The organism is Bradyrhizobium sp. SZCCHNS1022 (genome assembly GCF_032484835.1).
Taxonomy (GTDB): Bacteria; Pseudomonadota; Alphaproteobacteria; order Rhizobiales; family Xanthobacteraceae; genus Bradyrhizobium.
In genome coordinates this window covers 972,334-1,086,255 of record NZ_JAUETT010000002.1, presented here as the reverse complement: position 1 = coordinate 1,086,255, position 113,922 = coordinate 972,334, and the positions used below count along the sequence as shown (strand labels likewise).

Here is a 113,922-nt window from a genome sequence, read left to right as displayed (position 1 = left end):
GTGACTGGGAGCGCTGAGACCGCTCGCACCAAAAAAGACGGCGGCTGTCATGAGCCGCCGAACCGTCTTCAAACTCGAAAAACGCGTGTTACAGCCGCGACGCCTGCCAGCGTCCGCTGCACGGAATGCCCGCTGAAGCGCCATTCCACTTACCCGAACCGGAATTGCCATTGAGCTGACCATTTGCGTATGCCCCGTTGATCGAGACCTTAACCAGGCCTTCCCGCCCAATCGAACCAGAGACGTTGGCACCCGGCGCCGAAATTCTACCGTCAGCGACGGTCAGGGTCGAGCTTGCGGAGGGCTCACAGCTGCCGCTATTGGTCACAATTGTAACCTGCCATTGTCCATCATAGGGGGATTGGGCAAAAGCAGGGGCCGCAGCACTGCCGGCCAAGATGGTCGCCACCAAAGCCATTCCGATGCGATCAAGACGCATGAATCAGTTCCTCAAATGTGAGTGATGGCTTCAGCTTATTTGGAAAAATTGTGACGAAAGTTTGCCGCAGTGCGGCGGTAAAAATTTCACGAATAATATCAATATGATAAAGGTTAATCGTCTTATCGGGCCAGCGGCATCCGAGCCAAGCTCAGGGCCGCAATTGGCGCGTCCCTACTTGAATACCGCGCTGGGCTTTGCGTGGGAAGCCAGATTCCGGGCGGACGCATGCGCAAACTGCGCGTGCGCCAATCGCCTTCGACGTGCTGCCTTCAAGACGGCGTGAGGCTCGGGGCCTTGGTGGCGAACTGCTCATCCTGCGGCTTGGCGGGGATGGAGCCATGCGCCTTGGCGTAATCGATGACTTGGCCGAGCAGCTTCAATCCGAGCGGGGCAAGCGCGCGCTCCCACAATTCGCGGGCCGTCTCGCCCTTCTTGACGAAGCACCAGTCCTGGGCGGCAATGGCGCCTGCATCCATGCGCTCGGCGAGGTGATAGATCGTTCCGCCCGCGACCGGGTCGCCCTCCTTGATCGTCCATTCGACCGCGGCCTTGCCGCGGTGACGGGGGAGGAGCGAGGGATGGTAGCCGATGCCGCCGAGCTTGGCAGCGGCCACGGCCGCTTGCGCGACGCGGGCATGGCTATGCGCCGTGACGATCAACTCGGTCCCCGGCGCGATTTCTTCCGGAGTGACGAGGTGCGGATCGGCCTGGACGACGACTTCGATGCCGGCGGCGCGGGCTGCGGCGGCCAAGCGGTCCTCGCCATCATGCACGACCACGCGCGCGATCTCGACGTCCTTGTCCCGCAACATGTTCAGTGTGGCCACACCGAAATGGCGGGAGCCGACGAGGGTGATACGCATGATGGATTTGTCTTCCGAGGTTGAATTTCGACGGGGCAGGCCAAGGACGGATGACGGCGGGGCTAGAGGAGTGGATCGGACCTCGCGCCCTGCCGGCGCAATATCCAGGCCCGTACCAAATCCAAAGCCCCACGACCGTCAACGAGATAGCTCGCTCGGTCAAATCAATCCTGGACCCGCTCGTCAAGCAGCTCGTGCTTTTTCATCACAGGTCCGCGCTGCCGGTTGCAGGCCGAAGCAAATCGAACGGCCGAGAAGGCGGCGCGAGCGGAAATGGCTCACCGGAGCAGGTGCGGGCGGCCGGCAGATCGCGGAGACGTGGAGAATTGGGATGCGCAGCTTGGGCGTCGAATCGTCCAGTCGCTTTCCTGATTTCTTAGAACAATTCGTTAAATTATTGAGGGTAGTATCAAATCGCCGCGACCGCCGCGCGGCCAAATAGCCGGGTGCCGCCCTGTCACCTGTTCCCTGGGGCCTGCGCGCCCGGTTATTTGCCGCTCGCCAATCCTACTATTTCAGCGCGGTCTGCCGCCCGGTCTATAGACCGAGCGCCTCGCGCAGCGGCCCAAGGAACTTCTCGTATCGCTTCCAGCTTCCAACCGAGCGGCGGTAGAGCGGCTCACGCACCTGCATCAGGCTCGCGGTGCGCACCGCGCGCTGGGTGCTGTGGAAATCGCGGCAGGCGTCTTCCCATTCCAGGCCGCAATGGGTCAGCACGCCGCGCGACGTGACCTCGAGATCGTCGACCAGGTCCTCATATTGGACGTCCATCAAGACGCCGGGCGGAAGCACCTTGTGCCAATGCGCCATCACGGCCTCGTAACCCCGGTAGTAACGGCCGAGCTCGGTCAGATCGTAAGCGAAGGGCTGGCTGCCGGTGAACAGCAGCGAGTAGCAGGAGACGCAGGTGTCGAGCGGATCGCGCCTGACATGGATGATCTTGGCGTTCGGAAGCGCGGCATGGATCAGGCCGACGAACATGAAATTGAGCGGCATCTTGTCGACGATGCGCTCGGCTTCCGGCGCGAGCGCCCGTACCCGCGCGGTGTACTGCTGCCCGAGCTCCGTCATCTGCTCCGGGGCGAGCAGAGTGATGAGTTCGGGATAGGCCGGGAGGACGCGCTGGCGCTTGGCGCATTCGCCGATCAGGTCCTTGAAGGTCTCGAGTTCGCCGGCCCCGAACACCTTGGAATGGCTGGCCAGCACCTGTTCCATCAGCGTGGTGCCGGAGCGCGGCATGCCGACGATGAAGATCGGCGACCAGGAGGCGTCGCCGTGCCCTGCGGTCGACCGGAAGAATTCCGGCGTGAACTTGGTGGCGATATTGGCCATCGCCGCCAGCCGCTGGCCTTCATCATAGTCGAAGGTTTTTCGCTTCAGCGCATTGCCCTTCTGGAGATGGGCGAATGCGGCGTCATGGTCCTTCAGATCGGCCAGTGCCTTGCCCATCGCGAAATGGGCGGCAATCTGCTTTTCCTGGTCGAGCAGATCGACGCGGCCGAGCAGGCGGTGCAGGCCGGGCAGGCGGCGGTCGTCCGGCTTGAACTTCGCCATGTTCGCGAGGTTCAGGTGGATCGGAGCCTCATCCGGCGACAGTTCAAGCGCGCGTTCGAAGGCCGCAGTCGCTTCGTCGAATCGGCCGAGTGCCTGATAGGCCACGCCGAGATTGTTGTAGGATCCGAAGCGATCCGGTTTGATCTTGAGGGCGAGCAGGTTCTGCTCGATCGACTCCTCGAGGCGGTTGAGCTCGAGCAGCGCGTTGCCGAGATTGCCATAGGCATCGGCATATTCCGGCCTGCTCGCGATGGCCTTCTTGTAATGCTCGATGCCGCGCTCGGGATGACCTTGCCGCAACAGGACATTGGCGATGTTGTTGTGGGTCTCGGCGTGATGCGGGCTATAGTCGAGAACCTTCAGGTAGCATTTCGCCGCCTCGATGTCCTTGCCTTCGGCATAGTGCAGGTTGCCTAGCGCGAAATGCGCGTCGAGGTGCTGGGGCTTCAGGGCAATCGCCCGCTTCAGCATCGCCATGGCTTCGTCGCTCTTGCCCTGGCTCTGCAGCGTCATCGCATAGGCGTAGAGGATGCCAGGATGATCGGGCGCGAGTGCCAGCGCCTTGAGATAGTAGCCGACCGCAGCCTCGAACCGGCCAGCCGAGGCTTCGACCGCCCCGAGGCTGCCATGCGCCTCGGCGGAGCGCTCATCGATGGATGCCGCCTGGAGAAAATGACGCCTGGCCTCGTCCAGACGATTGGCCTGCGTGCAGATCGTTCCGAGGCCGACCAGGGCGCCGAAATGATCCGGCTGACTCGCCAGGATGAAGCCGAACAGTTTCTCGGCATCCTCGTGGTCGCCGCGTTGCTGCAGCTTCTTCGCGACGGTGAACGCTCGTTCGGCCTCCGCCTTCAACGCACCCTGCCGGGCGACGAGATCGATCGGGCGCGCGCGGTTGGGCTCGGCGATAACAGGCGCAACGACATTGCTCGGCGCGGGACGAGTGGCCTCTTCTTGCGTGACCGCGGCAGTGTCGGTGGGCGCGATGCTCGGACCGAGCGTGTCGAACAACGGCTTGAGCCGATCGCCGTAGAGTCGCCAACGGCCGACCGAACCGGTGAAAAGCGGCTGCCGGACTTGGACCAGGCTCGCGGTGTTCACCGGCCGCTCGGTCTGATGGAACGAAAGACATCGGGCGTCCCAGTCAAGGCCGCAATGCGCTACGATGCGGCGTGCCTCGGTCTCGAGGTCACGCACCACGTCTTCGTAGGTGACTTCCAGCATGACGCCGGCCGGCAGCACCGCGCGCCAATGATCCATGAGCGCATCATAGGCCCGATAATAGCGTCCGAGTTCAGCGAGGTCATACGCAAAGGGCTGCGGCTCGGCGAACAGGATCGAATAGCAGGAGAGGCAGGTGTCGATCGGATTACGCTTGACGTGAATGATCTTCGCACCCGGCAGCGCGAGATGGATCAGACCCGCGAACAGAAAGTTCGAAGGCATCTTGTCGACAATGCGCTCGGCTGCCGCATCCAGACCGGCGAAACGTGCCAGATAGGCCTTGCCAAGCTCGCGCAGATCGCCATCGGACATTCTTGCAAGCATTTCCGGATATTCGCCGCGCGTGCGATCGGCGAACAGCTCCGTACTGGCGGCAAAATAATTGACTTCCCCGGCACCCTCTGCCGCAGGATGGCTGGCCAGGATCTGTTCGATCAGGCTCGTGCCTGAGCGCGGCATGCCGATGATGAAGACTGGCCGATTTGAGGGCTCGCCCGTTCCCGACCGGGCCTCGATGACGTCTCCGTTGAAGACGCTGCGGATGCGCTCCAACTGCTGAAGGGCTTGGTTCTCGTCATAGCGGATGCGTCGGCGCTCGAGGCGGTTGGCCGTGTGGAAATGAAAGAGTGACCGCTCTGCGTCCTTGATATCGGCGTAGGCCCGGCCCAGCGTGAAGTGCAGCACGATGCGCTCATGCTCAGCCAGCGTCTCCTCGCGCCGCGCCAGATCCTGTAGAGAGGGCCAACGCGGGTCGTCGGCCATAAATCGCTTGATCGCCGCGTAGTTGAGATGGATGCCGGCATTTTGCGGCGCGATCCTGAGGGCAGTCTCATAGGCCGATGCGGCCTCGTCCAGCCGGCCGGCGATCATCAACACGCTGGCGAGATGATTGAGCGTCTTGGTATCCCGCGGCGCGTGCGCAAGGGCTGCCTGGTAGCTGGCCACGGCATCGTCGAAACGGTTCATCGCCCGCATGGCGTCACCGCGATTGCGATAGGCATCGGCATAGCCGGGCTGCTGGCGGATCGCCTCGTCATAATGTGCAATGGCCTCACGATGCGTCCCGCGCGACTGCAGCGCGTTGGCCAGATTGTTGTACGCCTCGGGAAAGATGGGGCGTTCGGAAATGGCGCGCTCGTAGTGGAAGACGGCGGCGGGCCAGCTGTTCGTCTCCAGATAGAGATTGCCGAGATTGAAATGAGCGTCCGCCGATTGAGGGCTCAGCGCGAGCGCCTGTTGAAAACTGCGGATCGCGGCGTCGAGCTGCGCGGTCGCGTGATAGCAGCCGCCGAGATTGAGCAGCAGGGCCGGCGCCTGAGGGTCGATCGAAAGCGCGCGCTGGTAGTGTGTAATCGCATCGTGATGACGGTCGAGCCGCCGACAGGCATCTCCAAGTCCGGCGAAGCCCGCCGCAAGATTCGGCCTGAGCGCGATTGCGGTCTGGTGACAGGAAATCGCGCGTTCGAGTTGTCCGAGCTGTTGGTAGCAGAGTCCAAGGCTATTGTGCGCATCGGCATGGCGGTCATCGATCGCAATGGCGCGTTCGAAGTGCGACGCCGCATTGGCGGCGTCGCCGAGATTGGCATACGCCTTGCCGACCATCAGATGTGCGTCGGCGGATTGGTCGGCGAGATCGGCGGCCTGGCCCAGCAGCCGGCGAGCCTCGTCCGTATCGCCGCGCTGAAGGCGGATCATTGCGAGGCTGCAGAGTGTTCGGACGTGGCGCGGCTGCACGGCAAGAAGCTGGCGAAATGCCTGCTCCGCCGCCTGCAAGGTGCTTTCCTCGGTGCCCGGACTGATGGAGGGGGAATGGGTAGGCGACGTCGAAATCAGACGTGGACGGAAAGCTACGGCTTGGTCGGTCATGAGAATGATTTGCCACGAGGTTGGACGCAGCCGTTGTCCGCACAGAATTAAGCGAAACGGAGGCTTGAGCTGAGCTTCACTGTGGCGGAGCCATAGAACCGTTCACCGCCGGGAGGTGGTCGCGATGTAAAAAAGCCGGCGCAGAACTTGCGTTCTGCACCGGCTGGTGTCGATCAATGATCGCCGGACGTCAGCCCCACACGTGGGCCATAACGTGATGGTGAGACATGTCGGCCTGCTGGGCCGCCGCCACTTCGTGGTGCTCGTGGCTGCTATGATCGTGGTGGTCATGGTGACCGCCGCAATGGCTGGCGCAGCCACCGTTATTGCCGCCCGTTGTGCCGCCGCCGGTCGAACCACCCGTGCCCGTGCCACCACCGGTGGTTCCGCCTCCAGTGGAGCCACCTGCGCCGGTCCCGCCGCCTGCAGGTGTTCCGCCGCCCGCCCCGGTGCCGCCTCCGGCCGGAGGCGTCGTGGCCGTACCGCCGGTGCCATTGGCGATGTTCGGGTTCGCCGTAACCGGGATGGCGCCCTGGGCCGTGCCGTGGATCGAGGTGGCTGCTGACACGGTGGTCGCCGTGCCGACATAGGTCCCGCCATTGACCGGAATGTTGTTGCCGGAGACGTCCATGGCGTCGGCGGCAAAACCCTGACCGGCGGCGGCGAGCATCGCCTTGTCGGCCGCGAGTGCCGCGCCGGTGTCGCCATTGAGGATACCCTGCAAGCCCTTCACCGAGGCTGCTGTATCGGCCTCGAGCGTACCGCTGAGCAGCTCGTTGTCGAAGCGGCCCTGGAATACTGCGCCCTGTGCCGCGTCGAAATTGGCGCCGAACTGCTGATAGTTCTGAATCTGTGTGATCAAGGTCTGGCTGGCCTGCGCGCCGCCGGTCGCGATCTTCTGCAAGGTCGCGTTGATGGTATTGGCCTCGGCCAGGAAGGCGGCCCAGAAATTGGTCTGTGCCTGGTTGTCCTGGAATTTGGTCACGGTGCCGGTGAGCCCGCCCGGATCCTCGGCAAAGCCGCCGGCATGGCCTGCGTTACCATTGCCGCCGGCCGCGATGTTCAAGTTGGCGTCGTTCTGGATGATGTCGATGCTGTCGAGCAGATTGTCGGCGGTGCCGCGCAGCGCAGCCTGGCTGCCATTCGCCTCCGCGGCAGCGTAGTTCTTGAGCTCGAGATTGACCTGGCCCAGCACCGTCTGCAGGTGAATCGTGGTCAGCGCGGCGGCAATCGAGGTTTCGCCTTTCTCGATCTGCGCCAGTTGGGTCTTGTTGTTGAGGATGGTGGTGAGGCCCTGCGACACCGCGGTGAGGTCGGTCGTGATTTCCTGCAGGTTGCCGGAATTGATGCCGCCGGAGGCCAGTTCGACGATTTTGTTGAAGACGACGCCGACGTCCTTGAGGCTGTTGCCGGCTGTCGCCGCGGCAAGGCTCGCCGGATCGTCGGCCCCTGCAGGCGAAGCTTGGAAGGCGACGTCGGTCGCGCCGGTGTTGGCCAAGTACGTCACATTGTTGAGCGCGGTCGTGAGGTGCGCGTCGTTGTGGATCTCCTGCAGGATCTCCTGCTGCACAGCATGAATGGTTTGATTGGCCGCGGCCGCGGTCGTGGCGTTGGTGATCTGCCCCGCCGCGTTGAGCAAGATCCCGAGCTGGGCCTCGACATTGGTGAGGACGGCGGTATCGGTGGCGTTGAGCGCGAAGGTCTTGCCACCGAGCGTGACCTGGCCGGGATTGGCCAGCATCGCGGCGATGTCGGTCTGCACTGCAGTGATGTCAGCTTGATAGCTGCTGAGGAAAGTGGGCGAGTTGCCGCTGCCGGCGAGACTGAACAGGCCGAGCGAGTCACGGACCGCGTCGTTGAAGACGACGCCGGCCTGCACCAAGTCGGTCGAGTGCTGCAGAGCGGATGCGCGCACCAGCAGGTTCGATGTGCCATTGGCGAGCGCGGTCGGACTGAAGTTGATAGGCGTCGGGGTGCCGCCTCCACCGCCGCCGGCCGGAGGCGTCGTCACCGTGCCGCCGGTGCCATTGGCGATGTTCGGGTTTGCCGTGACGGGGATGGTGCCCTGAGCCAGGCCGTGCACCGATGTCGCGGTCGAGACCGTGGTCGCCGAGCCGACATAGGTCGCGCCGCCGATCGCGATGTTGTTGCCGGAGACGTCCATGGCGTCGGCCGCGAAGCCTTGGCCTGCGGCGGCGAGCATCGCCTTGTCGGCGGCAAGCGCCGCGCCGGTGTCGCCATTGAGGATGCCCTGCAGGCCCTTCACCGCGGCTGCGGTATCGGCCTCGAGCGTACCGCTGAGCAGCTCATTGTCGAAGCGGCCCTGGAATACTGCGCCCTGTGCTGCGTCGAATTTGGCGCCGAACTGCTGATAGTTCTGAATCTGTGTGATCAGGGTCTGGCTGGCCTGTGCGCCGCCGGTCGCGATCTTCTGCAAGGTCGCGTTGATGGTGTTGGCCTCGGCCAGGAAGGCGGCCCAGAAATTGGTCTGCGCCTGGTTGTCCTGGAATTTGGTCACGGTGCCGGTGAGTCCGCCTGGATCCTCGGCAAAGCCGCCGGCATGGCCTGCGTTACCATTGCCGCCGGCGGCGGTGTTCAGGTTGGCGTCGTTCTGGATGATGTCGATGCTGTCGAGCAGATTGTCGGCGGTGCCGCGCAGCGCAGCCTGGCTGCCATTCGCCTCCGCGGCAGCGTAGTTCTTGAGCTCGAGATTGACCTGGCCCAGCACCGTCTGCAGGTGAATCGTGGTCAGCGCGGCGGCAATCGAGGTTTCGCCTTTCTCGATCTGCGCCAGTTGGGTCTTGTTGTTGAGGATGGTGGTGAGGCCCTGCGACACCGCGGTGAGGTCGGTCGTGATCTCCTGCAGGTTGCCGGAATTGATGCCGCCGGAGGCCAGATCGACCACCTTGTTGAACACGACGCCGACGTCCTTGAGGCTGTTGCCGGCTGTCGCCGCGGCGAGGCTGGCCGGATCGTCGGCCCCCGCAGGCGAATTCTGGAACGCGACGTCCATGCCGCCGGTATTGGCGAGGAACGGCACATTGTTGAGCGCGCCGGAGAGATGAGCGTCGTTGTTGATTTCCTGCAGGATCTCCTGCTGAACCGCATGGATCGTCTGATTTGCGGCGGCCACCGTCGCCGCATTGGTGGTCTGTTGTGCAGCAGTGATCAGCGTTCCCAACTGGGCCTGCACGTTGGTGAGAACCGCAGTGTCGGTGGCGTTGAGCGCGAAGGTCTGGCCGCCGAGCGTGATCTGGCCGGGATTGGCCAACATGGCGGCGATGTCGTTCTGCACCGCATGGATGTCGGTCGTGTAGACGCCGAGGAATGGGTTTTGGTTGCCGCTGCCGGCTTGAGTGAACAAGCCCAATGAGGCGCGGGCCGCGTCGTTGAAGACGACGCCGGCCTGCACAAGGTCGGTCGAGAGGTTGAGCGCGGACGCGCGTACCAGCAAATTCGACGTTCCGTTCGCCAGCGCGGTTGGGTTGAAGGTATTATTCGCCATTATGAATCTCCCCGAGTTCACGCCGGCTCGTGCCTGGTCCTGGTACGTGTGACAGGCAGCCGAAGTGAGTAGAACGAACGCCCCGCAGCCGGCTCGACAGGACTAGGTGTCCCGCGTGCCAGGTGCGAATTATTCGCTCTATTGGGGCCAAAAGAAGCGTGGCGAAGTTCGCAACTATGTTGTTGTTCGGGCGGTTTCCGATTGTTGCCGTTCAGCGACGGATTGTTGCCAAGTCGTTGATCTCGTAGGTGTCATCCGAAGCACAGTCTGGGTCGATTCGACGGGCGTTGCATGTTGCAGCCCAGATGTCGCCCCGATTTTTCACTTGGTCTCGAGGAGGCCAGTGCAGAACGTCATTCTGCACTGGCCGCTCGCTCTCTGATCGTACTCGGAGGTGAGTAGCGGATCAGCCCCACATATGGACCATTGCGTGGTGATGCGCGGCGCTGGTGGCATGACTAGTAGCCGTGTTCGCTGAAGCGGCCGCCGTGTGGCTGTGGTGGGAATGGTGGCTGTGATGGCTCGCCGCTGTCCCATGATTGGCCGCCGTCGTACCGCCGCCCGTCGAGGTCGTAGTCCCGCCGCCAGCGGCCGTCGTGCCGCCGCCGGCTGACGTGGTGCCGCCAGCGGCCGCTCCACCGGCGCCTGCCGCACCACCTGCTGCGGCAGGCGTTCCTCCGGCCCCAGCCGCCGTCGTACCGGCTGCCGCCGTGCCGCCGGTGCCGTTGGCGATGTTGGGAGTCGCGGTCACCGGGATGGTGCCGTGGGCGAGGCCATGGACCGAGGTTGCCGCCGAGACTGTGGTCGCGGTGCCGACATAGGTCGCACCGCCGACCGCGATGTTGTTGCCGGAGACGTCCATGGCGTCGGCAGCAAAACCCTGGCCGGCTGCTGCGACCATCGCCTTGTCAGCCGCAAGCGCAGCTCCGGTGTCGCCGTTGAGGATGCCCTGCAGCCCCTTCAACGCGTTCGCCGTATCGGCCTCGAGCGTGCCGCTGAGCAGCTCATTGTCGAAGCGGGCCTGGAAGACCGCACCCTGCGCGGCGTCGAAGGCGGCGCCGAAGTGCTGATAGTTCTGGATCTGGGTGACCAGGGTCTGGCTGGCCTGCGCGCCGCCGGTCGCGATCTTCTGCAAGGTCGCGTTGATGGTGTTGGCTTCGGCCAGGAAGGCAGCCCAGAAATTGGTCTGCACCTGGTTGTCCTGGAACTTGGTCACGGTGCCGGTCAGTCCGCCCGGATCCTCGGCGAACCCTCCAGCATGACCTGCTGTTCCATTGCCTCCAGCTGCGGTGTTTAAATTCGCATCGTTCTGAATGATGTCGATAATGTCGAGCAGGTTGTCGGCGGTGCCGCGAAGTGCCGTCTGATTGCCGGCGGCGGCAGCGCCGTCATAGTTGTTCAGTTGCAGGTTGATCTGTCCGAGCGCCGTCTGGAGATGGATCGTGGTCAGCGCAGCCGCGTTGGCGGTCTCGCCTTTTTCGATCTGGGCCAGCATGGTCTTGTTGTTGAGGATGTTGGTGAGGCCCTGCGACACCGCGGTGAAATCGTTGGTGATCTCCTGCAGGTTGCCTGCATTGATGCCGCCAGCCGCCGCCGCTTCCGCCGCGTTGAACACCGCGCCGACCGCCTTGAGGCTCGTGCCCGCCGTCGCCGCAGCCAGCGAGGCGGGATCGTCGGCGCCTGCGGGAACGTTCTGGAACGCAACGTCGGTGGCCCCGGTCGTGGCCATGAACGTCACCTTGTTCAGCGCAGCCGACAGGTGCGCGTCGTTGTTGATCTCGCCGAGGATCTGGCTCTGCACGGCGTGGATGGTCTGCTCGGCGGTCGCCAAGGTCGCGGCATTGGTGATGCCTGCCGCCGCCGTAATCAGCGAGCCCAGCTGGGCCTGGACATTGGTGAGAACCGCAGTGTCCGTGGTGTTGAGCGTAAAGGTCTGGCCGCCGAGCGTGACCTGGCCAGGATTGGCCAGCATCGCAGCGATGTCGTTCTGCACCGCGTGGATGTCGGTCGTGTAGCTGCCGAGGAACGGATTCTGGTTGCCGCTCCCGGCCAGGCTGAACAGGCCCTGCGAAATGCGGACAGCATCGTTGAAGACGACACCTGCCTGCACCAGGTCGGTGGACTGGTTGAGCGCGTCTGCGCGCACCAGCAGGTTCGACGTGCCGTTCGCCAGCGCGGTCGGATTGAACGTATTATTTGCCATTGATCATCTCCTCGAGTGGTCTCGCTCTTGGACCGACAGGCGGCAGCATGTGTCAGACTGTCGCAATACCGCGTCAAACTGTCGCGGATGAACTAATTGCCGCAATGGGGCCGAAACAAGCAGGGAGCGGTCCGCAATTATGATGTTGTTCGGGCAGATTGGGACCGTCGTGGCCGAAGGGCCGCCGTGACGTCACAATGATGTTCAGGCCGGATCGCGTTGCGGCGAGCTTTGCGCGGCGTGCGCCACCAGGACATCGGCCAATCGCGCCTGGCTCCAGGCCAGATCGCGCTGCAGGTCGGGGTGGTGCGGCGCCGAAGCCATGAGGTGCTGGACCAGACCGAGGCTGCGCCGGTACTGATCAGCCGCGCCCGCATGATCGCCCAAGGCGGTCAGCACCGCCGCAATTCGATTCCAGCTCACCGCCTGGTCGCGCAGGAGAGGAATGTTATCCGGCTCGGCTGTGGCGAGGCGCTGCATGATCGTGGCGGCTGCCTGATAGTCGCGCAGCGCGGACGCGTGATCGCGTTTTCCGGCCGCGTGGTCACCGGCACGGACATGGCTTGCGGCCAAATCACGGAGCGCTCCGGCGCGGGGCGTGATGCCCACCGCCATGCCTCCGCGATGAACCCCGATCGGGGCCGGCGCGGGCAGGGCGCGCACCGCAAGCGCCTCGTCGATCCGCGGCGCGAGGGCTCCGGCTGTGCCGTGACCGAAGCCCGGAATCCGCGCCAGCGCCGCCTTGACCTGATCCGCGGTGATCAGGCGCGTGCACTCGAACTGACGCGGCGTATCCCGGTGACGCGGGCACCACAGGAAGTCGCCATGGTCGAAACGGTGGCGTACGTCGTTCCAGCAGCTGTTGCAGGCGTGATAGTTGATAACGCGATAGGGCGTGGCGAATTCGTTGACCGGATGGGTGAAGCCGCTGATCATCACGACCGGCGTACCCGCCGCCCACGCAAGCCAAGACAGCCCGCTGGACAGGCCGATGAAGGCCGCGGCGTGCTTGAGCCAGCGCGCGCGCTCCTGCAACGGCCGGTCGCCGGTCTCGTCCGCGGCGCCCTCGGGAATTTCGGTCCATACCATGCCGCGGCCGTGCCTCGGCTTCTGGTCGATGCAGACGACGCGGTAGCCGAGCGCCTTGATGTAGTCGACGATCTCGGGCCAGCCGTGAGGATTATTCCAATATTTGCATTGCGTCGTGGCCTGCACACCGATGCAGACATAGGGATCGGCGATCGGCCGTCCGGCGTCTGCAAGCGCGATGCGCGGCGGCTGCTCGGCGGGATCGACACCGAGAATATAGGCGGCGGTCCGGTGCAGTCCGACCTGGCGAAAGTCTGAAGGTTGATACGCCTGCTCATGGTCATCGAAGAACAGCGCGACGCTGTAGGTCGCGTAGAAGCGCGCTGGCTCGACGTCGACGTGAGAGACGAAGCGGACGTCAGGATAGGCGCCGCGGAAAAGAGGAATCAGCGGTTCGCCAAGGGCGCAGGTGAGCCGGCACCGATGCAGCTCCTTGAACCTCATCGCATAGGAAAGCCAGCCGATGATGTCGCCGATCGTGCCGACCGGAAACTGGATGAGGACGTCGCGATCAGCTGCATGGTAGTCGTGGCAGAGCACCGGTTCGTTGCCGCTCCAGACCTCGAGCCGGAAACGGACGAAGTAGCGCTTGGCGCTGTTGACATGGCCCGATCGCAGCTCGACTTCGTACAGCAGGTTGCCGGTGTCGAGATCACTCAGGCGAACGCGCCAGGGCCGGCCGGTCTCGGGCAGCATGACGCGGCAGCCATCGTTGAAATCATAGCGCAGACCCATCGGCCCGAGCTGAGTCGGTAACGTCGACGGTCGCGGCAGCCGACGGCTTCCGGCGGGGTTTTCGACTTGGTGCGTGGTCGAAGCATGTATCGGCGTTGCACCGGCGTGGCGCAAGGGCATGTCGGTTGCGCCAGACGGCGCTGGGGCGGAACTCGATGCCGTCCTGAGGCTCACGGCCCGGGCGCGCCTATTCCTCGACGAAGGCGCGACGCCACTGCTCCATGATGGGCCTCATCAGATAGCTCAGCATCGTGCGCTTGCCGGTCTGCAGGAAGACTTCGGTCTGCATGCCCGGGATCAACTGCGCACTGCCCAGGCGATGCCGCTCGTCCTCCGACAAGACGACCCGGACCGTGTAGAAGGTTGAGTTGCTGCGCTGATCCGTCGTGGTGTCCGGCGAGACGAACGAGACCTGTCCTGTGACCTGGGGCGTCGTGCGCTGGTTGAACGCCGAAAATCGAACGAAGGCGTCCTGACCTGTGTGCACATGGTCGATGTCCTTCGGCTGGACATGGGCTTCGACCTGGAGCTCATCGGAATCGGGAACGACTTCCATGATGGTTTCGCCCGCCTTGATCACGCCGCCGATCGTGTGGATCGAGAGCTGGTGGACGGTGCCCGAGTTCGGCGCTCGGATTTCGATTCGATCGAGCTGGTCGCGCGCGGCCACGCTTTTTTCGATCAGTTCGCCTTCCTTGGCCTGCGTCTCGCCAAGGTCCTTCACCACTTCGGTGCGGAAGTCCTGATCAGTCTTGACGATCTGCAGCTCCGCTTCGTTGATCTTCGATCGGGTCTCGGCGATAGCCGAGGTGAGCTGGCCGCGTTCGCCGTCGATCCGTGCTGCCTCGCGCTGCAGCGTCGTGAGCCTGGTCAACGGCACCAGCCGCTTGTCGTAGAGATCCTGCACCCCGGCCAATTCGCCGTTGATCAGCTCGATCTGCTTGCTCTTGGAGTCCGACTGGGCTTCCATGCCGGTGATCTCTTGATTGAGCTGAGCAATCCGTCCCTGAAGCAGGTCCTTTTGACTTTGCCGCGTGCTGAGACGCGCCTTGAATAGCGCATTCTCGGAGGCGATCACGCTGCGGACATTGGCGTCATCCGTATGAGAGGTCAGCTCCGGCGGATATTCCGGCTGCTCCAATCCGTCGCGTTCGGCGACGAGGCGGGCGATCTTGGCCCGCTGCTCGTTCAATTGTTTCGCGATCGCCTGCTGATTGGCCTGCACCTGCGTCGCGTCCAGCCGCACCAGGAGATCGCCGGCTGCGACATGCTTGCCGTTCTCCACCTTGATGCTCGCAACGATGCCGCCGGTCGGGTGCTGGATCGCTTTGACGTCGGACTGCACGACCAGATTGCCGGGCACAACGACGGCGCCGGCGAGCGGCACCATCGTCAGCCAGCCGCCTCCGAGCGCGCCGGCCACGAGCAGAACCCTCAGTCCGGTACGCAGCTCGTTCTCGAACATATGGCCGACGCGGGGGATCAGCGATTCGTCGGAGCCATCATCGAGCTGGGCCGCAGTGCCTTGACTGGCGATGAAAGTGACGCCTGTGGTGAGCGCCAGACTCGCGGTCCCGACCAGCCGGCCGACCCGCGTCTGCGGTTCGATTAAGGCCGGCACCAGCGCGCCTGCAGGCGGACGTCGGCTGGATTCCGGTGCAAGCTCGATGGTCGGGGCGGTTGCCCTCAAATTCATCGGCAGCGAACCGTCATCCCGCAGGACCGAACGCGGCCGCGACGGAGGCGATATTTCGGGCTCCCGCATCCAGGCTGGCCGCTGCTCGCGCATCGCTTCGGGATGACGCTGCGGGGCACGGGCCGGGCTCAATCCGAACAGCGACAGCGAGATATCGAAGGCCCGCCCCACCTTGCCCTTCTTTCGCTTTGCGAGGCGCTGTGCCGGCTTCTTGCGGCCGCCTCCGGCCGGCGGTGGTCTTCGACCTTTTTTGCTGTCATCGCGGGGAGCGCGCCGACCACGCGGATCGGCCGGCTCTTCGTCGTCGAATGCGCCTCGCAGGCGCTGTAGCTCCAGGATCAGGGCATCGCCCTGGGGACCGACCGTCCGGCTCTGCGGCATGCCGCGCCAATTGGGGTCGTTCTCATCGTACGGACGGAGGTCGTTGACATGTTTCATGCGGGAGCGCCTTCCGCGGTTGCCGCGCGACGAATGGCTCTTGCGTTCGGTGTGGGAGCCGCCTTCGCGACCGCCGGCGGAGCTTGAGCGGGCTTAGCTCCGGCGATGCGGGCGAAGATCTCCTGGCAGGGACCGAAGGCAATGGATTTGCCTTCGTAAAGCACCATCGCCATGTTCAGCACGTTGAGCGCGCTCGGCCGGTGCGAGATCACGATGACGATCGACTGCTTCTGGCGCATGATCGCAATTGCGCGGCTCAGGGCATTTTCGCCGTCGGCGTCCAGGTTCGCATTCGGCTCGTCGAGCACGATCAGGAAGGGGTCGCCGAACACCGCTCGGGCAAGCCCGATGCGCTGACGCTGCCCGGCAGACAACGACATGCCGCCCTGACCGATTCGGGTCGAATAACCTTCGGGCAGCCGCAGGATGATCTCGTGTACGCCGGCGATCTGAGCCGCATGCAGGATCGCATCGGAGCTCGCATCGTCGTCGAAGCGGCAGATATTGTCCGCCACGGTGCCGTCGAACAATGCGACGTCCTGCGGCAGATAGCCCACGTGGCGGCCGAGATCCTCGTTGCTCCATTGATCGAGCGCGGCGCCGTCGAGGCGCACCACGCCGTGCTGTGCGGGCCAGATTCCGACCAGCGCTTTCGACAGCGAGGTCTTACCCGATGCGCTCGCGCCAAGCAGGGCAAGTCCGGTGCCGGCCTTGATCGAGAACGAGATGTTCGAGACGATCGGTCGGTCCTGGCCGGGCGCCGTGACCGCAAGTTCCTGCACTGCGAGCTCGCGGCAGGGTCTTGGCAGCGCTACCGGCGGAGCCGGGGGTTTGGCAGTCGCCTTGCAGATGTCGCGCAGCCGAAGGATGCCCTGGCGCGCGGCGACCAGTTGCTTCCAGCTGCCGAGCGCGACTTCGACCGGGGCCAGCGCACGCCCCATCAGGATCGAGGAGGCCATCATGACGCCGCCCGAGGCCTGCTCGGACACGACGAGAGCAGCGCCAATGCCGAGCATGCCGGATTGCAGGATGAAGCGGAGCACCTTCGCGGCGGAGCCGAGATTGGCATATACGTCGCTGGAGCGGATGTTCTCTTTCAGGTAGCGCTCGTTGACGTCGGTCCAACGGGCCGAGAATCGCTGCATCATGCCCAGCGCGCGGATCACCTCGGCGTTGCGCTGCATCGCATCCGCCAGCACCTGACGCGCTGCGCTGGTCTCGCTCGCCGATTTGCTGGCGCGGCGCGACAGCCGCTCGGTCACGACCGTCATCGAGATGATGGCCGCGGTGCCGATCATGGCCGTGACGCCGATCAGCGGATGAAACATGAACAGTCCGATCAGGAAGATCGGAATCCAGGGCATGTCGAGAAACGCGGTCGGTCCCATGCTCGACATGAAGGCACGCAACTGATCGAGATCGCGTAGCGGCTGCTGCATCAGCATCGGCTTGGTGCCGCGCAAAGGCAGGGTTGCGAGCGCATGATGGATCGCATCCTGCAGGCCGGCATCGAACATTGTCGCCACCCGGCACAGCATGCGCGCACGCAGCGCGTCGAAATAGCCTTGGATCACGTAAGCGGTCAGAATCATGACCGACAGGCCGGCCAGCGTCGCCAGATTCTTGCTTGGGATGACGCGGTCATAGACCTGCATCATATAAACGGAGCCGGAGAGCATCAGGATGTTGATGACGCCGCTGAATACGCCGATGCCTGCCATCCGCCGTGCGGCTTGCCGCAGCCCGCGCGTCACGGGATCATCTCCCGCCGCAAGAAGGTCCGTTAAGCCTGCCGTCACTCGTGTTCGCGGACGGTCTTGAGCGACACTCATTCGGTCGCGCCCTCTCCACATGTCGTCGGGATAATGATCGATCAGGCTTTGGTGACAGCCGATGCAGACGATTTTCCGGCAACAATGGGACGAGGGGAGATTTCTGTTGGAAAAACGAATGCGCGTCGGTCCTAAAAACGTAGTCGGGACGACGACAACAACGCAGTGCAAAAAAATTTCAGACGATGCGAGAGAAATTTGGCAGCGACAAATTTCGAAGGTCGCACAGAGAGTTCGGCCGTGCTCGCCGTGCGGCCGAACCGACGGCGTCATAGTTTCGTCCGTCTATCACCTTGCTTCTGCACGCATTGGTCGCTGTGCGGGCCGAATGACGCCATGAAGCCAAATAAATCTTCGTGAAATGCAATGGACGCGCCGATCACTTCTTGGTTTTCGGTATCCGGGGATAGAAGCAGATCATGAGCATGACGATGAGGACGAAGCGGAGTGGGGTGCAATCCGACTGAGACGCTCGGAAAACTATATCTACGCCGTCCGCCGCGGCACCGGCTCGCTCGTGCCGTGTCGGAACGATGTAGACGGGGAATACGCTAAGGGGAAGCGTATCGGTGCGACGCCGTACTGCGACGCCGTTCGCACCATTGTTGATAGACCCGAACACCGACGCATGACGGTGAACGAATGCGCCGTCAGGGGCTGTCCGGTCGTTACGAGGCGATGTCCTCGCGACGGCAGAGTAGAAAGCTCGCTTGCCAGAACAGGCATCTGGGGGACGAATTGCTGAACGATATGATGATCGACCGGATCGGTGCGGAGCTCGACGCATACGGATGTTCGAAGCGCGGCTACGCGCGTCGCGTTCGTCTGCGGAGCAGGAGCGATGGCGCTCGACGCCCGGCCGGTTCTGCAATCTGCATGTGCGCGGGTCCGCGAGGAGACGGCCGCGCATGAGGGTCCGCAAGACAGACTACGGAACGATCATCCTGCACTGGCTGCTGGTCGGGGCAACCGTGGTCGATTTCACCACCGGGCTGCGCATGGCCACAGAAGCGCCAAGTCACGCCTGGATCTCCGAGCATCTGGATTGGGCCTTGCCACGCCAACATACCTGGACGTGGCACATGCCGGCCGGCGTGATGCTTGCGAGCGTGGCGATCGCCTACATGATCTATATCGCCAAATCCGGCCTCGGCCGGCGTGTGGCCGTCGACAAGATGCGGATCAAGGGCCTGATGGGCCGAAGGCCAGCGCGTCTTGGCTCCATCAGCGTGTTCCTGCATTGGGTGCTGTTCATCACCATGGCCGCATTGATCGTGACCGGCGGCTTGTTGTTCTTCGGTATCGAGTCGGGATACGTGACCATGATGATTCACTGGTATGCGACTTGGGTCGTGCCTGCGTTCATTCTCCTGCACATCCTCGTTCACTACGGCATCGGCGGGGCATCACAGTTGTACCGGGTATTCCGGCCACAGGCGCTGCCGCCGCCGCCGCCGCGTCTCGACCCGGTTGAGTTGCTGACCATGCTGGTCGAGCAATCCGAGCGACTCGAGGAAAGCGAGGCCCCGATCAAGGCCTCTCCGGCGGCTCCGGCCATGAGATCGGCCCGCGAACAGATGCCCGCAAGTCGTTCGGAGGATTTGGTTCGCGGCCGCGTGGACGCGCGCAATGGCGCGGTGCGTCCGCGGTCGGCGGCGCCGCCGACGAGTGGCGGCAGGGGCAACGTCAAGGGCAATACGAAGGGCAATGCACGGCGGCGCAATCCGACCTTCCAGGCGAATCCGTTCGTGGTCGCTGCGGCGGTCGCGATTTTTGCGGGGTGGGCGATGGTCGCCGCCGACTACTATGCCGAAGATACGGTCACGGTTCACCGGATCGAGAACGCGGATGCGCCGACGCTCGACGGCGATACCTCGGACCGGGTCTGGCGCAATATCCAGCCGCACATGGTCACCACCAACCAGGGCGACAATTTCGACGGCACCGGCGAGTCCAAGGTCTGGATCAAGGCCGCGCATGACGACAGCTGGGTCTATTTCCTCGTGATCTGGGAGGATCCGACCCGTTCGCTGAAGCAGCTGCCGCTGATCAAGCGCGCCGATGGTTGGCATCTGCTGCACAACGGCTATGAGAAGGGCGACGAGAACGACTACAACGAGGACAAGTTCTCGCTCTTGTTCACGACATTGCCGATCACGCTTGCGGCTGACCGCACCTTCCACATGAGCTCACAGCCGATGCCGGACAAGCCGGCAACGCTGTCCGGACGTGGCATCCACTATACGCCCGCGCCGAACCTCTATGCTGATGCGTGGGAGTGGAAGGCGACGAGCGGCGGTCCGACGGGTTGGATGGATGACGATCATTTCGGTCCGCCGGCCGAACCGACTCCAGAGCAGGTCAAGGGTCTCGCGCCCTACAAGGGGGGCTTCGGCGCGGACCCTGGCAACGCCAACTATTCCGACAACTTCGTCATCGATCGCGACGCAGAGATGCTCGGCAATCGTGGTGTCAGGCCGAAGCGGCTGCCGAAGGACGTTACTGCGATGAAGGCCACCATGGGCGAGATCAATCTCGATCCCAACATCGGCGAGAGCGATGGGGCGCGATGGTTCATGACGGAGGCCGAATCGGTGCCTTATACGATGGAAGCCGACGCCCAGATACCGGTCGGCACCGTCGTGCCCGGCGTCATCATCAATGGCGACTTTTCCGGGGACCGGGCGGACATTCGCTGTGCTGCACGTTGGGCATCGGGCCACTGGACGCTCGAAATTGCCCGCAAAATGGACACACACAGCAAGTACGACGTTCCGATCAAGAACGGCGTGTTTATGCGAGTCGCTGCGTTCGATCACACCCAGATCCGACATACGCGGCAGATCCGGCCAATGCGACTAGAGGTGGAGTGATGGGGAAGATTTGCAAGGTTCAGTTCAACAAGGAGACATTCTACGCCAATGTGGGCGATCTCCTGCTTGACAGCGCGATCTCCAGCGGCGTCGAACTTCCCCATGATTGCCGCAGCGGCATCTGCGGCTCCTGCAAGGTACGCGTCGTCGACGGCAAGCTGTTCGGGGGCACCGAAGGCGACATGGCGCATGCCTGCCAGGCCCGTGTCGTGTCAGACCTCAAGATCGTGACCGAACCGGTGCCGGACACCGTGACGATGTCGACCGAAGTCGGCGATCTCGTCCGGCTCGCGCCTGACGTCATGGGTGTGACGCTAGATCTGCCGAAGCCGCTGCGCCATTTCCCCGGGCAGTACGTCAAGGTGCAGTTCCGCGGCTACCCAGCGCGCTGCTACAGCCCGACCTTTCCGATGGCCGGCGCGCCCGACAATCACCTGCTTTATCTGCACATCCGCAAGCTCAAGGACGGTCTGGTCTCGTCGGCGCTGGGACGTGACATCCAGCCCGGCCATCGGGTCAAGCTGATCGGACCGCTCGGGACCGCGTTCTTCCGCCCGAAGCATCGTGGCCGCATCGTGCTGGTCGCCAGCGGCACCGGGTTCGCGCCGATGTGGTCCATTGCGGTGGCGGCCATCACCGAGAATCCGAAGCGCGATATGGTGTTCATCGTGACGGCGCGCACCCTGCAATCCTTCTACATGCACCAGGCGCTGTGCCGGCTCGCGCGCTTCCCCAACGTCAAGATCATCCCGATCGTCTCCGAACCGCAGAACATCTCGCCGGCACTGCGCACCGGCCGGCCGACCGAGCACATGCCGGACCTGACGCCGAACGACGTGGTCTATACTTGTGGCGCGCCAGCGATGACCGATGCGGTGGCGAAAATCGCCCGCGCTGCGGGCGCGCGCTGCCATTGCGATCCGTTCGTCTCGTCGGCGCAGCCGTCCGAGCAAGGAGGCAATCTCATGGGCCGCCTTGCCGGTTGGCTGGACAGCCAGCGCGGCCGCCCCTCGATGTTGCAGGCAGCGGAATAAGGCAAAGGATTGGGCGGCGACGGCGGTTTGACGCCGTCAGCCGGCCACGAATGCGAGCAGCGTGCCATTGGCCGCAGCAGGCGGGACGCAGATGGCTATGCCGCTATGGACGCCGCTTGACCCCAGCGCCGCTTCGGTCAAGGCCAGATCGCTCGATCCGATCACCAGGCCAGCACCGCCATGCTCTGGCAATCCAGCCAGCGAGACGGCCGGATAGCGGCTCGCCAATTGATCCCTGGTCAGAAAAGCAAAGTCCGCTCGGCTCCCGCCGGACGCCACCGTGACCACACCGTCGGTGTCGGCACGTCCTTCGCGGTCGATCAGGCGTGACAGATGCGCAGCGTCTCGGGCCGGCGCCGGCGTTACGATCAGCACCTGCTTCAGGCACCTGGCTGCGTTGGCGTGCCGCATCAACTCTGGGATCCAGACGGTCTCGCGGGTCTTATGCTGGCACGCGAAGATGCGCAGGCCGCCGGGCGCTTCCGTCAGCGGCCAATGAAAGACGCGGAATTTCGCGGCCGAGAGGCTGCCGTCGGGCATCGGCACCGGACGCTCGAAATCGGTCGGGCCGATCGGCTCAAAGCCGCGGGCCCTGATCTCCTCGGCTCCCTCAGCCGCATCGACCGCAGTGAAGGCGATCCGCTCGATGCCTTCGCCGCGCCGCGCCAGGAAGTTTCGCGTCGCCACGTTGTGATCGGTTTCTGTCAAGACCCCGAGCAACTCGATATAATCGGGGTCGAGCATGATCGTGTAATTGCCCGTGCCCATCTTGGCGCTGTGAGCGCCGCGCGGAGAGAGCGTGAAGCCGAGCCGCCGCCAGCACTCCGCTGCCGCGTCCAGTCCTGTGACCGCGACGACGGCATGATCTATACCGATGATGTTCTTGAGGGCCACGTGTTGCTCTCCCGAGCTTCCGACTGTCACGGTCAGATAGGCTGATCTGACGTGGCGGGCAATAGGCGCGGCCAGCTTGGTGCTGAATGATCCTCGATCCCGTTCGCATTGTGCGGGACTGGAAAGTTCATCCGATCGGAAAGCGTAGCACAAATGCGACGCCTTGCTCGGTCGGTTCGAGTGCAATCGTGCCGCGATGGCTGGTCATGATGGCGCGCACGATCGCGAGACCCTTGCCGGTGCCGCCGCTATCGCGGCGCGTGGTGAAGAAGGCGTCGAAAATCCGGTCGCGGTTCTGCGGCGAGATCGGCTCACCGTCATTGCTGACGTTGAGCACGAGCATGTCCCCGTCACGGTGCGCCTCCAGCAAGATGTTACGAGCCTGATGGCGACAAGCGTTGTCGGCGAGATGCGACAGCGCGATCAAAGCAGTCTCCGCCGACATCGCAATCACGGATTCGAATGAGCCCCGCATCGTGATGTTCGGCGCACTGAAGCGCTCGCGCAATTTGCTGATCACCGACACCAGATCCACACGCTCGTGCTGCGGGGTGATTTCGGCGCGAGCGAGCTCGCGCAGGCGCTGGGTCATGGCCTCCAGCCGCTCGGCATCGCCGAGAATGTTGCCCAGGAATTTCTCCTGCTCGATGCGGGTCAGAGGGTTGGAAAGGGTACCCAGCGAATCCAGCAGCAATTCGGCTGCTCCTTTTATCGAGGTCAGCGGTGATTTCAGCTCGTGGGTCAGGTGGGCGGAGAAGCTCGCGATGTGATCGGAGCGTCGCGCCAGCTGCTCGGCCATCGCGAAGAACTGCCTCGATAGCTCGGCGAAATCGCGCGTGCCGTAGTGAGCAAGCGGACGGAAACCCTCGGGGTCGCCGCGACCGATTCGTCCGGCGCGCTCGATCAGCTCATGCATCGGATGGGTGATCGTGCGCGCCACGATGAAGCCGATCAACAATGTCGTCAGCGCGACAGCGGAGCCAGCCGCGATGAACTTGCCGCGCTCCTGATACAGGTGCTCGAAGATGTTGCGCGGCGTGCGCGAGGTGTAGATGACGCCGGCCACGTGGTTATCGACGATGATCGGCATCGCAGAGAAGACGTGGACGCCGACGCCGCGGCTCAGCGAATAGATCGGCGGCGGCGCCTTGTCGGGCTTGCGAATGCGCAGCGCGGCCTTGTATTGCCCCTCCAATGCGGTCGCGACTTCCTCGATATGGGCCAGCGACTGGCCGACCTCATCGCGGCCCGCAATCACCACCCCATGCGGATCGAGAATGCGGAAGCCGGCCAGCGTGACCTTCTGAGTCTCCAGCAGGATCGGCATCAGCCGGGCGCCGATCGCGACATAGGCGGGATCGGCGGGGTGGGCGGCCGGACGCGCATCCGGTCGCCGCACGAACAGGTCGTCGGCGGCCAGATCGAGCAGTGGCCGGATCGGCGTAACCGCATCTGGGGGATCGGGACGCAAGTCAGGCGGAATCTCCGCGCCGAGCGGAATTCCGGCGCCGAGCCGCGCAGTCACTTCCTCGGCGTAGAGCGCGGCGAGAACACGGCTTTGGGCGATCAACTCGGCCTGGGTCTGGCGTATCAGCTGGTTGTCGTAGATACGGAAGAAGAACAGGCCGACCAAGGGCAGGGTGGCGACGAGCGCTAGCACTCCGAAGACGATCTGGCGCAGCGAGGGCCGCCACTTGCGGCGGGGTGCGATCATGCCGGGCCGCCGCAGCGGCCGAGCCGGAAGCCGACCCCATGGACCGTCTCGATCACATCGTCGCATTCGGCAGCTGCAAGCTTGGCTCTGATGTTGCGGATATGGCTGTCGATGGTCCGGTCGGAGACCTGAATATTCATCTGATAGGCCGTCGCCATGATCTGCTCGCGGCTGAATACGACGGTTGGACGGCTCAGGAACGCCCGCAGAATGCCGAACTCGAGCGCAGTCAGGCGCAGTGGCATCTCACCGAAATGCGCGGCGTGCTGCGCTGGGTCGAGGCGAAGCCTGCCATGATGCAGTTCGACCGGATCCGCGCGGTCAAGTCTACGCGACGTTGCCCGCCGCAAGATCACATTGACGCGCGCGACCAGTTCGCGCGGGCTGAATGGCTTGGTGACGTAGTCGTCGCCGCCGATCTCGAGTCCTAAGATGCGGTCGATCTCCTCGTCGCGCGCCGACAGGAACAAGATCGGCAGGTCTGAGTTGCGGCGAATTCGCCGGCAAACTTCGAGCCCGTCGAACTCGGGCATGCCGACGTCGAGTACGATCAGATCGGGCCGGTCGCGCTCGAAGCGGGCGAGGGCCGCCTTGCCGTCGGCTGCCTCGGTTACGTCCATGCCGGCCTTGCTGAGCGCAACCCGGATCACCTCGCGGATATGCGGGTCGTCGTCGACGACGAGAATACGATGGGTCATGGTAGTCTGCGTGCAAACAAAATCAGCTCGGCGGAGACGGTACCGGATGAGTGTTGAGATAATGCTGCAGGCGCCAGCCGCGGAAGCTCCAGGTTCGCCAGGATGCCATGTCGCTGGCCTGTGCCTGCAGCAGCCGGTCGCGATACGCCGAAAGATGGGATTCGGATAGGTGGGATGCGATGGCCCGATCGATGGCAGGGAGCGCCTGGGGACCGAGGCTCGCGAGATAAGATACATCGGGCATCACTCCCTTGCCGCCCGCGTCCCGGCTGTGGGTCACATTGTAGCCGGCAATGATGGCATCGAAATTGGTCAGCGCGCATACATAGAGAGTCGCGGCCACGGCCAGCAGGTTCATCTGGAGGAGCCAGCGATGAGAGCGATTCATCGTGATCCGCAGGGTGATCAAGATCAGGCCGAGAGCGACGAGACCCATCCAGAGTAGGGCCGCGATGCGCCAATAGGTCAAGAGGTAGCTGTCGACATAGAGCTTGAGCCGCAGCATCGAGGATATGACGAGCAGCAGGTTTTGGCTGACCCAGAGATAGAGCAGGACGCGCGCCAAGAGCGATTGCGGCTTGGTGTCGTTCGGACGGATCGCGAGGACGACGAAGGCTGCGGCGAGCAAAGCCGTGAAGACCAGCGGATAGGCGCCGCGATGTGCATAGCTTGCATAGGTCAGCCCGTCGGGCAGCTGTACTCCTCCCCAGAGATAGACGAGATCAGTTGCGCTCTGGACGGCGAACAGCAGGTTGAACAGGAGCAGCGAGTGCAACACGGTGCCCGGTCCCAGGAGAGCGGCCTGCGCCGTCGCGATCGATCCCTGTGATGCTGCCGCAGCGGGCGCGAAGCCGGTAGGGCGCGCCGCCTTCGGGCGCCATCGGAGATGGATGAAGGGCCAGATCAGCGACAGCATCGCAAGCCAGAACAGTACGTGGATCTGATCGAAATCCGCAGCCACTCTGTGAGGCCTCAGCATGTCCACCCATTGCTCTATCAACGGGTTGGCCTCTGCGAAGAGAGCCAGAAACACCAGCCCGAATGCAACGGGTACGCACCATCCGAGAATGGAGCGGGATAACCCGGGGGCACGCATGGCCGCCAAGATATCTGGGCCAAGTCTGAACGGGCCAATCAGCAGGAACTGACGGAACGCCGTGAGCGGCGCCCTCGAGCCGACGATCGCCGGATTGGTCCATAGTGCGATACTGCTGATCGTCCCAAGCAACAGGAACAGGAACGAGAGCGTGCTCAGCTGCTCGACGGCGGGCAACACGCTCGCAACGAAGATGATGCTCGCCGCGACTGCGCGCTTTCGATCGAGCTGGGCCCGGTTGGTAATGAGCGAGGCCGCGACCAGTGCGATCGTAAAGACGGTCAACGACAGTCCGATCCGTTGATCATAGAACAGTGCATCGGCGAGTGCGGCGAGGCCAATGGCGATCGTGAACTTGAGCGCAAAATTCTGTTGCGGTGTATTCTCCACGGCCGGCGCGGCAAAACCTGTCATCTGTGGTCCTCGCATGAGTCATCGTTCGGCCAGCTGTCGGCTGGCGAGATGAACCTTGACGCGGGATGGTGCAGCGACCGGGGAGGGGTTTTGCAGGCATTCAGGATTGTTTTGCAGATTTCGTGCAGGCACCCGTTCTCGACTGGTGCGTGCGCGAAGGCGCTGCTAGGCGAGCAACAGGTCCAACGACAAACCGATTTACGCGATGATCAAACGTCTCCGCATCGTGGCGCTCTGGCCGCTGGCGCTGCTTCTGGTCGTCATTGCCGCAAACAGCAACGAACCCTATCTGGTCCATCTTCGTGGCGCGGGCCAAGTGGTCCTGCTGGTTGTGAGCGCCGGCGTTCCCATTCTGCTGCTCCGGTGCGGTGCATGGCGCGAGGGCAGGGTCGCGAGCCGGATTCTGCTGCTGCTCTGGTGTATGCCGCTCATAGCCTTCGTCGCTGCGCAGACGTCATTTGCCTGGCGCAAATACGAGGTGCTGACGAGTGATGCTGCGGTCGCGCGGCTGCTCGGCGCGCATTTCGTGGTCGGCTATGCCGCGCCGGAGGAAGCCGCGGTGCTGGCCGAGCGAGGACTGATTGGCGGCGTCTATGTGACCCGTCACAACGCAAGCGGGCGGACGGCTGCCGAACTGAAGGCCGAGATCGCGGCGCTGCAGGCGAGGCGCGCCGGCGCAGGCTTGCCGCGCCTCATCGTGACTGCTGATCAGGAGGGCGGTATCGTTGCGCACCTGTCGCCGCCATTGCCGCACGAGGACGCGCTGTCCTCGCTCGCCGATCTCGCGCCGGAGCGGCGCCGCCGTGAGGCCGAGGCGGTCGGCCGCCGCCAAGGCGCTGCGCTGGCGGATGTCGGCGTCACGCTCAACCTGGCCCCGGTGCTCGATCTTCGTCCGGACCGGCAGCATATTCGTTTCGACTTCAACACCCTGATCGGCCAGCGCGCGATCGCCAGTGATCCCGCCGTCGTCAGCGAGATCGCGACCAGCTACATCCACGGGCTTGCGGCCAGCGGGGTTGGTGCTGCCGTGAAGCATTTCCCGGGCCTTGGGCGGGTGACGGCCGATACACACCATTTTGCAGCACAGCTGCAGACGCCGGTTGCTGAGCTCGCGGCTTCGGATTGGCGCCCGTTCCGCGAGGTTCTCAAGGAGACGCAAGCCGTGCTGATGGTCGGCCACGTCAAGCTCGAGGCCCTCGACCCGAAGCGGCCGGCGTCGCATTCGAAGGCGGTGCTCGATGGTCTGATCCGGCAGAGCTGGAACTATAACGGTATCATCATCACCGACGATCTCGTCATGGGCGCCATCTATGGCGGCGACGTCTGCAAGGCCGTGGTCGAAGCGCTGAACGGCGGGGCCGACCTCTTGCTCGTCGCTTATGACGGCGCGCAATTCTACCGCATCTTCGGCTGCGCGCGACGGGCGCTCGAACAGGGACAGCTCGATTTCGCCGCGTTGGCGCGCAGCGAAGAGCGGCTGCGACGCCGGCACCTCAGCGAAGCGGATTAGCGTTGCCCGTTGCCGGTCCAATCGCGCCAGGACACGCGCGACAGGCTGCGCAGATCTGTGCCGAGCGGCCGTCGGGTCTGGCGTTCGTGCTGGGCGAGCACCTGTTCGGATTCACGGATTTTGGCTTGAAGGTCCGAAAACTGCCGCTTGGCCCGTTCGAGCGCCTTGGCATCCGAGCTCTCACCGATCGTGAAGCGTGCGGTTTCGATCTGCCTCAACGCCGCACGATTCTTCTTGAGCTGTGCGCGATGCCAGGCGATCCTGCTGTCACTGTCCGCAACCATGCTGAACTCCTCGGTCGTTCCAAGAGTAAACAACGCAGCGGTGATTCGCGACATTTTCGCCCCTCATCGAGCGCTCCGATCAAGGACGTTCATCTCGCCGGGCTCGACAGATACACGGGAAACTGGGATGGCCCTGCCGGCTGTGCCGGACCGAATCGCCAACGCGAGCGCGTGATGTGGAGTCGGCCGATCCTCCAGGAACATCCATCTGGCCGCCTCGCTTGGATCGGACGGCTGAAAGGTGATCGCGGTCGGCGCGAAAGCAAACGAGAAGCTGTCGAGTGCGCGCGACAGACCCTCGCCGGTCGCCTTGATCAGCGCCTCCTTCAACGTCCAGAGACGGAAGAAGATCATCGCCCGGTCCGCGGCGGGAGCAGCCCGCATGAGGGCAACTTCGCTTGCGCTGAAATAGCGCTCGGCGATGTCGAGGCTGGCGTGCTTGGGCGCAATCCGTTCCACGTCCACCCCGATCTCGGCGTCATAGCCGACGGCGCAGGCGACAAATCCCCTGGTGTGCGACAGATTGAACTTGAGGCTCCCATATCCGAGCCCCGGCGCGATGCGCGGCTTGCCAAATTGCTCGCTCGCGAACTGCCAAGCCTCCGGCGCCAACGGAGCCGCGTGGCTCAGCGCCTGCCGGAGCAGCCAATGCGCGGCGAGGTAGATCTCACGGTCGGCGTCGAAGTAGAACCGGTCGGCGCGCGCCAGCTCCTGCGCGTTCAGGCAAGCGCGCCAATGGGCCAGCAGTGCTGGCGGAGCAGCATCGACTTCCATCAGCCAGAGGCGGATCTCATTGCATTTGGCGGTCATGCGTTCTGCCTGATCAGCGCGGGGCTCGGACGAAAATCAGGCATCAGGGTGACCGTCAATTTTGGACCGCGGAGCATTGCGTCATTTGTCGATGCCGGCTTGCTCACGCAACCGATCGATCAACTCCGATGCTTTCGCCTTGGTCAGTTGCTTCCCACTCGGGTCTGGCGCGTGCGCCTGCTCGCTTTGAGTTTTCATATAGGGCGCCTGGGCGCCGGTCATTGGGTCGCGCCCTGAAACCCAATCGTCAGGGTCTTTCTTCATATTGTCAGCCATATAGTTCTCTAATTGTATCAGGGCCCGAACGGCTCCGACGACCGATTGTTCCCGATATGTTCTTGCGTCGATATACTCGCTATACAGAGACGCCGCCGATACGGACAGTTACGGATCGCGCGACTCTTTGAAACCTGGAAGACTACTATCCACTTTTGATCAGGAGGAAGTGCGAAGTAGAAATGGCGAAGGCATCCAAGCTCGTTGCGGTCAGACGCGGCAAGGTTCTCCTGGTTCGGCGGCGAGTCGACGGTCTGTGGATGTTTCCCGGCGGCCGCAAGCGACCTCGCGAGACGGACAAGGCCTGTCTCAAGCGCGAGATCAAGGAGGAGCTGCCCAAGCTCAAGCTTGGCCGTCTCAGGCTCTGGAAGGAGGTCACGGCCAAGAACAAGCGGTCCGGGCGGAGGATGAGCGATGCCATCTTCATCGCCAAGTATGCCAAGGGCCGGCTCGAGATCGGTGATACCAGGGAGCTCGATCGCGCCGAATGGCAAAAGCCGCGTGGCGTCCGCCTGACCCCGACTTCGCGCTACATCTGCGACCGTCTGTTTCCGAAGCGGGACAATTAGATTAGTAGCGCCGGTGATTGGAAGGCTTGCAAGCCGCAGCAGGATCAGACCTGATGGGCCCGCTTGGAGACCTGGCCCGGCGAGGAAAGGCCGGAGATCGATGGCGACAGAACCGGGCGCGTCGGGCGTTTGGAGCGATACCAGCACTGAAAATTGAAGACCGAACCGACCACCAGCAGCGGCGCGGCCGCGATCAAGGCGAAGAACGGCGAGAGCGGTTTCGGCGTGATCATTTCGAGCACCATCTCGGACGCCATCCAGACGGTCGCGAACACCACGGCGAAGTCGAGCGCCGGGATCCGCAGCCAGTACAGCACAGCCGTGACGAAAATGGCCGGCGCCAGGGCCGGGCCGATCATATAGACGTTCAGCTCGGGCGGCGTCAGGGCATCGAGGAGCATCGAGGCCAGGAGCCACAGGCTGACGAACATCACTACGGCGTCGACATGTCTCACGCGCCACCTCCGCTGTGACAATTGGGCGCATGAATTTGTCAGGCTTGTGACCCCCGCCGTCAAGTGTCCGCGTGCCGCTTGCGGCTATGGTGCCCGATTTGTCAGCATCCGAGGCGCAAATTGGCCTCCGCTCCGGAACATCTGGGCCCGACCGGCGTTGAGAGTTCATGTCAGACAAGACCCCAATCCGTCCGCCACGGATCCTGACGCCCGAAGAACGCCGCGCCCGCGATGCGGCGCGCAGGGCCGATGCCGAGCAGGCCATGCGCGAACATCAGGAGGCCCAACGGGCGTTTAATGCCAACCGCGAGCGGCTCAGGGCCGAACGCTTGGCGCGCGAGGCACAGAAGGTGGAGTAGCCCGTCACCGTCGGCCGGTCAGCGGCTTCGCATCACGTTGGCCATGCGCAGGAAGGCCTGGTCGAGCAGCGCGCGCATCTCTGCCGGCAGTTCGCAATCAGCCATCGCAGCCCGCATGCACATCATCCATTCGTCGCGCTCGGCCTCACCGATCGGATAAGGCCGATGCGCCGACATGATGCAACGGTGCGGGGTCCGATCGAAATAGAGCGGGGGACCGCCGAGCCAGCCGCTCAAGAATTCGAACAGCATCTGCTTGATCGGGCCGAGGTCCTCGCCATGCATGGCGCGGATTCGGCCGGCGTCGGGACTGCTGTCCATGATCTCGTAAAAACGATTGGCCAGCCGCCGCACGACGGCCTCGCCGCCGATCAGTTCATAGGGCGTGGCTTCGGGAATTGCGGCATTGCTGGTCGCGTCGGTCGCTGTCATCACGTCTCTTCCCGGTCGGTCCAGATCGGACCCAATAGGCCGCAGGCGGATGATGCGTTGATCTGCATCAATCCGTGCCAACTCATCGCAACCGGCGATATTGACGTGGCTTTCAGCGGGCCAGGGCAGGCGTGCATCCGAGGCGTCTCATTCAATTGCAGGCAAACAAAACCGCTCTCGCGGCGCCGTCGGCGTCCGAGGTGAATCCATGAAACCTTCCGTCCGAGACGGAGGGCGCAGGGAATGCCGGGTGAAGGCCTCACCCATGGCCCGCCTGCAACAAGAAAAGCAGGCGGCAGTCACCACAGGATCAGCCGGATCAGCCGGCATTCCCTGCGCGATGGCTTTACGGCTTATACGTGATCTCCCTGGTGCACCGGGCTTTCTGGCCACCATGCGCGACAACGCACCGAGGCGCGTTGCGCGGGACACCAGCGTCGGGGTGTCAGGACCACACGATTTCGCCGTCCGCTGCTGCGTCAGTCGTCTTGCGCAGATGCGCCTGACGCAACACCGTCCATCGCAGCCCGCCTCTACGTATCGTGACGACGCGTACGCCCCTCGCGCGAGGCGGGATGCGCAGATGAAAACATGATTTCTGAAAAAGCGAAAGAGAAATATTTGACGCTGAGGACGCAATTGGCGCGACCGCGTTGATACGGTTGTCGAAATAAGTCTTCCCGCGCAACGCCGATGAGGCCCGCGACGGAGGAGTTACGATCTCAAGATTTCGAAACGCGCCTGTCGGGCAAACCACCTGCGGCGCCCCAGGCCCCATCGGGCGTCGTAGCTTGAGGCGTGCCCGCCGAGATGACCGGCAGCTACGCCTTCCATAGGTACATACGTAGCGGCGGTCATGCGATCCGCCCGTCTTACCCGCATGTACACGTCGTCGTTCATAACGCGCCAGCGTGCCGATCATCGCCGCGTTTCAAACGGCTGTCGAACTACCTCCAGGTGCTTGATTGATTGTTCTTTGTTTGTTCTAATTCATTCCTCTGAGACGGAGGTCGACATGCAAGGCCGATGGTTCGATGACGAAACGAATCCCCCGCCATTTCTGAAAGCCCTCAACGAGGTGCGGCGCCAGGCCGGGCGAGAAGGGTGGTGCTACCACCACGTCCAGGCGATCATTGTCGCGATCGACCAGTATGCCGAGGCCGCGACAGGAAATCGCGAGTACTTCTGGAATAAGCCGCATTCAATCGGTGGCAGCCGCAAGCGCGGCGATGTGCCTTAGCGGACGTGATATCCGTTCCACTCGCGGTGCTCGTTGTCGACAAACATCTTGCTTCGGCAATCGCACGCAGCGGCTCACTATGTCTGTCGCGCTTGGTCGTGTAGCAAGACCGTCGGGCGCGATAAGCGGTTTCCTGGTAGGAAGGATCATCGTTCCTGCGGCTCGGGCGCGTGATGATCGCTCCGAAAATTCTGCCTTCCTTGCTGATGGCCGCAGGCTCCGGGTTGCTGGCCTGACGCAAAGACCATCCTGGATGCCTTGATAATGTCGCAGCTGCGCCGCGCAGGAGAATTTTGCGCGACTAACTGCTGGTCCTTGGTTTCGCGCTGATCGCGATCTCGGGCTCGATGCGCGCGATCAACCGCCGCCGAAATTGGAGGGGTCGAGATTTCGGTTCTGCTCGGGAGGGATCGGCTGATAGCCGGGAAACTTGTACCACCCAGGTGGGATCGCGCCTGGAATCGCGCCGCTCGGGACCGGACGCGCGACGGTATGATGGCGTGCCCGGGCGTGATGTGCCGGCGCGGCCTCAGCAGGCTCGATCAGGCCGATCAAAGGACCCAAAGCAAAAAACAATGCAAATGCCCGATACATCGAACCGGCTCCGGACGATAGCTTCGGCTCCAATGTAGGAACATCGCCGCGGTGCTCCAATCCTCAAGGGGACGTCATAACCCGTCACATCGTCGCGAATGGGAGTTGTCGACCCGTGCTCAAGGCAGCATCAGAGCGGGCTGCGAGTTCAACGCTCGAAAGCCGCCCGTGTCCTGACATCGCGCGGACGGCGACAGACCTGCCATGCAACATGTGGAGGATAGCTGCAGTGTCGCTCATCATCTTGGTTCAGGACGCATTAATCGGCGTCTGGCAAGGTCCCGTTCGATAGAACACGGAAGCGAAGCGAATGTTGAAAGACGGCGACTATGCCGCTTGGTTCAAGACGCCTGCCGGTGAGGGAACCGGCACTGTGCATCTCGATACCGGCAGGATCTCGGGTCGCGACAGCATCCTGACCTATGCCGGATCCTATGAGACCGACGGCGAACGCTTCACCGCGGTCATCCGAACCAAGCGCCATACGCCGGGCCATCGAACCGTGTTCGGTGTTGATGACCTGACCCTGCGGCTCACCGGACACTGCAAGGACACACTGGCTGTCTGCACCGGCGCGGCGGACGAAGTGCCCGGCATGCCCTTCGAGGCGACGCTGATGCGATCGCAGGGCGAGGAGCCCGAGCTGCGGCGGGAGTGGGCCCCCGTCAAATTCGATCCCGACCGGCTGCCGAAACCACCCTCAAGGTAGCAAGATCGGCTCGATTGCGCCGGACCTTGTCTCGCGTCTGATCTCGCCACACTGCCCCCATGAGCGCCGAGCCGGCACGGCGATCGGTCGCATCGACGAGAGCGCAGCGGAGCTGCTGGCGTCGCCATTACGTTCACCCCTGCAATCGTTCTCCTGACGCCATGTGATGGGGCCAACTCGTCCCGACGTCGCAACGGTATGGTGAAGTTTGGGTTAGCCTTTGCACGGGTTCTTAACGCGCCCGAGCTATTTTTGACGATGGGGGCATATTCAGGATCGGGGTGGGGCCGTGGATTGGCTGCTTTGGGTGCCGCTCGGGCTGACTGTCATGTTGGCCTGGTGCAGTTGGTCGATTGGACGTTCCTATTACGAGAGGGGACGCATCCAAGGGATGCGCGAGGCTGCGCAGCAGATTCGATTGGGGATGACATCGCAGCTCGATCAAGGTGCGATCCCCAGCGATCTGGCGAAGGCCGAAGTCGCGTTGAAGATTGTCCTGGACGATGCCGCGCGACGGCAGGATCTGCCTCCCGACACCATCCACGCGCGGCTGTGGGCTTTGGGGGCGGCCTTGGGAGACGCCTGCTGGGTCAAGGGCCATGCCGCAGGCGTTAGACGTAAGGCTCCCGCAGAAGGCCGAATCCGGCTCGACCTTTCTCTCGTCGAAATGCTGCAACTGGGAGGCCTCGCCAATTTCGGTTTTCAGCACATGATGCCGAACGTCCGGCTGATCGATGCCCGCCGGTTTGCCGACAAGAACGATGCGATCGAGGCGTCACGTTCCCTGAGCCGGTTGGAAGCCGCCCTTCCAAGGGACTATCGTCCCGACCTTCTGGATCATGCTCGCATGCGCGAGGATCTGATCAATGATTGGTGGCGACCGCGGGCGATCGCGTAGTTGGCCGAGCGTGCGCGAACAGGCGCATCGCGCACAGTGCTCGGTACTCATTAGTTGAGGCAGATGGCATCATACAGCGACTCCTCGCTGTGCTTCCTTCTGCTATGCCCAGCCTCACTGATAAAACGAGCTGTCACGCGGCAACCCCGACTGCGGGGAGCGCCGCACCAGCCTCGCCGCTGCTGCAGCGTCAGTTTCGCGTCTCACCGCTGTTCGCATCCGGCCACCAACATCGCGCCCCCGATTTGCGCCGACGGACTGCTCGAACACCGTGGCGACCAGACGATCGCCGCGGCGAGGCAGAGCGGGGCCAGCATCACGAGCAGCACGAGCAACACGGTGCGGCTTTTCGTCCTGGTCTGTGATTGCATCGACAAGCTCCGAGATCACGCAGATGGCGTGCCCCGCCGCTGCCAGCCCTGTGCAAGCAATCGCGCGCGACACGCCTCTGGAGACACGCTGCCGACAGGGTATTTTCGGGACGATCTCGTTTCAGGACGTAAGTGATTGTTAAGTTGAATGAGGACGCTGGGTTCGAATCCAAGGGCTCGCGATGAGATCCGACATGATCTGTCACGATCTACGGGCGAAGCGGTGGAGCGTCCCGGAGATCGTTCGATGCATATGTGTAGGAGACCGCTCCGGAGCGCAGGTGTCTGTTTGGCTGCGCTCCCGCGAGATCACGTCCGTCGCAAGCGTTTCAAACGGCGAGCGATATTCCCGAACGGCTGCCTGCATTGGACCGCATCCGCTCGCGCGTCCCCGACAATCTCGATTGCGTCACCCGACACGGTTCACTGGCCCTCGCGGAAGTTAGAGATCGCGGACCATGAAAGCGGTGTCCCGGCCTTTCCAGTTGGTGCGATCGGCGAGCGACCAACCGAGCCGCGCATAGAATCCGGCTGCCTCCGTGGTGTAGAGATGCAGCCGCGGAAAGCCGCGCTGTCGCGCTTGATCCTCGATCGCCCGAACCAACACAGCGCCCGCACCCTTGCGCCGATGCTCCGGGACGACAAACAGGCCTGCAAGCCATGGCGCGACATCGTGGTTCGGCTCGATCTCGGACTCGACCAGGAGGCAAGTTCCTATCAGCTCACCATCGGCCTTCGCCCCCAGCGCGACACCGTGGCTCTGATCCGAAGCAAACAGCTCCAGCGACCTCAACTCCTGCTCGAAGGTCGCTTCGAGCACTGAGAAGGCGTTTGCACGCCATCGCGCGCAGATCGCCAGCTCAGGGGTGCCTGGCGCCACGACGAAGGTCTGAACGTCCGTCATTTGATCCCTCTCTCCCTCCCGCACAGTCGCATTCGTCTCGGTCGCCCAGGAAGCGATCTTAATGACAATCTGGCGCGCACAAAGCGCGTACAGCCGCGAAGAAGATATTTAAGAACGAATCCAACATCCAGTTTTTGAATCCGACCTACAATTGTATTTCTGTCATAAAGCAATGATTGCGAGTTGCGTCTGGAGGGTGTTAAGAGATTTTGTTTCTATCTGTTTCGGGTGGGCTCTCATGGGCATGAATTTGGATGCTCCTATCTACTTGCAGCGACAGGGATATTTGTCGCCGGCCAGGAATAGGATTCTGGATATCGGTCCCCAGACCATCTATTTCGCACGGCCGGAACAGATCAGGGAAATCGTCGAGCGGCAGGGCGTGTCAGCCTCGGACACGGCAACCGTAGAGCGCCTCGTCTATTTCTCGACGCCGCGTCCGGGTGAGCGGACCACCATGCTGTCGGAAATCACCGACCTGGCCAATATCGAATATGCGTCCATCGACGTGTGCCCTGGCCTGAAGAACACGCACATCCTGGATTTGAATTTCGATGTGCTGCCGGACGCGCTTCGCGGACGCTACGATGTCGTTTTCAATTTCGGGACAACCGAGCACATCTTCAACCAGTGGAACTGCTTTGAAGTCATCCACGATGCCTTGAAGGTGGATGGGGTCGTCTACCATCAGCTGCCGGCCAGCGGGTATCTCGATCACGGATATTTCTGCTATACGCCCTTGTTCTTCCGGGAATTGGCGGCTGCGAACGCCTATACGATCGAGCAGATGATCGTAACGCACGCGGGCGAAAGCAGGATCGATGAGCTCGGCCTGCCATCGCTGGACGGCGAGACGCTGTTGAAGCCAGCCGGTCACTTGAATGGAAACAATCGCATCCCTGCGCTGAACATCCATGTCATTCTGCGCAAGACAGTCGACGCGCCGTTCCGCGTCTCCCTCGAAATCGCGACGGCCCACTCCGTTGCCGACCAGAAGATGTTGAGGCGTTACCGGAAGGGCGGCAATCGCAACATTCCGTTTGTAAATCGGTTGGGTCGGTTCTTCACGTCAAACGGCCGATGAAGCGGATCCGGCGATCGAAGGCGCGATGGCGGGACCTCTGCTGCTATTTGCTGCGATCGGTTTGCGCCCTGGGTTAACGACCGAGCGACGTGAGAGGTTTTATGGACTTTGGTTGGTGAGCGCGCTGGGGCTCGAACCCAGGACCCCGTGATTAAAAGTCACGTGCTCTACCGGCTGAGCTACGCGCTCGCTCCCAAGGCTAGACCGACGGTGAGGTCGTCGGGCCCGGTCGTCTGCAGTCCGCCATCTCAACGTCGGCGGTGCTCCGGCGGTTCAGCGGCTCCTTGCGGGAACGGCACCAGCCGCGCCCAAAGCCGGTCACGGCCGTTCGCACGCGCTGTGTAGGGGGCAGGGCGGTTTCGGTCAATAGGGCTCGCGGGCAAACCACAGGGGCAGTTGAAGGGCTCCCCTGTGAGCCGCGGGTGCGAACGAGCGCGGCAACGGCCCATATTCTCGGCGCTCCGTGTCGAAGCTCACCCCACCCAGCTCTCATCGCGAGCGAGGGCAGCCGAACCCTCCCCTCCAGGGCAGGGTAGTCTGGCCGGCGTCGCGCGATTCAGGGGAGCGGCCCCGGCCGTGGACGGCCGGGCGCATCAGGGCGGCACGGCTTAGACCTTCTCGGCGACCTTGCCCGCCGGCTTCTGCGCGACCAGGGCGGCGAGCTCCGGCACATAGACCGGGCGCAGGCCGATCAATTCGGCGGTGCGCACCGCGCTGTAGCGCCAGAATTCGAAGGAATTGAGCCGCGACATCTCCAGGACCGCGATCGCTACCGCCGACAGGAACGGCAGGCTCTCCAAGATCAGGACGGCCGCGAAGATGTAGAGCTCGGTGATCTGGTAGGTGTTGGTGCCGATCAGGATGCCGGCGCCGATCAGGAGCAGGGCGCCGATCACGGCCTCCCAGAACGCCTGGAACTCGATCGACATCCGCGACAGCCCGCCCTTGGAGGTCCGGGCGAAGGCGATGTGCTCGGTGATGAGGCCCTGCGCCACCGCGCGGGAGACCGTCCATTGCACGCTCATCGCTGCCACCATCGCTCCCAGCATCTGCCACGGCCCGATCCTGACCCGCAGCCGGTACAGGATGAGAAAGTGGGCGAGCGAGACCACGAAGGCGGCGATGATCGGGATGGTCAGGATCTTGTCGGGAATGGCGATGCCGGCGAATGCGACGATCGGCACCCAGATGAGGTTGAGGATCGCGACCACCACGCCGAGGCTCTCGGCGCCGAGCCAGTTCAGCCAGCCGAGCAGAAACTCGCGCTTCTGGTCGCGGGAGAGCCGGGTCTTACCCGGCAGGAAACGCCGCCAGTGCTTCTTGACGATCTGGAAGCCGCCATAGGCCCAGCGGTGGCGCTGCTTCTTGAAGGCCTCATAGGTGTCGGGCAGCACGCCGCTGCCATAGCGGGTGCTGGTGTAATGGGTGGTCCAGCCGAGCTCCTGGATGGCAAGGCCAAGATCGGTGTCCTCGCAGATCGTGTCGCTCGACCACCCGCCGGCCATGTCCATCGCCGCACGGCGGATCAGGCACATCGTGCCATGCACGATGATCGCGTTCGCCTCGTTGCGCTGGACCATGCCGATGTCGAAGAAGCCGGCATATTCGCCGTTCATGATGTAGTGCATCAGCGACAGGTCTTCGTCGCGATGCTCCTGCGGTGCCTGCACCAGACCGACCGATGGATCGGCAAATGCCGGCACCAGGTCCTTCAGCCAGTTCTTCTCGACAACATAGTCGGCGTCGATGATGCCGATGATCTCCGCATCGGCCGCAGTGCGGTCCATCGCGATGCGCAGCGCGCCGGCCTTGAAGCCCTTGACCTTCTCGGCATTGATGAACACGAAGCGCTCGCCGAGCATGCGGCAGTGATCCTGGATCGGCTGCCAGAACGCGGGATCAGGCGTGTTGTTGATGATGATCACGCATTCGTAGTTCGGATAATCGAGCTGCGCCAGCGCATCGAGCGTCTGCTTCAGCATCTCCGGCGGCTCGAAATAGGCCGGGACGTGGATCGAGACCTTCGGAAAATAGCCTTCCGGCGCGGCCTTGGTGTTCTCGGCGACCTTGTCCTTGGTCAGCAACCGGCGCGGCGGATGGCCGAAGGCAACCGCCGCGATCTCCTCGATCCGCGCCATTGCGATCAGGATCAACGGCACCAGCAACGTGAGGCCGAGGGTCAGCGCGAAGGCCGATCCCCAGACGAAGTAATGCACCGCCCAATAGGCGAAGATCGTGGAGACCCAGGCGCCGACGGCATGCGCGGCAACAGCCAGCACAAAGGCCTGCGGCATTGTCGCGCGCACGATCCGCAGGATCGGTAGCGACAGCAGCACGCCGACGAGCAGCGCAATGGTTGCGAGCTTCCAATAGTCGGGATTCACGATCGGCCCGGTCCAGGAGAATTTCGGCTCGCGCGCCGCGTTGAGCACACCCCAATACGGCCCGACGCCACCCTCGAAATATTTCCAGGGCTGATCGATCGCCTCGACGATGTTGTATTCCATGCCGATGGCCGAGGCCTGGGCCAGGAAGTTGCGCAGAACCTTTGCCTGTCGAAACGGACCCGGCGCGGCGGGACCACGGTTGTCGCCGCTACGGTTGTAGCCCTGGCTTGGCCAGCCGAATTCGGCGATCATGATGCGCTTGCCGGGGAACTGCTTTTTCAGGAGCTGATAGCGGTCCACCGCCTGATCGACGGCCTGATCGTCGGTGAAGAACTCCCAATAGGGCAGCACATGCGCGGCGATAAAATCGACATTGGAGGCGAGTTCGGGATTGTCGCGCCATGTGTTCCAGACATCGCCGGTGGTCACGGGCACGTTAACCGATTTCTTTACACGCTTGATCTTCTCGATCAGCTCATCGACCTTCTGCGTCGCTGTGAGGATGGTCTCGTTGCCGACCACGATGCCGATCACATTGCTGTTGTGGCGGGCGAGATTGATCGCGGACTGGATCTCCCGCTCGTTGCGATCGGCATCCTTGTCGATCCAGACGCCGAGCATGACCTTCAGCCCAGCCTCAGCCGCGAGCGGCGGCACCACTTCAACGCCGCCGGTCGAGGTGTAAAGCCGGATCGCGCGCGTCATTGTGGCCAGCTTCTTCATGTCCTCCCGAATGCGTTCCGGCGGCGCAACCGTGTCGATCGTGGGTGACCCGGTTCCTTCGTGCGGATCGTATGACATGCTTTGCAGCAGGCCGGTGAAGTCGGGGGCCTGCTGCTTTTCCTGCAACAATCCCCACAACGCGGCATGAGCCGCGGTGACGAACAGCAGGACGGCGACGATCGCGCGCATCGATGAAGCAACCATTCCGGGATCAGGTGACAGGACGAAGCGAAACTGTCCGCTGCTGTCCCACCCCGCGGGTGCGATCGCCTGGCAAACCCGTCAGCGAACGTCGATTGGGAAAGGACACCAGAAACCTACTCGTGCGGTTCCGGCTCAGGCACGTTCTGTGAGCGCTAACGTGTTCCGAGAGCATCATGACCCCAAGACCGCTACCGCTCAAACGCTGAACAGGACCTGAACCGCGGCGCGAGGTTCGACCAGCACGCCCGCGATTTCAAGAACAATACTGCGACGCTAACCCGCCGAATTGCCCTTGCTCCTATGGGCGCGGCGCATACGCCGCCGAGCCCGCTATTTCGCCGGTGGCGGGGAGGGTTGCCCCTGCGGCGCCGGCGGCTGTGCCGCAGCGCCTGCGCCTGGGGACACCGCCTGCGGAGCCGGCGTTGTCTGCGGAGCCGGGGTCGGCGCGGCTGCGACTTGTGGTCGCGCGTCCGGATTGATCCAGCAGGTGTGGACGTGGTTGCTCAGCGAGTTCTGCACCTTCGGGTCGATCTGCGCGATGAAGCGCGTCAGGCAGCGGAACGCGGCCTGGACGTGACCGCCCGGGCAGCCGAACCGGTCGTACAGGTCGAGATGGCGAAATGCGGTATCGAGGTCGTCATTATACATCAGCTGGACGACGCGACGGCCGAGCCAGACGCATTCGGGATTGCCGGCGGGGCCGCCGTTGAGCGCCTGGGCCGCTTCCGCGAACTCGTCGACCTTGCGCTGATTCTCCTTCGAGAGGTCTGCCGGATTGGCGGCCTGCTGCTTGTTTTGATCCTGGCCATGATTGTCACCGCCGCTCTGGGCGATGCTCGCCTGGCTTCCCATCAGCAGGACGAGCCCGGCGGCGGCGAGATGGCGCACGATCGAAACCTTGAACTGAAGCACGCGTCGACCCATAAATTCCCCGATAGTTGCCTTCATGCCGTCCCGCTGCGGCCGCAGTGTTGATGCCGATCAAATGGGTCCCGAATGCGGCGGGTGGTTGATTCCGACTGCCGCATATCGTTCCTCAAGGATGGCATTGCGAAGCGACCGCTTGCCGAATGCCAATGACCGGAATCGCGGATTTTGTCCAGCAATGCCACAACCTAATCGGCGCATCCTCGCCGCATCGTAAAGGCGCGGCCCGGGCGGGCGGGACCGAACGCCGCAGGTGCGTCTCCAGCACCAGGTCCGGGCACTAGGTCCTGGCACCAGGTCCTGGCACCAGGTCTTGGCAGACGGCCAGCAACCGGGTAAGCACCGGTCCCCTGGCTGGAGAATGGAACTGAAATCTCTTCGCACACCGCTGGCGCTTCTGCTCATATCGCTGGGTGCAATCGCTGCCATGTGGTGGTGGCTGGCCACGCCCATCAAGCTCGCGCGCGCCCCGATCGAACCCGCCGCCAAGCTGCAATGCGTGTCCTATGCCCCGTTCCGTGGCGCGCAGACCCCGTTGGATCCGACCACCTATATCGACGCCGATCAGATCGAGCAGGATCTGACGCAACTCGCCAAGATCTCAGAATGCGTCCGCACCTATTCGATCGAGAACGGTCTCGACCAGGTGCCGGCGATTGCAGCCAAGGTCGGCATCAAGGTCATCCAGGGCATCTGGCTCGGCAGCAACAAGCTCAAGAACCAGGAGCAGATCGCGGTGGCGGTCAGCCTGGTGAAACATTATCCGCAGGTCATCACCGCCGTGGTGGTCGGCAATGAGGTCCTGCTGCGGGGGGAAATGACCACCGCCGACCTCGCCGCGATCATCCGCAGCGTGAAGGCGCAGGTCACCGTTCCCGTCACCTATGCCGATGTCTGGGAATATTGGCTGCGCAACCGCGAACTGTACGACCTCGTGGATTTCGTCACGGTCCACATCCTGCCTTACTGGGAGGATTTTCCGGTCCGCGCCAAGTTCGCGGCAGTCCATGTCGATGCCATCAGACGACAGGTCGCGGTCGCGTTTCCGAACAAGGAGATCCTGATCGGAGAGACCGGCTGGCCGAGCGAGGGACGGATGCGCGAAGGTGCGCTGCCGTCGCGCGCCAACCAGGCCCGTATCGTCTCGGAGATCCTCGACCTCGCCAAGCGCGAGAATTTCCGGGTCAACCTGATCGAGGCCTATGACCAGCCCTGGAAACGCCAGCTCGAGGGCACGGTCGGCGGCTATTGGGGCCTCTTCGACGCCGCCAAACGGGTCTTGAAATATCCGCCCGGAGAGCCCGTCAGCAATTATCCGCTCTGGAAGTTGCAGATGGGCGGCGGGATGATCTTGAGTTTTGCCGTCTTCCTGGTTGGCTGGCTCACCGTCCGCGGCAGGCCTTGGGCTCCGCATTGGTCGGCCTGGCTGGGCGTTGCGGTCTCGGCAACCTCGACCGGCATCCTGTTCGGGATCGCGGCGGACAAGATGTTCTACGAGAGCCTTGGCGTCGGCGGCTGGGTGCACTGGGGCGCGCTGCTGGCGGCCGGGGTGTTGGTGCCGCTGTTCGGTGCGAATGCCGCCATGGCCGGCCGGCCGCTGCCGACCTTCCTCGACTTGCTGGGTCCGGCCGACGGGCGCAAGCATACGCTGGCGACCTATCTGCTTGGCCTGATGCTGGTCGTCACCGTGCTGATCGCGGCAGAAACCGCGCTCGGTTTCGTGTTCGACCCGCGCTACCGCGACTTTCCGTTCGCCAGCCTGACCATGGCGGTGGTCCCGTTCGCGCTGCTGCTCGGCAATCGCCCCGTGCAAGGGCCACGACCGATCGCCGAGGCGACCTTTGCCGGACTGCTCGCGGCGTCCGCGATCTATATCCTGTTCAACGAGGGCCGGGAGAACTGGCAGGCGCTGTGGACCTGTGCGGCCTACCTCGTGCTTGCCTTTACGCTGTGGCGGGCGCGGGCCGCGCAAAGCCCAGAATGAGCAAGCCGATCGCAAGGCCGGACAGCACGATATTGTAGAGCACGATTCCGAGGCCGGCCGCGATCACGCCGCCGGTCAGGAGCACGATCGACGGCCGCATCACGTGCAGGATCGCGATCACCAGCGCCGTTCCGCCGAACACCGAACTCTTGAACAGCGCAGTCGCCACCAGCCGCGCCTTGCAGATCGTGGTCTGCAAGCCTGCGTCGCAGGCGAGTGCGACAGTGGAGAACTCGATCGCGAGATAGCGCAGATAGAGCGCGTAGCCGACGGTGGCGAAACCGACGATCAGGAGCCATTGCACCTGATAGGGCGTGAGGCGGAACGGGGTCTTCTTCATGCGCGGACTATGCTGCGGAAAGGTGGCGTGGACAAGGGCCGAAAGGACTTGCCGGACTGCATCCGCAATCCGGCCGAGATCCTTGAAATGCCGGCACTAATCGTGATCAGGAACGCCGGAAGAAGGACGACAGCGTCGATGATTCCGCCGGCGGCGGGGCGGCGGCAGGAGGCGGCGGCGCCGGCGGGGGCGGCTCCTCGCGTGCTGCACCGTGATGCTGCTGCGGTGGCGGCGGCGGGGCTGCGCGACGCCGCTGCGGGTAAACCGGCTTCGTGGCTGTCGACGCGGCGGCCGGCTTGGCGGCATCGGGCTGGTTGGCGTCATCGCTGCGAATGGCGAGGCGCTGGCCGTCATAGACGGTGGTTTCACAAGCCCGCTGGCTTTCTGCAAGATTGGCGCAGATCCTCGCGGCCGCCGCAGCGTCGGCGAGCGGCCCGGCGCCGAGCCGGAGCTGCATCCCGAGGCCGCTGTTGCCTTCCTTGACGATGATGATCGGACGGAGCGCCGCAAGCTCCTTGTGGCTCTTGGAGAGACCGCGCCACAGCGCACGCAGGCCGTTCAGCGAATTGGCCGTGCCGAGATCGACCGCGAATTCGGTCTTCTGCACGGGGGTCGCGCCAGCATTGGTGTCGGCTGCGTCTGTCGGCTTGGTGTTCTCGGCATCGGCTGCAGGGGCCGGCTCGACATTCGCCAGCTTGTCCGGCCCGGCCGGCTTGCCGGCCGCCGAATCGGACGGGGCAGGCGCCGACTTGGCCGCGAACAATGAGGCTGCGGCCGATGTCGTCGGTACATTTGAACCAGCTTGGTTCGGTCCTGGGGAAGAGCCGGCAGGCATCTGTGCGTGAGCGGCCTGGACTGAACCGGCGCCGGGCTTGCCGCCCTCGGCGCGAAGAGGCTCAGAAACGCCGGGCGCGCCCGAAGCGACAGGCGCCACCGTCGGCGCGCCGATCACGTTTGCCACGGTCGGACCGCTCGCGGCAGCCGACGCCGATAAGGCCGCCTGTACAGGGGGAGGACTCGCCGCCGGCTGTGGCTCGGCAGATGCCACCACGGCTTGCGACGTCTTGCCGAGAATCGGAGCCGCCGCCGGGCCGGAACTCTGCTTGGCGAGCGCGCCGGTAACGGAATCCAGGCTCTGCTCCAGCACGGTGACTCGCGCATAGAGCCGATCGCGATCGTTGTTCAGGGTTTCGATCGCGGAAGCGAGCTGCCGCTGCTCGCTTTGGCTGTCACGGGCCAGCGACTGGATGAGTTGCGTCTGGCGCGCCATATCCGCTGCGGAAACGCGGTCGCGCCGCCACCCGAGAGCCGCCTGGTTGGCAAGTACGGCAACCACAACAGCACAAAGCGCCGCTGCAGCCCACCAGCCGATCCGCCACAAGGTGCGGCGATCGAATGCATTCTCCTCGGCAAGCAGTCCGGATAGTGTGGCGCCGGTTTTGTCAGCCCCGAGAGCACCGGCCTTTTTGTCGGAGTCCTTTACCATTCACCTGCAGCCCTGCCGAATCACGCCGGAACATTAACAGGAAAAGCACCGGTGGCCTTCGCCGGTACGGTTTGCTGCGAACAGAAAACCGCTTTAAGACGGCGCAAAATCCCGTGTCCCGCAACAAGGTGTCTCATGACCGCTCGATCCAGTCTCACAATTGTGCTCGCGGCAGGCGAGGGGACGCGGATGCGGACAACTCTGCCGAAAGTGCTGCATCCGATCGCAGGCGAGACCTTGCTGGCGCATGTGCTCGCCGCCGCCCCGAAGGGCGCGGGCGCGCGATTGGCGGTGGTGATCGGTCCTGGGCATGATGCCGTCGCGCAAGAGGCCAAGCGACTGCGCGGAGATGCCGACATTTTCGTTCAACGCGAGCGGCTCGGCACCGCGCATGCGGTGCTCGCGGCGCGCGAAGCGATAGCGCGGGGCGCCGATGATCTGCTCATCGCCTTCGGCGACACGCCTTTGATCTCGGCGGAGACCTTCGCACGGCTGCGCGCCCCCCTGGCGCAAGGTGCAGCCCTTGCGGTGCTTGGCTTTCGTGCGGCCGATCCGACGGGTTATGGGCGTCTCCTGCTGAACGGCGATCGCATGGTTGCGATCCGCGAGCATGCGGATGCGAGCGACGAGGAGCGCAAGGTCACCCTGTGCAATGCCGGCGTGATGGCGTTTGACGGCGCACGCGCGCTCGAGATCCTGGACAAGATCGGCAATGCGAACAAGAAGGGCGAATATTATCTGGTCGACGCGGTCGCGATCGCGCGCGAGATGGGACTCGATGCCGTCGTGATCGAAACCTCGGAAGATGAAGTGCGCGGCGTGAACACTAAGGCGCAGCTTGCGGAGGCCGAGAGCGTGATGCAGACCCGACTCCGCCGTGCCGCCATGGATGCCGGCGTCACCTTGATCGCGCCGGAGACGGTGTATCTCGCCGCCGATACGACGTTCGGCACGGATGTGACGATCGAACCGTTCGTTGTGATCGGCCCCGGCGTCTCGATCGGCGATGGTGCCGTGATCCACGCCTTCTCACATGTCGTGCAGTCTATCATCGGCCGAAACACCTCGGTCGGGCCGTATGCACGGATGCGGCCGGGCACCTCGCTCGGCGATGGCGCGCGGATCGGCAATTTCGTCGAGACCAAAGCAGCTGTTCTGGAGGAGGGTGTCAAGGTCAACCACCTCTCCTACATCGGCGATGCCGAGGTCGGCGCCAATACGAATATCGGCGCCGGCACCATCACCTGCAACTATGACGGCTTCCTCAAGCACAAGACCATGATCGGCAAGGGTGCCTTCATCGGCACGAACTCATCGCTGGTCGCGCCGATCAAGATCGGTGCGGGCGCCTATATCGGCTCAGGCTCGGTGATCACGCGCGACGTTCCCGACGACGCGATGGCGCTCGAGCGCAGCCAACAGACCATTCGCGAAGGCGGCGCTACGCGCTATCGCGAGGTGAAATTGAAGGCAAAGAAGGCCAAGACCAAGGAATAGGAGGCCGCGTCTAATCCTCGCCGTCCTCGAACTCCGAGAACATCGCCCGGGTCAGGCGCCACCCACGCCGCGTCGAATGCTTGATTGGCTCGCTGGTCTTGTGCTTGATGGCCATCGGCTTCAGCTCGCGGCCCATGCTCGGCGGTGGCCAATGGGCGAGATGGCTGCCGGTGTCGTGTGCATGCAGTGGGCTGGTGCCTTTGGGGTCAGGCCATTTGCGATCGGTCATGGGACAGCCTCCGTGCCCGCATTGTTTGCCCAAAGCCTTGATGGCGCGTTAAGGCTCGTGCGCGGTTCGGCGGGTTAGGCTTTCCACTTAACCCTGTCGCAATCCGCAATAATTATTGAATCCTGAATGTGATCGGATTTCGTTAAGAGAAACCGAGGCTTTTGAGTAACTTTTCGACGATTGGGGAAGGCGCGGAATGTGCGGGATTGTCGGCATTTTGGGACGCGGGCCGGTCGCCGAGCAACTGGTCGATTCGCTCAAACGTCTCGAATACCGGGGCTACGACTCGGCTGGCGTCGCGACCCTCGAAGGCGGGCGCCTGGAACGTCGGCGCGCCGAAGGCAAGCTGAAGAATTTGGAAGCGCGGCTTCGTGCCGAGCCGCTCAAGGGCTTCACCGGGATCGGGCACACGCGCTGGGCCACACATGGCAAGCCGACCGAGACCAACGCGCATCCGCATGCGACCGAACGCGTCGCCGTCGTCCATAACGGCATCATCGAGAATTTCCATGAGCTGCGCGAGGCCCTGCAGAAGAAGGGAACGGTGTTCGCAACCGAGACCGACACCGAAATCGTCTTGCATCTCGTGGACGAACTGCTCGGCCAGGGCGTGCCGCCGGTCGATGCCGTCAAGGAGACGCTCGGCAAGCTGAAGGGCGCGTTCGCGCTTGGCTTTATCTTCGCAGGCCAGGACGATCTGATGATCGGCGCGCGCAATGGCCCGCCGCTTGCGGTCGGCTATGGCAAAGGCGAGATGTATCTGGGCTCGGACGCGATCGCGCTGGGTCCGTTCACGGACAACATCAGCTATCTGGAAGACGGCGATTGGGCGGTGCTGACGCACGACGGTGCGACGATCTACGACCGCAACAATGCCGTCGTCAGTCGCGAGATCGTCAAGCACGGTCCGGCGACCTCCCTGGTCGACAAGGCGAACTTCCGCCACTTCATGGCCAAGGAGATCCACGAGCAGCCGGAAGTCGTCGGCCACACCTTGGCGCGCTATATCGACATGGCGAGCGAGCGCATCGCGCTCCCCGCCGCCTTGCCGTTCGACTTCAAGGACATCCAGCGGATTTCGATCACCGCCTGCGGCACGGCGAGTTATGCCGGCCATGTCGCCAAATACTGGTTCGAACGCTTCGCGAGACTGCCGGTCGAGCTCGATGTCGCCTCCGAGTTTCGCTATCGGGAAGCGCCATTGCGCAAGGGCGACCTCGCGATCTTCATCTCCCAGTCCGGCGAGACCGCCGACACCTTGGCCGCGCTCCGCTACGCCAAGGCACAGGGCGTGCACACGCTGTCCGTGGTCAACGTTCCGACCTCGACGATCGCGCGTGAAAGCGAGATCGTGATGCCGACGCTCGCTGGTCCCGAAATCGGCGTCGCCTCGACAAAAGCATTCACCTGCCAGCTGATGGTGCTGGCGACCCTCGCGGTGGCGGCTGGCCGCGCCCGCGGCGAATTGTCGGAGACCGATGAGGCCAAGCTCGTCCATAGCCTGGTCGAGATTCCGCGGCTGATGACGGCGGCATTGTCGATCGAGCCCCAGATCGAACGCCTCGCCCGCGACATCGCAAAATCGACAGACGTGCTCTATCTCGGCCGCGGCACATCGTACCCGCTGGCGCTGGAGGGGGCGCTGAAGCTGAAGGAAATCTCCTACATTCACGCCGAAGGCTACGCCGCCGGCGAACTCAAACACGGCCCGATCGCGCTGATCGACGAGAACATCCCGGTCGTGGTGATCGCGCCGCACGATCGCGTATTCGAAAAGACCGTATCCAACATGCAGGAGGTCGCCGCCCGGGGCGGCAACATCATCCTGATGACGGACGCGAAGGGGGCGGCCGAAGCGACGGTCGATTCGCTGGTGACGATCACCTTGCCGGATATGGGCTCGACCTTCACGCCGATGGTCTACGCGATTCCGGTGCAGCTTCTTGCCTACCACACCGCCGTGATCATGGGGACGGACGTCGACCAGCCCAGAAATCTCGCGAAATCGGTGACCGTGGAATAGCCACGATCTGCTTGCCGATCGAAGCGGCTTGGGATCAGCGGAATCCGTAAGACAGGCCGTTGCCTGCGTCCGAAGGTCGCGAGCGGCAAAGAAGCCGATTCGAGGACGGAAAGGGGGCCATTCCCCTTCAAAAATCTGCTAAGAGGCTTAGCTGAGATTTGATCCGACCCGGAAGCCTGCATGAGTTCCCGCGACGACCTGCCGCCCCAGCCTGAGCCTCCGGCCGATGCGCCTGCCGAAATCACCCACCACGGGTTGATGTTTCGGTTCCGCAACTATTTCCTGACCGGCCTCGTGGTGGCCGGCCCGGTGGCCATCACGCTCTATATCACCTGGTGGTTCGTCACCTGGGTCGATGGCCTGGTGCGGCCGTTCGTGCCCTCCGCCTACCGGCCCGAAACTTATCTGCCGTTCGGCATCCCCGGCTCCGGACTGATCGTAGCGGTGGTTGGCCTGACCTTGCTCGGCTTCCTCACCGCGAACCTGATCGGCCGCACGCTGGTCGATCTCGGCGAACGCATTCTCGGCCGGATTCCGGCGGTGCGCGCCATCTATCGCGGCCTGAAGCAAGTGTTCGAGACCTTGTTCTCCGGCAAGGGCTCGAGCCTGCGCCGGGTTGGGCTGGTCGAGTTTCCCTCGCCGGGCATGTGGTCGATCGTGCTGATCTCGCAGCCGCCGAGCCCCGACATCGCGAACAGCCTGCCCGGGCAGGAGGATCACATCTCGGTGTTCCTGCCCTGTGCGCCGAACCCGACGACCGGCTTCTTCTTCTACGTGCCGAAGAGCAAGATCGTCGAGATCGACATGAAGGCAGAGGATGCGGCGACGCTGATCATGTCGGCAGGCGTGGTGCAGCCGGGCTCCGATCCGCAGAAGAAGGCGGCGGCGCTGGGCAACATGGCCAATATGGCGCGGATCGCCAATTCATCTGCGCGCACGGATGCGCTCGAGCCGGAGCCTGCGAAGGCGGATTGATCTTCATTCAGCCAAGGAGCGCAAGCCCGCTCTGTCGGTAGAGGGCTCTGACGTTTCGACAGTTCATGCTTGGGCGGAGTCGCGTACTCTGCGATGTGCAACGACCGGAGCCGTCGATGATCCCCAGCATTGCGATTCTTGCGCCCGGCGCCATGGGCAGCGCGGTGGCGGCGCGGCTCGCCGAGCATGGCGCGAAGGTTTTGACGTCGCTGGAGGGCCGCAGCGCGGCAACCACGGCACGCGCCGCGAAGGCCGGCATGATCGCGGCCGACGCCGCCGCGATCGTCAATGCCGACATCATCCTGTCGATCGTGCCGCCGGCCGAGGCGGTTACGCTGGCCGGGCAGTTGGCAACCCTGATCACGAAGAATGCGAAAAAGCCGGTGATCGTCGACTGCAACGCGGTCAACGTCGAGACGATCGCCAAGATCGAAGCGATCGTATTGTCCGCTGGTGCGCGCTTCGTCGATGCCGCCATCATCGGGCTGCCGCCGAAGCCGGGCACGAAGGGGCCGGCGCTTTACGTCAGCGGCGACAGCGCCAAGAACGTCGCGGCGCTGCGTGATCTCGGGCTCGATCTACGCATCATTGATGGGCCGGTCGGCGCGGCGTCGGCGCTCAAGATGTCCTATGCCGGCATCAGCAAAGGCCTGACCGGGGTTGGCACGGCGATGGTGCTGGCGGCGACGGACGCCGGCGCGGCCGATGCGCTACGCGACGAACTCGCGCTGAGCGCGCCGGCGGTGCAAGCCCGTCTCGCCAACGCGCTGCCGGACATGATTCCGAAAGCCTATCGCTGGGTCGCCGAGATGCGCGAGATCGCGGGCTTCCTGGGAGAGGATCATCCGGCGGCTCTGATCTACGAAGGTTTTGCCCGCCTGTTCGAGCACATCGCGGCCGATGCGCAGGGCGCAGGAACCGAAGGTGCCAAGCTGGTCGCGTTTGCCGAGAGCTGCAAGGTGAAGAAGTCCGCGTAGCTGTCTCCACGCAATATTGCGATGGATGCGAAGCCATCCAGAACTCCCCCTCGTCGTCCCGGGCAAGCCGCGACGCGCGCCAGCGCCGTCGCGGCGCCGAACCGGGACCCATACGCCGCGGCGGATCTGGCAGGCGAGCCGGTCAACGCGCGCCTGCCTCAAACTGCTATCCGGGATTATGGGTCCCGGCTCAAGGCCGGGACGACAGCGTTGTTAGTCGATGCAGAAGGCGAAGGGTGGGCACGGCGGGCCTCCCACACCGGCGAGGCAGAAGCACCGTTCAACGCGCCTTTGCGCAGCCTACGGAAGCACGCGCCGATCTACCCCGCCGTCAGCAATGGAATCGCCTCGTCGCGTTCGTAGAGATAGAGCAGACAACGCAGCGCCTCGCCGCGCGGGCCCTCAAGCTTGGGGTTCTCCTTCAACACGCGCAGTGCCTCGTCGCGGGCCTGCGTGATCAGCTGGGCGTGCACCTCGGGGCGCGCGATGCGATAGCCGGGCAGGCCGCTCTGGCGGATGCCGAGCACGTCACCTTCGCCGCGCAGCTTCAGATCCTCCTCGGCAATGCGAAAACCGTCGGTGGTTTCGCGGATCACGGCGAGCCGCGATTTCGACATCTGCCCGAGCGGCTCGTGATAGAGCAGGATGCAGGTCGAGGCTTCCGAGCCGCGGCCGATGCGGCCGCGCAATTGATGCAGCTGCGCGAGCCCGAAGCGCTCGGCATTCTCGATCACCATGATGGTCGCTGCCGGCACGTCGACGCCGACCTCGACCACGGTGGTGGCAACCAGAAGCCGGATTTCATGAGCTGCAAACTGGCCCATGACACGGTCTTTCTCGGTGCCTTTCATCTGGCCGTGGACGAGACCGACGCGATCGCCGAAACGTTTTTGCAGGCTCTCGAACCGCTCGGTCGCATTGGTCAGATGATCGGTGCCCTCGGCCTCGGATTCCTCGACCAGCGGGCAGATCCAATAGACCAGCTTGCCGGCGTTGAGGGCGCGGCCGACCGCATCCATCACCTCGCCGAGGCGCGTGTCCGCGACGGCGCGGGTGTCGATCGGCTGACGTCCGGCCGGCTTCTCGCGCAGTTCGGAGATGTCCATGTCGCCGAAATAGGTCAGCACCAAGGTGCGTGGGATCGGGGTCGCGCTGAGGACCAGCACGTCCACCGCCTCGCCCTTGGACGTCAGCGCCAGCCGCTCGCGCACGCCGAAGCGGTGCTGCTCGTCGACGATCGCGAGCGCCAAGGCCTTGAAGACGACATCGTCCTGGATCAGCGCATGGGTGCCGACCAGCAGATCGATCTCGCCGGCCTCCAGCCGTGCGAGAATATCGCGGCGCTCCTTGCCTTTCTCGCGGCCAGTGAGGATCGCTACCTGCATGCCGGCTCGTTCGGCCAGCGGAGCAATGGTCTTGGCGTGTTGACGTGCCAGAATCTCGGTCGGCGCCATTAGCGCCGCCTGCTTGCCCGCTTCGGCGACGGCCGCCGCGGCCAGCAGCGCCACGACGGTCTTGCCGGAGCCGACATCGCCCTGCAGCAGCCGCAGCATGCGCACGGGCTTGCCGAGATCCTCCGAGATCGCGGCCATCGCCTGGGCCTGCGAGTTCGTCAGCGCATAGGGCAGGGCGTCGATGATCCTGCGGCGGAGATGGCCGTCGCCGGCGTGGCGGTTGCCCGCGGGACGGCGCAATTGTGCCCGCACCAGCGCCAGCGCCAGCTGGCCGGCGAGCAGTTCATCGAAGGCCAGCCGCGACCAGTATGGATTTTCCGGCAGCACGTCCGTCAGTTCCTGCGGAACGTGCACGCGCGTCAGCGCCTCCTTGAGCGGCGGGAAACCGCAGCGGCTCAAAACTTCCGGGCTGATCCATTCCGGCAGGTTCGGCAGCTTGGTGAGCGCCAGCGCGATCGCGCGCCGCAAGGAGCCCAGCGCGAGGCCCTCGGTCAGGGGATAGACCGGATCGATGCCGGACAGTCTTGCAAACGCCGCCTCGTCGAGGATGCGGTCGGGATGGACGATCTGCGGCATTCCATCGTAGCGCTGCATGGTGCCCGAGACGTAGCGCTTGGCGCCGATCGGCAGCTGCTTCTCGATGTAGTCGCCCTTGGCACGGAAGAAGGTCAGTACGACGTCGCCGGTGTCGTCGCTGGCATAGACCAGGTAAGGCGCCCGCGCATTGCGCGACGGCCGGTGCCGCTCCACCGTCACCTCCAAGGTCACCATCGTTCCGACCTCGGCATCCCGGATCTTGGGCCTGTTGCGGCGGTCGATCACGCTCGAGGGCAGATGCAGCAGCAGATCGACCAGACGCGGGGTGTCGGTCGTGCTGAGCAGGTAGCGCAGCAGCTGGTCCTGTTTCGGACCGACGCCGGCGAGGCTCGTGACCGGAGCAAATAGCGGATTGAGCAGAGCAGGGCGCATCGACGACACTTAAGACCGTTTCGGCCGGCATATCCGCTCCTTGGCCGGCGTCCACCTGTTTTTTCGTCCGCGAACGGCCCGAACATGTCGGTTCTGCGTCGGACAGGGCTGACAGGACCGGGGACGGTCGCTATATGAACCGCGCCCGGCTCCGTCCGGGCTTTTGGCGTTGTACCGCAAGGATATCGCGATGACTGGGACGACCCGATCGAGCCAGGGGCTTGATGACCGCCGCAAGCGGCTGCTGTTTCGCTGCTGGCACCGTGGCACGCGGGAAATGGACCTGATCCTGGGCCGTTTCGCCGATGCCGAGATCGCGACGCTTGCCGATGACGAATTGGCCGAGCTCGAGCAGCTGCTCGAAATTCCGGATCAGGATTTCTACGCGGCGGTGACTGGCCACGGGCCGCTGCCGCCCGAGGCGGCCGGCGCGCTGTTTCTGCGCATCAAGGCGTTCCGCGCCGTGGGTTTGGATTGATGAAGAGCCCTGTCAAATCGCCTGCCGAGCTGCTGGCGCCTGGACGCGCGCTGACGCTCGCCAATGTCGCGGAAGGCGCCGAAGGTCTGGTCGCCGCCGATCTTGCCCGTGCCGTTGCCGCGCGGCCGAAGCCGCCGGCGGTCAGCCTTGCCGTGATCTGCCGCGACGGCGCACGGATGCAGCAGCTCGCGCGTGCGTTGGAGTTCTTCGCGCCCGATCTGCCCGTGATGCAATTCCCGGCCTGGGACTGCCAGCCTTACGATCGCGTCTCGCCGCATGGCGGCATCCTGGCGCAGCGCGTCACCACGCTGGCGCGGCTGTCGCGGCTGGCCGGCAGCGACAAGCCGCTGATCGTGCTCACGACGGTGAATGCGGCCGTGCAGCGCGTGCCGGCGCGCGAGACCATGGCCGGACAGGCGCTGTCGGTGGCGCCAGGCCATGTCGTGCCGATGGACTCGGTCGTCGCCTGGTTGGAGCACAACGGCTATAATAGGTCGTCGACGGTGCGCGAGAGCGGCGAATATGCCGTGCGTGGCGGCATCCTCGATCTGTTTCCAGCCGGGCTCGATCAGCCGGTGCGCTTCGACTTCTTCGGCGACTCGCTGGAGTCGATCCGCACCTTCGATGCGGAGACCCAGCGCACGCTCTTGGACATGCGCTCGCTCGACCTGGTGCCGGTCTCCGAATTCCAGCTGGTCACCGACACCATCCGCCGCTTCCGCATGGGCTATGTCGCCGAGTTCGGCGCGCCCGAGCGCGACGATGCGCTCTACGAGGCCGTCAGCGAAGGCCGCCGCTATCCCGGCATGGAGCACTGGCTGCCGCTGTTCCACGACAACATGGAGACGCTGTTCGATTATCTCGCCGGCACGCCCGTCATCATCGAGTCGCAGGGCGAGGATGCCGCGCGCGAGCGCTTCAAGCAGATCGCCGACTATTACGACGCGCGGCGCGAGGCGATGGAGCATCCCGGCGGCGGCGCGATCTACAAGCCGCTGCCGCCTGACCGGCTCTATCTGAGCGAAGCCGAATGGACGGCGCGGCTCGATGCGGCGCCGGTCGCCAAGCTGACGCCGTTTGCCGTGCCGGAAGCGGCTGGCGTGGCCGACATCGGCGCCCGCCAGGGCCGCAATTTCGCGCCCGAGCGCAACGATGCCGCGGTCAACGTATTCGAAGCCGTCGTGGCGCATGTGCAGGCGCTGCAGGCGCAGCGCAAGAAGGTGGTGATCGCGCTGTGGAGCGAAGGCTCGCGCGACCGCATGACCAGCATGCTGCGGGATCACAAGCTGACGCTGGTCACCAGCGTCAACACCTGGCGCATGGTGCAGGCCACCCCGCGCAACGAGACCATGCTGGCGGTGCTCGGGCTCGAGACCGGCTTCGAGACCGACCAGATCGCCGTCATCTCCGAGCAGGACATCCTCGGCGACCGCCTGGTGCGGCCGCGCCGCGCCAGCCGCAAGCTCGACAATTTCATCTCGGAGGTCACCAGTCTTGGCGTCGGCGACATCGTGGTCCATGTCGATCACGGCATCGGCCGCTTCGTTGGCCTGCAGACGCTCGAGGTCGCCGGCGCGCCGCATGACTGTCTCGAGCTGCGCTACGCCGGCGAGACCAAGCTGTATCTGCCGGTAGAGAACATCGAGCTGTTGTCGCGCTACGGCTCCGACCAGACCAATGTCGAACTCGACAAGCTCGGCGGCTCGGGCTGGCAGACCCGCAAGGCCAAGCTGAAGAACCGCATCCGCGAAATGGCGGGCGAGCTGATCAAGATCGCGGCCGAACGCATGCTGCACGAGGCGCCGAAGCTGCCGGTCCAGGCCGGGCTCTACGACGAGTTCTGTGCGCGCTTCCCCTATGATGAGACCGAGGACCAGCTCGCCGCGATCCAGGCGACGCTCGGCGATCTCGAAGCCGGACGTCCGATGGACCGGCTGATCTGCGGCGATGTCGGTTTCGGCAAGACGGAAGTCGCCCTGCGCGCGGCGTTCGCGGTGGCGCTCGACGGCAAGCAGGTCGCGGTCGTGGTGCCGACGACGCTGCTCGCGCGCCAGCATGCCAAGACCTTCACCGAGCGCTTCCGCGGCTTTCCGGTCAATGTCGCGCAGGCCTCGCGCCTCGTCTCGACCAAGGAGCTCAACCAGGTCAAGAAGGGGCTGACCGACGGCTCGGTCGACATCGTGGTCGGCACTCACGCGCTGCTCGGCAAATCGATCAAGTTCCGCGATCTCGGCCTGCTCATCGTCGACGAGGAGCAGCATTTCGGCGTCAGCCACAAGGAACGGCTGAAGCAGCTGCGCGCCGAGGTGCATGTGCTGACGCTGTCGGCTACACCGATCCCGCGCACGCTGCAGCTGGCCCTGACCGGCGTGCGCGAGCTGTCGATCATTGCTTCGCCCCCGGTCGATCGCCTTGCCGTGCGCACCTTCGTCGCGCCGCATGATCCCGTGATGATCCGCGAGGCGCTGCTGCGCGAACGCTATCGCGGCGGCCAGGCCTTCTACGTCGTGCCGCGCATCGACGATCTTGCCGAGGTCAAGGAGTTCCTCGACAAGACCGTGCCGGAGATGAAGGTCGCAGTCGCGCACGGTCAGATGGCGCCGACCGTGATCGAGGACATCATCTCCGCCTTCTACGACGGCAAGTTCGACATCCTGCTCTCGACCACGATCGTGGAATCCGGCCTCGACATTCCCAGGGCCAACACGCTGATCGTGCACCGCGCCGACATGTTCGGCCTCGCCCAGCTCTATCAGCTACGTGGCCGCGTCGGCCGCTCCAAGCTGCGCGCCTACGCGCTGTTCACGCTGCCGTCGACGCACAAGATCAGCGCGCAGGCGGAGAAACGCCTGACCGTGCTGCAGTCGCTAGAGACGCTGGGCGCGGGATTCCAGCTCGCCTCCCACGACCTCGACATTCGCGGCGCCGGCAATCTGCTCGGCGAGGAACAGTCCGGCCACATCAAGGAAGTCGGCTTCGAGCTGTACCAGTCGATGCTGGAGGAGGCGATCGAGAACCTCAAGGCCGGCGTTACCGAGCCCACCGTCGATCGCTGGTCGCCGCAGATCACGATCGGCATGCCCGTGCTCATTCCGGAGGACTACGTCTCAGATCTCTCGGTGCGGCTGTCGCTGTATCGCCGGCTCGCAGATTTGGAGACCGACGAGGAGATCGAGAACTTCGCCGCCGAGCTGCGCGACCGCTTCGGCAAGCTGCCGGACGAGACGCGCTATCTGTTCAAGGTCGCGGCGATCAAGAACTACTGCCGCAGGGCCAATGTCGAGAAGGTCGATGCCGGTCCGAAGGGCGCGGTCATTGCCTTCCGCGACAACAGCTTTGCCCACCCCGAGCGGCTGGTGGCCTTCATCAAGCGCCATGGCCAGGCTGCCAAGGTGCGGCCCGACATGAAAGTGGTGTTCCTGCAGGATTGGGAGACGCCGGAAGAGCGGCTCGCGGGGGCCACGGATATCCTGAAGGACCTTGCCGAGCTCGCAGAGAAGAAGAAGGCGGCGTAGTCCTGCAAAGGCTCGGCATCAGATGAATATGAGACAATACCCGATTGGGATTGAATGTACGTGGCTTGCGTCCGATCGCCAGAGACATCTGGCGCGTTCATGACTGCAGGTGCCGGACCAATCCCCTTCGATCGCATTGGAGGTGTAGCTTCTCCCGATAGAGAATCTTGAAGAGCAGTTGTGCCGTTTGCCGGTCGTATCGTCCTATCGTCAGCTTGTCGGGGTGCCGCGGCCGGACAGCTTCATCGCGTTGTGCGAAAGAGGGCTATTCGTCTACGATTGGACCGACGTCCATCGTACAGGAAAGAATGAAACGGGCGGTTATGAGCTCGTCGCCATTCCCGATGCTCCGATTGGCTCGAGTCGGCTTCCTGCTGAGCTATTGGACGTTGCGGATACACTGAAGCTTTCGGCGACCCTTTTTGGCGGAGAACGCACCGTCGCAATCAGATCGCTTCTGAAGTGCGTGGAAGCTAGGTGACGGCTTATCTCAGCAACCAGCCGAAATGCAGCGCACAGGTGGCGACAGCGAAGACCAGAACGATCGCGATCACGCTCACCCAGTCGGTCTCGTCGCGAGATTGTTGTTTCTGCACGTGCAATGCTCCTCTGTACAGGAGGCCCCCAGGTCCGAAACGACGAAATCAGACGAGTGGGGCGAATGCGCGGTCGCGGAATGTAGGTGTTGGGTTGAGATCGTGATGAAGCCGGCGGCAGCGAGCGTCCGATATCAGCAAGGCATTGCGAATGGAGCGCCGTCTGCCAGATTCAGCCGTCATTGCGGGCGCAACGAAGCAATCCAGTATCTCGCGCCATAACGGCGATGCTGGATTGTTTCGTCGCTTCGCTCCTCGCAATGACGGCAGTGTGCCTTCGACTATATCAAGACGCTGCGCGGTGTGTCTCGTCGTACAGCCGCGCGAGCAGGCTGCGTGCGGTATCGCCCGGCTGCAGCGCGGCGACGGTGATGGATGGCTCAGCGCGTGCGTCACGTTTGCCGTGCGAAGTGTGGCGCATCACGCTCGTCAGGCGACGCGCGATCCCGTGCGCGGCGCGCAGATCGGTCTCGGCGAACACCACGATCACCGAGCCGTTGTCCTCGCGGGTGCCGAAATCGGTCCGCCGCATCAGCCGGCCGATGATCCGGGCGCCGTCGAACTGCGCGCGGGGATGCGTCGGGTCGAAGGCAAAGCGTGCGGCTGCAAGCCCGCTGCCTCGCTTCAAAGCCTGGCTCACGGCGGTCGCGAAGTCGCGGGCGAAGGCAGACTTGGTCAACAGACCGGTCTGCGGATCGAGCATCCCGCCGGCTTCGATTGCCCTGAGCGTCCGGTTCAAACGCGCCTCGAGGGCGTGCTGACGGATCAGCGGCAAGGCGTTGGCGGCAATGTGCGCGGGGTCGCCGGTGACGACCTCGAGATTGGCCAGCGCGACCGGCGGCGCAGGAACGCTGCAGGTCACCACGACGGCCAGGCTGCGGAAGCGCGTGTCCTCGGACAGCACGGTGAGAAAGGCATCGACGACGCGCGGCGTGAAGCCGTCGCCGAGCACGACCCCATCGATCTCGCGGCTCGCGAGATGCTTGGCGGCCGCCTCGATACTGAGCGCGCCGACCACCGCCATGCGCTCGCCGAGCGCGACCGAAAGCTCTGGATAGGACGTGCCGCGGCCGAGCAGCAGCACGGTGGCGTCGTTGAGCGGATCGCTATCCGGCAGGGAGATGGGTTCGGCACGGGCTTCGCTGAGCCGCCGCAGCACCGTCGCATGCAGGCTGCGAAGGCGGAGCGCGGCTCGCACGCGGGCCACGAGACGGTCGGTGTCGTTCTCGGTCCGGAAAGGCACGGCATTATCCGGCAGCTGGCCGTGAGGCCCGAGCGCTATCACCGGAACGTAGGGTTTTCGCGCAACCAACTGTCGCGCCACGGCCGCGATGTCGGCCTCGGGTGCACCGTCCAGTGCCGCCAGCACGACTGCGGGTTGCAGCTCGGACGAAGCGCGCACCGCCTCGCGCCAGGTGGTCTGGACCGAGGGGGATAGCTGGGCTGCCTCGAGGGCGGCCACCAGCGAAGGCCGTGCGGAATTGGAGACGAGAAGAAGCGGGCCTTGCTGGGACATAAGGATACTCAGAAACGCAGGCGATTGGGCCTGTGATCCTAAGTTGCCTGCGTTAACGCGCCGTTAGCAATGTGTGCTGCTTCAGGCCGAAGTGCTGGTCCGGTCCCGAAATGCCTCTACCATGAGGGGGTTGAGCCCGAGCTCCGCCAGCGCCTCGCGGGCCCGCGCATTGTCCATGGCACGCCCAGCCAGCCGGTGGCCGCTGAGACGATCGGGCAGGGCGGTCAGCAGGGCCCCCTGGCCCAGCCGTCGCGACCACTCGTGCAGGTCCTGCGCCAGGAAGCGATAGCCGCCCACCGCCATTACGCCGGCCGGCGGCGCGGTGATCGAGATCACGTCCCGGACGCGGTCGAGACGAACGGCGTATTCGGTATCGACGTAATCTCGCGGTTGCGCCGGGACCAGAGAGTCGCTCGGCGGTGCCGGGGGCGCATAGGCTGCAACGACGACCATGGGGCCGCGCAGTCCGAGGGTGCCCTTTGGCGTCACCAGCACCTCGCCCGCAATCGAGGAGCCCGGCTGGTCGCGTGGCACGCCTTGCAACCCCGGCTTGACCGGACCGGGCGCGCCGTCCGGCGTCGTGCGACGAACCGCGAACATTCCGGCCTCGCCGAACAAATACACGTCGGTCATCTCGACCTGCTGCGAAATCCAGGCCGGGCTCGATCCCACCTGCTCGGGCGCCCGCCACATGCCGATGACGTGCCGCAAGCTTGGCAGACGAGCCGCGAGATCGCCCTCATCGAGCCGCAGCGCCAGCTGCGCCGGCGCGATCAGGGCATTGCAGCCGAGCTCGTTGATCTGCTGCTCCAGCGTATCGGAATCGAACGGATGATGCAGGGCGAGGCTGCCGCCCGATAGCAGCCAGGTGACGAGCGAGGAGGTGAGGCCGGCGAAGGACGACGGCACGAAGGCCGACATCATGTTGGCACCCTGCGGCAGATCGCTCTCCAGCGAGACCGCAAGTCCCCCCGCGATCAGGCTCAAATGGCTGCGCGGCACGGCGCGGAAGCCGTCGCCGGTGACATCGAAGGAGATGATCGCGGCCTTGCGGCCGTCCTGCAGGACGTTTCGCGCCGAGCGCGACGGCTTTGCAATCGCCTGATCCAGCGAAAACATGCCCTCCGGCAGCTCGCTGCCGAACCCGCAGACGTGGCGGATCGAGAACGCTTCCGCCGCAGCATGCATCGCGAGATCGGCATGGATCACGCCGTCGACCTTGGTGGTGGTGACGATTGCGCGAGCACTGATGCGGTTCAACGCCGCCACCAGCTCCGCCTGGCGCCACAGCAGCGGGAACACCGCTACGACGAGCCCGGCGCGATGCGCGGCGAGCACGGTCAGCATGAATTCCACGGTGTTCGGCAGCTGCACCGCGATCACCGAATTCGTCGGAAGCCCAGCGTCGATGAAATGCGCTGCGAGCGCGGCAATGATCCGATCGGCGTCGGCATAGGTCAGTATCCGCTGGGGCTGGCCGGTGACCCGCGGCTTGTTGACCGGATCTATCAATGCGACCGCATCCGGCTTACGCGCCAGGATACGCTGGAACAACCCGTCAAGCGTCGGCGATGTCGTAACCTGGTTCACCTGCTGCCCCATCATTCCCGGTGTGGCGGAAACCCGGATCTCCGAAAATGGTCCTGCCACAGCCGATCATTTCGGCGTCATGTCCGGCCGCCGCCACCAACTCTCGGGGAGCGATCCCGACAGAGCTGTTCGCTTTGGACGTTCTATCCGATTCCAGCGTGCAATCCATTCGTCGGCCGCATTAAGCACTGGAATTGCGTAGAAGCCAGCCATCAGCGCGCGGTCCAGGGCGCGGACGGCCGCAACAAAGTCGGACCTGTCGCGAGCGCGCAACAGCGCGGCGATCATCGCATCGATGGCCGGGTCCTTGGCGCCCATGTAATTGCGGCTGCCCGGCTGGTCCGCAGCCTCGCTCCCCCAGTAGAAGGCCTGTTCGTTGCCCGGCGACAGCGACTGGTCCCAGCGATTCTGGATCATGTCGAATTCGAAGCCGATCCGGCGTTGATCGAATTGCACGGGATCGACGACGCGCACCGCGGCCGCGATCCCGGCGCGCTTGAGGCTATCGGAGTACGCGAGCGCAATGCGCTCCTGATCCCTGGTCGTCACCAAGATTTCGAAGGCGAGCGGCGCATGGCTCGCGCGCTGCCGCAACACCGCGCCATCGAGCTGATATCCGGCCTCGGACAGCAGGTTCAGTGCGGTGCGCAACGTCTGGCGGTCGCGACCTGAGCCATCGGTGATCGGAAGGCGATAGCTGCCGTCGAGGATGTCGGGTGGGATCTCGCCGGCAAACGGTTTGAGCAGCTCTCGTTCGACCGTATCGGCGGGACGCCCGTAGGCCGACAGTTCCGACCCTGCAAAATAGCCGCCGCTGCGCTTGTACAGTCCGAAGAAATAGTTGCGGTTGATCCATTCGAAATCGAACAGCAGCGTTAGGGCGCGGCGCACCCGGATGTCGGAGAAGACCGGCCGGCGGGTGTTGAAGACGAGAAACTGCGAGGGCTGCGGCATGCCCGAGGTCACGGTATCGCGGACGACCTCGCCGGTCCTTGCGGCCGGAAAATTGTAGCCATCGTGCCAGCGCAGAGGTTCGTCCTCGACCCGGAAGTCGTAGAGCCCGCGCTTGAATGCTTCGAAGGAACCATTTGCCTCGCGATAGAAGTCCAACCGGATCTCATCGAAGTTCCACAATCCACGGTTGATCGGGAGGTCGCGGCCCCAATAGTCCGGATTTCGGGTCAGGCTCACGCTGGCTCCTGGCCGCACCGCGGTGACGCGATAAGGACCGGAGCCGATCGGCGCCGTCATCGTGGTCTCTTCAAATCTCGACACGTCGGTCGCATGCCGCGGCAGGATCGGCATCAGCCCGAGAATCAGCGGCAGTTCGCGATCTTCGACACCGCCGAAGTCGAACCGGACCGTGAGCGGGTCCAGTGCCTCGGCCTTGGCGACCTTGCTGTAATACTGCCGATGATTGGGCCGGCCATGGTCGCGGAGCAGCGCCCAGGAGAACAGAACGTCCTCGGCACGGACCGGCTCGCCATCGGAGAATCGGGCATGCGGGTCCAGCCGGAACGTGACGTAGGTTCTTGCGTCATCGGTCTCGACGCTTCTGGCCAGGAGCGCGTAGAGCGTGAAGGCCTCGTCATTGCCGCGGGCGAGCAGACTCTCGACCACGTAGCCGCGCACTTGCTGCACTGCAATACCCTTGACGATGAAGGGATTGAGGCTGTCGAAGGTTCCGAGCAAGCCCCAGGTCAGGCGACCGCCTTGGGGAGCGGCCGGATCGACATAGGGCAGATGGGTGAAATCGGCGGGCAGCGCCGGCAGGCCGTGCATGGCGATGGCATGGCTCTCGGTCGCGCCTGCAGGTGCAGTGTAGATCGTTTGCAACAGCACCGCGATAACAGCACAAACTGCCCCGGCGGCAAGCCGCATGCACCGGAGCATGAACATAGGAACGCAAGCATTTGATTCGGAACAGCTCACAAGCGTCTTTTAGCACAGGCCGCGAGCCGGTAGATCGCGCCGACGCAGGCTGCCTCGGCATTGATCTTTCCGCCCGCCACGTTATGAAGGCGGGCGATCGGGCAAAGCAGCAACGCCTGTCACTTAACCGCCTCAATTCCTGAGGAGACAGCCGCGCGAAACGGCTTGGTGTGGCGTCTTTGGCGGTCTCGGGCGCTGCCGTTCAGAAAGGGTTTTCCGCAATGAATTTCCGTGACTTGGCCTCGTCGGTTGGGCCGCGTGGGCGGCTCGTCGCCTTGCTGGCGGCAACCGCGCTGGCTGTTTCCTCTGCCGCGCAAGCCCAGGCCCCTGGCGCGAAGGGGAAGGGCCCGGCCGCGCCTAGAGCACCGGCTGCGCAGGCGCCTGGCGCGCCACCCGCTGCTGGTGCGCCGGCCCAGGCTCCGGGCCAGCAGCCGACGCCCGACCAGCAGATCCAGCTGATCTATGCGCCCTGGACCAAATTCTGTCTCAAGGGGCAGGACGCGAACGCCAAGCAGGTTTGCTTCATCGGCAAGGACGGCCGTATCGAGTCCGGCCAGCCCGTGGTCGCCGCCGTCATCATCGAGCCGGAAGGTGAGCCGAAGAAGATCCTGCGCGTCACCCTGCCGCTTGGCATGCAGCTTCAGCCGGGGACCCGGATCGTCGTCGACAACAACCCGCCGATGCAGAACCCCTACGTGATCTGCTTCCAGAACGGCTGCATGTCCGACTATGAGGCGACGCCCGAGTTCATCGCCAGCATGAAGAAGGGCCAGAATCTGTACGTCCAGGCGATCAACTCCAACGGCGCTGCGCTGACCTTGCCGCTGCCGCTGCAGGAGAAGGATACGGGAAGCAGCTTCGCCAAGGCCTATGACGGCCCGCCAACCGACCCGAAACAGTTCGAAGAGAACCAGAAGAAGCTGCAGGAAGAGCTGCAGAAGCGCGCTGAGGAAGCTCGCAAGAAGCTTGAAGCCGCACCGCCCACAGCCGCGAAATGAGGCAAGCGGAGCGGACCTGACGTTCGTTCCGCACCTGCCACGCCACCGCAGTGGTGGCGTCGGACTGTCGGAGAAGCAAAAAAGGCGCTCGGAAGGGCGCCTTTTTTGTGGGTTCTTTGTTAGTTTGGACTGGTGGCCCGCGCAGGTCGCGGGTGGCCGATTCAGTTCAAGGACGAATTACGCGGACGATAGCCGCCTGACTTGTCCTTGATGAAGAGGTCCGAAAGCTGGGAATGGCGGATCGGCTCGCCGGAGTTGTCGGGCAGCAGGTTCTGCTCCGACACATAGGCGACATATTCGGAGTCCGCGTTCTCCGCCAGCAGATGATAAAACGGCTGATCCTTGTGAGGGCGCACCTCTTCAGGGATCGACAGCCACCACTCCTCGGTGTTGTTGAATTCCGGATCAATGTCGAAGATCACGCCCCGAAACGAGAAAATCCGGTGCCGGACGATCTGGCCGATCTGGAACTTGGCAGTTCGCGCTTTGATCATCCTTTCCGAATAGACCAGGATTGCGGCTGACGCTAGTGCCCCCGGGACCGATTTAATCTAAGAAGGGGAGTCGAGTCCCGCCGCGCAAATACTCATCCCGACGCTTTCATGATCGATATCCTGAACCTGGCGCTGCCGTATTTCGGCGTCGTCTTCATCGGCTTCGCCTGCGGTAAATTGAAACGGCTGCCCGATGCCGGGCTCGCCTGGATGAATTTCTTCCTCCTCTACGTGTCGCTGCCGGCGCTGCTGTTCGGGATCATGGCGCGCACGCCGTTCGCGGAATTGAACAACCCGCCATTTCTGGTCGCCACCACGCTGTCGACCATGCTGGCGTTCGCGTTCGCGCTGGTGGTCGGGCGTGTCGCGGGGCGGCTGTCGTTGCGTGAGGCGACCATGGCGGGGCTTGCCGGTGGTTATGGCAATATCGGCTACATGGGACCGGGCCTGGCCCTCGCAGTGCTCGGCAGCCAGGCCGCCGCGCCGACCGCGCTGATCTTCTGCTGCGACAGCATCTTCCTGTTCTCGATCGTGCCGCTGCTGATCGAGCTGACGGACCGCGATCACCCCTCGCTGCTACACGCATTGCGTGTCGTGCTGCGTCAGATCCTCCTCAACCCGCTGATCATGTCGACCTGCGCCGGCGCGGTCGCCGCCGCGATGCATTTCCAGCCTCCGGTTGCGCTCGATCGCACCTTGCAGTTCCTGCAGAACGCAGCAGCCCCCAGCGCCTTGTTCGTGCTTGGGGTCACTGTGGCGCTCCGGTCCTTCAAGCGCGTGCCGTGGGAGGTGCCTGCCGTGATCACGGTGAAGCTGCTGATCCACCCGCTGCTCTCGTTCGGCCTGATGCTCGCATTCGGTCCGTTCGCCCAGCCCTGGGCGGCGACCGCTGTGTTGATGGCCTCGTTGCCGCCGGCGCTCAATGTGTTCGTGATCGCGCGTCAGAATGAGACCTGGGTCGAGCCGGCCTCGGTTACGGTGCTGATCGGTACATTCGCGTCCGTCGTCACGCTGACCAGCGTGATGTGGCTGATCCAAAGCGGCCGGCTCGTCTTTCCGTGAGACGGTCTGGCGCAGCTAAGACTAACTCGCGCGACGATGGGGGCCGATCGCGTTTGGCCGCCATGAGGGCGCCAGCCCCTCGCGCATCGCAAGCCGACGCAGCGGGCCGATCGAGCCGATCAGATGCATGCCGAACGCGCGCAGCGACTGCATCGGCACGAAATCGCTGAGCAGAGAGCGATTGGCGACATCGATCACGAAGGTGCGGCTCAAGATATCGGCGCGCCGCGCCGCGCCGTAGCGCGTAAGGACCGAGGCTGCACCGGGATCCTCTCCTGCGGCTCTGGCCTTGCTCACGATGGCCGCAATGTCCGTCGCATCGCGCAGACCCAGATTGAGGCCTTGCGCGCCGATCGGCGGCACCACATGGGCGGACTCGCCGACGAGCGCAATGCGCCTGCGGGCATAATGATGGGGGCGCTCGATCGCGAGCGGGAAGAGATAGCGGCCGGGCTCGACCTGGACGCGGCCGAAGATGGCGTGCGACTGCCGTTCGGCTGCGGCCGACAAGGCGTCGTCGTCGAGCGCGAACAGCCGATCGGCCTCTTTCGGCGCGGCGACCCAGACGACACTGCAGCGGTCACCGGGAAGCGGTACGAACACGCACGGTCCGTGAGGCGTGTGGAACTCGGTGGACACGTTGTGATGCGGCCGCGCGTGGCTGATGTTGAAAGTCAGCGCGGCCTGGTTCAGCACCCGCGTGGAGACACCGATGCCGGCCGCATCACGGCACATCGAGTGCCGTCCATCGGCACCGACGACGAGCGGGGCGGATATGACCAGGCCCGACGGGGTTGTGACCTGTACCTCGTCCTCTTGCGGGAACACGCGTTCGGCCTCCTGGTCGATCCGGACCAGGCTGGGCAACTCCGCGGCGCGCTGCTCGAGCGCCTCGACGAGCACGCTGTTGGCGACGTTGTAGCCGAAGACGTCGAGCCCGATTTCGTCCGCGACGAAGCGGACTTCGGGAGCGCGGATCAGGCGGCCGGTGTCATCCACGAGCCGCATCGCCTTCAATCCCGCAGCCCGGTCCTTGCAGAGTTGCCAGACCCCGAGCTCATCGAGAAAGTCGACCGAGCCGCCGAGCAGGGCAGTGGTGCGGTTGTCGGCGTATGGGGCACGCCGGGCGACCAGAGCGGTCGCGGCGCCGCTTTGCGCAAGTGCGATGGCGGCCGCGAGTCCCGCGGGACCGCCACCGACCACGACGACATCGAAAGAGGCGGGTGTATCAGTCATGTTGGGAACATCGACCTTCTCGCGGACTTTTTCAAGCCTACCTAAGCATGACGGTCTATGTAGTAAATACGCGGCGATAGGGCGCAGCGGCCGATGTGCAATTCGTTCCGATTCCTGCTAGCACTGCCGTGGTCATGGATCAGTTGAAACCAGAGGGCGACGCATTGGCAACGCCGGCGCACCGGGCGGCGGCATTTTCAGTTCACGTCTTCACTGCGCTCGGTGCTGGCGTGGCGCTGCTCGCCATGCTCGAGGCCGTCCGCGAACATTGGACGGCAATGTTCTGGTGGCTGGGTGTGGCTCTCGTCATCGACGGTCTCGATGGTCCGATGGCGCGCCGATTGGACGTCATGACAGTGCAGCCATACTGGTCCGGTGACGTGCTCGATCTCGTGGTCGATTTCGTCACTTATGTGTTCGTGCCGGCCTATGCGATCACAGCGAGCGGTTTGCTGCTGCCGCTCGCCGCGCCGCTGCTCGGGGTCGGGGTTGCCGTTACCGGTGCGCTCTACTTTGCCGATCGGCGGATGAAGAGCGACGACAACCATTTTCGGGGCTTCCCCGGCCTTTGGAATATCGCAGCCTTCTATCTCTTCCTGCTGCATCCGCCGGCGGCCCTGGCGAGCCTGGCTGTGGCGGCACTCATCGTGCTGACCTTTGTGCCGTTCCACGTCATCCACCCTGTCCGCGTGGTTCGGCTGCGCTGGCTGACGCTGGCGCTGATGGTGGTCTGGGGAGTGCTCGCGATCGATGTGTTGGCGCGCGACTTCGATGTCGGCCTGCCGGTCGTAGCGCTCCTTTGTGTCATTGGCATTTATGTCGTGGCGAGCGATTCCGCGATCCGTCTCCTGAGATCCCTGAAAGCATGATTGAACTTCTGACCAGCCCCGAGGCATGGGCCGCGCTGCTCACGCTCACCGCGCTCGAAATCGTCCTTGGCATCGACAATGTCATCTTCCTGTCGGTGATCGTTGCGCGCATTCCGCGGCCGCAGGCGAGGCTGGCGCGGCAGATCGGTCTCGCGCTCGCACTGATCTTTCGCATCCTGCTGCTCAGCATGCTGGTCTGGCTGATCGGCTTGACCGAGCCGGTGTTCTCGGTGCGCGGTCTCGGCTTATCCGAGCAGTTCTCTTGGCGCGACCTGATCCTGATCGGCGGCGGCCTGTTCCTGATCGCCAAGGCGACGCATGAGATCCATGCGGAGGTGGAAGCGCAGGATGAGGCCGAGCAGAAGAGCGGCAGCAGCAGGGGATTCCTGTTGGTCGTCCTGCAGATCATCGTCATCGATCTCATCTTCTCGCTGGACTCGATCATCACCGCGATCGGCATGGCCCAGGAGCTCGAGATCATGATCGCGGCGGTCATGATCGCCATGGTCATCATGTATCTCTCGTCGGGACCGGTGGCGCGCTTCGTCGCGGCGCACCCAACCACCAAAATGCTGGCGCTCGCCTTCCTGGTGCTGATCGGCGTCGCCCTGGTGGCAGATGGCTTCAAGTTCCACATCCCGCGCGGGTATATCTACTTCGCGATCGTCTTTGCCGTCGCGGTCGAGTTCTTCAACGTGCTGGCAGGCCGTAACCGCAGGAAGCGCAACGTCTGAGCCGCGGTTGACAAGGGGGCCGTGATCGCCTTGGCTTGCGAGCAGGCAGCCGCGACCCCGTCCTTGGGCTTTGCACGGGGATATCGGCTGATCCTGATATTCTAAGAGAATCAGATATTTGTCACAATCTGTTCGGCCAGCCCCAGAACACGCGGCCGCAAATGCCCGGAGGAGCAGACGCAATGGTCAAGGCGGTGCGCGTACACAAGGTGGGTGGCCCGGACGCCCTCGTCTACGAGCCCGTCGAGATCGGCGCACCGGCCGTCGGCGAAGTACGCATCCGGCAGCACGCGGTCGGCCTCAACTTCATCGACGTCTATTATCGCACCGGCCTCTACAAGGCGCCCGGGCTGCCCTTCGTCATCGGCAACGAGGCCGCCGGTGAGGTGACCGCGGTCGGACCGGGCGTCACCCATTTTCATCCCGGCGATCGCGTTGCCTACTACCACAACCTCGGCGCTTACGCGACCGAGCGCAACATTCCCTGGGAGCGCCTCGTCAAGCTGCCGGATCACATCACCTACGAGCAGGGCGCGGTGCTGATGCTCAAGGGCCTCACGGTCTGGTATCTCCTGCACAAGACCTTCAAGGTTGAACCGCATCACCGCGTGCTGATCCATGCGGCGGCCGGCGGCATCGGCCTGCTCGCCTGCCAATGGGCGCGAGCGCTCGGCGCACATGTGATCGGCACGGTCGGATCGAGGGCGAAGGCCGAGCTCGCACTCGCCAATGGCTGCGACCATGTGATCCTCTACAACGAGGAGGATTTCGTCGCGCGCGTCAAACAGGTCACCCGCAACGAACTCTGCGACGTGGTCTATGACGGCGTCGGCAAGGACACCTTTCCCGGCTCGCTGTCCTGCCTGAAGCCACGCGGACTGTTCGTCAGCTTCGGCAATGCCTCAGGCCCGGTGCCGCCGTTTTCCATCGCCGAGCTCAACAACCACGGCTCGCTGTTTGCGACGCGGCCGAAGCTCAACGATTATATCGGCAAGCGCGCCGAGCTGCTCGAAGGCGCCGATACGCTGTTCGCGGCGGTGATCAGCGGCAAGCTGCATGTCCAGATCAATCACGCCTATGCGCTGAAGGATGCCGCGAAGGCGCATGCCGATCTCGAAAGCCGCGCCACCACGGGCGCCTCGATCCTGAAGCCCTGACGGATACGGTCTGCTCTTGCGGTTCGCCTGCTGGGCCACTCGGGCAGAGGCCAGTCACGCTGTCGCCACCATCGCGATCCCCGCGGGTTCAAGGCTGTCCAATCCGAGCGTCCAGTCCCGCTCGCGCGTCCTGTCGCCGAGCGCGAGGACCAGCCCGTGGTTCAGCTCATAGAGGCCCGCGACCAACCCAGCGCGGCTCAACGCGGACCTGAGCGCATCCTGAATGAGACCGCGCAGCGCGAGGTGTGGCGCCGAGACCGGAACATCGACGTCCCGTCCGGCCATGGCCTGCGCACAAGCGCGCCGATCGAACGAGGCGTGCCCTCGACAGGCCAACGGCCGAACGGGGTGGATGATGCAGGCGCCGCGGACGAGGAACGGACAGGGCTGGCGCCGCGCCATGCGCTCGGCTTCGCTCAAGCCTTGCGTCGCCCGGTTGGCGTGCGTGATCCGACGCGACAAACCGACGGCCGAACCCGACGGGCTGTCGTCAATCTGGCGGACATAGCGCGCGATCAGGAAGATTTCTGCCGCTGTCGCGGTCACCCGGAGTGCGCAGCAGGATGGACAACCTTTGCAGCACGCGAGCGGCGGCAGATGCGCCGTCTGTGTGCCGATATTGGCTTCGAACAGGTCGAACGCCCGGTTGACCAGCGCCTCGACGAGGCTGCTTGAGCCGGACAATGGGGCCAGGATCGAGTCGAAGGCGACCTGCAGCCGGGCAAATGCGGCATCACTCACGGGCGCTCTCCGGCGCATGGTTGACGATGCGTATTGGCTCGTCGACCGCGGCGCCCGGCACGTCGCGGTCGACAGCTTCGGCGGTAGGGACGCTCACCGCCTCGGCAAGATCAATCGGATCAGGCGGCGGTGTCCTTCAGGATCGCCTCGAAGCGGGGACGGGGAATGCGGAAAAAGCCGCGACCGCCGGCGAAGGTCTGGTAATGCGGGCGGGCTTTCTCGAGCAGGAGTTCGTACCACGCATTCGCGGTCAAATGAGCAGGCTTCTCACCGATCGAATTGATTTCAGAGCTGGGGAAGAAGCGGACGTGGATCAGCACCTCCTCATTCACCGGGTTCGGCGCAACGGCCTCGCCGACGGGCGAAACCCGCGCCAGATTGTCTCTTGCCATCTTATCTCCTGTTCCGGCCGACCTCGTTGTCGGCCCGTTGATCTTCCGCTTGCTCCCGGCAAGTGCCGCTTTCCTCGGCAGGCTGGACATTTTCCGTGCAATCGTTATAGTCAAACTGATATAACGATGGTCAGCCATCCGCAGGTGTTCGGCGCGTAAACCATCCACGCGAACGACCGCCGCTGTCTTTGACATAAATCAAACCGCACAGGCTCGCGTCGTTCGACGTGAGCCTGCTTGCGTTTGACGTGAGGAAGGCTACGCGACGAGCCGGGCGGCGCCGGCTTTGGTCAGGATCGCGTCGAGCGTTGCGATCATCTCCGCGATCTCCTCCCGCGTGACGTTCAGCGCCGGCATGAAGCGCAGCGTGTCCGGCTGCGGCGCATTGAGCAGCAGGCCGGCTTCAAACGCCTGGCTCGCGATGGCGCTCGCTATCGGGAGTTTCAGATCAAGCGCCAGCAGAAGACCGCGGCCACGCACCTCGCCGAGCCCATGCCGCGCCGAGAGCCGCTGCAGTTCGGCCTCGAGATGCAGGCCGGTCTCGGCCGCGGACTTCATGAAGCCGGGACTACCGATCTCTTCCATCACCGCGAGCCCTGCCGCGCACATCAACGGATTGCCGTTGAACGTGCCGCCCTGGTCGCCATGCTCGAAGCAGGAGGTCTGCTCGGTCGCGAGCAGGGCGGCCAGCGGCACGCCGCCGCCGATTCCCTTGCCGAGCGTCATGATGTCGGGCGTGATCTCGGCATGCTCATAGGCGAACAGTTTGCCGGTTCGTCCCATGCCGGTCTGGATCTCGTCGACGATCAGGAGCAAGCCGTGCTGCGTGGTCAAGGCACGCAGCTCACGCAGGAACTGATCGGTGGCCGGCCACACGCCGGCTTCGCCCTGGATCGGCTCGAGCATGATCGCGATGGTCCGGTCCGAAATCAGCGCTTCGACGGATGCAATGTCATTCAGGCGAGCCTTTGGAAAACCAGACACCTTGGGTTCGAACAGCGGCTCGAATGCCTTCTTGCCGGACGCCGACATGGTTGCAAGCGTCCGGCCGTGGAAGCCGCCGGCAAAGGTGATGATCTCATAGGCGCCGTTTCTGTGGCGCGTTCCATATTTACGCGCCAGCTTGATGGCGCCTTCATTGGCCTCTGCGCCTGAATTGGCGAAGAACACCTGGTCGAAGCAGGATTGCTCGACCAGCGCCTTCGCAAGCTTGAGGCTGGTGTCGTTGAAATAGGCAGGGCTCGGCGTGATCAGCCGCGTCGCCTGGTCCGCCAGGGCCTTGGCCACCGCCGGCGGGGCATGGCCCAACGCGTTGACGGCCCAGCCCTGGATGAAATCGAGATAGCGTTTGCCGCTGTCGTCCCAAAGACGCGAGCCTTTGCCCTGGACGAATACGATCTTCGGACGCGCGGTGATCTCCATCAGCGCGTCGTAGGGGGATTGGGCAGTCAGCATCGCGGACACTCCTGGGTTGGGATGAGAATTTGGGGGGGGCTGAAAAGCGAGAAGGCCGCTCCTTTGTGGGAGCGGCCTTCTCGAAACCTGAAGCTGATGTGCTGTTAGCTGATCAGCGTCGTGCTCGGACATGGCGCGCCCCGGCGTCGTCACGGCGGTGACGACGGCAAGCGGCGGCGCGGCGGCTGGTCCGAATGGTGATCATGCCGGAGCCATACAGTCGGAGCGCTGACGGTGTCAAGGTATGTTCCGGTTGGCGCCAGCGGCAATGGCGGAAAGCGAGCCGCTCGCGGCCGGGTTGAGGGCAATTTTACGAAACATTTAGGTAAAGACATCTACCTTGATCCGGAACATCGGAGATACAGGCGCTCGGAATGGGCGATGTCGACGCGAGCCGGACGATCGCTGACGAAGTGGAGGCGGCGATAGCTGCAGGCTCCGCCGATCGCTGCTGCGCAATGGCCGGACGGGTTGGCTCGCTGTTCGCGGCCTCCGCCGGCACTTTCGATCTCGAGCAACACGCGCTGTTTGCCGATATCTTCGAGCGGCTCGTCAACACGATCGAATTGCGGGCGCTGGCCGATGCGAGTGCGCGCATCGCTCTCGCTGAACTGAGCGCGCAGTTGGCGCCGGTATCCCAGGCTCCGGTATCGATCATCCGCCGGCTGGCTCATAGCGAGGACATCGCCGTCGCCGGACCCGTGCTGTCCGAATCGCCGCGACTGACCGCTTCCGATCTGACCGAACTCGCAGAGACAAAAGGCGAAAAGCACCTGCTGGCCATTGCGGGCCGCTGGTGGCTGCAGGAGGTCGTGTCCGATGCGCTGCTGGCCCGGCGCTACCCGAGCGTCAGCCATCGGCTGATGAAGAATCCGGGCGCGCGAATATCGGCGGCCGGTTTCGTGGCCATCATCGGGCAGGCCGTCGGAGACCCGGATTTGGCTGTCATCACCGGCATTCGTACCGATCTGCCGCCGGACCTGCGTCTGAAGCTCTTGCGGGGGGCGACGGAGGCGGTGAGGGCGCGCCTGTTGTCGTCAGCACCGCCCCATCTTTATGAGGAAATTCGCGCTGCGATCGCCGCTGCCTTGGCTGGTACAGCCAGGGACATGTCGCGCAGTCGCGACTTCGTCGGCGCCAAACTGACCACGGCGCGGCTGATGAAGGAAGGCAGTCTCAGCGATAGCACCCTGCACGAGTTTGCCATCCAGCGTCGCTACGAGGAGACCATCGCTGCCCTCGCCGAACTGTCGAAGTCGAGCATCGAGGTGGTGCGGCCCTTGATGCAAAGTCTGCGCAGCGACGGCATTCTGATCCCATGCAAGGCGGCAGGCCTACGCTGGGAAACAGTTCACGCGGTCCTTGATAGTCGCTTCATGTCGGGCGCCACCCACCCTGACGAACTCGACAAGCTCAGGGCCAAATACAACGCGCTCACTGCAGAGGAAGCGCACCGGCTGTTGAAGCTCTGGACGGTGCGATTGGACACCCCGCCCAAGAAGCCCTGAGGCGAACGCAGATTGCCTCAGAAGCCGGCCACGGTGCCGTGCAGGTCATATTCGTCCGCGCGCTCGATCTTCGCCGTAACGATCTCGCCGACCCGAAGAGGCCGGCGGCTCGACAGATAGACGGCGCCGTCGATCTCCGGCGCATCCGCCTTGGAGCGGCCCTTGGCCACGGTCGGGCCGACCTCGTCGATGATGACCTGCTGCCGCGTGCCGACCTTGCGCTTGAGCTTGCGCGCGGAGATCTTCTGCTGACGAGCCATCAACGCGTCCCAGCGCTCTTGCTTGATTTCATCTGGGATCTGACCGGGCAGCGCGTTCGAGGTGGCGCCCGCCACCGGCTCGTATTTGAAGCAACCCAGCCGGTCGATCTCGGCCTCATCCAACCAGTCGAGCAGATAATTGAAATCGGCATCGGTCTCGCCGGGGAAGCCGACGATGAAGGTCGAGCGCAGGGTGAGATCCGGACATTGCTCCCGCCAGGCCTTGATGCGGTCCAGCGTCTGATCCTGCGCGGCAGGCCGGCGCATCGCCTTCAGGACGTTCGGGCTGGCGTGCTGGAACGGAATGTCGAGGTACGGTAACACCTTTCCTTCGGCCATCAGCCCGATAACCTCGTCGACGTGAGGGTAGGGGTAGACGTAATGCAGGCGCACCCAAGCACCGAGTTCGCCAAGCTCCCTGGCCAAATCAATGAACTTGGCGCGCACCGCGCGATCCTTCCACTGGCTCTCGGCATATTTCAGGTCGAGCCCGTAGGCGGAGGTATCCTGGGAGATGACCAGAAGCTCCCTGACGCCAGCGTCGACGAGTCGCTCGGCTTCACGCAGCACGTCGGCGGCGGGGCGCGACACCAGGTCGCCGCGGAGCTTCGGAATGATGCAGAAGCTGCAACGGTTGTTGCAGCCTTCCGATATCTTCAAATAGGCGTAGTGCCGCGGGGTCAGCTTGATGCCCTGAGGCGGCACCAGGTCGATGTGCGGATTGTGCACCGGCGGTAGCGCCCGGTGCACGGCTTCGAGCACGCTCTCATATTGCTGCGGCCCGGTGATCGACAACACGCTCGGATACGCCTGTTCGATGGCCTCGGGCTCCGCGCCCATGCAGCCGGTGACGATCACCTTGCCGTTCTCGGCCATCGCGGCGCCAATGGCCGACAGCGATTCCTGCTTGGCGCTGTCGAGAAATCCGCAGGTATTGACGATGACGACATCGGCGCCGTCATGCTTGCGGGCGAGTTCATAACCCTCGGCGCGCAGCCGAGTGATGATGCGCTCGGAATCCACCAAAGCCTTGGGGCATCCGAGCGAGACAAAGCTGATCTTGGGCGCTGCGGCCTGCTGCATCCTGAAACTGCCTGATTGATATCGGTCAGCTAGTCCCAATTGCCCATAAAGACAAGACTTTAAGCCGCCCCAGACCATGATATGGATGACAGCCCGGAGACCCGTCCAGCGATGACCGCCGAGCAATCGCCTAAAATCGTCATTGTCGATGAGAGCCCAATCCGCGCCGCGATCCTGGAAGAGGGGCTGCGCGAGGCCGGCTTCACCGGCGTGGTCCATATCAGCGAGATGCAGGGGTTGCTGGCGCGGATCTACGCGCTCGATCCGGATGTCATCGTGATCGACCTGGAAAATCCCAGCCGCGATGTGCTCGAACAGATGTTCCAGGTCAGCCGCGCGGTGCGGCGGCCGATCGCGATGTTCGTCGATCAGAGCGATGCGGCCTCGATCCAGGCCTCGGTCGAGGCCGGCGTGTCGGCCTATATCGTCGATGGCCTGAAGAAGGAGCGGATCAAGCCGATCCTCGACCTCTGCATCTCCCGCTTCAACGCCTTCGCCAAGCTGCAGGACGAGCTGGAGCGGACCAAATCCGCCCTCGAAGACCGCAAGGTGATCGACCGCGCCAAGGGAATCCTGATGAAGATGAAGGGCTTCACCGAGGAAGAGGCCTACGTCCTTTTGCGCTCCACCGCGATGCGCGAGAAGAAGAAGATCGGCGAGATCGCCCAGTCGATCCTGACCGCATCGGAGATGCTGAAATGAGCGCGCCCCTTCGGATCGGTTTCATTCCCCTGGTCGACGCTGCCGCGCTGATCGTGGCCGTCGACAAGGGTTTTACGGCGGCCGAGGGGCTCGAGGTCACCCTGATCCGCGAGGTCTCCTGGTCGAACGTTCGCGACAAGCTCAATATCGGCCTGTTCGACGCGGCGCATTTGCTGGCGCCCGTTGCGATCGCGTCCAGCCTAGGCATCGGCCATGTCAAGGTTCCGATATCAGCGCCCTTCAATCTCGGGGTCAACGGCAACGCGATTACGGTCACACCGGCGCTGCATGCCGATCTGATGGCTCATCTCGATGGCGATCGCTTCGATCCGATGGCGACCGCGCTCGCGCTCGCACGAGTCGTTGCCAAGCGCCGTAAGAAGGGCGCGGAACCCCTGACCTTCGGGATGACCTTCCCGTTCTCGACCCACAACTACCAGCTCCGCTTCTGGATGGCCGCCGGCGGCGTCGATCCGGACGAGGACGTGCGGCTGGTTGTCCTGCCGCCGCCCTACATGGTCGACAGCATCAAGAGCGGGCACGTCGACGGCTTCTGCGTCGGTGCGCCCTGGAATTCGATCGCGGTCGACCTCGGCATCGGCTACATCCTGCATTTCGTCTCCGACATCCTGGTGCGGGCCGTCGAGAAGGTGTTGGCGCTGAGGCAGAGCTGGGCAGAGAAGAATCCGGACACGGTCGCCGCTCTCATTCGTGCCTGCTCGCGTGCGGCGGATTTCATCGAGCACAATCATGCCGAGGCCGCGCATATCCTGTCGCAACCGGAAAGGATCGGGGTCGGCGCAGACGTCGTCCAGCGCACCCTCGATGGGCGATTGAAGATCGCGCCCGATGGTGTCTTGCGCGAACACGCGCGCTATCTCCTGGTCGGACGGGAGGGCGCGGGACGCCCCGATCCGGTGCAGGCCGCTTGGCTCTATGCGCAGATGGTGCGGTGGGGACAAACCCCATTGAGCCCGGATGCGTTGAAAACTGCGATGGCGGTCTTCAGGCCCGACATTTACGACCACGCACTCGGCGCGCCAGCCGCAGCCGAGGCAGCTCCCATCGGCGCCTTTGCCGGGCCGCCCTTTGCCGCTGACGATGTTCCGGGTCACCTGAAGGCGTTCAAGATCGGCCGCTGGACGGCTTGAGCGAGCGGCCGCACGGAAACGAGGCACTAGCCGGTATCAGGCTAATTTTTGGGCTCATTGCCCAATTGCAGTGAGCCGACCGTAGCAATCGGCATGAAGTGATTCCATCAGGCGATTGATTTATCACGCCCTTTTTTACATTTGGCGCTGGCACGCAATTTGAATGCTGCATTGCAGTCAGCCGCCGCAGATGCCGCTGACAGCAATCCGTGTTGGATTTCCGCAGCAACGAAGCTGGTCGGACCAAGCCAGGATCTACTCGGCCCGTGTCGAGTCGATCGAGGCGGGGTCAGTTCCCCAAATCCTTTGATGCCACCTGATGTGGCAGCTGGAGCTTCGTCGCAGACCATGAAAATCGAGACGCTTTCAGTCGACTTCACCGACGAACAGAAGCGCTATCTGGAAGGGCTGGCTGCAGGCCTCAAGGTCAGCCAGGCTGGACGCGCGCTCGGCGGCAGTGCCGCGTCCGCCGAGCCGAGCGGACCTGACGCCATCCATCTCAAGGCGCAGGACGGGGTGATCGCTGCCGGCAGAAAGCTCGCTGACCAGGAGAGGTTCAAGCGCGAGCTGCATCCGTTCGACGCTTATGAGCGGCTCAAGGAGCAGGCACGCAACAACGCCGCGCCGTCAGCGGCCGATAATTTCCGCTGGCGCTACTACGGACTTTTCCATGTCGCGCCGGCGCAGGATTCCTACATGTGCCGGCTGCGCATCCCGAACGGGATCATGAAACACTGGCAATTGTCCGGGCTTGCCGATCTCGCCGAGCAGCTCTGCGGACCGTATAGCCACGTCACGACCCGCGCCAATCTGCAGCTGCGCGAGATTCTGCCCAAGCATGCGGTGGCGTTGCTCGAGGGCATCCAGGAGCTCGGCCTGTGCTCACGGGGCTCAGGGGCCGACAACATCCGTAACGTGACCGGCACGCCGACGGCCGGCATCGACCCGCACGAGCTCCTGGACACGCGCCCTTACGCGCGCGAGTGGCACTATCACATCCTCAATGATCGCTCGCTCTACGGCCTGCCGCGCAAGTTCAATGTCGCGTTCGACGGTGCAGGCAAGATCGCGGCGCTCGAAGATACCAACGACATCGCCTTTTCTGCAGTCGAAGTGGAGGATGGATTCGGTGCCGAGGCCGGAATTTGGTTCAAGCTCGGCATTGGCGGCATCACTGGCCACAAGGATTTCGCCAGGTCCACCGGCATCGTCGTCAAGCCGGAGGAGACGACTGCAGTGGCCGATGCCATCGTCCGTGTTTTCATCGAGACCGGCGATCGCACCAATCGACTGAAGGCGCGGCTCAAATATGTGCTCGACGGTATGGGTGTCGACAAGTTCATGGAGGCCGTCGAGCAGAAACTCGGCCGCAAATTCGCGCGCGTGCCGGAAGAGGCGCTGCTGCGACGCCCCGAAGCCGATCGCATGGCCCATATCGGCGTGCACAAGCAGAAGCAGGAAGGGCTGAACTGGATCGGCGTGGTCCTGCCGGTCGGCAAGCTCACCTGCGCGCAAATGCGTGGGCTCGCCAAGATCGCCCAGGATCTTGGCGACGGCGAACTCCGGCTCACCGTCTGGCAAAACCTGTTGATTTCGGGCGTGCGCGACGAGAACATTGCGCTGGCAAGCGCTGCGATCGAGCAGATCGGGCTCTCCGTGAAGGCGTCGCAGATCCGCGCCGGCCTGATCGCCTGCACCGGCAATGCCGGCTGCAAATTCGCCGCCTCCAACACTAAGCGCCATGCCGCGGAAATCGGCGACTGGTGCGAGAGCCGGGTGGCGATCGACACGCCGCTCAACATCCATCTGACCGGTTGCCATCACTCCTGTGCCCAGCACTACATCAGCGACATCGGCCTGATCGCAGCCAAGGTCCCGCTCGGCGAGAGCGACGAGACCGTGGAGGGCTATCATCTGTTTGCCGGAGGAGGCTTCGGGCCACAGGCCGAGATTGGTCAGGAGGTCTATCGCGACATCAAGGCTGATGATGCGCCGCGCACGGTCGAAAAGTTGCTGAAGGCCTATATCACCCACCGCGTCTCTCCCGACGAAACCTTTCTTGCCTTTGCCCGCCGGCATGACGGCGAGAGCCTGCGCAAGCTCGCCGAAGCTGAGGTGTCCGCATGAACCAGATCACCCCTCCCTCCAAGATCGAGATCATCCCCTCTAGCGCGCCGTTCTCGGATGCGCAGCGCGCCTGGTTGAACGGCTTTCTCGCCGGTGCCCTTGGGCTCGACGGCTCCGTACCGCTGTCACCGGCACAGAACGTCGCTTTATTGGCTCCCTCGGGCGAGGCCGATGATGGCGAGGAGTCATGGCACGATCAGACCTTGCCGATCGCCGAGCGCATGAAGCTCGCCGACGGTCGCCCCCTCCGCCGGCGGATGATGGCAGCGATGGCGCAGCAGGATTGCGGCCAGTGCGGCTACAATTGCCGCGACTATTCCGAGGCGATCGCCTCTCGCAGCGAAGCACGTCTTAATCTCTGCGTCCCCGGCGGCAAGGAGACCGCGCGGATGTTGAAGACGCTCCACGCGGAGCTGGATCAGGCGGCCGCCGGTCCTAGGCCGAAAGAGCAAGTCACTCCGGCTGCTGTCTCCGTTGTCGTCAGCGAGGCCGGCCGTTCGCGTGACAATCCGATCGAGGCGACGTTCCTATCGCGCCGGCTTCTCAACAAGCCCGGTTCGGAAAAGGAAACGTGGCACATCGAATTCGATCTGTCGGAAGCGGGCCTCGACTACGTCGTCGGCGATTCCTTCGGTATCTTCGCCAAGAACGATCTCGGCCTGGTCGATCAGATCATCGCGCTGCTCGGCGCCTCCCACACCACCGAGGTGAAGGGCAAGACGTTGCGGCAATGCCTGCTCGAAGACGTCTCGTTAGCGCCTGCACCCGACACGCTGTTCGAGCTGATTTCCTTCATCACCGGCGGCGCTACGCGGGAGAAGGCGCGACGTCTGGCGCAAGGCGAGAATCCGGACGGCGATGCCGCGACGCTCGACGTCATGGCAGCACTGCAGAAGTTCTCCGGCGTGCGGCCGCACCCTGAAGCCTTCGTCGAAGCCCTCGAGCCGTTGCAGCCGCGCCTCTATTCGATTTCATCCTCCCACAATGCAACACCCGGAAAACTGTCGCTCACCGTCGACTGCGTCCGCTACGTCGTCGGCAAGCGGAAACGGCTCGGGCTCGCTTCGACCTTCCTGGCCGAGCGCATTACCCCCGGCGACAAGCTGAAGGTCTATGTGCAGAAGGCCCATGGCTTCGCTTTGCCGGCAGACCAGAAGACGCCGATCATCATGATCGGGCCGGGCACCGGCATTGCGCCGTTCCGTGCATTCCTGCTCGACCGCAAGGCGACCGGCGCGCCGGGGAAGAACTGGCTATTCTTCGGCCACCAGCGCTCGGATTGCGACTTCTTCTACGCCGACGAGCTCAACGCGATGAAGACGTCCGGGCTGCTGACGCGGCTGTCGCTGGCCTGGTCGCGCGACGGCGAGAAGAAGTTCTACGTGCAGGACCGGATGCGCGAGGTCGGCCGCGAGGTCTGGAACTGGCTCGCCGAGGGTGCGCATCTTTACGTTTGCGGCGATGCCAAACGCATGGCCAAGGATGTCGAGCGCGCGCTGGTCGATATCGTCGCCCAGTTCGGCGCGCGTTCGACGGATGAGGCTGTGGCTTTTGTCACGGAGCTCAAGAAGAAGGGCCGGTTCCAGCTCGACGTCTACTGAGGGCTGGCGGCGAAGGGAATTTCCGTTTGGGGAGCCAGGCGAGAATTTTTTCACAGGCTCGGAACCTTGGGCAGGGGGATCATCGTTATTTTGCCGGTTGTCTTGCGACCGGCCGCGAGAGCGCTTTTGTCATGGCCGGAACCCTCAGGAGGCCGGCCATGCGGACGTCAGAGCCCTCGCGTCAGATGCAAACCCGCCCGCTCGACCGGGTCGGCGCGGCGTGGCCGATCGTGGCGTTCTTCAGCGCCTTTGCGCTGATCGCGGCGATCGCTTTCGGCACCACCTCGGTCCATCCGTTCTGATCACCGCGCCGTCTTGAACGGCGCCACCTTGATCCCGGCAGCGTCCAGGGCTTTGCGCACCTCGCGGGCGATCTCAACGGCTCCTGCGGTGTCGCCGTGGATGCAGACGGTGTCGGTGCGCATCTTGATGACCTTGCCGGTGACGGAAACCACGGCCCCATCCTGCACCATCCGTACCACGCGATCCGCAATCACCTTCGCATCGTGCAGCACCGCGCCTGGCTTGCTCCGCGACACCAAGAGGCCGTCATCGCCATAGGCGCGGTCGGCGAACACCTCATGCACCATCGGCAGGTTGGCCTTTTCACCGGCCTGCACCAGCTTGGAATTGGCAAGAACGACGAAGATCAGGTTCGGATCGACCGCCTTGATCGCGCTGGCGATCGCGTTCGCGGTCATGTCGTCCTCGCAGGCGACGTTGGAGAGGGCGCCGTGCGCCTTGACATGCGTGACCTTGTAGCCCGCCGCGGTCGCGATCGCCTGCAGCGCGCCGATCTGATAGGCGACCAGGTTCTCGATCTCCGACGATTTCAGGCCCGGCACGGGACGGCGGCCGAAGCCGTGCAGATCGCGATAGCCGGGATGCGCGCCGACGCTGACGCCGCGGGCCTTCGCCATCTCGACCGTCTTGCGCATGATGTCGGCGTCGCCGGCATGGAAGCCGCAGGCCACGTTGACCGAAGTCGCAAGCTCGATCATGGCGGCGTCATTGCCCATTTCCCAGGGGCCGAAGCTTTCGCCGAGATCGCAGTTCAGATCGATGGTGCTGGTCATGGGAATATCCGCTCGTTGAATGTTCGAAGCAGGGACTCGTTCGGGCTAGTCGGGCTTCACCGCAAGCCAGGTCGCGGCGTCGGTGGCGCTGACGGCGTGTCCTGCGACATTAGCCGTGAACAGTGCATCGCAGTTCAGTGTCGTATCCGCGATATCGCTGACGTGATCGGGCAGCCTGCGGAGCAAATCCTTGAATTGCCGCGCCGCCGCCTGCGCCTCGGCCATGGTCACGGCGCGGAAGCGGAAGGCGGTGCCTGCCGGCGTCTGGGCCAGCCGGCCGTAATCGGCGGTGATGATGGTTGCGATCTTGGGATAGCCGCCGCTGGTGCCGCGGTCCGACATCAGGACGATCGGCGCGCCGCTGCCGGTCACCTGGATGCTGCCATCCACCGTGCCGTCGGACACGATGTTATGTCCGTGCATGTGGCGGATCGCCGGACCTTCGAGACGATAGCCCATGCGGTCGCTGGTGGCCGAAATCCTCCATTCGCTGTCGAGGAACAGCGCCTTCATCTCGTCGGTGAACTCATCGTCCTGCGGCCCGAGCACGACGCGGATCGGACCGGAAACAGGCTTGGGCAGTTCGATCCGGCGCTCGGTGGCGCCGTTGGGCGTCTTGGCGTCCAAGACATCGCCGGTGTGTAACGGCCGCGGATAGGGACTGCCGAGCCCGGCGCGGGCATTAACCGAAAGACTGCCGAACACAGCCTCGCCGGTGATGCCGCCTTCGATCGCGAGATAACTGAACGACGCCCCGCGGGCGAACCCCAGCGTCAAGGTCTCGCCCTCGGCCAGCGTCATCGACGTGTTGATCTCGACCGGCCGCTTGGCGATGTCGGCGGGGCGCGGCGCACCGGCGAGGCTCACGCGCACGGCGCCATCCTTGGCGGTAAAGGCCGCGCCGAACGGGCCGATTTCGATCGCGGCCGCCAGCGGTGCGTTGCCGACCAGCGCGTTCGCGGCGGCCAGCGACAGCTTGTCCATCGCGCCCGACGGCGTGAGGCCATAGCGTTGCGCGCCGAAGCGGCCGCCGTCCTGGACCGAACTGGCCGGACCGATGCTGGAGACGACCAGCGTGCTCATGCCGCAACTCGCTCAGCGATGATTTCGCCGGCCTCGGCGGCGCGCTCCTGCTCGGCGAACATCTTGGTGTCGATGGCGTAGAACGTCACCTCGTCGCCCGGCTCGAGCAGAAAGGTCGGGTCGCGATGCAACTGATAGGTCCTGACCGGCGTGCGTCCGAGCAGGTGCCAGCCGCTGGGACCCGCGAGGCACTGGATGCCGGTCTGGATGCCGCCGATCGCGATCGTGCCTGCGGGCGTCAACAGGCGCGGGCTTTCGCGCCGCGACATGTGCAGGAACTTGTCGAGTCCCGAAAGATAAGACCAGCCCGGGGTGAAGCCGATCATCGCGACACGGTAACGGCCGGCCGCATGGCGCGCTACGATGTCGTCCGGCGTGGTCTTCAGCGCCTTGGCGACATCCTCCAGATCGATTCCGTTCTCACCGCCGTAGCAGACCGGAATGCGCCAGCGTCGCGTCTGGCTGTCGAGCGGGAGCGGTCCGGTCGCGAGGGCCATCAGCTGTGCACCGAGCGTGTCGTAGTCGACAGCGGCGGGATCATAATGCACCAGCAGCGAGCGATAGGTTGGCACCGTCTCCGTGATGCCGGTAATCGGCGCGGCCGCCAGCGCTCGGTCGAGCGCCAGCACCTTGCGGTTGGCCGTGTCGTCGATGGTGCGGCTGAACTCGACGGTGATGGCGGCATCGCCACTGGGCAGCAGGCGAGGGGGTGGAAGCGTGTCGGCCATGGCCTCTGGAACATCAACGTTCGATCGATCCTGCTGTAGCGTCTTTTGGGTGTGAGCGGAATTGGCCTCGCGAGAAAATCTGCCGTCAATTCAATAAATTAATCCGATGTCACGCGATAAATCGGCATTATCAATCTCCCTGCATGACACCATCCGTTGAACGCGTAGCCGCAGCCCTTGACGCTGACGCCGCGCCTCGCAAGATGCGCGCTTCCTTTCATCTCTCCCATTGGAGCCGAAGTCCGAAGATGTCCCTGACCCCCGACGCGATCGCCATCCTTTCCAACGTCACCACCGCGACCATTACGACGGTCCTGCTCAAGAAGGGATTGCGAAACGTCTGGATGCGCGGCGCGCGTCCGCTGCGGCCCGGCCAGAAGCGGCTGGTCGGCTCTGCCTTCACCCTGCGTTTCGTCCCGGCACGCGAGGATCTTGCCACGCCGGAATCCTGGGCCTCGCCGATCTCGACCCGCGCCGCGATCGAAGCGATGCCTGAGGGCTGCATCGCCGTCGTCGATGCGATGGGCACCAAGGACGCCGGCATCTTCGGTGACATCCTGTGCGCGCGCATGGCCAAGCGCGGCGTCAGCGCGCTGATCACCGACGGCGTCGTGCGCGACGTCGAAGGCGTGCTCGGCACCGGCCTGCCGGTGTGGTGCGATGGTTATGCGGCCCCGCCTTCGGTGGCCGGCCTCACCTTCGTCGGTTGGGGCGAGCCGATCGGCTGCGGCGGCGTCGCGGTGTTTCCGAACGACGTCGTGGTCGCCGACCAGGACGGCGCCGTGCTGATCCCGCAGGCGATGCTCGACCACGTGCTGGCCGAGGGTCCGGAGCAGGAGCGCATGGAGGCCTGGATCGTCGACGAGGTGAACAAGGGCGCGGTGCTGCCCGGCCTTTATCCGATGAATGCGGAAACCAAGGCGCGCTACGCGGCGTCGAAGAAGTAGTTCGTTTTCGGCGCAAGGCCGGCGCTTCGTCTGTGCCGGCCTTCGCGACTGCAGGTGAATCAAAGGAGACAGAACATGGTGGACGTTTATCTCGCGGGCTCGCGCCCGACGCGCCGCGCTGCGGCCGAAAGCTTTACGGGTACGGTCTGGCAGGACCCGATCATCACGCCGCAGGCACCGGCGCGCGTCGCCTCTGCGCGCGTCGCCTTCGAGCCGGGTGCACGCACCGCGTGGCACACCCATCCGCTCGGCCAGACGCTCTATGTGATTCAGGGCGTCGGGCGGGTGCAGGCCAAGGGCGGCCCGGTCCGCGAGATCAAGGCCGGCGACGTGGTGTGGATCCCGCCGGGCGAGAAGCACTGGCACGGCGCCGCGCCCGGCACCGGCATGGTGCATGTGGCGATGCATGAATCGCTCGATGGCGTTCACGTCACCTGGATGGAGCACGTCACCGACGAGGAATATGCGACGCCCGTCGGCTAGGGCTTTCGCATCGATCGAAACGCGAGGGCGCGGCGGATGACCGCGCCCCGCATTGTCATCGCCTCGATCAGAAGTCCAACGGGGCATTGTCCACCACCTCCTTCATCACGAAGAAGGTGCGGGTCTGGCGCACGCCGGGCAGCGAGATCAGCTGATCGCCGTGCAGCCGGTTGAAATCGTGGATGTCGCGGACGCGAATCTTCAGGAAGAAGTCGAAGTCGCCGGCGACCAGGTGGCAGTCGAGCACGAATTTCAGCTTCTTGATCGCGGCCTCGAAGGTGCGGAAGCTTTCCGGCGTCGAGCGGTCGAGCACGACACCGACCAGCACCAGCGCGCTGCGCTCGACCTTCTCCGGCGCCACCTCGGCGCGCACGCTCTTGATGTAGCCATCTTCGAACAGCCGCTGCGTTCGCCGATGGCAGGTCGCCGGACTGACATTCACCGCCTCGGCCAGATCGGCGTTGGTCATGCGGCCGTCCCGCTGCAGCAGATGCAGGATCTTGCGGTCGATCCGGTCGAGGGATTCTGGAACGGAAGGTTCTTTCATTTTAAGTCATCCATGACGGATTAAATTTCGCATACACGCTCAAGTCCGTACGAAAGCATAGGTTTTGCGAGCAAGAAAGAGAGCACCTTTCTGCACTTTGAAACTATCTTTCCAGCCGATTTCCCTCCAGCAGCGAGATGCCAGGTGCTTCGGCTCGACAAGTTCAAGAAATATCCGCTTACCTTCGGACCCACGCCGATCGAGCATTTGCCGCGGCTGACGGAGGCCCTCGGCGGCAAGGTCCAGATCTACGCCAAGCGCGACGATTGCAATTCGGGGCTCGCGTTCGGCGGCAACAAGCTGCGCAAGCTCGAATACATCGTGCCCGACGCCATCGAGTCGAACGCCGACACGTTGGTCTCGATCGGTGGCGTGCAGTCGAACCACACCCGCATGGTGGCGGCGACTGCCGCCAAGATCGGCATGAAATGCGTGGTGGTGCAGGAGAGCTGGGTGCCGCATGAGGACGCGGTCTACGACCGCGTCGGCAACATCCTCTTGACCCGCCTGATGGGCGCCGACAGCCGCATCGTGCCCGACGGTTTCGACATCGGCATCCGCAAGAGCTGGGAAGAGGCGATCCAGTCGGTGAAAGACGCCGGCGGCAAGCCCTATGGCATTCCGGCCGGCGCGTCCGTGCACAAATATGGCGGCCTCGGCTATGTCGGCTTCGCCGAGGAGGTGAGGGCGCAGGAAGCCGAGCTCGGCTTCAAGTTCGACTACGTCATCGTCTGCGTGGTGACCGGCTCGACCCAGGGCGGCATGATCGTCGGCTTTGCTGCGGATGGCCGCGCCGATCGCGTGATCGGCATCGATGCCTCCGGCACGCCCGCCCAAACCCGCGCCCAGGTCCGCGAGATCGTCGACAACACGGCCGAGCTGGTCGAGCTCGGGCGCAAGGTGCGCGACGACGAGATCGTGATCCTCGAGGACTATGCCTATCCGGCCTATGGCGTGCCGAGCGCCGAGACCAACGAGGCCATCCGGCTTGCCGCGCGCACCGAAGCGATGATCACCGACCCCGTCTACGAAGGCAAATCGATGCAGGGCCTGATCGACCTCGTCAAGAAAGGCTACTTCCCCGAAGGCTCCAAGGTGCTCTACGCCCATCTCGGCGGCGCGCCGGCGCTGAACGGCTACAGCTACACGTATCGGAACGGGTGAGCTCATTAGGTCCTCCGTCGTCGCCCGGCTTGACCGGGCGACGCAGTCGGGCGATTGACGCTCAAGCGTCGCAGCACCTCACTGTCGTCCCGGCGAACGCCGGGACACATAGCCACCGGCCTTGCCGTTCTTGCGACTGCTGACAAGACCCGACGTACCTCAAACTGGGATCTGTGAGTATGGGTCCCGGCTCAGGGGCCGGGACGACTCCGAGTATGTCGACCGAGTCGATCCACACATGGCCTCACCTTCTCGCGGCGCTATTCGCGTCCGAGTGATGCATCATCGTGACCCTCTGCAATCAAGAGGGCGCAGGGAATGCCGGGCGCTGGCCTCGCCCATGGCCCGCCTGCAACAAAGAAAGCAGGCGGCAGTCACCACAGGTTCAGCCGAACATCCGGCATTCCCTGCGCGATGGGCTTACGCCTTATACGTGATCTCCGCGGGGACCGGCTTGATTGCCCCCGTCAGTCGCAGGCCTCATCGAGCCCGTGACCTTAGCGCCAGCACCGGGGCGCCCGGACCACACGATTTCGCCGTCCGCATCATCCGCCGTTCGTCTCACGGCGCGACGCGGCCATCGCTTCCCCACCTCACGTGTCGTGACGATCGGCCGAAACGCCCCTCTTGCCGAGGTGGGATGGCTGCAGTCAATCACGAATTCTGAAAAACAGAAACAAGAATATTTTCAGCAACAGGACTGGACAAGGTGCTTCGCCTTGAAAATGCTCGCGAACATCGTGTTTAGGCGCAGGACGTTTGGCTCGGTGGTGGATTGGCACTGATCGCTGCGTGGAGAGCTCTCGGCGATCGATCGCGGGCATCATTGGACGTCGTGGTCACCTGGACGTACGTTCGCTCTGGGCCAATTACGTACCTCTCATCAGAGTCCGGGAATGCCCGTTAAGGGCGAATTGCGGGCATGACAGGACAGTCCGATCAAATCGACCCAGAGCAGCCATTTCCAGTTTTAAGATCGCGCACCAGATTTCAGCTGCCGCCACCGCTTTAGCCTACGGAAAAATTGACCGTAGTTGCCACGCGCCGCAGCTTCAAAGTTGTAACCATCATCAATCGCACGCCGAAGAACATTCCTGTGAACATCGTCGTTCAGCTCCATCAACTGCTTGGCTCCCTCTCCGTCATACATGTATCCCGCAGATTCAGGCGCTCTCGCTGCTGAAAGGTCGAGTTCAAGTTCTTGCCCGTTTCGATATCCTCTTGGAAGTCGACGTATATCGAAAACGCCATCCCCATCTTCAACTTGTTTGTTCGGGATGAGCGCGTACCAGCTACTGTATTCTCTACTGCCTTTTTTTGCCCGGTATAGCGTTACGTTCTTGTAAACCAAGAACTTCTTTTGTCTCGCCATATCCCCATCGTCCCATCAACAAACAGGCGCAGAGAGCTTCTTTAGCAGTTGGCTCAGTGCAGACCAACCAGTGAATGTTGGTGAGATCACTGATACAGCTACGAATGCGGATCGTCGTCTTCTGGCCCGAAACGTAAGTCGCGGAACGGAGGGGTTTATTTCCGAAGCTGGGGGTACACCGGCCGCACCACCAGCCGACTGGCGACAGCCGCCCTTGACCCGTTGCGGACCTTCATCCGGTCTCGGTTCGGCTAACCGCGATGTCGTAGCCAGGGCGTCGCCATCGGTTTTGTCAGCGCAAATCTTGCTCAGACCGTTGGGCGGTATACAATCACCCAATAAGATGGGGGCTCGCATTCGAAATGTTGAATTTTGCGCTGGCGGCGGTGCTTGTTGTTGCGCTCGGTGGGATTTTGTTCGGCGTGAGGTATATGCGGCGCGAGGCATATTTGCCGTATCACGCCGTCGTGGCCGGAAAGCCTTTCGCTGAACTCGATCCCGGAGTTCAGGCAATCATTCTCGGTATGCTAAAGATCATTGGGGGCGGCTTCGCTACCCTTGGTGTCACGTTGCTGTGGCTGTGTTTTGCGCTTCACGAGGGCGAGCGCTGGGCACCGTGGGCGATCCTGACCATCTCGGCTGCCGCGCTCGTCCCCATGTTGTATGTAGCAACCACGTTGCGGACATTTCGACCCGGCGCACCAACTCCTGTGCGGCCGACAATCGTTATGATGATCTTGATTGTAATCGGAGTCGGGCTGTCTCTGCTGGCAGGCTAGTGCCGAAAGCCCGACGATCCGCTTTCAGGATTGCGTGTTACTGGTCACGAATTCGGATTGTGGCCCGAAACGTCGGTCCCGGAACGGAGGGGGTATTTCCGAAGCTGGGGTACACCGGCTACGGCCATCAGCCGCCCTTGACCCGTAGCCCACGTCCGTAACGGGCTGATCACGCCGGTTCGACCGTATGGCAGACACTTCCGGCCTTCCCAGATCAACAGACATCAACAATCCTGCCTGACCAGCCCGGTTCGGGCGAATTCCGGACATGACGAGGCGGTCGGTCCATGTCTTAGATCGGGCCACGAACGGACGTAGTTCATCGGGCCGCGTCGGTTCGGTCCCGAAGGGAAGGTGACCGGCATTGCCAATGCAGCCAGAGATGGTATGAAGTTTTTATGCGCATTCGCCAGGCTGATTTTCCGGGTCGTTTGGCTCAAAGGTTGTATTTTATAAGCTACATCCGTCGGGATTGAGAGCGGTTACGGGAGGCACAATGGCGATGAAGCGTACCATTTTTCTGGCTGTCTGGCTCGCGGTCGTTGCTTCAATGACTGTTGCTCGGGCACAGCGCGGGGACGTTCTAAGACCGGAGGATGGTTTGTCGGTCGACGAACACATCGCTCGAGAGCTGCAAGACCATCGAGGTGTGGTGATCGTTGACGCGATCCTCAGCACACCAAAGATCGGTGGGGGTGTCACGCGTTGTGCCTTTCCTGTAGTCACTCTCGGCCAAACTCTCGACAAGGACGCACCGACGAAAACGATCAGGGCCAGCGTGATCGGAGGAGGAGGAAAGGCGGCGTTTGGCGGGATTACCTCACTTCCTCCAGGCGAGTACCTTTTGCTGAGCATAAAGTGCGACAATACAAATGAAGGGTATGGTGGCCCTCATGCCAAATTCCAGGTTCGCGCTGGGGAGATCGTCGACGTCGGCGCGCTTCGGCTTGATCACGAAGGTGGCGGGCTGTTTTCGAACGCCGGAAAGATGCACCGGTCTGTTGAGGACATAGGTCCCGAGGTCGTGGCTTTTCTGAAGGCGCGTGCGCCCCGGGCCATGACCCACGTGGTTAGGCGTCCCATGACTATGTTGGGTCCGCCTGATTCCGGGACCCATACTACCGTTCGGCGGTGTAGTATCTTAGGATGCCTTTGATGAGGCTATCCGCAGACCGGGTTTCGGCCTTGAGTACGAGGTGTTCCAGGTCGCGTGAGTCAGAGCGTGAGACTGTGAGATAGTCGTTCGCCGTTGCTCGCCTACCTCCGTGTACCGTCGTTTCTCGCGCCTCACTGTCCATCGGCGTGTCTGGCCATCTTCCAAGACAATTCGTAGCCGAGGCATTCGGAGTGTTACCAATCACCTCGATGATATGTGCAAAGCACCCGCGAAACAGAATTCCGTATTCGAATCGCGGCGAGATTTTCTCAACAGCGAGCTGGTTTGCCACGAAGAAGACCACTCGGCGAAGATTGTGCGTGCTGGGAGGGTGAATGTCCGCTGTGGGTCTTGGTTGTAGAAACCGGCTTTTCACACAGCCAGGGTCACAACCGGCCTTCCCGACCGTTCTACGGCCTACTTCCGGTCGAACCCAAGAACGGACATCCCAGGCGCCGACCGGAAGGTCCGAGATGGGCCAGAATCTGAAGATTGGATCAGCTTTCGGTCTTTGGACGCCCGACCAATTTGATGCCGCCGAGATTGTCGGCCGACGCGAGTCCGCTAAACGGGTTAGTCTCCTTGCGAAACTGGTTTCCCGCTTCTGTCCATTGTCCGAAGCGAGTATTGATGTTTTCCATCAAACCAAAACTCGCGAGCGCTTCTATTGCATGCTCGCCAGCGGACATAGAGCGGCTGTCCACTTCGTCACCGTACTTGTCCAAATACTGTTCGACCATCGCGACGAGCGCGATCAAAAGCACCCGTTCACGTTCGGTCCAAACCTCAGATTTGCTCATCGCGTGCTGACCTCGCCCAGTCTCGCCATAAACGATTTCATCGCACACGCCATCAAGGATTTCCGCTAAGACGATTGACTATTGTAGAAGTTGAAGAACGAGCATCGGCGACGCGGCGAGGACGACGCCGACCACCAGTCCAACAAAGCCAAGCGCCGTAGCGCCAATCGGACCGTGGCTTTGCCATCCGTAGGCCGCCCCTACAGCCAAGCTCAAAACGATCATCGAGGCCGCCCAGACGACCTTGGCTGCGATCGTGAGAGTTCTTGTCATGAGGACTTCCGTTGGATTGCTGCAGACTTGACCCTAGCACTGCCTGCGAGCCATGTCTGCTTCGGGTAAAAGCGGACCTGCGACGACGCTCCATCACGCATCGAAGATCAGGCAGGTGGTCGTGCCATGTGCGAGCAGGCGGCCGCTGACATCGATGATCCGGCCCTCGGCGGTGCCGACGCGGCGCCCGCAATTGAGGACCGCGCCTTCGGCGCGGATCAGTCCGGTGGCTGGCGTGATCGGGCGGAGCAGGGAGATCTTGAACTCGAGCGTCGTTTGGCTCAAGCCCTTGTCGAGCATCGACCAGATCGCAAGGCCCATGCAGCTATCCAGCAACGTTGCAGCGAGTCCGCCGTGGACAGTGCCGGCGGGATTGAGGTGAGCATCGGTTGGCATGGCGGTCACGACAACGCGCCCTTTCGATGCCTCGGCGACGTCGTAGCCAAGCGTGCGTGCGATGGTGTTGAGCGGCAGCGTTCCGTCCGCGAGCCCCTGGACGAACTGGAGGCCGCTCATCTCTTTTCGCCTGCTGTCTTCGACAGTCCCGTAGGTCTTGCCCGACATATCCTGTCCTTTGCTGTTAGTGCGTCGTTCGCCTGCTTGCGCGTAGTCTCGATGGCGGACGACCGTAGAGACTGACGAAAGTCGCGCTCATGCGGCGCGGGCTGGAAAAGCCAGCGCGGCTTGCGATCTGCGCGAGCGGGAGCGTCGTGCCGTCGAGCAACCGCTTGGCGCGTTGGACGCGGAGCGACTGCGCAATCTGGGTCGGCGACGCGTCGAGATGCGCCGCGAACAGCCGCGTCAGATGGCGGGCGCTGATGCCGAGCTGGTCCGCCAGCGCATCGAGGCCGTCATGATCGAGCGCGCCGGCTTCGATCAGCGTCAGCGCGCGATCCACTGTGCTCTGCGTTCCCTTCCAGGCCGGGCAGAACGGTGCGGTCTCGGGGCGGCAGCGCAGGCAGGGCCGATAGCCGGCCTGTTCGGCGGCCGCGGCGCTTCGGTAGAAGCGGACATTCCGCGCCAGCGGCGTCCGCGCCGGACAGACGGGCCGGCAGTAGACGCCGGTGGTCTTGACGGCGACGAAGACGACGCCGTCGATCACCGGGTCACGGCGGCAAAAGGCTTCGTAGAGGGCGGCAAGATCGTGCATGGCTCGCGATGTAGCGCGATGGCCTTGATGGTGCGAGCGGGAGCTGATGACGAGGTCCGAAAACGACCGATGGCGTTTCCGGACCTTCGCTCCTATTCGAACCAGGTCGCATAGATCTTCTTGAAGCTGCCATTCTCCATCGAAATGTGCAGCCATTGATCGACGAAGTCCTTCAGCGGCACGTCGCGCTGCAGCCAGTAGGCTTTCTCGGCGAAGTCGAACGGCTTGTCGGGATGCATGGCGCAGAGCACCCCGGGATGGAGCTTCTGCTGGTAGCGGGTCTCGGAGGCGTCGGTGATCATCAGGTCCGCATCGCCCTTGGCGATCTCGTCGAAGATGGTGACGTTGTCGTTGTAGACCTTGACCTCGGCCGCCTTGATGTTGGCGCGGGCGAAGCGCTCGTTGGTGCCGCCGGGATTGACGATCACGCGGGTGCCCGGCTTGTCGATATCGGCGAGCGTCTGGTATTTGCCGGTATCAGCGCAGCGCGCGATCGGGGTCTTGCCTTCGCGCATGATGGGCGTCGAGAACAAGCCCTTCTTTTGCCGGTCGAGCGTGATGGAGACGCCACCCATGGCGATGTCGAACTTGTCGGCCTCGAAATCCTTCATCATCTGCGGCCACGCCGTCGGCACGAACTCGACCTTGACGCCCAGCGCCTTGCCCAGGGCATCGGCCATGTCGACATCGAAGCCGGTGAACTGGCCTGTCGTCTTGTCGAGATAGGTGAAAGGCCTGTAATCGCCGGTCATGCCGACCCGCAACGTGCCGCGCTGGATGATCTCGTCGAGCCGCGAGGCGGGCTCGGCGCTTGCGGAGACGCTGAGAAGGCAGGCGGCAGCCGCGACCAAGACGGAAATTGAAGCCTTCAGACCTTTCATCCCCTATAACCTTCCTTTGTTGGTGATGGCTGTTCGTGATTGGCGCCCTGTGTACACGAGGCGCAGTTCTTCGGCGAGTGGGAGAGCGACCTCTGTGAGCATCTCGATGGTTGAGGCATCGGTCGACGTCTTTGTCCCGTATCTGACCAATCTCTCCGGCCTGCTCGATCGCGCGGCGGCCTATGCCGATGCGCAGCACATCGACGCTGCCGCGCTGCTCGCGATGCGCCTTGCGCCCGACATGTTCAATCTGACGCGCCAGGTCTGTGAGGCCAACCGCCACGCCACCATCGCCTGCGCATTGCTGGCGGGGCAGGCGGCGCCCGCGACGGAGGAAACAGATGCCGACATCCCGGAATTGAAGGCGCGGATCGGCCGCGCCGTCGCCTTCGTGCGGAGCCTGCCGGTGGGGGCAATTCAGGCCAGCGCCGATCGGGAGGTCGTGTTCGCCTTCCGCAGCGGCGCCACACGCGCGTTCACGGGGCGATCGCTGCTGCTGACCTTCAGCCTGCCGCAGTTCTTCTTCCACGTGACGACGGCCTACGACATCCTGCGCCACGCCGGCGTGCCGCTTGCCAAGCCGGACTTTCTCGGTCCGCCGCGATCGGTGTAGGGCGTTACTTCTCGCCGACGCCGGTTGGCAGGAACGGGACGGTCGGGCCCCGGCCGGTCATCTCGCTCTTCAGGGCCTCGAACCGCGCATGTGCTTCGGCCGCGCGGTCGTCGGCGAATTTGATCGCTGCCCCGGCGCTCATCGGGCCATTGCTGACCGTCGCCGAACCGGTGCCGACGGTCTCGTCGACATAATGGCCATCGTCGCCTCGGCGTACGGTCCATTTGAAACGGATGGCGGCCATCGGTCCCGGGCCGGTCTTGCTGTAGCCGTCGGCGGCCGCGATCTGGTCGCTATCGAGTTCGGCGGCCGTCTCCACAACATCGGGAGACGCGGCTTTGCCCGCGTCCGGCAACAATTCCGGCCTGTGCAGAATGCTCGCGATGGTCGCCAGCGCATGATCGGTCGCAACACTCATCAGCAGCACCCCCTTACTGACGCGCGCAAATGCGGGCTGCCTATGCCGATGGTTGTAGCCGGTTTTCGGGGTCTCCCGCAATATGACGATTGGATGGCGAAGCTGAATGGGCCGGATGTCACGCCGGGCCGGCCCAGAGCTGCCGACACAGTTTGGGAAATGGCCGCAAATCCTTGGACTCCTTGTCCGAATCCGGTGCGGCCAAGATCGTCAGAGCACGTCCTTGTTGATGACGTTCTCGGCGATCGGCGCGCCGTCGAGCACGCTCAGGATGTTGCGGGCGGTCTGCTCGCTCATCCGATCCACCGCCTCGCGGGTGACGCCGGCGACATGCGGGGCCATGATCACGTTGGGAAGGCTATGCAGCGCATGGCCGACCGGTGGCGGCTCCTGCTCGAACACGTCGAGGCCGGCGCCCGCGATCTTTTCCGTGACCAGCGCGTCGTACAGCGCCGCCTCGTCGATCAGGCCGCCGCGCGCGGTGTTGATCAGATAGGCGGTCGGCTTCATCAGCCGCAGGCGTGCCGCGTTGAACATGCCGACGGTCTCCGGCGTCTTCGGGCAGTGGATGCTGACGAAATCGGCGCGCGGCAGGGCGGCATCGAGATCGGCGACCGGCTCGCAACCGGCCGCCGTGATCTCCGCGGCAGGCTTGTAGGGATCGTAGACCAGCACCTGCATCTCCATCGCGAGGCACCGCTTGGCGGTGCGGGTGCCGATGCGGCCGAAGCCGATGATCAGCACGGTCTTGCCGTAGAGATCGAACGGCAGCACGCCGAGCCGCGAGGCCCAGGTGCCGTCCTTGACCATCGCGTGCATCTCGTTGGCGCGCTTCGCCAGCGTCAGCATCATGAACAGCGCCTGCTCGGCGACGGAAGGGGAGTTCGCCGTGCCCGCCACCATCAGCGGCACCTTGCGCCGGCTCAAGGCGGGAACATCGACCGCGTCGTAGCCGACGCCGATGCGGGTCACGACTTCGATGCCGCCGGAGGAGTCGAGTTCGGGTTCGCCGAACCGGGTCGCGCCGAGCGCGACGCCGTGCACCGGCGCATGCGTCTGCAACAGCGCATTGAAGTCGGCGGCCGAGATCATGTTGGAGAACTCGACCATCTCGACGTCGTCGCGCGCCGCGAGCAGCGCGCGGCCTTTGGCTGAGAAGGATTCGGTGACGAGGACTTTCTTCTTGTTGCTTGCAGCCGTGTTCGTTGTCATTTCCTGCCCTTGAAGCACGTTCTTGTCGGCCTCGTCAGATGACGAGGCCTGTGGCTTCATTTAGCAGGTGCATATTATTGAGGTCCATCGCCATTCTGAGCGGGGCACCATCGCGCGCGGCGGCGTTCGGACTGACGCGCCCGCAGACCTGGGTGGCATCGAGCGTGAAGTAGACCAGCGTCTCCATGCCCATCGGCTCGGTCACGTCCAGCATGGCTTCGAACGGCTCCACGCCGGGCTCGGCATGCGGCCTCGCCTCGGTGATGTGCTCGGGGCGGATGCCGAGCAGCAGCGGCTCATTCCGCGACACGGACTGATAGCGCGCGGCCCGCGCCGGCGGCAGCGGAAACGCCAGGCGATCGGTCAGCCTCACGTGCAGCCGTCCGCTGGCCTCTTCCAGCCGGCAGGGCAGGAAGTTCATCGCGGGCGAGCCGATGAAGCCGGCGACGAAGCGGGTGGCGGGGTGATGATAGAGCTCGTTCGGGGTTCCGATCTGCTCGATCCGTCCCTTGTTCATGACCACGACGCGATCGGCCAAGGTCATCGCCTCGACCTGGTCGTGGGTGACATAGACGGTGGTGGTGCGCACCTTCTGGTGAACCTTCTTGATCTCGATCCGCATCTGCACCCGCAGCTTGGCATCGAGATTGGAGAGCGGCTCGTCGAACAGGAACACTTTCGGATTGCGCACGATGGCGCGGCCCATCGCCACCCGCTGGCGCTGGCCGCCGGAGAGCTGCTTCGGCTTGCGATCGATCAGGTCGGTGATGTCGAGCATGCGCGCGGCTTCCGTGACCCGGCTCTTGATCTCGGCCTTGGGATAATGCTTCAGCCGCAGCCCGAACGACATGTTCTCGGCGACCGTCATGTGCGGGTAGAGCGCATAGTTCTGGAACACCATCGCGATGTCGCGGTCTTTCGGCGGCACGTCGTTGACGACGTCGCCGCCGATCATGATGTCGCCGTCGGAAATATCCTCAAGACCGGCGATCATCCGCAACGTGGTCGACTTGCCGCAGCCGGAGGGACCGACCAGCACGACGAATTCGTGGTCGGCGATGTCGAGATCGATGCCTCGGACAGCCTCGACATCGTCGTAACGCTTTATCACCTTCCGCAAGCTGACTTCCGCCATCGCGCTCAACCTTTCGTCGCGCCGGCGGTCAGGCCGGCAATGTAGTAGTCCATCAGGAATGCGTAGATGATCAGCGGCGGCGCGGCGCCAAGCAGCGCGCCGGTCATGATCTGCCCCCAGTTGAAGACGTCGCCCTTGATCAGGGTGGTGACGATGCCGACGGGCAGCACCAATTGGTTCTCCGAGGTCGTGAACACCATGGGATAGAGGAACTGCGCCCAGGAGACCGTAAAGGCGAAGATGGTCGCGGCGATCAGGCCGGGCAGCGCGACCGGAATGAAGATCCGCGTCAAGGTCTGCAGCCAGGAGGCGCCGTCGATGATCGCGGCCTCGTCGAGCTCCTTCGGGATCGAGGCGAAATAGCCGATCATGATCCAGGTGCAGAACGGCACGGTCAGGGTCGGATAGACCAGCACCAGCACGTACCAGCGGTTGATCAGCGGGATGCCGGTCAGCTCGCTGAAATGGGAGAACATCTTGAACAGCGGCAGGAACAGCAGCGAGTCCGGGATCAGATAGGTGAGAAACACGCCGGTCGCGAGCGTCGCCGAGCCCCAGAACTTCATGCGCGACAGCGCGAACGCCGCCGGGATGCTGATCAGCATCGTGATGATCACCACCAGGACGGAGACCAGTGCGGAATTGAGGAAGAAGCGCAGGAACCGGCTCGAGCCAAGCAGTTCGGCATAGTTCGACAAGGTGGGATGGAACACCCACCACGGATTGGTCGCCGCCGAGATCTCGGCGCTGCCCTTCAGCGATGTGATCAGCATGTAGAATGGCGGCGTCAGCGAGACGATCGTGAACAGGATCAGGAAGAAATAGGACCAGCGCAGTGCCCATGCGCGGTCGCGGCTGATGCTGCCGCGGCTGACCGTGCGGCTCGGGCCGGCCTTGTCGACGGTGAGCGTGCTCATCAGGCTTCGTTCCCTCGTTTGGAGACATCGCGCAGGATGAAGATCGCGGCGATCGCCAGGATCGGGAACATGAACAGCGACACGCTGGCACCGAGCGGAATGTCGCCGCTTTCGATGCCGAGCTTGAAGGCCCAGGTCGCGAACAGATGGGTGCGGTCGAGCGGCCCGCCCGAGGTCAGGATCCGGACGATGTCGAAATTGGCAAAGGTCACGATCAGCGAGAACAGCGTCGTGATCGCGATGATGTTGCGCATCATCGGCAGGGTCACGTACCAGATGCGCTGCCACCAGTTGCAGCCGTCGATCGCCGCCGCCTCGTATAGCTGCTCCGGGACCGACTTCAACGCCGCCAGGTACATGATCATGAAGAACGGCGCACCGTACCAGACATTGACGAGGATGACGGAGAACCGCGCCCACAGCGCGTCGGCGAGCCAGGGAATCGGGCCGATGTCGAAGAACGAGAGCGTGTAGTTGAACGCGCTGTAGGAGGGGTCGAACAGCCACAGCCAGGCCAGCGTGCTCATGGCGGGCGGGATCACCCACGGCACCAGCAGCATGCCGCGCCATTTGCGCTGGCCCTTGGCCGGGATGTAGTGCACGAAATGGGCGACGATGAATCCGATCAGCGCCTTGAAGACGACAGCCGTGATCGCGAAGATACAGGACTGCTTGACTACCATCCAGAACGTGTCGCGCTTGAACAGGAAGGTGAAGTTGCCGACGCCGACGAACTTCGTCATCGCCTTGTTCAGGGTCGCCAGATGCAGCGAGTAGAACGCGGGATAGACCACGAGCACCGCGATCAGGGCGATCAACGGCAGCGTCATCAGGAACGCGACGGTGGATTTGCGCTTCAGCGCCTTGTGCAGCGTCGTACGTTTTGCCGGCGACGAGCGGGCGATCCGGTTCTGTTGAAAGGCGACATCGGCCATGAAGCAGTCATCCTTGCAGGATTGCTCGCCGCCACGCCGATTGGTGCGACGTGATGCGGCTGATCGGGGGCAAACAGGTCAGGGCGGAGCGGCCGGCTGATGGCGCGGCCGCCCCTTCCGCAAACGGAATCCGGCTAGCTGCGCAGGAATCCTTCACACTCGCCCTCGGCCCAGGCGAGCGTATCCTCCATCTTCTCGCCTTGCGCGTAGCGCAGGCACATCTTGGTCTGCGTGGCCTGGAAGTAGATCTGCTGCGCGATCTTGGGCGGCGCCGGCGAGGCCGCGATCGACAGCGTCTGGTGATGGTAGGGGTTCGGATAGTGATAGAGCGTGCCCTTCGGCGGCTCGGCCTCCGCCCAGATCTTCAGCGTGGTCAGCTTCTCGAAGGCCGGCAGGTCGTAGCCGCCGCTGGCATTGACCATCTTCTCGATCGAGGCCGGCTTGGACAGATGCACCAGCAGGCTCTTGGCTGCCTCCTTGTTCTTGGAGAAGTTCCAGATCGACCAGAAGTAGGGCAGGAACGGCGCGTAGCGGCCCTTCGGTCCGATCGGGAAGCCGTGGGTCCAGAGCTGCTCGGCGACCTGCGGCGCGTCGCGCTTGGCCACCGCCCAGGCGCTCGGCGGGTTCATGATCATCGCGCCCTTGCCGGCGACCAGCCATTTGTTGTTGGAGGCGTCGTCCCAGGCCGCGACATCCGGCGGCAGGAACGCGATCAGCCGCTTATAGAAGTCGAGCGCCTGCCGTACCGCATCGGTCTTGACCGTGATGTCACCTTTGGCATTGACGAGATCGGCGCCGAACGCCTGGAAGAATGCGCCAGCTGAATCGACGCTGTCGGTCGTTTCGCCGAGCCCGATGCCGAACGGATAGCCGCCCTTGTGGCAGGCTTCGGCCGCCTTGAGGAACGCGTCGAGCGTCCAATTATCAGCCTTGGGCGGCGAGCCTGCCGGATACATCTCCTGCACGTCGATCCCGGCATATTTCTTCATCAAATCGATGCGGGAGCAGGGGCCCTTGATCTGGCTGCCGACGCAGGCCGGCACGCCCATCCACTTGCCATCGAGCATGCCGAGATATTTGACCGTGCCATTGACATCGCCGTTCTCCTTGATGATCGGCTCCATGATGTCGTTGACCGGCTCCATGAGGTCCGAGTTGGAGTGACACCACCAAGTCGGCATCTGGAAGATGTCATGGCCGGACTTGGCCTGCGCCTCGGCGGCGATGGTCACGAGGTTCTTGTTGCCTTGGCTCGTGATGTAGTCGATCTGGACTTCGACCTTCTCCTTCTCGCCCCATTCCTTGACGAGATCAGTCGATGCCTGGTTGGCTCCGGGCACCCAGTGGTCCCAGAAGCCGATCGAGACCTTCCCGGCGGCATGGGCACTGCGGACGTAAGGCGCGGCAAAGAGCGCGGTGGTGGTAGCAGCGGTAGCGGCAACAAATTGTCGGCGAGTAAGCTTCCTCCGTAACATGGCGTTCCCTCCCTGGTAGGCCAATCGGATTCTGTTTGAGCAAATCCCGTTGTTTTGAATTGCGGCCTCATGGGCCTGTTCGAGAGTTTGCTGATCGCAATCAGAGCAGAATTGCCGGCGGCTGTCGAGAAACCAGGTGACGCGAAATGTTGAACTGATGGCTTGCGCCGAAAGTCGGAGACGGTAGCTGAAGCTGCATTGCAGCGAAGCATCTTTCGCGCTGCACATCTGCAGAGACGATCGAGCGAGGTTTGCCGGAACTACCAGGATGTCTGTCCTACTCTTCTGAAGCGTGGCAATGCAGCGCGTTGCGAAAGATGGACTTGGGCGTTGCGAGACCGGTAAGATTCGAATCGGAAATCGGGATCGCCTATCCAATGATCTCGCGTCGGCCGACTTGCTCAGCTAACCCGCCACGGAGACCCGCCCATGACTTTCCCTATGCCGACGATGCGCAAGCGATGGCGGCTGTGCATTGCAATAGGGATCGGGCTGCTGACGAGCGGAACACTCAGCCTGCCGCGGCAGGTTGACGCGCAGGGGCTGTTCAAGGGAGTCGAGCAGGGCGCCCGCGAGGGTAACAAGGCTGCCGGTCCGGTCGGCGGTGTGCTGGGCGGCGCGATTGGCGGCGTGGTCGGTGTGGTCACCGGCGTGACCGGAACCTTCACCGACACCAACAGCCGGTCTGGCACCAACAACCAGAATGCCCAGCCTGCGCCGGCCCCCAACGAAGCGCAGAAGGCGAAACCGGCAAAGCCGGGCAAGGCCAGCAAGATGGCCAAGGCGCCGGCCATGCTGACCCAGCAAGGCGTACCGCAGCTCACCGCCGAGCAGATCGTCGCCAACAGCGACGCCAATATCGAGCGCATCAAGAAGGAACTGAGCCTCACCCCGGAGCAGGAGAAGCACTGGGGAGCGTTCGCGAGCGCGATGCACTATCTCGGCCACAATGGAGCCGAGCGCCTGAACCTGCGCATCGCCCGCGCCAAGCGCGATCCGCCCGACGACATCATCGAGCAGATGCGCAATGAGGCGCAGTTCCTGGTCGATCGCGCCGCCGACCAGCGCAGCGTCGCCGATTCCGCCGACCCGCTCTATATGAGCCTCGACGATAAGCAGAAGCAGATCTTCATCGACGAGATGGTTCGCCTCAGCCACGAGCGCGGCCTGGACTAGGCCGGCGGGTAGGCCACGGGCAGGACGGATGAGCGCCATACGGCGAGCTGAAGTCGCGTGGCATAGGCGTTCACCGGTCTCTACCCGCGGCCCGGGCGCCCCGCGTGCGCACAGAGTGCGGGCGCCTGGCGCCACGGAAATGGGATCGGCCTCTTACGGCAGGCCCGGCGCCCACATCAGGGCAAGCTGCTGGCCCTCGGCGATCTGAGCGGGCGACATCTTGAACGCCACCGCATTGCGCAGGCGCAGGTAATAGTCGCGGTCGCGCCGCGAAGCCCGGGCGGCGCCGAGATTGAGCCACTTGTAGGCCAGCACGAAATCCTGCGGAACGCCATGACCCTTGTCGTACATCAGCCCGAGCATGACTTGGCCGAAGGGATTGCCGCAAACCGCAGCCTTCATGTAGAGGTCGACCGCTGCCACATAGGCCTGCGGCGCGCCGTAGCCGTTCTCATACATGAAGCCGAGAAAGGATTGTGCCTTGGCATTGCCGCGCAGCGCGAGCGGGGTCAGGATCCGCACGGTCGTCAGATAGTCGCCGCGAGCGTAGGCCGAGGTCGCCCGCGCCACGCCGTCTGCGCGCGCCGGCTGGATCGAACCAAGGCTGCAGGCGACGAGCAGGCCGAGCACGAGTTGCGAACAGCAGAGCTTGATCCGGTCGGCCATGTCAATGAACCGTGTGCATGGTGAGGTCGTCGGTACTCGCTCCCACGCTGCCGCGCAGCTTCGACCGCAGTTCCTCGGCCACATGGTGGGCATCGGTTCCGTTGCGGATGATCTGCGGCCGGATGAAGATGATCAGCTCGGTGCGCGTGCCCTTCTTGTCCTGATATCCGAAAGCGTCGCCGAAATGCGGGATCTCATCCAAAATCGGAATGCCGTTGCGGCTGCCATTCTGCTGCTCGCTGATCAGACCGGCAAGCAGCACGGTCTGTCCGGACACGACCGAGACCGAGCTCTTGACCCGCCGCTCCGAAACGGTCGGCGTCAGGCTCGTGGCAGTCTGCGGCGAGACGTTGCTGATCTCCTGCTCGACCTCGAGCCGGACATTGCCATTGGCGTTGATCCGCGGCGACACCCGGAGGATGATGCCCGTATTGCGATAATCGATGGTGTTGACGACCGTGTTGCTCGAACTCAGCACCGTGGCGCTGCCGGTCGAGACCGGGACCACGTCGCCGACCTGCAAGGTCGCAGCCTGATTGTTGATGACGACGAGCGAGGGGTTCGACAACACCTTCACGCTGGTGACCGCGTGCAGCGCATCGAGAATTGCCTTCGGGTTCGAATCCGATCCAATCAAAAAGTTGAATCCGGGGAAGGCGCGATTGATCAGCGCGTTCGTCACGGTGGACGTCACGCCGTTGACCGTCGACGTTGTCGATGTCGGCGCGGAGGTGGACTGCGTGTTCAGAAGCGAGCTGTATTTGCTGGTGATGTAGAACTGGACACCATAGCTGAGCTCGTTGGTCAGCGTCACCTCGGCAATCGTCGCTTCGATCGCGACCTGCAGCGGCGCCTGGTCGACCTGGCGCAGCGTCCCCTCGATGATCTTGTAGTTGGCCTGGTCGGCATAGATCAGGAGCGTATTGTTGACGACGTCGGGCGTGATGCGCACGCCCTGCAGGAGCGCCTGCCCGTTGCCGCCGGAGCCGCTGCGGCTGCTGTCGAGCGCGTCGGGCCCACTGCTTCCGCTGCTCTTGCCGGTCGTGCCGGCCGACTGCGACTGGCCGAAACCGGACATGCCGCTGCTCGAGGAGGTGCCGGACTGCCGGGAGCCGAAGCCGTTCGACTGCGAGTTCGACGAGGAATTCGAGTTCAGCGACAACCGGTCCGCCACACTCGATGAGGTCGTCGATCCCGATCCTGGTGCGAGCTGATTGTCGGCGCTGTCGAGCGAGGACGAGGACGAGCCGCCGATGAACATGTCGTTGAGCACGCGCGCGATCTGCTTCGCCTCGCCGTACTTGACCTGATAGACGTGGACGCTGTTCCGGGCCGCGTCCTCGCGGTCGAGGCGCTTGATCCAGGTCGCCGCAGTCTGCAGCAGCGCCGGCTTGCGGCTGACCACCATGATCGCATTCATCCGGGCCACAGCCTGGAACTTGAGCACGCCCTGGCTCAATCCGGATTCTCCGGAGTCCATGATCTTCTCGAGTTCGGCGATGAGAGGCTCGGGTGCGCTGTTGCTGAGCGGATAGATCCCGACCGACTGGCCGCGCATCCAATCCACGTCAAAGCTCATGACCGTCTCCACCGCATTGCGCCGCTCGGCGCCGGTGCCCTGAATCAGCAGCAGGTTGCGGGTGGAATCGGCGCGTACGCTCCCGGGTTTGGTGGCGAACGAATCCATCAGCTTGAGGATGGTCGGCGCCGACACATATTGTAAGGGCACCACCGAGACGCCGTAACCGGGCTCAGGATTGGCCGCCTCCGCATCGACCCGGCCGGCGCCAACGGCGTCGCCGAGCGGCGTCAATCGATAACCGGTCGCATCGTGAATCAGGACCACGCCGCTCAGCCGCAGCGCATTCTCCAGCACGAAGACGATATCGGATTTCGGCACGGGCCGGACCGAGACCAGGCTGACCGTGCCCTGGACCCGGGGGTCAATCGTATAGCCGGTGCCCAGGATGTCGCCGAGCACCACCTTGGCAACGGTGCCGACCGGCGTGTTTTCGAAGTTCAGATCATAGCCGCCGCCGCTCGCGACCGGGCGGGGCCGCGCGTCGGGAACGTCGTTGATCTCGGTCCCTTCGTAGACTGCAGCGCGGCTATTGCGCGGGGTGGCCGCCTGCGACCCGCCCGGGCCGTCCGCCTGACGCGGCATGATATCGAGCGATCGCACCTTGTCGAGCGGATCGATATCGCCCGGAGCGACAGTGCCGACAGTTGCAGAATTGCACGCGGACAACAGGGTCAGGATGCCCCATGCTGCCGCGATCGCGACAACTCTCGGACGCAAATCGCCTTTAGCCGTCTGAGACCGGCGCTTATAGCCAACACGCACCATACTTTCGCCGATCAACTCCAAAGAAAAGCACCGTCACGGATCGCGTGAGGCGTTCCCTGGCGTGTTGCCTGCCTAGCGCGCCAATATGACAGAACGATTAGAGCGCGGCCCGTTGTCGCGAATGAGTGGTGACTGTGGCATTCCGGCCCGGTGGACGGAGCCGATCCGTTTCGTACGGGTGTCATATTCGAGATCGATAAGCAGGGCTCCGGCGATCCGCGGCCTGACAGGCACGCCCCGCCGCATCCGCTCACCACGCAGTGCGACTGGAAAGACGCATGACCGGTCATCAGTCATTGCCGTTTGTCGAGCATCTTCGCCAGATGCGGCACCTCAAGGCGGCAGCCGCCACAGAAGAAGCCGGCGGGGGCGGAAGTCCGGCGATAAAATTGTGGGAGCTGACGGACCTGTCGCCGAACGAGTTCGCGGACGAAGCCGCACGGTTTTATGGGCTCGATCGTGTTGCGTTACAGGACCTGTTGACCGCCGAGCCGCTGGTGGCTCCGTTCTCGCAGCGCTTCCTGCGCGAGACCCTGCTGTTTCCATACCGGGCAGAGGGTGGAGGCGTGATTCTCGCCGTCGCCGACCCGACCGACCAGGCCGCACGCCGTGCCGCCGAGATCGTGCTGGGAGGCGATTTTGCGCTCCAGGTTGCCTCCTTCGAGGACCTGTCGATCGTGCTGGACCGGCGGCTTGCCGAGGACGGCAATGACGGAGGGCAGGGCGAGGCTGAGGGACTGCCGCAGCTTCGCGAAGACGACATCGAGAGCCTGCGGGACCTCGCCAGCGGCGCGCCGGTGGTCCGCGCCGTCAACGATCTCCTGGAGAAAGCCGTCGAACTCCGGGCCAGCGACATCCATATCGAGCCGTTTCAGAGCGGCCTCGTCGTGCGCCTGCGGATCGACGGCCTGCTTCGCCCGGTGCCGGCGCCGGCCGGCGTGCTGCCACAGGCCGTGATCTCGCGCATCAAGATCGTCGCCAGCCTCAATATCGCCGAGCGGCGATTGCCGCAGGACGGTGCGGCCCGGTTGCGCGTCGGCCGCACCGACATCGATATCCGCGTCGCCATCATGCCGGCGCAACACGGCGAATCCGCCGTCATCCGCATCCTGCCCAAGGATCGTGGGCTGCTGGTCATGGACAAGCTCGGCTTTTCAGCGACCGACGAGGTCAAGCTGCGTCGGTTGCTCAAGCTGCCGCACGGCATGATCGTCATCACCGGACCGACCGGCAGCGGCAAGACCACGACCCTCGCCACGATTCTCTCCATCCTCAACGAGCCGACCCGTAAGATTCTCACCATCGAGGATCCGGTCGAATATGAGATCCCCGGCGTCAACCAGTCCCAGGTCAAGCCCGCGATCGGGCTGACCTTTGCGACGGCGCTGCGCTCGTTCGTCCGCCAGGATCCGGATGTGATCATGGTCGGTGAGGTGCGCGACGCCGAGACAGCCCATGTGGCCGTGCACGCCGCGCTGACCGGTCACTTGGTCCTGACCACGTTGCACACGGAAACCGCGGCGGCGGCCTTGCCGCGCCTGCTCGATCTCGGCATCGAAGCCTATCTGTTGCGATCGACCTTGCGTGCGGTGATCGCACAGCGCTTGGTGCGGCAGCTCTGCGAGCGCTGCAAGACGGCGCGGCCGTTGACGGACGCGGATTTTACCGAGGACCCGCGGCTTGCGGCGCTCGGCCTGCGCGCCGGCGAGATCACCCATCATCCCGTGGGATGCGAACGCTGCAGCGGCTCCGGCTATCGCGGACGGCTCGGCGTGTTCGAAGTGCTCGAGGTCGACAACGAGCTGCGCAGCCTGATCGGGGAGAAAACCGACGGTCATAAGATCGACCAGGCGGCCATTCGGGCGGGCATGACGACGATGCTCGACGACGGTCTTGCCAAATGCCGCGCCGGATTGACCTCACCCGCCGAAATCCTTCGGGTCACGACAGCGCGCTGAGGTGAACCGTGCCCAATTTCCGCTATCGCGCGCTGACGCAAAACGGCGAGATCGTCCACGGCACGCTGCAGGCCCCGAGCGCGCGCGAGGTCGCCGCGCGGATCGAATATCTGCGGCTGTTGCCGATCGAGACCATCGAGGACAAGAAGCCGTCGTCTTCCGTCGGCTTCGGTCCGTTCAATCGGCCGAGCGCCGCCGAAGTCACGACGTTCACCCGCGATCTGGCCTTGCTGCTTCGCGCCGGTGCGCGGCTCGACGATGCCCTTGAGCTGCTTGCCGGAGATGCCGATGTCGGTCGGCTCCGTCCCGTGGTCGCCAAGCTGCGGGTCGCGCTGTTGAGCGGCGAAAGTCTTGCCGACGCCGTTGCTGCGCATCCGGAGCTGTTCCCGGCGATGTATGTGGCTTTGGTTCGTGTCGGCGAGGTCTCCGGCACGCTCGATCAGGTGCTGGAGGCGCTTGGGGCCGAGCGCGCGCGGGCCGAGCAGACGCGCCGCAAGCTGACCGATGCCATGCAGTATCCCGTCTTCGTGCTGATCGCAGCCGTCTGCGTGATGCTGTTCTTCATCCTGGTCGTGCTGCCGCAATTCTCCTCCGTGCTGCAAGATTTCGGCGGCAAGTCCGACACTGCGCTTGGCTTCTTCATCGACCTGTCGGATGCGATGCACGCCAACGCCGTCGCGCTCTCGCTCGGGGCTGCGGCGGTCATTGCCGGCGTCTGGTGGCTGTTGCGCAGGCCTGCCACCCGCGCGGCCATCATCAGCACCGCCGCCCGCGTTCCGGGCATTGCGGGCATCTTTCAGTTCTACCGGACCAGCCTGTTCTGCCGGAATCTCGGCGTGCTGCTCGCGAGCGGCGTCAGCCTGACGGCAACGCTGCGCATCCTGATCGACATCATGGCGGTGACCGGCAACGTCGCGACCTGGTCGGCAGCGGCCGAGCGGGTGAGACATGGCGGCAAGCTGTCCGATGCGCTTTCGGCCGCCAGCAGCCTGCCGCCGATGGCGGTGCGGATGCTGCGGCTCGGCGAGGAAACCGGCCAGCTGCCCGCGCTCGCCGCACGCGTCGCCGAATTCTACGAGGCCAAGCTCCAGCGCAGCCTCGATCGGATCGTGGGCATCATCGGCCCGCTCGCGATCGTCACGATCAGCACCGTGGTGGGCGGGCTGATCGTCTCGGTCATGACCGCGCTCTTGTCGGTTACCCAACTCGTGGGATGAAGGGGAAGACAATGTCGAAACAGAATTCTGCCATGTCGCCGAGGCGATACGGCGCCAACGCGCAGAGCTCGGAAGCCGGCTTCACGCTGGTGGAGATGCTGGTCGTGATCACGATCATCGGCCTCATCATGGGCCTGATCGGTCCGCGCGTGCTCAATTATCTCAGCGAGTCCAAGGTCAAGGCGGCGAAGATCCAGATGCAGAGCTTCGCCAGCGCGCTGGACCTCTACAATCTCGATACCGGCCGCTATCCGTCCTCCGCCGAAGGCCTTGCCGCCCTGGTGCGGCCTACCGGCGGCGGCGCCTGGAACGGGCCTTATCTGAAGGGCGCCAGCGTCCCCAACGACCCTTGGAATCATGCTTACATTTATCGTGTGCCCGGCGAACACGGCGCTTACGACATCGTATCGCTCGGCTCCGACGGCCAGGAGGGCGGCAGCGGCGCGGCCGCCGACATTTCGCTCGATCGTCTCAGCGCTTCGGCTACGAATTGAAACTGATGACCAAGAAGGATCAGCACGGCTTCACACTGCTGGAGATGGTGTGCGTGCTCGCGCTCATCGCTCTGGTCACGGCCGTGCTGTTGCCTTTCGTGCCGCGTCAGACATCGCGCGCAAGGCTGCAGGCCTACGCACTCGAGGCGGCGACGCTTCTGAAGATGGACCGCAGCGCCGCGATCCGGCGCCAGCGCGACGTATCGACCCTGGTCGATCCGCATGCGCGGGCCATCCGCTCCGGTGCCAGCCGCGAGGCGTTGCGCATTCCCGACGACGTTCGCTTCGACGCCACCCTCCCGCAGACCTGTCGCAATCGCGCGGCATTCGCCACCATCAGTTTCTTCGCCGACGGCATGTCGTGCGGCGGGGCGATCGCACTCAGCCGGCTCGATACGACCTACGAGATCCGCGTCAATTGGTTGACCGGCAGGGTAGAGGTTTCATCCCGTGTCCCGCTCGCCAACTGACCGGCCCGATGCCGGCTTCACGATCATCGAGGTGCTGATCGCACTTGCGGTCGTCGCCGTGTCGATCGTTGCGATCGGGCAGGTGATGTCGACCAATGCCCGCGGGGTTCGCTCGTTGGAGAACCACGTCGCCTTGGTTCAGTCGGCGCAAACCGTGCTGGCGATGCAGATCCCGCAACGAAGCGCGCTGGCGCCGGGACAGCTGAGCGGTCGCAACGACGAGACGCGCTGGCAGATCGACATCGGTCCGGTCGGCGACGACTGGATCTCGGACAAGGACGATGTGAACTGGATTCCTGAACTGGTCAAAGTGCGTGTGCGCGGGCCGGCCGGCGGCATGATCACGCTGGAGACGGTTCGTCTGATGCCGAAGCCGAAGCAATGACGACGACAGCTGAGCATCGCGACGCGCACGCAGACGAGCGGGGATTCAGCCTGATCGAGGCGCTGGTCGCGCTTGCGCTGATCGGGCTCGTGTTGTCGGCGCTGGCCAAAGTCACCGCGCAATGGCTGCCGAACTGGAACCATGGCGTCGACCGCGTCCAGCGCAGCGAGCTGATCGGCATTGCCATGCAGCGCATCGCGGCTGATCTTGCCGCAGCGGAATTCGTCTCTCCCGGACGCGACCTGCGCAAGCCGCTGTTCGACGGCTCGGCGCTGTCGGTCACCTTCGTGCGCACGGCCATCGGGCCGAATGTAGGCCCGGGCCTCGACATCGTCCGGATCGCAGAAACAGTGGATCAGGGACGGCTGGTGATGGTCCGCTCGCGCGCGGCGTTTGCGCCGCTCCCGCAGGGCGTCTCGCTGTCGGAGGCGATCCGCACCCGCGATCCTGTCGTGCTGCTGACGCCGCCGTTCCGCTTGTCGTTCGCCTATGCGGGCGTGGATCGGGTCTTCCGCGACAACTGGCATGAGAGCGACCGGCTGCCGGCGGCGATCAGGCTGACGGTTCGCGATGCCGGCAGCGAGCGCATTCTTGCGGTCTCCACCGTCACGCCGGTTCATGTCGAGGCGGCTGCCTCCGGCGGTTCGTCCGAGGAGGGCGGCAAGACCGATACCGATGGCAATAAGAAAGCCACCGACGACAACAGGCCGGCCGGCGCTGGCGCGAAGCAGGGAGGCTCGTGATGGCGCGCCGGACCTGCAGCGCAGCTTGCGACCGTCGCGGCGCCGAGCGCGGATTCGTGCTCGTTGCCGTGCTGTGGATTCTGGCGGCGCTTGCCGCACTCGCGATGATCTTCTCGGCCTTTCTGGCCAACTCGGCGCGCGCCATCGCCGTCAACGACAATGCGCTGCAGACCGAAGCTCTGGTGTCTGCCGCCGTCGAATTGACCGCCTATAAGCTGACTTCGTCCGGCGAGAACCCGCCGGCGCACGGCAGTTTCCATGCCGCGTTGAACGGTGCCGAGATGTCGGTGACCTTTACCTCCGAGACCGCCCGCATCGACCTCAACAACGCGCCGAAAGAATTACTCGCTGGCCTGATGAGCGTGCTCGGCGCCAGCCCCGAAAATGCAAGAGAGTATGCCGACCGTATCGCCGGATGGCGGAAGCGTGCCGCGCCCGGCAGTGCCGCCAGCGGTGAAGATGCGCTCTATCGTGCCGCCGGTCGCTCCTACGGCCCGCGCCAGGCACCGTTCGCCCACATCAACGAGCTCAGCCTCGTGCTGGGGCTGCCGCCGGCACTGGTGGCGCGCGCGCTTCCCTTCGTGACCGTGTTCAGCGGCTCCCCCGGAGTTGACGCGATCAATGCGAGACCCGAGGTGATCGCGGCCTTGCCGGGCATGACGCCGCTGATCCTGAAGCAGTTTCTTGCCGATCGCGACGGGCTGGACAACGATCCCCAAGCCATCGCGCGGGCGCTCGGCGAGGCCAAGGCCAGCGCGACCCAAGACAAATGCGAGGCCTATCGCATCCTGGTCCGGCTCCGGCTCAGGAACGGTTGGCAGACCGCTTCCGAAGTCGTGATCGGTTTGAAGAGTGCGGCTAATCCGTACCGCGTGCTGGCGTGGCGCGATGGAATCGGTGGTGCCGGCGGAATGGAGTTGTGAGTGCGATGCTGGTGGAATTGAAGGAGCTGCTTGCAACCTGGATCGCAGCCGTGGCCGTGGCGATCCAGGCGGCCATGGGCCGGCTCACATCGCGGCGCAGGGTCGTGCTGCGGGAAGAGGATGGCGGCCACTTCACGGCGCGATCCGGCTCGGCAGGCCAGGACGCAGGCCTGGCGCCGGTGTCCTTCCGCCTGATGCATGGACGGCCCGAGCCGGCGCTGCCGCCGCAATGGCGCGCGGCGTTCCGCAGCAGCACCGTCGAGGTCGAGATGCGGCCGGATCAGGTCCTGTTCCGTGAGGTCGACTTCCCCAAACAGGCGGCCGAGTTTCTCGACGGCATGGTTCGGACCCAGATCGACCGGCTGACCCCCTGGACGGCCGGCGAGGCCGTCTATGGCCTGACGGCGCCGCAGCCAGGTCCCAACGATCGTATCGTATTGATGCTGGCCGCGACCGCGCGGGCGAGAATTCAGCCGTTGGTCGAACTGGCGACCGGACTTGGCGCAGCGTCGATCTCGGCAGTGGTCGCCGTTCCGCAGGACCAGGTCGCCGGCGAAACCATTCGGCTGTTCAATGCAAGGCTGGTGCAAGCCGGCCGCTTCGCCGTGAGCATTCCGAGTCTGCTGCGCGGGCTGCTGCTGGGCGGCGGCGTGGCGGCCGCCGCAAGCTTTGCGTTGTCAGCCTATCTCGGCGCGCGATTAGATACGCAGCTCCAGGAGCTGCAACAGCAGCTCACCCAGCGGCGCGCGGCGCTCCGCCTCAGTCAGGGCGCAAGCTCCGCGGAGCAGTTGCTCGCGCAGCGCAAGCGGAGCACAGCCTCGAGCGTGATGGTGCTTGAAGCGCTGTCGCGCGTGCTGCCCGACAGCACCTATACGACGGAGCTGCGGATCGAGGGCGACAAGATGCAGGTGGTCGGATTGACCCAGGATGCGCCATCCTTGATCCGCTTGCTGGAACAGTCACCGCAATTCACTCGTGCCACGTTCTTTGCCCCGACCACGCGCGCGCCCGAAGACCCGGGCGAGCGGTTTCACATCGAGGCGCACGTCACGCCGTATTTCGGGTCAGGCTCATGAACCAGAACGCAACCCTGGCCAAAGTCCTCGCGCGGCCTGTGCCCGCCGCGATCACCTATCTCGGCGTGATGCTGGCCTTCCTGGTCGTGATCGCGAGCTCCGCGACCGATGTGCTGGGCCGCCGCGCCAACGTTGCTGCGACGGCTGCGATGCTCGAGCAGCTCGATGGTCACAAACCCGCATTGGCGCGTAGAACCGGCGCCGAGGGCACCGCGCCGTCCGGCTCGCCGTTCCTGGAAGGCGCCACCGTCACTGTCGCCGGCGCCGCGCTACTGCAGCGCGTGACCGGCGCGATCACCAAGCTCGGCGGCAACGTGCAGTCGTCGCAGATCGACCTGCAGGGAACGCAATCCAAAACCGGATTCATCACGATGATCGCGAGCTGCGACATCGACCAGGTAGGGCTGCAGCGGCTGCTCTATGACATCGAAGCGGGCATGCCGTTCCTGTTTGTCGATCAGCTGGTGGTGCAGGCACCAACGAACGTGGCCGAGGCGGGAGACAGCAAATTGCGGATACTCCTCACTGTCTCCGGACAATGGCAAGGCGCGAAATGACGGACCGGACCATGCTCCCAAGGACGCTGCCGAGCAAGCCAAGAGCGATCGGCCTGGTCGTGCTGCTCGCGGCCGTATTCAGCCTTCTCGCGGCGCGCACGGCGCTGTCGATTGCCGCTTCCGATATGGAGCTCGATCCACCGCGCCAAGCGGACGCTCCGGCCGCGCCATCAATCTGGGATGCGCCGGCTGGCGCAGCCCCCGTACCCGTCCGGCCGAAGCCGGCTGCGGCGGCGCCGGCGGTCAGCGCCAATCCGCTTTGGGCCATTCCGCTGGCAAGCTTGTCTAATACGCGCGAGCGGCCGATCTTTTCCGCCTCGCGCCGGCCGCCGCCGCCCCCTGCCGCGCCCGTTGCGATGGTCAGCGCGCCGCCTCCGCCGCCGAAGCCGCCGCGGGTCGAGCGGCCACAATTGTCGCTGGTCGGCACGATCGTCGGCGCCGACCAGAGCTTCGGGATCTTCATCGATCAGAGCACGCGGACGGCCCTGCGGCTGCGCATCGGGGAAGATTTCCAGGGCTGGCGTTTGCAGGCGGTTCAGGGACGGGAGGTCACGCTCAAGCGTGACGATCAGACCGCCATCATCAGCCTTCCAGAGCCGGGACCTGAGGCCACGACGGCGGGTGTGTCACCACCAATCCAGGCGGAGAATGCTTTCATCGATGACGAGGCAGATCCGGTCCAGCGCCGCCGGAAGCGCTAACCCATCCCGTTGGATGGGGGCGATCTAGTCCAGCCAGCCGGTCTGCTGCAGTGCCAGGGTGATCAAGAGCCCGAGCACGAGGAACGGCCCGAACGGCAGCGCCGTTTGCCGCGTCATCGCCTGTCCGCCAAGCTGCAGGCCGACCGCTGCGAGCAGGGCCGTGAGGGAGGCAACAAGCAGCTGCATCGGAATCCCGGTCGCTCCGACCCACAGGGCGGAGGCCGCCAGCAGCTTGACGTCGCCGAGCCCAAGCCCCTGCAGGCCGCGCAGCATGAAATATAGCCGATGCAGCAGCCAGACCGCGCCGCCGATGATCGCGGCTTCCACGATGGCTTCAGCCAGGAAGGCCACGCCGCCGAGAGCCGCGGCGTGCATCGCGCCGAGCGCCGCGATCGCAAGGTTGAGCCAATCCGGAATGATGCCCTGGCGGAAGTCGATCCAGGCGAGAAGCAGGCAGGCAAGCCCGAGCAGAGACAGGCAGAGCAGGGTGACCATCAAGAATACGCCGGACCATGTGCGACGCGCGTCTGATACACGATCCCACACCGGCGGTCTGCCCCGGATCTGATGCTCGAGACAGCCGTCCTGTCGTCCGCTGCGGCGCCGTAGCTTCGCGCAACTACCAGCTGTAACGGACGGTCCCGGTTCCGGCGTAGGTTTGCGCATGGCCGGCGAACTCGCCGTCGAACTTCGCGAGCAGCGAGATGCCGTTGGCGAGACGAAACTCGGCGCCAGCCGAGACGAGCGCGGAATCCTTCGCGGGGGAGGCGCCGTTGACGACGAAGCTGGCCCCCGGCAGCGACTGGAACAGCGCCGTCAGGCTGGGATCACTGACCCAGTCGTGCGCCCACCCCAGACGCGAGCGCAGCGTAATCACCGCGTCCGGCATGACTGCCGCGATGTAATCGAACCGCGCGCCCAATTCGCTGCGGGTATCGGTAGCCGTGCGCCCATTATAGGAGAGACCGGAGAGACCGAAGCCGCCGAGGCTGAGGTCGGCCTCGCTGTAGGTCGGCGTTCGGAAGGCCTGGGCCTGCAAGGCGGCATAGGGCGACACGCCGAATGCACCGAGGCCGAAGCGATAGCCACCCTCGACGCGCGCGCCAAAGCTCTGGGCGTTGAAGTTTGCCGTAAGGTGATCGGCGAACGCCGCGAAGCGGTCCGTCGATATCCAGTGATTGGTGAAGGCGGCCGAGGCTGCAAGATAGGCGGGACCCGACCGAGTGACGGCGTAGGCGCCGGCCTGGAAGGCATCGCTTCGGCCGCCGCCGAGGCCTTGTGCAAGGGACCAGTTCGTTGCACCACCTGCAAAGGCAAAGCCCAGCACGGTGTCGCGCATCACGTGATAGTCCAGGCCGCCGGCAAAGCCGGCGACCCGGGCGCTAAGATCATGACTCCCGATTACCGGATTGCCGTTCGTGTTGTTGGAGCCGCCATAGGCCGTGCCCCATGCGGTCCATAGCGGCTGGGTAGCGGAGAGCAGCGGCGGCGCCTTGGTGGCCATCGGAGCCTTCATCGCCTTTGCGTAGGCGAACGCAACATCATCCGGCAGCGCCTCGCGCTCCGGCGCAAAGCCGAAGGCCGGACCGGTCATTCCCGCCGTTCCGCCTCGGCCGTCCACGAATGGATCGAGCATCACGTTCAGGAATTGACCGCCGAGCTGGAACGCCCCTTGCTGCGCGCCGGTCGCCGCTTCGCCGGACAACTGCGTGAGCGTGCTCTTCAAGGCAGCGGGGTTGAGCGCAAACAGCTCGGCGAAGCGCGGCGGCAGCACGCCGCCGCTGTTGAAGAAGTCGTCGACGGCACTGGCGACATTGAACTGATTGACGCTCAAGCCGACGGTGCTGCTGAGATTGGTCAGCTGCGCCACCAAATCCAGGAAGACGTCGGTGCCAGTATAGCTCAGGGTCGCGGAGACGGTCGGACTACTCGTTATTGCGCCGGCGAACGTGGTGCCACCCAAGCCGCCGTTCGCGTGCAGGATATGGTATCTGTCCTGCGTGAACAGCCCGGACGCTAACACGGTGC

General features: G+C 63.9%; 99 protein-coding genes and 1 tRNA gene (2 of these 100 cut by a window edge). 43 read left to right on the top strand and 57 right to left on the bottom strand.

Annotated elements, in window-relative coordinates; genetic code table 11:
* The 9 genes from QX071_RS18570 to QX071_RS18530 form a co-directional block, all read right to left on the bottom strand.
* Nucleotides 1–51, bottom strand: partial view of a hypothetical protein gene (locus tag QX071_RS18570; RefSeq protein WP_409977496.1) — the start only. The gene continues 402 nt to the left of window position 1, outside the view; the window shows 51 of its 453 coding nt (coding positions 1–51); its start codon is at nt 49–51; its stop codon lies off the left edge, out of view.
* A gap of 37 nt (nt 52–88) precedes the next feature.
* A complete protein-coding gene (locus tag QX071_RS18565) occupies nt 89–439 on the bottom strand; it encodes a hypothetical protein (protein ID WP_315704074.1) in 351 nt (116 codons plus the stop codon).
* 272 nt (nt 440–711) lie between these two features.
* Nucleotides 712–1,305 carry a formyltransferase family protein gene (locus tag QX071_RS18560; RefSeq protein WP_315704073.1) on the bottom strand — a complete coding sequence of 198 codons (594 nt, stop codon included), beginning with the start codon at nt 1,303–1,305 and terminating at the stop codon, nt 712–714.
* A gap of 537 nt (nt 1,306–1,842) precedes the next feature.
* The gene (locus QX071_RS18555; RefSeq protein ID WP_315704072.1) at nt 1,843–5,949 is read right to left on the bottom strand and encodes a sulfotransferase; all 4,107 of its coding nucleotides are present in this window, start codon (nt 5,947–5,949) and stop codon (nt 1,843–1,845) included.
* A 190-nt stretch (nt 5,950–6,139) separates the two neighbouring features.
* Nucleotides 6,140–9,454 carry a hypothetical protein gene (locus tag QX071_RS18550; protein WP_315704071.1) on the bottom strand — a complete coding sequence of 1,105 codons (3,315 nt, stop codon included), beginning with the start codon at nt 9,452–9,454 and terminating at the stop codon, nt 6,140–6,142.
* A gap of 406 nt (nt 9,455–9,860) precedes the next feature.
* Complete coding sequence (locus QX071_RS18545; protein WP_315704070.1) at nt 9,861–11,657, bottom strand: hypothetical protein; 1,797 nt, start codon at nt 11,655–11,657, stop codon at nt 9,861–9,863.
* A gap of 204 nt (nt 11,658–11,861) precedes the next feature.
* Nucleotides 11,862–13,601: an autotransporter strand-loop-strand O-heptosyltransferase gene (locus QX071_RS18540; protein ID WP_315704069.1), complete on the bottom strand. Its 1,740-nt coding sequence runs from the start codon at nt 13,599–13,601 to the stop codon at nt 11,862–11,864.
* Nucleotides 13,602–13,668: 67 nt separating this feature from the next.
* On the bottom strand, nt 13,669–15,615 hold the full coding sequence (locus QX071_RS18535; protein WP_315704068.1) for an HlyD family type I secretion periplasmic adaptor subunit: 1,947 nt from the start codon (nt 15,613–15,615) through the stop codon (nt 13,669–13,671).
* Nucleotides 15,612–17,369, bottom strand: a complete 1,758-nt coding sequence (locus tag QX071_RS18530) for a type I secretion system permease/ATPase (protein ID WP_315704067.1) — start codon at nt 17,367–17,369, stop codon at nt 15,612–15,614. Before QX071_RS18530 ends, QX071_RS18535 begins: the two co-directional genes overlap by 4 nt.
* 986 nt (nt 17,370–18,355) lie before the next feature.
* Here QX071_RS18530 and QX071_RS18525 point away from each other — a divergent pair.
* Together QX071_RS18525 and QX071_RS18520 are read left to right on the top strand one after the other, a co-directional pair.
* The gene (locus QX071_RS18525) at nt 18,356–20,320 is read left to right on the top strand and encodes an ethylbenzene dehydrogenase-related protein (protein WP_315704066.1); all 1,965 of its coding nucleotides are present in this window, start codon (nt 18,356–18,358) and stop codon (nt 20,318–20,320) included.
* Nucleotides 20,320–21,354, top strand: a complete 1,035-nt coding sequence (locus QX071_RS18520; protein ID WP_315704065.1) for a 2Fe-2S iron-sulfur cluster-binding protein — start codon at nt 20,320–20,322, stop codon at nt 21,352–21,354. The genes QX071_RS18525 and QX071_RS18520 overlap by 1 nt, the downstream gene beginning before the upstream one ends.
* A 36-nt stretch (nt 21,355–21,390) precedes the next feature.
* On the opposite strand, the gene QX071_RS18515 is transcribed toward QX071_RS18520, so the two are convergent.
* From QX071_RS18515 to QX071_RS18500, 4 genes are all read right to left on the bottom strand, one after another.
* Nucleotides 21,391–22,248, bottom strand: coding sequence for a VOC family protein (locus QX071_RS18515; RefSeq protein WP_315704064.1), 858 nt, complete (start codon nt 22,246–22,248; stop codon nt 21,391–21,393).
* Between the two features lie 127 nt (nt 22,249–22,375).
* Nucleotides 22,376–23,962, bottom strand: a complete 1,587-nt coding sequence (locus QX071_RS18510; RefSeq protein WP_315704063.1) for an ATP-binding protein — start codon at nt 23,960–23,962, stop codon at nt 22,376–22,378.
* Complete coding sequence (locus QX071_RS18505) at nt 23,959–24,660, bottom strand: response regulator transcription factor (RefSeq protein ID WP_315704062.1); 702 nt, start codon at nt 24,658–24,660, stop codon at nt 23,959–23,961. The genes QX071_RS18510 and QX071_RS18505 overlap by 4 nt, the downstream gene beginning before the upstream one ends.
* A 22-nt stretch (nt 24,661–24,682) precedes the next feature.
* Nucleotides 24,683–26,170 carry a DUF4173 domain-containing protein gene (locus QX071_RS18500; RefSeq protein WP_315704061.1) on the bottom strand — a complete coding sequence of 496 codons (1,488 nt, stop codon included), beginning with the start codon at nt 26,168–26,170 and terminating at the stop codon, nt 24,683–24,685.
* Between the two features lie 205 nt (nt 26,171–26,375).
* Here QX071_RS18500 and QX071_RS18495 point away from each other — a divergent pair, with 205 nt between their 5' ends.
* Complete coding sequence (locus QX071_RS18495) at nt 26,376–27,680, top strand: glycoside hydrolase family 3 N-terminal domain-containing protein (RefSeq protein ID WP_315704060.1); 1,305 nt, start codon at nt 26,376–26,378, stop codon at nt 27,678–27,680.
* Here the strand turns inward: QX071_RS18495 and QX071_RS18490 are convergent.
* The 3 genes from QX071_RS18490 to QX071_RS18480 all read right to left on the bottom strand — a co-directional run bounded on the left by QX071_RS18490 (nt 27,677) and on the right by QX071_RS18480 (nt 29,050).
* Complete coding sequence (locus QX071_RS18490) at nt 27,677–27,964, bottom strand: hypothetical protein (RefSeq protein ID WP_315704059.1); 288 nt, start codon at nt 27,962–27,964, stop codon at nt 27,677–27,679. The two genes, QX071_RS18495 and QX071_RS18490, sit on opposite strands and share 4 nt — an antisense overlap.
* A gap of 63 nt (nt 27,965–28,027) precedes the next feature.
* Nucleotides 28,028–28,774 carry a 4'-phosphopantetheinyl transferase family protein gene (locus QX071_RS18485; protein ID WP_315704058.1) on the bottom strand — a complete coding sequence of 249 codons (747 nt, stop codon included), beginning with the start codon at nt 28,772–28,774 and terminating at the stop codon, nt 28,028–28,030.
* An 81-nt stretch (nt 28,775–28,855) separates the two neighbouring features.
* Entirely contained in the window at nt 28,856–29,050 is a 195-nt protein-coding gene (locus tag QX071_RS18480) for a DUF3072 domain-containing protein (protein WP_315704057.1), read from the bottom strand.
* Between the two features lie 182 nt (nt 29,051–29,232).
* Between QX071_RS18480 and QX071_RS18475 the strand changes: the two genes are divergently transcribed.
* Nucleotides 29,233–29,619, top strand: coding sequence for an NUDIX hydrolase (locus QX071_RS18475; protein ID WP_315704056.1), 387 nt, complete (start codon nt 29,233–29,235; stop codon nt 29,617–29,619).
* A 44-nt stretch (nt 29,620–29,663) separates the two neighbouring features.
* Here the strand turns inward: QX071_RS18475 and QX071_RS18470 are convergent, their stop codons facing one another.
* On the bottom strand, nt 29,664–30,050 hold the full coding sequence (locus tag QX071_RS18470; RefSeq protein WP_409977501.1) for a hypothetical protein: 387 nt from the start codon (nt 30,048–30,050) through the stop codon (nt 29,664–29,666).
* 191 nt (nt 30,051–30,241) lie between these two features.
* On the opposite strand from QX071_RS18470, the gene QX071_RS18465 reads away from it, so the two are divergent.
* Entirely contained in the window at nt 30,242–30,433 is a 192-nt protein-coding gene (locus tag QX071_RS18465; protein ID WP_315704054.1) for a hypothetical protein, read from the top strand.
* Nucleotides 30,434–30,451: 18 nt separating this feature from the next.
* Here QX071_RS18465 and QX071_RS18460 read toward each other — a convergent pair whose 3' ends face one another.
* Nucleotides 30,452–30,865 carry a group II truncated hemoglobin gene (locus QX071_RS18460; RefSeq protein ID WP_315704053.1) on the bottom strand — a complete coding sequence of 138 codons (414 nt, stop codon included), beginning with the start codon at nt 30,863–30,865 and terminating at the stop codon, nt 30,452–30,454.
* A gap of 1,015 nt (nt 30,866–31,880) precedes the next feature.
* Between QX071_RS18460 and QX071_RS18455 the strand changes: the two genes are divergently transcribed.
* Nucleotides 31,881–32,105, top strand: a complete 225-nt coding sequence (locus QX071_RS18455) for a hypothetical protein (protein ID WP_315704052.1) — start codon at nt 31,881–31,883, stop codon at nt 32,103–32,105.
* Between the two features lie 357 nt (nt 32,106–32,462).
* On the opposite strand, the gene QX071_RS18450 is transcribed toward QX071_RS18455, so the two are convergent.
* Nucleotides 32,463–32,699, bottom strand: a complete 237-nt coding sequence (locus QX071_RS18450; protein WP_315704051.1) for a hypothetical protein — start codon at nt 32,697–32,699, stop codon at nt 32,463–32,465.
* Nucleotides 32,700–33,009: 310 nt separating this feature from the next.
* Between QX071_RS18450 and QX071_RS18445 the strand changes: the two genes are divergently transcribed.
* Both QX071_RS18445 and QX071_RS18440 read left to right on the top strand, forming a co-directional pair.
* Complete coding sequence (locus tag QX071_RS18445) at nt 33,010–33,408, top strand: hypothetical protein (RefSeq protein ID WP_315704050.1); 399 nt, start codon at nt 33,010–33,012, stop codon at nt 33,406–33,408.
* Nucleotides 33,409–33,715: 307 nt separating this feature from the next.
* Nucleotides 33,716–34,306, top strand: a complete 591-nt coding sequence (locus tag QX071_RS18440; RefSeq protein ID WP_315728942.1) for a hypothetical protein — start codon at nt 33,716–33,718, stop codon at nt 34,304–34,306.
* 203 nt (nt 34,307–34,509) lie between these two features.
* On the opposite strand, the gene QX071_RS18435 is transcribed toward QX071_RS18440, so the two are convergent.
* The gene (locus QX071_RS18435; RefSeq protein WP_315704048.1) at nt 34,510–34,677 is read right to left on the bottom strand and encodes a hypothetical protein; all 168 of its coding nucleotides are present in this window, start codon (nt 34,675–34,677) and stop codon (nt 34,510–34,512) included.
* A gap of 442 nt (nt 34,678–35,119) precedes the next feature.
* Nucleotides 35,120–35,581 (bottom strand): GNAT family N-acetyltransferase, encoded by a 462-nt coding sequence (locus tag QX071_RS18430; protein WP_315704047.1) that lies wholly within the window; start codon nt 35,579–35,581, stop codon nt 35,120–35,122.
* 196 nt (nt 35,582–35,777) lie between these two features.
* On the opposite strand from QX071_RS18430, the gene QX071_RS18425 reads away from it, so the two are divergent.
* The gene (locus tag QX071_RS18425; protein WP_315704046.1) at nt 35,778–36,665 is read left to right on the top strand and encodes a hypothetical protein; all 888 of its coding nucleotides are present in this window, start codon (nt 35,778–35,780) and stop codon (nt 36,663–36,665) included.
* Between the two features lie 113 nt (nt 36,666–36,778).
* Here the strand turns inward: QX071_RS18425 and QX071_RS18420 are convergent.
* The 3 genes from QX071_RS18420 to QX071_RS18410 form a co-directional block, all read right to left on the bottom strand.
* Nucleotides 36,779–36,854: transfer RNA gene (locus tag QX071_RS18420), tRNA-Lys, on the bottom strand.
* Between the two features lie 419 nt (nt 36,855–37,273).
* Nucleotides 37,274–39,964, bottom strand: a complete 2,691-nt coding sequence (locus QX071_RS18415; RefSeq protein WP_315704294.1) for a glycosyltransferase — start codon at nt 39,962–39,964, stop codon at nt 37,274–37,276.
* 345 nt (nt 39,965–40,309) lie between these two features.
* Nucleotides 40,310–40,903 (bottom strand): beta-1-3, beta-1-6-glucan biosynthesis protein, encoded by a 594-nt coding sequence (locus QX071_RS18410; RefSeq protein ID WP_315704045.1) that lies wholly within the window; start codon nt 40,901–40,903, stop codon nt 40,310–40,312.
* A 364-nt stretch (nt 40,904–41,267) separates the two neighbouring features.
* On the opposite strand from QX071_RS18410, the gene QX071_RS18405 reads away from it, so the two are divergent.
* The gene (locus tag QX071_RS18405) at nt 41,268–42,890 is read left to right on the top strand and encodes a beta-(1-6) glucans synthase (RefSeq protein WP_315704044.1); all 1,623 of its coding nucleotides are present in this window, start codon (nt 41,268–41,270) and stop codon (nt 42,888–42,890) included.
* Here the strand turns inward: QX071_RS18405 and QX071_RS18400 are convergent.
* Nucleotides 42,850–43,230: a hypothetical protein gene (locus QX071_RS18400; RefSeq protein WP_315704043.1), complete on the bottom strand. Its 381-nt coding sequence runs from the start codon at nt 43,228–43,230 to the stop codon at nt 42,850–42,852. The genes QX071_RS18405 and QX071_RS18400 overlap by 41 nt on opposite strands.
* Nucleotides 43,231–43,336: 106 nt before the next feature.
* The gene (locus QX071_RS18395) at nt 43,337–44,716 is read right to left on the bottom strand and encodes a hypothetical protein (RefSeq protein ID WP_315704042.1); all 1,380 of its coding nucleotides are present in this window, start codon (nt 44,714–44,716) and stop codon (nt 43,337–43,339) included.
* A 135-nt stretch (nt 44,717–44,851) separates the two neighbouring features.
* Here QX071_RS18395 and glmU point away from each other — a divergent pair, with 135 nt between their 5' ends.
* On the top strand, nt 44,852–46,213 hold the full coding sequence (gene glmU / locus QX071_RS18390) for a bifunctional UDP-N-acetylglucosamine diphosphorylase/glucosamine-1-phosphate N-acetyltransferase GlmU (RefSeq protein ID WP_315704041.1): 1,362 nt from the start codon (nt 44,852–44,854) through the stop codon (nt 46,211–46,213).
* Between the two features lie 10 nt (nt 46,214–46,223).
* Here the strand turns inward: glmU and QX071_RS18385 are convergent, their stop codons facing one another.
* Nucleotides 46,224–46,442 (bottom strand): hypothetical protein, encoded by a 219-nt coding sequence (locus QX071_RS18385; protein ID WP_315704040.1) that lies wholly within the window; start codon nt 46,440–46,442, stop codon nt 46,224–46,226.
* A gap of 196 nt (nt 46,443–46,638) precedes the next feature.
* Here QX071_RS18385 and glmS point away from each other — a divergent pair, with 196 nt between their 5' ends.
* The 3 genes from glmS to QX071_RS18370 all read left to right on the top strand — a co-directional run bounded on the left by glmS (nt 46,639) and on the right by QX071_RS18370 (nt 50,417).
* A complete protein-coding gene (gene glmS / locus QX071_RS18380; RefSeq protein WP_315704039.1) occupies nt 46,639–48,465 on the top strand; it encodes a glutamine--fructose-6-phosphate transaminase (isomerizing) in 1,827 nt (608 codons plus the stop codon).
* A gap of 180 nt (nt 48,466–48,645) precedes the next feature.
* Nucleotides 48,646–49,440: a DUF502 domain-containing protein gene (locus tag QX071_RS18375; RefSeq protein ID WP_315704038.1), complete on the top strand. Its 795-nt coding sequence runs from the start codon at nt 48,646–48,648 to the stop codon at nt 49,438–49,440.
* Nucleotides 49,441–49,556: 116 nt separating this feature from the next.
* Nucleotides 49,557–50,417: a DUF1932 domain-containing protein gene (locus tag QX071_RS18370; RefSeq protein WP_315704037.1), complete on the top strand. Its 861-nt coding sequence runs from the start codon at nt 49,557–49,559 to the stop codon at nt 50,415–50,417.
* Between the two features lie 320 nt (nt 50,418–50,737).
* On the opposite strand, the gene recG is transcribed toward QX071_RS18370, so the two are convergent.
* Nucleotides 50,738–52,840: an ATP-dependent DNA helicase RecG gene (gene recG / locus QX071_RS18365; RefSeq protein WP_315704036.1), complete on the bottom strand. Its 2,103-nt coding sequence runs from the start codon at nt 52,838–52,840 to the stop codon at nt 50,738–50,740.
* A gap of 190 nt (nt 52,841–53,030) precedes the next feature.
* Between recG and QX071_RS18360 the strand changes: the two genes are divergently transcribed.
* Both QX071_RS18360 and mfd read left to right on the top strand, forming a co-directional pair.
* Nucleotides 53,031–53,318 carry a succinate dehydrogenase assembly factor 2 gene (locus tag QX071_RS18360; protein ID WP_315704035.1) on the top strand — a complete coding sequence of 96 codons (288 nt, stop codon included), beginning with the start codon at nt 53,031–53,033 and terminating at the stop codon, nt 53,316–53,318.
* Nucleotides 53,318–56,833, top strand: a complete 3,516-nt coding sequence (gene mfd, locus QX071_RS18355) for a transcription-repair coupling factor (protein WP_315704034.1) — start codon at nt 53,318–53,320, stop codon at nt 56,831–56,833. Before QX071_RS18360 ends, mfd begins: the two co-directional genes overlap by 1 nt.
* 882 nt (nt 56,834–57,715) lie before the next feature.
* Here the strand turns inward: mfd and QX071_RS18350 are convergent.
* The 3 genes from QX071_RS18350 to QX071_RS18340 all read right to left on the bottom strand — a co-directional run bounded on the left by QX071_RS18350 (nt 57,716) and on the right by QX071_RS18340 (nt 62,428).
* Nucleotides 57,716–58,945: a GGDEF domain-containing protein gene (locus tag QX071_RS18350; protein ID WP_315704033.1), complete on the bottom strand. Its 1,230-nt coding sequence runs from the start codon at nt 58,943–58,945 to the stop codon at nt 57,716–57,718.
* 81 nt (nt 58,946–59,026) lie between these two features.
* Nucleotides 59,027–60,535 carry a class I adenylate-forming enzyme family protein gene (locus QX071_RS18345; protein ID WP_315704293.1) on the bottom strand — a complete coding sequence of 503 codons (1,509 nt, stop codon included), beginning with the start codon at nt 60,533–60,535 and terminating at the stop codon, nt 59,027–59,029.
* Between the two features lie 66 nt (nt 60,536–60,601).
* Nucleotides 60,602–62,428, bottom strand: coding sequence for an extracellular solute-binding protein (locus tag QX071_RS18340; protein WP_315704292.1), 1,827 nt, complete (start codon nt 62,426–62,428; stop codon nt 60,602–60,604).
* Nucleotides 62,429–62,688: 260 nt separating this feature from the next.
* Here QX071_RS18340 and QX071_RS18335 point away from each other — a divergent pair, with 260 nt between their 5' ends.
* Nucleotides 62,689–63,465 (top strand): invasion associated locus B family protein, encoded by a 777-nt coding sequence (locus QX071_RS18335; protein ID WP_315704032.1) that lies wholly within the window; start codon nt 62,689–62,691, stop codon nt 63,463–63,465.
* A 161-nt stretch (nt 63,466–63,626) separates the two neighbouring features.
* On the opposite strand, the gene hspQ is transcribed toward QX071_RS18335, so the two are convergent.
* A complete protein-coding gene (gene hspQ / locus QX071_RS18330) occupies nt 63,627–63,959 on the bottom strand; it encodes a heat shock protein HspQ (protein ID WP_315704031.1) in 333 nt (110 codons plus the stop codon).
* 108 nt (nt 63,960–64,067) lie between these two features.
* On the opposite strand from hspQ, the gene QX071_RS18325 reads away from it, so the two are divergent.
* Nucleotides 64,068–65,021, top strand: coding sequence for an AEC family transporter (locus QX071_RS18325; protein ID WP_315704030.1), 954 nt, complete (start codon nt 64,068–64,070; stop codon nt 65,019–65,021).
* A 21-nt stretch (nt 65,022–65,042) separates the two neighbouring features.
* Here the strand turns inward: QX071_RS18325 and QX071_RS18320 are convergent, their stop codons facing one another.
* Nucleotides 65,043–66,257, bottom strand: a complete 1,215-nt coding sequence (locus QX071_RS18320; protein ID WP_315704029.1) for a UbiH/UbiF family hydroxylase — start codon at nt 66,255–66,257, stop codon at nt 65,043–65,045.
* 134 nt (nt 66,258–66,391) lie between these two features.
* Between QX071_RS18320 and pcsA the strand changes: the two genes are divergently transcribed.
* From pcsA to QX071_RS18305, 3 genes are all read left to right on the top strand, one after another.
* The gene (gene pcsA, locus QX071_RS18315; RefSeq protein ID WP_315704028.1) at nt 66,392–67,126 is read left to right on the top strand and encodes a phosphatidylcholine synthase; all 735 of its coding nucleotides are present in this window, start codon (nt 66,392–66,394) and stop codon (nt 67,124–67,126) included.
* Nucleotides 67,123–67,860 (top strand): TerC family protein, encoded by a 738-nt coding sequence (locus QX071_RS18310; RefSeq protein WP_315704027.1) that lies wholly within the window; start codon nt 67,123–67,125, stop codon nt 67,858–67,860. Before pcsA ends, QX071_RS18310 begins: the two co-directional genes overlap by 4 nt.
* 182 nt (nt 67,861–68,042) lie before the next feature.
* Nucleotides 68,043–69,017: a quinone oxidoreductase gene (locus QX071_RS18305; protein ID WP_315704026.1), complete on the top strand. Its 975-nt coding sequence runs from the start codon at nt 68,043–68,045 to the stop codon at nt 69,015–69,017.
* A gap of 54 nt (nt 69,018–69,071) precedes the next feature.
* Here the strand turns inward: QX071_RS18305 and QX071_RS18300 are convergent, their stop codons facing one another.
* From QX071_RS18300 to QX071_RS18290, 3 genes are all read right to left on the bottom strand, one after another.
* Nucleotides 69,072–69,758: a YkgJ family cysteine cluster protein gene (locus QX071_RS18300; RefSeq protein WP_315704025.1), complete on the bottom strand. Its 687-nt coding sequence runs from the start codon at nt 69,756–69,758 to the stop codon at nt 69,072–69,074.
* 119 nt (nt 69,759–69,877) lie between these two features.
* The gene (locus QX071_RS18295; protein WP_315704024.1) at nt 69,878–70,345 is read right to left on the bottom strand and encodes a hypothetical protein; all 468 of its coding nucleotides are present in this window, start codon (nt 70,343–70,345) and stop codon (nt 69,878–69,880) included.
* 63 nt (nt 70,346–70,408) lie between these two features.
* Complete coding sequence (locus QX071_RS18290; protein WP_315704023.1) at nt 70,409–71,605, bottom strand: acetylornithine transaminase; 1,197 nt, start codon at nt 71,603–71,605, stop codon at nt 70,409–70,411.
* A gap of 374 nt (nt 71,606–71,979) precedes the next feature.
* On the opposite strand from QX071_RS18290, the gene QX071_RS18285 reads away from it, so the two are divergent.
* Nucleotides 71,980–73,113 (top strand): DUF2336 domain-containing protein, encoded by a 1,134-nt coding sequence (locus tag QX071_RS18285; RefSeq protein WP_315704022.1) that lies wholly within the window; start codon nt 71,980–71,982, stop codon nt 73,111–73,113.
* A gap of 17 nt (nt 73,114–73,130) precedes the next feature.
* Here the strand turns inward: QX071_RS18285 and rimO are convergent, their stop codons facing one another.
* The gene (gene rimO / locus QX071_RS18280; RefSeq protein ID WP_315704021.1) at nt 73,131–74,456 is read right to left on the bottom strand and encodes a 30S ribosomal protein S12 methylthiotransferase RimO; all 1,326 of its coding nucleotides are present in this window, start codon (nt 74,454–74,456) and stop codon (nt 73,131–73,133) included.
* A gap of 111 nt (nt 74,457–74,567) precedes the next feature.
* Here rimO and QX071_RS18275 point away from each other — a divergent pair, with 111 nt between their 5' ends.
* The 5 genes from QX071_RS18275 (at nt 74,568) to QX071_RS18255 (ending at nt 80,339) form a co-directional block, all read left to right on the top strand.
* Nucleotides 74,568–75,158, top strand: coding sequence for an ANTAR domain-containing response regulator (locus QX071_RS18275; protein WP_315704020.1), 591 nt, complete (start codon nt 74,568–74,570; stop codon nt 75,156–75,158).
* A complete protein-coding gene (locus tag QX071_RS18270) occupies nt 75,155–76,309 on the top strand; it encodes a CmpA/NrtA family ABC transporter substrate-binding protein (RefSeq protein ID WP_315704019.1) in 1,155 nt (384 codons plus the stop codon). The genes QX071_RS18275 and QX071_RS18270 overlap by 4 nt, the downstream gene beginning before the upstream one ends.
* 348 nt (nt 76,310–76,657) lie before the next feature.
* Nucleotides 76,658–78,436 (top strand): NirA family protein, encoded by a 1,779-nt coding sequence (locus tag QX071_RS18265; protein ID WP_315704018.1) that lies wholly within the window; start codon nt 76,658–76,660, stop codon nt 78,434–78,436.
* Nucleotides 78,433–80,037 (top strand): sulfite reductase subunit alpha, encoded by a 1,605-nt coding sequence (locus tag QX071_RS18260; protein WP_315704017.1) that lies wholly within the window; start codon nt 78,433–78,435, stop codon nt 80,035–80,037. The genes QX071_RS18265 and QX071_RS18260 overlap by 4 nt, the downstream gene beginning before the upstream one ends.
* A 158-nt stretch (nt 80,038–80,195) precedes the next feature.
* The gene (locus QX071_RS18255) at nt 80,196–80,339 is read left to right on the top strand and encodes a hypothetical protein (protein ID WP_315704016.1); all 144 of its coding nucleotides are present in this window, start codon (nt 80,196–80,198) and stop codon (nt 80,337–80,339) included.
* On the opposite strand, the gene QX071_RS18250 is transcribed toward QX071_RS18255, so the two are convergent.
* The 3 genes from QX071_RS18250 to pxpB are packed head-to-tail and all read right to left on the bottom strand — an operon-like array spanning nt 80,340 to nt 82,924.
* The gene (locus QX071_RS18250; RefSeq protein ID WP_315704015.1) at nt 80,340–81,113 is read right to left on the bottom strand and encodes a 5-oxoprolinase subunit PxpA; all 774 of its coding nucleotides are present in this window, start codon (nt 81,111–81,113) and stop codon (nt 80,340–80,342) included.
* A gap of 45 nt (nt 81,114–81,158) precedes the next feature.
* The gene (locus QX071_RS18245; RefSeq protein ID WP_315704014.1) at nt 81,159–82,196 is read right to left on the bottom strand and encodes a biotin-dependent carboxyltransferase family protein; all 1,038 of its coding nucleotides are present in this window, start codon (nt 82,194–82,196) and stop codon (nt 81,159–81,161) included.
* The gene (gene pxpB / locus QX071_RS18240) at nt 82,193–82,924 is read right to left on the bottom strand and encodes a 5-oxoprolinase subunit PxpB (protein WP_315704013.1); all 732 of its coding nucleotides are present in this window, start codon (nt 82,922–82,924) and stop codon (nt 82,193–82,195) included. Before pxpB ends, QX071_RS18245 begins: the two co-directional genes overlap by 4 nt.
* Before the next feature lie 248 nt (nt 82,925–83,172).
* Here pxpB and QX071_RS18235 point away from each other — a divergent pair, with 248 nt between their 5' ends.
* Both QX071_RS18235 and QX071_RS18230 read left to right on the top strand, forming a co-directional pair.
* Entirely contained in the window at nt 83,173–83,871 is a 699-nt protein-coding gene (locus tag QX071_RS18235; protein WP_315704012.1) for a ribonuclease activity regulator RraA, read from the top strand.
* Between the two features lie 75 nt (nt 83,872–83,946).
* Nucleotides 83,947–84,354: a cupin domain-containing protein gene (locus QX071_RS18230; RefSeq protein ID WP_315704011.1), complete on the top strand. Its 408-nt coding sequence runs from the start codon at nt 83,947–83,949 to the stop codon at nt 84,352–84,354.
* 67 nt (nt 84,355–84,421) lie between these two features.
* Here QX071_RS18230 and QX071_RS18225 read toward each other — a convergent pair whose 3' ends face one another.
* On the bottom strand, nt 84,422–84,901 hold the full coding sequence (locus QX071_RS18225; protein ID WP_315704010.1) for an Lrp/AsnC family transcriptional regulator: 480 nt from the start codon (nt 84,899–84,901) through the stop codon (nt 84,422–84,424).
* Between the two features lie 144 nt (nt 84,902–85,045).
* Here QX071_RS18225 and QX071_RS18220 point away from each other — a divergent pair, with 144 nt between their 5' ends.
* Entirely contained in the window at nt 85,046–86,065 is a 1,020-nt protein-coding gene (locus QX071_RS18220) for a 1-aminocyclopropane-1-carboxylate deaminase (RefSeq protein WP_315704009.1), read from the top strand.
* 970 nt (nt 86,066–87,035) lie between these two features.
* Here QX071_RS18220 and QX071_RS18215 read toward each other — a convergent pair.
* Nucleotides 87,036–87,437, bottom strand: a complete 402-nt coding sequence (locus QX071_RS18215; RefSeq protein ID WP_315704008.1) for a hypothetical protein — start codon at nt 87,435–87,437, stop codon at nt 87,036–87,038.
* 362 nt (nt 87,438–87,799) lie between these two features.
* On the opposite strand from QX071_RS18215, the gene QX071_RS18210 reads away from it, so the two are divergent.
* Nucleotides 87,800–88,216: a hypothetical protein gene (locus tag QX071_RS18210; RefSeq protein ID WP_315704007.1), complete on the top strand. Its 417-nt coding sequence runs from the start codon at nt 87,800–87,802 to the stop codon at nt 88,214–88,216.
* A 1,653-nt stretch (nt 88,217–89,869) separates the two neighbouring features.
* Here the strand turns inward: QX071_RS18210 and QX071_RS18205 are convergent.
* The 5 genes from QX071_RS18205 to QX071_RS18185 form a co-directional block, all read right to left on the bottom strand.
* Entirely contained in the window at nt 89,870–90,172 is a 303-nt protein-coding gene (locus QX071_RS18205; protein ID WP_315704005.1) for a hypothetical protein, read from the bottom strand.
* Nucleotides 90,173–90,250: 78 nt separating this feature from the next.
* A complete protein-coding gene (locus tag QX071_RS18200) occupies nt 90,251–90,445 on the bottom strand; it encodes a hypothetical protein (protein ID WP_315704004.1) in 195 nt (64 codons plus the stop codon).
* A 93-nt stretch (nt 90,446–90,538) separates the two neighbouring features.
* A complete protein-coding gene (locus tag QX071_RS18195; RefSeq protein WP_316202142.1) occupies nt 90,539–91,009 on the bottom strand; it encodes a PaaI family thioesterase in 471 nt (156 codons plus the stop codon).
* 16 nt (nt 91,010–91,025) lie between these two features.
* Nucleotides 91,026–91,595 (bottom strand): bifunctional transcriptional activator/DNA repair enzyme AdaA, encoded by a 570-nt coding sequence (locus QX071_RS18190; RefSeq protein ID WP_315704002.1) that lies wholly within the window; start codon nt 91,593–91,595, stop codon nt 91,026–91,028.
* Nucleotides 91,596–91,687: 92 nt separating this feature from the next.
* On the bottom strand, nt 91,688–92,476 hold the full coding sequence (locus tag QX071_RS18185; protein ID WP_315704001.1) for a transporter substrate-binding domain-containing protein: 789 nt from the start codon (nt 92,474–92,476) through the stop codon (nt 91,688–91,690).
* Between the two features lie 106 nt (nt 92,477–92,582).
* On the opposite strand from QX071_RS18185, the gene QX071_RS18180 reads away from it, so the two are divergent.
* Entirely contained in the window at nt 92,583–93,089 is a 507-nt protein-coding gene (locus tag QX071_RS18180) for a DUF1993 domain-containing protein (RefSeq protein WP_315704000.1), read from the top strand.
* Nucleotides 93,090–93,093: 4 nt separating this feature from the next.
* Here the strand turns inward: QX071_RS18180 and QX071_RS18175 are convergent, their stop codons facing one another.
* The 6 genes from QX071_RS18175 to QX071_RS18150 all read right to left on the bottom strand — a co-directional run bounded on the left by QX071_RS18175 (nt 93,094) and on the right by QX071_RS18150 (nt 99,181).
* Complete coding sequence (locus QX071_RS18175) at nt 93,094–93,507, bottom strand: hypothetical protein (RefSeq protein WP_315703999.1); 414 nt, start codon at nt 93,505–93,507, stop codon at nt 93,094–93,096.
* Nucleotides 93,508–93,717: 210 nt separating this feature from the next.
* Entirely contained in the window at nt 93,718–94,719 is a 1,002-nt protein-coding gene (locus tag QX071_RS18170; protein ID WP_315703998.1) for a hydroxyacid dehydrogenase, read from the bottom strand.
* A gap of 34 nt (nt 94,720–94,753) precedes the next feature.
* A complete protein-coding gene (locus tag QX071_RS18165) occupies nt 94,754–95,854 on the bottom strand; it encodes a sn-glycerol-3-phosphate ABC transporter ATP-binding protein UgpC (RefSeq protein ID WP_315703997.1) in 1,101 nt (366 codons plus the stop codon).
* Between the two features lie 5 nt (nt 95,855–95,859).
* On the bottom strand, nt 95,860–96,771 hold the full coding sequence (locus tag QX071_RS18160; RefSeq protein WP_315703996.1) for a carbohydrate ABC transporter permease: 912 nt from the start codon (nt 96,769–96,771) through the stop codon (nt 95,860–95,862).
* A complete protein-coding gene (locus QX071_RS18155; protein WP_315703995.1) occupies nt 96,771–97,706 on the bottom strand; it encodes a sugar ABC transporter permease in 936 nt (311 codons plus the stop codon). Before QX071_RS18155 ends, QX071_RS18160 begins: the two co-directional genes overlap by 1 nt.
* A gap of 134 nt (nt 97,707–97,840) precedes the next feature.
* A complete protein-coding gene (locus QX071_RS18150; RefSeq protein ID WP_315703994.1) occupies nt 97,841–99,181 on the bottom strand; it encodes an ABC transporter substrate-binding protein in 1,341 nt (446 codons plus the stop codon).
* A gap of 429 nt (nt 99,182–99,610) precedes the next feature.
* On the opposite strand from QX071_RS18150, the gene QX071_RS18145 reads away from it, so the two are divergent.
* Complete coding sequence (locus QX071_RS18145) at nt 99,611–100,357, top strand: Spy/CpxP family protein refolding chaperone (RefSeq protein WP_410051534.1); 747 nt, start codon at nt 99,611–99,613, stop codon at nt 100,355–100,357.
* Between the two features lie 153 nt (nt 100,358–100,510).
* On the opposite strand, the gene QX071_RS18140 is transcribed toward QX071_RS18145, so the two are convergent.
* Nucleotides 100,511–101,023 carry a tetratricopeptide repeat protein gene (locus tag QX071_RS18140; RefSeq protein ID WP_315703993.1) on the bottom strand — a complete coding sequence of 171 codons (513 nt, stop codon included), beginning with the start codon at nt 101,021–101,023 and terminating at the stop codon, nt 100,511–100,513.
* Nucleotide 101,024: 1 nt separating this feature from the next.
* Nucleotides 101,025–103,370, bottom strand: a complete 2,346-nt coding sequence (gspD, locus tag QX071_RS18135; protein ID WP_315703992.1) for a type II secretion system secretin GspD — start codon at nt 103,368–103,370, stop codon at nt 101,025–101,027.
* Nucleotides 103,371–103,648: 278 nt separating this feature from the next.
* Between gspD and QX071_RS18130 the strand changes: the two genes are divergently transcribed.
* Genes QX071_RS18130 through QX071_RS18085 form a run of 10 tightly spaced genes read left to right on the top strand, consistent with a single transcriptional unit; the run spans nt 103,649 to nt 111,894 of the window.
* Nucleotides 103,649–105,328: a GspE/PulE family protein gene (locus QX071_RS18130; RefSeq protein ID WP_315703991.1), complete on the top strand. Its 1,680-nt coding sequence runs from the start codon at nt 103,649–103,651 to the stop codon at nt 105,326–105,328.
* Nucleotides 105,329–105,336: 8 nt separating this feature from the next.
* The gene (locus tag QX071_RS18125) at nt 105,337–106,545 is read left to right on the top strand and encodes a type II secretion system F family protein (protein ID WP_315703990.1); all 1,209 of its coding nucleotides are present in this window, start codon (nt 105,337–105,339) and stop codon (nt 106,543–106,545) included.
* An 11-nt stretch (nt 106,546–106,556) separates the two neighbouring features.
* The gene (gspG, locus tag QX071_RS18120) at nt 106,557–107,039 is read left to right on the top strand and encodes a type II secretion system major pseudopilin GspG (protein ID WP_409997620.1); all 483 of its coding nucleotides are present in this window, start codon (nt 106,557–106,559) and stop codon (nt 107,037–107,039) included.
* 5 nt (nt 107,040–107,044) lie between these two features.
* Nucleotides 107,045–107,509, top strand: a complete 465-nt coding sequence (locus tag QX071_RS18115) for a prepilin-type N-terminal cleavage/methylation domain-containing protein (protein WP_315703988.1) — start codon at nt 107,045–107,047, stop codon at nt 107,507–107,509.
* Nucleotides 107,490–107,894 carry a type II secretion system protein J gene (locus QX071_RS18110; RefSeq protein WP_315703987.1) on the top strand — a complete coding sequence of 135 codons (405 nt, stop codon included), beginning with the start codon at nt 107,490–107,492 and terminating at the stop codon, nt 107,892–107,894. Before QX071_RS18115 ends, QX071_RS18110 begins: the two co-directional genes overlap by 20 nt.
* Nucleotides 107,891–108,637, top strand: a complete 747-nt coding sequence (locus QX071_RS18105; protein WP_315703986.1) for a type II secretion system protein J — start codon at nt 107,891–107,893, stop codon at nt 108,635–108,637. Before QX071_RS18110 ends, QX071_RS18105 begins: the two co-directional genes overlap by 4 nt.
* Nucleotides 108,637–109,560: a type II secretion system protein GspK gene (locus QX071_RS18100; protein WP_315703985.1), complete on the top strand. Its 924-nt coding sequence runs from the start codon at nt 108,637–108,639 to the stop codon at nt 109,558–109,560. The genes QX071_RS18105 and QX071_RS18100 overlap by 1 nt, the downstream gene beginning before the upstream one ends.
* A gap of 5 nt (nt 109,561–109,565) precedes the next feature.
* Nucleotides 109,566–110,636 carry a PilN domain-containing protein gene (locus tag QX071_RS18095; RefSeq protein WP_315703984.1) on the top strand — a complete coding sequence of 357 codons (1,071 nt, stop codon included), beginning with the start codon at nt 109,566–109,568 and terminating at the stop codon, nt 110,634–110,636.
* Nucleotides 110,633–111,193, top strand: a complete 561-nt coding sequence (gene gspM / locus QX071_RS18090; protein ID WP_315703983.1) for a type II secretion system protein GspM — start codon at nt 110,633–110,635, stop codon at nt 111,191–111,193. Before QX071_RS18095 ends, gspM begins: the two co-directional genes overlap by 4 nt.
* An 11-nt stretch (nt 111,194–111,204) precedes the next feature.
* Nucleotides 111,205–111,894, top strand: a complete 690-nt coding sequence (locus QX071_RS18085; protein WP_315703982.1) for a hypothetical protein — start codon at nt 111,205–111,207, stop codon at nt 111,892–111,894.
* Nucleotides 111,895–111,918: 24 nt separating this feature from the next.
* Here QX071_RS18085 and QX071_RS18080 read toward each other — a convergent pair whose 3' ends face one another.
* Entirely contained in the window at nt 111,919–112,389 is a 471-nt protein-coding gene (locus QX071_RS18080; RefSeq protein ID WP_315703981.1) for an A24 family peptidase, read from the bottom strand.
* A 124-nt stretch (nt 112,390–112,513) separates the two neighbouring features.
* Nucleotides 112,514–113,922, bottom strand: the end of a protein-coding gene (locus QX071_RS18075) for an autotransporter domain-containing protein (protein ID WP_315703980.1). 2,089 nt of this gene lie beyond the right edge of the window; only the last 1,409 of its 3,498 coding nucleotides appear in the window; its start codon lies off the right edge, out of view; the stop codon is at nt 112,514–112,516.

Excerpts from the sequence above, each read along its gene's own strand:
- QX071_RS18565 (WP_315704074.1), bottom strand. The coding sequence starts at position 439 with ATGCGTCTTGATCGCATCGGAATGGCTTTGGTGGCGACCATCTTGGCC.
- QX071_RS18560 (WP_315704073.1), bottom strand. The coding sequence starts at position 1,305 with ATGCGTATCACCCTCGTCGGCTCCCGCCATTTCGGTGTGGCCACACTG.
- QX071_RS18555 (WP_315704072.1), bottom strand. The coding sequence starts at position 5,949 with ATGACCGACCAAGCCGTAGCTTTCCGTCCACGTCTGATTTCGACGTCG.
- QX071_RS18550 (WP_315704071.1), bottom strand. The coding sequence starts at position 9,454 with ATGGCGAATAATACCTTCAACCCAACCGCGCTGGCGAACGGAACGTCG.
- QX071_RS18545 (WP_315704070.1), bottom strand. The coding sequence starts at position 11,657 with ATGGCAAATAATACGTTCAATCCGACCGCGCTGGCGAACGGCACGTCG.
- QX071_RS18540 (WP_315704069.1), bottom strand. The coding sequence starts at position 13,601 with ATGCCCTTGCGCCACGCCGGTGCAACGCCGATACATGCTTCGACCACG.
- QX071_RS18535 (WP_315704068.1), bottom strand. The coding sequence starts at position 15,615 with ATGAAACATGTCAACGACCTCCGTCCGTACGATGAGAACGACCCCAAT.
- QX071_RS18525 (WP_315704066.1), top strand. The coding sequence starts at position 18,356 with ATGAGGGTCCGCAAGACAGACTACGGAACGATCATCCTGCACTGGCTG.
- QX071_RS18520 (WP_315704065.1), top strand. The coding sequence starts at position 20,320 with ATGGGGAAGATTTGCAAGGTTCAGTTCAACAAGGAGACATTCTACGCC.
- QX071_RS18510 (WP_315704063.1), bottom strand. The coding sequence starts at position 23,962 with ATGATCGCACCCCGCCGCAAGTGGCGGCCCTCGCTGCGCCAGATCGTC.
- QX071_RS18505 (WP_315704062.1), bottom strand. The coding sequence starts at position 24,660 with ATGACCCATCGTATTCTCGTCGTCGACGACGACCCGCATATCCGCGAG.
- QX071_RS18500 (WP_315704061.1), bottom strand. The coding sequence starts at position 26,170 with ATGACAGGTTTTGCCGCGCCGGCCGTGGAGAATACACCGCAACAGAAT.
- QX071_RS18495 (WP_315704060.1), top strand. The coding sequence starts at position 26,376 with ATGATCAAACGTCTCCGCATCGTGGCGCTCTGGCCGCTGGCGCTGCTT.
- QX071_RS18490 (WP_315704059.1), bottom strand. The coding sequence starts at position 27,964 with ATGGTTGCGGACAGTGACAGCAGGATCGCCTGGCATCGCGCACAGCTC.
- QX071_RS18485 (WP_315704058.1), bottom strand. The coding sequence starts at position 28,774 with ATGACCGCCAAATGCAATGAGATCCGCCTCTGGCTGATGGAAGTCGAT.
- QX071_RS18480 (WP_315704057.1), bottom strand. The coding sequence starts at position 29,050 with ATGGCTGACAATATGAAGAAAGACCCTGACGATTGGGTTTCAGGGCGC.
- QX071_RS18475 (WP_315704056.1), top strand. The coding sequence starts at position 29,233 with ATGGCGAAGGCATCCAAGCTCGTTGCGGTCAGACGCGGCAAGGTTCTC.
- QX071_RS18470 (WP_409977501.1), bottom strand. The coding sequence starts at position 30,050 with ATGTTCGTCAGCCTGTGGCTCCTGGCCTCGATGCTCCTCGATGCCCTG.
- QX071_RS18465 (WP_315704054.1), top strand. The coding sequence starts at position 30,242 with ATGTCAGACAAGACCCCAATCCGTCCGCCACGGATCCTGACGCCCGAA.
- QX071_RS18460 (WP_315704053.1), bottom strand. The coding sequence starts at position 30,865 with ATGACAGCGACCGACGCGACCAGCAATGCCGCAATTCCCGAAGCCACG.
- QX071_RS18455 (WP_315704052.1), top strand. The coding sequence starts at position 31,881 with ATGCAAGGCCGATGGTTCGATGACGAAACGAATCCCCCGCCATTTCTG.
- QX071_RS18450 (WP_315704051.1), bottom strand. The coding sequence starts at position 32,699 with ATGTATCGGGCATTTGCATTGTTTTTTGCTTTGGGTCCTTTGATCGGC.
- QX071_RS18445 (WP_315704050.1), top strand. The coding sequence starts at position 33,010 with ATGTTGAAAGACGGCGACTATGCCGCTTGGTTCAAGACGCCTGCCGGT.
- QX071_RS18435 (WP_315704048.1), bottom strand. The coding sequence starts at position 34,677 with ATGCAATCACAGACCAGGACGAAAAGCCGCACCGTGTTGCTCGTGCTG.
- QX071_RS18430 (WP_315704047.1), bottom strand. The coding sequence starts at position 35,581 with ATGACGGACGTTCAGACCTTCGTCGTGGCGCCAGGCACCCCTGAGCTG.
- QX071_RS18415 (WP_315704294.1), bottom strand. The coding sequence starts at position 39,964 with ATGCGCGCGATCGTCGCCGTCCTGCTGTTCGTCACCGCGGCTCATGCC.
- QX071_RS18410 (WP_315704045.1), bottom strand. The coding sequence starts at position 40,903 with ATGGGTCGACGCGTGCTTCAGTTCAAGGTTTCGATCGTGCGCCATCTC.
- QX071_RS18405 (WP_315704044.1), top strand. The coding sequence starts at position 41,268 with ATGGAACTGAAATCTCTTCGCACACCGCTGGCGCTTCTGCTCATATCG.
- QX071_RS18400 (WP_315704043.1), bottom strand. The coding sequence starts at position 43,230 with ATGAAGAAGACCCCGTTCCGCCTCACGCCCTATCAGGTGCAATGGCTC.
- QX071_RS18395 (WP_315704042.1), bottom strand. The coding sequence starts at position 44,716 with ATGGTAAAGGACTCCGACAAAAAGGCCGGTGCTCTCGGGGCTGACAAA.
- glmU (WP_315704041.1), top strand. The coding sequence starts at position 44,852 with ATGACCGCTCGATCCAGTCTCACAATTGTGCTCGCGGCAGGCGAGGGG.
- QX071_RS18385 (WP_315704040.1), bottom strand. The coding sequence starts at position 46,442 with ATGACCGATCGCAAATGGCCTGACCCCAAAGGCACCAGCCCACTGCAT.
- glmS (WP_315704039.1), top strand. The coding sequence starts at position 46,639 with ATGTGCGGGATTGTCGGCATTTTGGGACGCGGGCCGGTCGCCGAGCAA.
- QX071_RS18375 (WP_315704038.1), top strand. The coding sequence starts at position 48,646 with ATGAGTTCCCGCGACGACCTGCCGCCCCAGCCTGAGCCTCCGGCCGAT.
- QX071_RS18370 (WP_315704037.1), top strand. The coding sequence starts at position 49,557 with ATGATCCCCAGCATTGCGATTCTTGCGCCCGGCGCCATGGGCAGCGCG.
- recG (WP_315704036.1), bottom strand. The coding sequence starts at position 52,840 with ATGCGCCCTGCTCTGCTCAATCCGCTATTTGCTCCGGTCACGAGCCTC.
- QX071_RS18360 (WP_315704035.1), top strand. The coding sequence starts at position 53,031 with ATGACTGGGACGACCCGATCGAGCCAGGGGCTTGATGACCGCCGCAAG.
- mfd (WP_315704034.1), top strand. The coding sequence starts at position 53,318 with ATGAAGAGCCCTGTCAAATCGCCTGCCGAGCTGCTGGCGCCTGGACGC.
- QX071_RS18350 (WP_315704033.1), bottom strand. The coding sequence starts at position 58,945 with ATGTCCCAGCAAGGCCCGCTTCTTCTCGTCTCCAATTCCGCACGGCCT.
- QX071_RS18340 (WP_315704292.1), bottom strand. The coding sequence starts at position 62,428 with ATGCTCCGGTGCATGCGGCTTGCCGCCGGGGCAGTTTGTGCTGTTATC.
- QX071_RS18335 (WP_315704032.1), top strand. The coding sequence starts at position 62,689 with ATGAATTTCCGTGACTTGGCCTCGTCGGTTGGGCCGCGTGGGCGGCTC.
- hspQ (WP_315704031.1), bottom strand. The coding sequence starts at position 63,959 with ATGATCAAAGCGCGAACTGCCAAGTTCCAGATCGGCCAGATCGTCCGG.
- QX071_RS18325 (WP_315704030.1), top strand. The coding sequence starts at position 64,068 with ATGATCGATATCCTGAACCTGGCGCTGCCGTATTTCGGCGTCGTCTTC.
- QX071_RS18320 (WP_315704029.1), bottom strand. The coding sequence starts at position 66,257 with ATGACTGATACACCCGCCTCTTTCGATGTCGTCGTGGTCGGTGGCGGT.
- pcsA (WP_315704028.1), top strand. The coding sequence starts at position 66,392 with ATGGATCAGTTGAAACCAGAGGGCGACGCATTGGCAACGCCGGCGCAC.
- QX071_RS18310 (WP_315704027.1), top strand. The coding sequence starts at position 67,123 with ATGATTGAACTTCTGACCAGCCCCGAGGCATGGGCCGCGCTGCTCACG.
- QX071_RS18305 (WP_315704026.1), top strand. The coding sequence starts at position 68,043 with ATGGTCAAGGCGGTGCGCGTACACAAGGTGGGTGGCCCGGACGCCCTC.
- QX071_RS18295 (WP_315704024.1), bottom strand. The coding sequence starts at position 70,345 with ATGTCAAAGACAGCGGCGGTCGTTCGCGTGGATGGTTTACGCGCCGAA.
- QX071_RS18290 (WP_315704023.1), bottom strand. The coding sequence starts at position 71,605 with ATGCTGACTGCCCAATCCCCCTACGACGCGCTGATGGAGATCACCGCG.
- QX071_RS18285 (WP_315704022.1), top strand. The coding sequence starts at position 71,980 with ATGGGCGATGTCGACGCGAGCCGGACGATCGCTGACGAAGTGGAGGCG.
- rimO (WP_315704021.1), bottom strand. The coding sequence starts at position 74,456 with ATGCAGCAGGCCGCAGCGCCCAAGATCAGCTTTGTCTCGCTCGGATGC.
- QX071_RS18275 (WP_315704020.1), top strand. The coding sequence starts at position 74,568 with ATGACCGCCGAGCAATCGCCTAAAATCGTCATTGTCGATGAGAGCCCA.
- QX071_RS18270 (WP_315704019.1), top strand. The coding sequence starts at position 75,155 with ATGAGCGCGCCCCTTCGGATCGGTTTCATTCCCCTGGTCGACGCTGCC.
- QX071_RS18265 (WP_315704018.1), top strand. The coding sequence starts at position 76,658 with ATGAAAATCGAGACGCTTTCAGTCGACTTCACCGACGAACAGAAGCGC.
- QX071_RS18260 (WP_315704017.1), top strand. The coding sequence starts at position 78,433 with ATGAACCAGATCACCCCTCCCTCCAAGATCGAGATCATCCCCTCTAGC.
- QX071_RS18255 (WP_315704016.1), top strand. The coding sequence starts at position 80,196 with ATGCGGACGTCAGAGCCCTCGCGTCAGATGCAAACCCGCCCGCTCGAC.
- QX071_RS18250 (WP_315704015.1), bottom strand. The coding sequence starts at position 81,113 with ATGACCAGCACCATCGATCTGAACTGCGATCTCGGCGAAAGCTTCGGC.
- QX071_RS18245 (WP_315704014.1), bottom strand. The coding sequence starts at position 82,196 with ATGAGCACGCTGGTCGTCTCCAGCATCGGTCCGGCCAGTTCGGTCCAG.
- pxpB (WP_315704013.1), bottom strand. The coding sequence starts at position 82,924 with ATGGCCGACACGCTTCCACCCCCTCGCCTGCTGCCCAGTGGCGATGCC.
- QX071_RS18235 (WP_315704012.1), top strand. The coding sequence starts at position 83,173 with ATGTCCCTGACCCCCGACGCGATCGCCATCCTTTCCAACGTCACCACC.
- QX071_RS18230 (WP_315704011.1), top strand. The coding sequence starts at position 83,947 with ATGGTGGACGTTTATCTCGCGGGCTCGCGCCCGACGCGCCGCGCTGCG.
- QX071_RS18225 (WP_315704010.1), bottom strand. The coding sequence starts at position 84,901 with ATGAAAGAACCTTCCGTTCCAGAATCCCTCGACCGGATCGACCGCAAG.
- QX071_RS18215 (WP_315704008.1), bottom strand. The coding sequence starts at position 87,437 with ATGGCGAGACAAAAGAAGTTCTTGGTTTACAAGAACGTAACGCTATAC.
- QX071_RS18210 (WP_315704007.1), top strand. The coding sequence starts at position 87,800 with ATGTTGAATTTTGCGCTGGCGGCGGTGCTTGTTGTTGCGCTCGGTGGG.
- QX071_RS18205 (WP_315704005.1), bottom strand. The coding sequence starts at position 90,172 with ATGAGCAAATCTGAGGTTTGGACCGAACGTGAACGGGTGCTTTTGATC.
- QX071_RS18200 (WP_315704004.1), bottom strand. The coding sequence starts at position 90,445 with ATGACAAGAACTCTCACGATCGCAGCCAAGGTCGTCTGGGCGGCCTCG.
- QX071_RS18195 (WP_316202142.1), bottom strand. The coding sequence starts at position 91,009 with ATGTCGGGCAAGACCTACGGGACTGTCGAAGACAGCAGGCGAAAAGAG.
- QX071_RS18190 (WP_315704002.1), bottom strand. The coding sequence starts at position 91,595 with ATGCACGATCTTGCCGCCCTCTACGAAGCCTTTTGCCGCCGTGACCCG.
- QX071_RS18185 (WP_315704001.1), bottom strand. The coding sequence starts at position 92,476 with ATGAAAGGTCTGAAGGCTTCAATTTCCGTCTTGGTCGCGGCTGCCGCC.
- QX071_RS18180 (WP_315704000.1), top strand. The coding sequence starts at position 92,583 with ATGGTTGAGGCATCGGTCGACGTCTTTGTCCCGTATCTGACCAATCTC.
- QX071_RS18175 (WP_315703999.1), bottom strand. The coding sequence starts at position 93,507 with ATGAGTGTTGCGACCGATCATGCGCTGGCGACCATCGCGAGCATTCTG.
- QX071_RS18170 (WP_315703998.1), bottom strand. The coding sequence starts at position 94,719 with ATGACAACGAACACGGCTGCAAGCAACAAGAAGAAAGTCCTCGTCACC.
- QX071_RS18165 (WP_315703997.1), bottom strand. The coding sequence starts at position 95,854 with ATGGCGGAAGTCAGCTTGCGGAAGGTGATAAAGCGTTACGACGATGTC.
- QX071_RS18160 (WP_315703996.1), bottom strand. The coding sequence starts at position 96,771 with ATGAGCACGCTCACCGTCGACAAGGCCGGCCCGAGCCGCACGGTCAGC.
- QX071_RS18155 (WP_315703995.1), bottom strand. The coding sequence starts at position 97,706 with ATGGCCGATGTCGCCTTTCAACAGAACCGGATCGCCCGCTCGTCGCCG.
- QX071_RS18150 (WP_315703994.1), bottom strand. The coding sequence starts at position 99,181 with ATGTTACGGAGGAAGCTTACTCGCCGACAATTTGTTGCCGCTACCGCT.
- QX071_RS18145 (WP_410051534.1), top strand. The coding sequence starts at position 99,611 with ATGACTTTCCCTATGCCGACGATGCGCAAGCGATGGCGGCTGTGCATT.
- QX071_RS18140 (WP_315703993.1), bottom strand. The coding sequence starts at position 101,023 with ATGGCCGACCGGATCAAGCTCTGCTGTTCGCAACTCGTGCTCGGCCTG.
- gspD (WP_315703992.1), bottom strand. The coding sequence starts at position 103,370 with ATGGTGCGTGTTGGCTATAAGCGCCGGTCTCAGACGGCTAAAGGCGAT.
- QX071_RS18130 (WP_315703991.1), top strand. The coding sequence starts at position 103,649 with ATGACCGGTCATCAGTCATTGCCGTTTGTCGAGCATCTTCGCCAGATG.
- gspG (WP_409997620.1), top strand. The coding sequence starts at position 106,557 with ATGTCGAAACAGAATTCTGCCATGTCGCCGAGGCGATACGGCGCCAAC.
- QX071_RS18115 (WP_315703988.1), top strand. The coding sequence starts at position 107,045 with ATGACCAAGAAGGATCAGCACGGCTTCACACTGCTGGAGATGGTGTGC.
- QX071_RS18105 (WP_315703986.1), top strand. The coding sequence starts at position 107,891 with ATGACGACGACAGCTGAGCATCGCGACGCGCACGCAGACGAGCGGGGA.
- QX071_RS18100 (WP_315703985.1), top strand. The coding sequence starts at position 108,637 with ATGGCGCGCCGGACCTGCAGCGCAGCTTGCGACCGTCGCGGCGCCGAG.
- QX071_RS18095 (WP_315703984.1), top strand. The coding sequence starts at position 109,566 with ATGCTGGTGGAATTGAAGGAGCTGCTTGCAACCTGGATCGCAGCCGTG.
- gspM (WP_315703983.1), top strand. The coding sequence starts at position 110,633 with ATGAACCAGAACGCAACCCTGGCCAAAGTCCTCGCGCGGCCTGTGCCC.
- QX071_RS18085 (WP_315703982.1), top strand. The coding sequence starts at position 111,205 with ATGCTCCCAAGGACGCTGCCGAGCAAGCCAAGAGCGATCGGCCTGGTC.
- QX071_RS18080 (WP_315703981.1), bottom strand. The coding sequence starts at position 112,389 with ATGGTCACCCTGCTCTGCCTGTCTCTGCTCGGGCTTGCCTGCCTGCTT.